We start from the raw sequence: 115,343 nt of genomic DNA on the forward strand, positions 1-115,343 counted from the left end.
GCCCCTACCAATTCGTTGACAGATTCCCCTTTGCGTTTCAAAGCCAAGAGCAGCTCGGCAACTTGCTCCTCTTTTGCCTTGCCATCAAGCATTGCATCGATTAGATCACTGGTTTGTTCTGCGGACAAATCCGTTCCTTGCTTGGCCTGGTCAATGGCGGTAGAAAACAGACAGATCATTGGCGGTACTTTTGGGTGTTTTATTTTACTTAAAGGTTAAAATAGTGCTGTCGATTGATGGAAACATTCCGGTGAGCCGGCGAGACGGACTCGCCATTGCACTCGAATCAAATTAGACTATCAACATGACACGAAAAATAATAATTGATTGTGATCCAGGGATTGATGACGCCGTTGCACTTTGTATGGCGTTGTTCGACCCGCGGCTCGACGTATTGGCGATCACGGCTACGGCCGGGGCGGTCGATTCAGATCAAGCGACCGCCAATGTTACCTCTATTCTGCAGCACCTCGACCCTCAGCGATACCCACGAATTGGAAAAGCTGCGGTCCCCGAGGATGCACCGGTCGTCGACGATCGATATTTGAATGGTAACGATGGGCTGGGGGGCTGCGACTTTCATGATTCCGGGCGTCAGCATTTACCGCCTAGCGAAAAAGTAATCGCTGAACTCCTGCGAAAATACCCAGACGAAGTGACGGTGTTGTGTCTTGGACCGCTGACAAACCTCGCACGTCTAAGCCGCCGCGACCCAACCGTACTCGAGCTTCTTGATAAGGTCGTCATTAGTGGTGGGGCAATTTCCCACGCTGGCAATGCAACCGCAGCGGCTGAGTTTAACATGTTTTTCGATGCCGTCGGCGCCAGCGAGGTTTTTGCTTCGGCAACGACCAAAAGCATGGTTCCACTCGATCTATCCGATTCGGTTAGATTCGGGGTTGATCTACTTGAAAAGCTGCCATCGAAAGAGACGCGTGCGGGTCAGTTTTTGCACAAATTGTTTTCTCACGCGTTTTTAGCAGCTCACGAGCAACTCGGACGCGAATTGATCCCGCTCTACGACGCAACGACATTGTTGGCCATCCTTGAACCGGAGTTGTTCCAGTGGACCAATATGGCTGCGAAAGTCGAAACGACGGGCCAATTGACTCGCGGGATGACCGTTTTCGACCGGCGTCTACGCCGAAAATGGCCGCTCAATGTGGAGGTCGCTACCAAGATCGATGGTGAAGCTGCTAAGGATATGATTACCCGTGGCCTAAGATACGCTGGGCAATTGACTTGAGACATTCTTGATTCGGTTTCCCCGCAATTTATCCTCCCGGCGAAGTTGCCTAAAACTCACGGAGTCGCCAAGTTTTCAATTCGCGCGTCGGAGAAGTATGCCAGCGGTGGTTGGAATTCTTTGACACTCGACCCGTCGATGACCAACCGCAGCGAACCCGTATCGCCAATGCGGTCAAACGAGATGGTGCCGACCGGTTGCTCTTCTAAAAAAACATACCAATCATCAACTTGCCGCTCGATGTCGACCACCATGTAGCGGTCGTTTTGATACAGCGGGGCCGAGAGCAGGGGGACTTGTTTCAATTCGTCAAAATCAGAGTTTTTGGTTCCGAGTGTCACTCCCGATTCGCTGAACCGTAGGCAACCGCGAACATCGAGGCGATCGGCTGCATCAACGGCAAAGTCAATGTCGACGGTTCCCGAGTGAACGTCTGGCCAAACAAACAAACTGATACGGGGATGGTCGACCACAGGCAATTCTCTCGTAATCGCGCTACGACGTGATGTCGACACGATCGCTGTCGAAGCGTCGGGAGCTTCCATTGTCTTCCACGCACCGATCATCGAACCGCCAATCGCCCAACCGCTTAACGTTTCGCCATCATAAAGTGGAGTCGATGTTACAATCTGTGTGTAGAGTCTCGGCCCGCGGACTGTTTTTCTTAGCATCCAAATGCCGCCGAGCAAGCATATCAAAACGAGTATCCCCGCAATTGCCCCAACCGATCGTCGTGATACCCACGCGGAGGTGTTGGGCGTTGGCGATGCGATAGGCACTGCGTCCGTTTGTGCGACAGCGGAAATCCCAATGGACTGAGTCACATCTTCGTGACTCGACGTTGACACAATTGCTCCCTGACGAATCCTCGATTGGTAATCGGAGAATCGGTCAACCCGATCGATCAAGGTTTCATAGGAAGCTGGTCGATGATCAGGATTGGGCGAAATCATTTCCATCAATAATGACAATTGCTCACCTGGAATCACGATCGGCAGTTCTGCCAATTCGATCGCGAGTGGCTTCGATTTTTCGAGACTCAGATGCGCAATGCTGCGACCTTGAAAAGGTGGCGCACCAAATATCAAATGCCAAGCGGTCGCCCCCAGTGCATACATGTCCGTCTTAAAATCGACAGCTTCGCCACCGAATTGCTCGGGTGACATGTACGCGGGACTGCCGACCAATTTGTCAGACGATGTCAGCTTCATGTCCTGAGTATGAGGATCCACAAAAATGGCTAAGCCGAAGTCAGTGATCTTAACCATCTCCGATCCCTTGGGCATGAACGATCCCTCCGGGGGTGATAACAAGATCAAATTGGCGGGTTTGATATCTCGATGAATCAAATCGTGGTTGAACGCATGAAGTAGTCCCGATGCCACCTGCCGTACGATGCTCCAAACCGTCGCCAGCGGCAATGGTCCTTCGTCTCGAATCGCTTGCTCGCAAGTGCGGCCCTCGACGTATTCCATCGCGAAATGGTAACGTCCCTCATGGCGACCGAAGTTCAATGCTTGAACGATATTGGGATGCTGAAGCCGAGCCAATGACTTGGCTTCACGTTCAAAACGAGCCGTCGATACAGGATTACTTATCTGATTGGCAAGAATCGTTTTGAGTGCAACCGTCCGCTCTAAATCGAGCTGCCTTGCTCGGTAGACGACTCCCATCCCGCCGCGTCCAATCAGTGACAAAATTTCATAGCTCGGAACGACCCGCGTCGGGTACTGTAACGATTCGGCGATATCGAGATCCGTTGGTGACAAGATTCCTTTTTGCAGTGCCGTTTGCCCAATCCATCCGCCTCGGTTGGTCACCGTTTCTCGCAGAGTATCCGCATCTTCATGGCTCAGCAATTCTTGCTGTAAGCAAATTTCAATGAAACGCTCATACTCATCATTAGGACTGGAAACAGGCATGCTATTGACTGGACACGATTTGGCTGAGTTGACTTAGAATGGAATCGACCGTGGGACGGTCAGCGATCGATTCACCAACGTAGGCAAACCGAACGCGTCCCTTTCGGTCGATAATGTAGGTCGACGGCTTGGCAAGCTGTGATCGAATCCCGAGTTGGTCGACGCCTGCTAGATTCACATCCAACAAAATCGGAAAGGGAATGCGATCATTGTCAATCGGAGCTTTCCGAATGCGAGAACTCAAATCGCTCGAATGAGTTGCATCGGTTTGCGTTTCAACCGGGAACACAACCGCTAGCTGAGCGTTGTATTCCGCAAGTTCCTCGTAGCGACGTGCCCACCTCGACGTTTGCGAGACACAATAAATGCAAACGCCATTGTTCCAGCCTCGGGTGATCACCAAAACGAGGTAATCCTTCGACATGATATCTGCCAATTTGACTGTGATCCCAGCTTCATTCGTGAACGTCAGGTCTGAAAAATCGTCAACCGTGATTGGCTGTGACTGGGCAACGTCCGTGAAGCGGATGCCGTCATTGGGCATCGTGTCGCATCCGTTCGCAACGAAAAGTATACATAGAGCCACTACTGCAGAGCTTGGGAAAACCGACATTCCGAAAAGAGTTTGTTTGGTAAATGACTTTTTCATTCTGGCAATAGGTTCACAGAGGCGGTTGTAGATCATGCTGGCGACTTGGCGAATCCATGAGATTCTCCAAGAGAGGGTCGCCTTCGCTCGACGAAAGTACATTTAGAAGACGGCTACACTCTCTGATTGTAGCGGCTTAGGGAGTGTTGCCGAGTCCATATTTTCTGCATCAACCCATGTTATAGGAATCAAATCCCGACCCAACCGAAACCGCACACCGCAGGGTGGGAGCGTTCCGCTCATTCTCGATGCCAGCCAGGTGTCATTCCCCACGCATAAATATCGGCTCAATAGCCAACACAGGTGTAGCGAGCTTCCATCTTGCCAAAATCGTTGCGTGACCTCATTTCGCTTCCATCCCAATCGTCGCCGTACAGACCATTCGATCCAAAGATGGCATAAACCCCGAGACGCGGCTACGCGGCTACAAAGACGACGGGGAAGAAAGTCGAACGGCAACATTGCTTTCGCCGCGGCTAATTGAGCAATGAAACGGTTCGTTTTTCGTTGGCACTGCGAACAGCGGAATCAACAATCTGTTGGCCAATACGACTAATCTTGGTACTTAGAATGCCTTCAACATCGCGTTCCTCGTTAAATAAATTCACCATATACTGAACCGGGTCTTGCCTTGGTGCTTGCAATACGTCCGAAGGCACCGGTTTCCCTTCGGGGCAATCGCGAGTTTGAATGTTGATGGTTTTGCCATAGTCCAACGACGAGATCGTGCCATCGGTTCCAACGATCACGAAACCACACTTTGGCTGCGGCTGATGGGTCCATGGATCGGTGAACGTTCCCCATCGCGTTTCCATTTTAGAAAGTCCCGACTCATAGCGACAAATGATGATACTATGCTCGTCAACCTCGAGGCCGACCGGTTGGTCGACGACGCACGTGACTTCGATCGGCTTGCGTCCGTTCATGTACCAAGTGGCTAGGGTTGTTCCATAGCCAGCGTAATCGAGAAGCGATCCACCACCCGCGCTCGCTTTATAGAACCAGCTATTCGGCTTCTCCTTGTCCACTTGTTCCTTCGTTCGCTCGATTTTGTCGGCGACGTGCCAAAGGGGACCGCGGTTACCCCCGTAATGATGCACTTCGATGACATCGCCGATTTGGCCTTCGTCAATTAAACGTTTGGCGGTGCAATGGGATGGCATCCACGCCAGAGGCCAATTGATTGCCAACCGTCGACCCGATGCATTCATCGCGGCAATCATTCGATCGGCCTCGGCAAGCGTTGCGGCAAATGGTTTTTCGACCATGATATCACACCCAAACGGTGCTACTTTTTCAACCCATTCGCCATGCTCCGCTGCGGCGGGGCAAAGGATCGCCAAATCGGGCTGCGTCGTTTCCAGGCATTTTTGATAGTCGGTAAAGACTGCATCCTCCGAAAGCGAAAAGGCTTTCACCGCATCGAGCATTCGCTCAGGCTGCAGGTCACAAATTCCAACGAGTTCGACTTCGGGATGATCGTAAGCGTGACGCAGTAAGTCGCCCATGTGGAAATGGTCAAAATTGATTCCGACTACTTTGTACTTGGCCATCGTGGTTATGCCTTGTTGTTCTACGGTAATAATGATTGAGGTCCAAATTGGCGAGAGCCTCGATTCCAACCTCCCCAGTAAGAGATGCCGGTGTCTAGAGATCACGGCGATTTTGCGGATGCTCTTATTCGGCAAATCAGAAACGTCCCACTCAGCGAGTTGTAGAGCGGTAACCACCGGTGGTCACTATTAACGCCTACTTTGCTCATTCCATTGCGGACATTCCGGGAGGTAGGATTATAGGTCTTTGCGAAAAAAGTAGAAACAGGCTATCGGTCCATCACGCCCTTCTTTCGCAGGTTCGCCCTTGAAAGTCCCCAGCCGCCGTGTCCCCAGCCGCCGTGTGGCCAGCCGCCGTGTCCCCAGCCGCCGTGTGGCCAGCCGCCGGGTGGCCAGTCGGATGCTTGGAAACAAGTTTTCTTGACGCCCCAATGAAGTCACGACCCCGCAATAGCAAGAATGATCCGTCTGCTGTGGCGGCGGCGCACGCGTGATCGCGTGGTCAAGCGAGAACTCCTCCACTCCTGACCGATTTGCCGATCGCCAGGTTACATTGTAGAGGAAAATGCCTCGTGGGCTATGGATTCAAGCCCATCAAACTGATGAGCGAATCGGTCAACGAGCTAACGGGTGCCGATGGTTCGGTGTACGTCCACATGTTTCGAAGCAGGTCGGTCATCAACATGCCGCCTAAACTCATGATCGCGATGATCATCACGAGTGCAACGCATTGCAAGAGTGAGAAAGGAACCTCGTAGCCGATGGTACCAGTCGCTGCCGCACCAACGGCAGCTCGGCTGCTGGTTGATTCGATGCCGACCTCTTCGGCTTCTTGCCCAAATCCATCGCCATCGTCGAATCCGCCGGCATCCGTAAATCCGTCGACCGCTTCGGCACCGAATTCGTCACCAGGTAAACCGACGGCCGGATCATCAAACGCGGCCACTTCGACATCGATCGGTTGAGAGTCCTCGACCTCGATCACTTGCGAGCCGCTTTCTGGTTCTGCCTCGAGGCCGATGCCGGACGGCGACAATTGGAAATCTTCATCCGCTTGAAAATCAACGCCACTGCCACTGCCATTGCCGTCATCCTTGCCAAGATCGAGCGAAGAAATGCTGCTACTGGCCAGATCAAGTGGTTCACTCTCAAGGGACAAACCGCTATCGGAGGGACTCATCAAGTTGATGCCGCTATCACCGGCAACCGACAAGTCGCTTTCGGCAGAACTAATCACCAAATCATCATCATCGTCGGCGATCATCAAATCATCGCTGCTTTCGTCGCTCATTCCCATCAGTTCTAAACTGCTGCCTAGACTCGATGAAGCGAGTAAATCTTCGCTATCGCCCGAGATCAAGCCACTACCGCTTTGTTCGCCGCCGAGAAGATCCAATTCGCTCAGTACATCACCGCTTGCTTTCAAAGCGTCATCGGTGTTGCCTTTCACATCAATTGGCGAATCCAGATCATCCATCAATTCGAGACTGCTCATCCCCGATGCGCTGGCGGCTGAACCCGACTTGGATAAAGCCGCTTCATCGACCAAAACATCGACGGAATCTTCGTCATCCTCACCAATTAAAACGTCGTCGCTGTCCTCTTCACTGATCCCAGAGAAACTCAAACCACTCTTACTGCTGTCAGCAGCTTCTTTGAGCACATCATCGAGACTGACGTCCGAACCCTCCCCGTCACCCGATATATCTAGCATCGCCGAATCGTGTTCGATAGCAGGACCATCGAGCTGCAATTCAGCGGAATCGATTTCTACGATCGGGTTTTTGTCCTCATCGAATAGGAAGTCACTGTCCGAGATCCCCTCTTTATCGTCGTCGCTGGCAACGAGTGAGACATCGCTACCTTCGCCATCGTCGGACAGACTTGCGACTAAATTGACATCACTGCCACCGCTGCCGTCGGCGCTCGTTTCGCCACCGACTTCAATATCGCTGCCGCCATCCCCTTGCGGCTCATCACCGCCAATGATTTTTGCCCCGCTTTCAACCGACATGCCAGAGTCGTAACCGAAGTCACCCACTAAATCGCCCGAACCTCCGCGAGAATCAGCCAATTCGTCTGCCAGGTTGTCAATGGCATCGACGGGGAATTTCCAACTTGCCCCATCACGGAAGCCACGAACTTGGCCTTGGCTACGCAGTTCTACCAATCGGTCGGTCGAAATTCCGAGTTTCTTCGCAGCATCTTCTAAGGATAGATAGTCAGCCATGAGGCTTCTTGGCTCCAGGTTTTCGCTATTTACAGCAAATACAATTAGTACACAGTAACTGCAATCCGTCGCGAATCAACAATCCATTCTACTATTGACGCATTTCCCGCGGCTCCGCGTTCACAATGCGGCTCCGCGTTCACTGTACGGCTCATTTTCCTTTCCCGTTCATACGGCGAATTTCCTCCGGCAATGGGCTGGTGGCATTGAGCAGCAGAGTAAAATCATCATCAATCGGGCGACTACTGGTTAACTGTATCGTTCCCGACCTATCAATATGATACACGGCCATCCAAGATTTTCTCGTATTGATTAGCGTAATTGTCTGACTTCCTGTGCCGTCAGAATGGGAAAAACCGATCATGTCGCCCGCAGCACCCACTTGGAAGGGGCGAGCAGCGGTTTGCGCAAGCACATTCTGCATCCCCTGAGCCGTCCCTACGACCGCGCCCGGAGCAGGTTTCGCTTGAGAATCCTGGCTATTTCCAGGAATTTCCGCCTCCATCGCGTCGCCCATCCAATCCCCATCGCCAAGCATGTCCGGCTGCTGGCTTGATACCATCCTAGCTGCTGAACCGATTAGCACTATGAACAAAACGCCAGTCACGACGGTCAGCGAAAGCGAACGAACCGATCCAAAACCGAGAATTCTGGTGGATTTTTGCATGGGTATTCATTTTGAATGAACAGAAATGATTGCGAAACGACTGGTTTTCATGTTAGCGACAATCAATCGCCGGTCCAGCGGTGGGCTGATCAAAACGATCCCACTTTGGCTTCGAAGGCGACATTCGTTTCCCTGGTTCAAGATGCCCCCCCCAGCGACCACGCCTGCTGCTTTGCCACCGCTTGATTTTGGGCTGGGCAAAAGAGTGGCTGGGCAAAGAGTGGCTGGGCATCTTGCCCCCGTCCGAGCCGACTGGAAGCCACCGCCAGGAAAGATGCTTAACCTGGCTCCTTCGTTGGGACAAAGCTCTACCAAAGGTCGCAGGACGCGTCCCAAATAGAACGCTCGATAAAATTTAACGTTTAGGTGAAGTGAGCCGGTCATTCTGGTCGATCCCATGGTAGCGAGTATGCTGATTCTGCGCTCGCGACCTTGTCCCACTGGCATTACGCACATAATCACTGAGGCTGCATTCGTGAAACGCTATCAAACCGATGGATCAACGGATTCTGGCTCGGGTGCCCCGTTTAGTGGAGTTGCCTGGGGCTCCCTCGGCGTTCTGATGGCCGGCGCGTTCTATTTAGTCGTGAAATTGACCGCTTGGCCGCCACTCGAACGCTATTTCCTTGGCCACCCGGTCGCCGTTGCTGCGACGCTGCTGTTTTCGATTGGTGCTGCGATCCTATTCGGAAAGTTTTGCCAAACGACGATCCAATGGAACATGCTTTCGTCGCTACGCGATGAAGACCTGATGCTCAGCCGTGATTCCAAGACCACTGCCGAGCGATGGTTGGAAACACATGACGCTGGGCACGTGGCCCGACATTGGTTGACCCAAATCCGCGAGCTGCCACTCCGCACTCGCGGCAGTGTCCTGGTTCGCCGGCTCGAGGAAGTTTTGACGCGGCAATCCGAGCGTGGGACGTCGAAACAGCTGCCGGATGATTTGCGTGAATTGTCAGCACGTGATGCTGACGTCGCCTACGATTCGCTCGGCATTGTTCGCATCATCGTTTGGGCGATTCCCATGCTTGGGTTTCTTGGAACCGTCATCGGAATTACCCAGACTCTCGGTGGACTCGACTTTACCGACGGTGTTGCCGCAGTCGATCGACTGAAGAGCGGTTTGTATGTCGCGTTCGATACAACGGCACTCGGCTTGGTGTTGTCGGTGGTTGCCATTTTCTTGCAGTTTCCGATCGAGCGATCCGAGCAAAAACTGCTCTCGATTATCGATGCACGAATTGGAAGCTTGGTTTCATCCGGTCTGCCAAGCGATGAGGCATCCGATAACCAGGTCGCCTTGATTGCCGACCTTTGCGAAGGCATTCGCGTCGCGGTGGCCGAATCGATTGAAAGCCAAGCAACGGTATGGCGGCAAACCATCGATGTTGCCAAAGAACATTGGCAAAGCGTTCACCAAAGTGACACGAATAAGATTGTCGAAGCGTTCGAGGAATCGCTGAAACCGGCACTGCGAAGCCACGCCGAATCGCTCGAGCAATCATCCGTCGTGGCTGCTGATCGTTGGAGTCAGCAGTGGCAACAGTGGCAAGACAGTTTGGCCGAACATGCCGAACAAATCAGCACCGTCCAGCAATCGATGGTCGATCAGTACAGTGCGTTGACCAAAACGAATACTCGCGCCGGTGAGCTTGTTGCAATGCAGCATTCGATCGATTCGAGTTTGCAACAGCTTAGCGAAACCAATGCCGCAATCGAGCGCAGTGTCGAAGCCTCGGCGGGTGACGGGATGGCCGATGCGATGCGAATTCTTGCACGCGCGGTCGATGTGTTGTCGCAGCGGATGGCTGACTCTAGCCGAGCAATCGATTCTGGTAACGTGCAAGACGAGCCGTTCATCTTTACTCAATCGATCGACGAGGCACACCGCGTCGATGCGGATGATCACGACACGAACCAAAGGCGTGCAGCATGAGCGGGCGACGCCGGCAACCCGTATCCCCATCGCTGTTTCCCTTCCTCGCTGTTCTCGTCTGTACGCTCGGTACGCTGATTCTGTTTCTAGCCCTCGTGGCACAGAAAGCGACCAAGACAGCGGAACAGAAGGTGGCCGAGGCGACACAGCAAGCTGAGCAGCAATTGGCGGAAGCCGATGCTTCGGCCGGTTCGTCGCTCACCGCGAAAACAGTCGATTCAATGATTGCCGAAGAAGAGCTACGGCTCGCTCAAGTGGTTGCGTTTCGCGACGAACAAGCAGCCGATTTGGGGGCCAAACGCGATCACCTTACGCACATCGAAGACCATCTCAAGCGGGTTCGAGATGAATTGATGCGGCTGAGCGACGAAGTCAAGCGTGCGACGGGCGAAGAGGAAGTTGAAGTGATCGATGAAGCGACGATCGCATTTATGAAGACGAAGCTCGAAGAAGAAGAAAAAGCGGTTGAGAAGCTAAAAGAAAGCACCGCCAACCAAACGCCTCGCGTTGTCATCGTGCCTCACAAAGGACCCAATGGTACCGATCGCCGACCGATCTATTTGGAGTGTACCAAGAACGGCATCATGCTGTGGCCCGAAGGCGTCCGAATCACTCCCGAGCAAATCGAAAAGAGTAGCCGTGGTGCCAATCCCATCGATGCTGCGCTGCGCATTGTGAGACATCATTGTTTGCAAAACTACGGCGATCCAATCTCGCCCTATCCGCTGCTTGTTGTTCGTCCCAATGGAATCGAAACCTATGCCGCTGCACGGGGCGCGATGGAGGATTGGGATGACCAATTCGGGTACGAACTTGTTCCAGAAAACGTGGAACTAGCATTCAACCCACCCGACCCAGCGCTGAAAAAACGGATCGATCAGGCTGTTCAAGATGCCATCGCCAACCAACAAGCTCGCACGGAGATATCACGGCTGGCCATGAATGGACGTGGCCGATACCCGCGCGCTTTCGATGGCAACCGCGGATCGAATTCAGGTGCTCGAAAACCACTGCCAACCCTATCAGCGAAACAGCTTGATCAACAAGGTCGAGCAAACGGATTCCATAAAGCGACTGACGGTATGCCCAGTGGATCGGAGTATTACGCGTCCTCCGCGAACTCGTACTCAAGCAGAAACTCTGCGAGGAAACAATCCGATTGGTCAACGGGCAATGGGACTGCTACAAACGCGAGCCAATCGGGGCAAACCGGTTCGAACGCCAACGGCGAGGGTGTGGGCTCGGCGATGAGTGCTCCGTCAATGCAACGAATTGAAAACGATATGGAAATAGCCGCATCCGAATTACGATCGCCGTCGGGCCTCTCCGAGGCCATGACAACACTGCCCAGTGGTATGAGAGAGGATCAGTCAGCGGAAGAACTTTTGCTAGGCAGTGCCAGCGGGCTGAGAACACCGGGTGATGGCAGCACGACGAATGGTGAGATGAGTAGCTTCTTAGATAGACACCATGCTAACCCTGCTACCCCCTCAAGCACTGGTTCGTTTGCCGATTCGATCACAAATCCCTCTGACTTGACACTCGGTCAACCCGACGGTTCGCAGCCCGGATCGAGTACCGGATCGAGTTTTGATTCCCCCGACGCGTTCATGGGAAATGAGAGCCTGCAAACGGAAGGGGCGTATGCCGATAGCGATTCGGTTCATGGTGGGAATGCTCAGCAGGGCTCCGCTGCCAGTGGTGGACAGCGTGAAGGTGAGTATGGAGCAATCGGATCACCATCCGCTGGCGGGGCGAGTAGCTCGGCTCCAGCTCCATCGGAAACTCAGCAGAGCGGCAGCATGTCGATCAGCAATCGCTCACCCAATTCGTCGCCCAATCGCAGCAACCGCGGTGAGAACTGGGCTGTTCCTGAGCATGTTGCCGTCGCGAAAGGCAACCAAATCGTCCGCACGATCCGGGTTGTCTGCTACGAGGACCAATTCATTCTTATCGCGCCCTCAACCGGTGGTGCAACCGAGGTGTTTGGTTTCTCCGATGGCAATGTGTCCAAAGCGACGTTCGATTTAGGGGCTGCCGTTCGTGAACGAATTAGCGGCTGGGGACCAACCTTCCCAGGCGGCCGTTGGCAACCGGTACTCAGTGTGGAAGTCATGCCAGGCGGTAGCGAACGTTTCGAACAACTTCAACAATTGATGCGTGGCAGCGGCGTGGAAGTCCGAGGTAGTGGCGAAAATGTCAATGTGAATCGTGCTCCGGCACAACCCAGGAGTAACCGATGAGCCAGCCAAAACGCAACCGAACCACGATCGAACTGGGGCACGATTCCTTTTTGGACATCGTCGCGAACCTCGTTGGCGTCCTTATCATTTTGGTCGTCGTCCTCGGAACGCAGTCCTCCCAGGTAATCGAGCAGATCAAACAAAGGACGGATGCAGAATGGGTTGTCGACGAAGGCAATCAACCAGCTAGCGAAATGCAATTGGCATCGCTTGGCCATGTCGCGATGCGAGCGGCATCGGCGCTTGCTGATTCCGAGCGACTCGAATCCTCGATCAAACAATACGATGCTGAAATCGCTCAACGCGAAGATCAACGCCGCCAATTGATGGATTTATTGGCCGTTGCGAAAACGTCTTGGGAAGAAGAGAAGGAAAAATTCGATAAGCAAGCAACCATCATGGCCAAGCGCAATCGCGAATTTGAAGAAACCAGAAATCGGTTAGAGGAACTTCAAGGTCAAAGAGAACGACTCGAGGGCGAAAAGACTCCCGTGGTCGCTGTTACCCATTTGCCTACCCCAATGGCCCGGACAGTGTTTGGAGACGAAATCCATTTCCGGCTCAAGGGTGACCGCTTGTCCGTCGTTCCAATTGAACATCTCATTCAAGAGATCAAGAACGAATTCGAGCGTGCGGTAGGCGGATCGCGTGATGGAGTATTCGATTCAGCGGTGGGGCCGATTCGCGGCTATGTCGCGCACTATGAAATGGCGAAGTCTCACGAAATGGTTTCCCGAGGTGGTCAAGTCGGCATGGCTAAGAAGGTTGCATTGGTAGGGATGACGATCTCGCCACTCAAAGAGCCCATCGGCACACCGATCAAAGAAATCTATACGGAAGGCAGTGAACTCGATATCGAATTGGCTGGACGTGATCCGGCAACGACAACCATCACCGTGTGGGTTTATCCAGATAGCTTTGCCGCATTTCGACACTTAAAAGAGCACCTCTACGCACGTGGTTTCGCCGCCGCCGCGCGCCCGTTACCGATGGGCCGCGAGATAACCGGCAGCCCACAAGGATCTCGATCGAGTGCGCAGTAGAGATGCTTTCCTTAGACGTGGCCTAGGCTTCCAGCCTAGGTCTTGCAATTTCCCCAGGCTGGAAGCCTAGGCCACGGCAATACAACCTTCACCGCCCTACGGCTGCAGGATCTCGTTTCCTCTCTGCAATCCTTCAAGTTGCCGAGTGTAGATTTCCGGTAGAGCCGTCGGGTATCGTTGGCCCGTACCGATGTCGGTGTGCGGGCCAAAGTCTTCCTCGCGTGCTGCGGAGCCAAGCGGAGTCGTCAGGGTGTCGTTGATCGTCTTCAGATAAGCTTGAAGTTTCCAGGCGGGTATGATCGTCAGGCCGAGTTCGTTCGCACGCGCTTTAATATCGCCGATCGCCTTCACCTGTGAAGCGTCAAGATCTTCTTGTCGTTCGTCGGCTTTGTCGTCAACCACCAAGAATCGAACACTTGCATCGAGTTTTCCTCGCACATTTCCGGCGGTGGACACTTCGGCAACGACTTCGGCCCCTGCCGCTTGAACCATGCCCTTGATCGCTTCGTTATCGGGTCGACCATCGCCATCGATATCGATTTCGCCGGCCAAGGCAATCTTGACCTTGCGGCCTGGTGCCCAGAATGGAGAGTAGATTTGATCGTTGGGAATGATCGGGTACTTGATCTCAGGTCGAGCGACGACGCGAGCTTCGGCGAGATGTTCGTCAAGCAAACGGGTGACTTGGATGGTCGCTTTGACTTTCGCATCTTTTAATCTCGTTTCATCCCCAGCGATAACCCCAAAGGTGACACCTGGTCGCAGGGCATCGCCCGCTCCTAGGTTGATCGTGACAATGTCACCGCGAACAAACCGAATCCGGCCTTGGGTGTTTTCAAATCCATCGCTACGAAGCTGGTTGAGCTGATACTTTTGAGTCTCAATCGTGTTTTGCAGTTGATCTTTTTTACGCGTCAGCATCGTTGTTTCTTCAATCTTTTGACGATTCAGGTTTTGATATTCCTGAGTCAACTTCGTCAAACTGTCGCGAGTTTTCTCTTTCTCTTGATTCATCCGTTCGCGATCCTGCACAAACAGTTCTTTTTCCGAATCCAGTTTCTTTTGCAGATCGAGCGCCTTTTGTTCAGCGACTTGCTGAGCTTTTCGGGCGTTGGCGATATCGTTGTCCGCTTGTTGCCGAATCTTTTGGACATCTTCGGTCGCTTTGCGGAATTGGTCATTTCGAGAACGAATCGTGCTCATCAAAAACTCGGGCAATTTCGAGTAGTTTCGGCTCTGAGCATCGACGTCGGCGCCAAACAGCGACATATCCTTGACATACTGCTTTTCGATCGCTTCCATTGCGGGATCTCCGCTCGAACTTTGCTTGAGCGTCTCGAATTCAGCCTCGCTCATACTCCCTTGCCCGAGCATGACTTTCATCAATTCCGATTGATCACTTATTTTCTTCAGCTCACTCCCTGTACTCGACAGTTTTTCCCTTATCTGGGCTGCCTCACTCGATGCCACGTCAGCTTGCTTCCAGAGGAAGAAATTGAGCGCAAAGGAGAGTACCAGGAAAATCAAACTGGCAATTAAACTGCCTCGGATGACTGAATCGTCACGTGCAACCATTTTTTTTCGATCAAAAAGTGTGAGGAACGAGGGAAAAGGAGCATGATTAATCCTACAGCATATTTGCCGAGCAGCTCTTTTCTACCGCCAATTCTAACAATTGTAGAGCAAACGTGGGGGAATTTTTTAGCTTTAACGGTTCTACGCATCAAATTGGCAAATCGTTTTGGAAACGGCTCCGAAATTCGGGCTTTGCTGCCTGCGGTCCCCCCCCTTGCCTCGAAGCCACTTGCCTCTCGGCAATCGGAGTCTCTCGGCAGACGGAAGCCTGCCATTGTAGTGGGGGGGCCCAGGAGTGAATTGCCAGGCATAATCATCCTGGGAACCCTATTCCATTCCTGGGAACCATCATCCTGGGAACCACCATCCTGGGAACCATAAAAATTTAGAAATAATGACTTGTCTCAGGATTGCCTGCTGGTGATAATGGGCCTATCGGGTCGCGATAACGCGTCGCGACAGTTACCTTTCCGAACGATCGTTCGCTCGACTCTGGTTGGCACCTGAGCGATCGGATCGTCGAACCAAGTTTGAAAAAGGAGGTGATCAAGTGGAATATTGCTGTACTTGCCAACGGGGTGGTAACCCGTAGTTAAAGTCGGCGGGCTGATGCTTCGGCGCAGCCACCCCACCCTCGCGATCATCTTCTCATAGAGAACGCGAGAACATGCCCGTTTGCTGAGTCCACGACTTTTGGACTTGGCAAGCGGGTTTTTTTATGGATTTCTTCCTACTCGCATCGCTAGCCATTCCATTTTACAATTTGGATGCCGCCGCTGCTCGCCTTGCTTTCCTACTCGTTTTGGTTTTCCGTTCATGCCGACTCAACGCACTGCCGTCTACACTGGGTCGTTTGATCCAATCACGCTTGGTCATCTTCATATCATCGACCGAGCCGCAAAGCTGTTCGACACGTTGGTAATTGGCATCGGCATCAATGCGGACAAACGCCCGTTGTTCGATACTTCGCAGAGAGTGGCTTTGGTTGAAACGGTGACCCGTCCATTTGAAAACGTTGTCGTCGATGTCTTTTCGGGTCTAGCGGTCGATTTTGTCCGCAAAATGAATGCGCATATCATGGTTCGCGGGATCCGTCCGCTGACCGATACCGCAGGCGAATTCACGATGATGATGGCCAACCACCAACTCGATCCAGGCATTGAAACCGTTTTCTTAATGGCGGATGAGCAGTACACGCACGTCAGTAGTTCGCTGCTCAAACAGATCGCATCGGTTAGCGATGATGACGGACAATTGGCGAAGTTTGTGCCTTCGCAAGTCATTCCCGCGCTAAGAGCTCGGATGAAGAACCACTAGCAAATCGGGATTTCACCTAGTGAAGTCTCCTCGAGACTCAGGGGAGATGAAACGCCTCGGCGAGATGCGACGATTCTGTCTGCCCTCGTCCAAAAGCTATTGCGGTAACCCGCTGCGATTTTGTACGGTCCCATCCTGTTGATGCAATTTTCGACCTGCCTACGGACCTTTGCGGCACCATGACGCTCTCGAACCCACCGAAACTGATTCCTCGTGGACTGATTTCCTACTCTCTCGTTGCAGTTCTCCTTGCGGTTGGTGGGTGCCGTGCTTCGCGTCCAACAGGCAACCTGTTCCAAGTCACGCGACACGATCAGGGGGAGATCACCGACGTCGAATCACCTCGGCAACGTTTGGCATCGACGAAACAACGCGTGGGCTCCGTTTTTGGAGGTGTTTCCGAACAGGATCGTTTGCAGGCAAATGGAGCGGAGACGGGGCAGGAAACGAGTCCCCAAATGACCCGGCAAGTCTCCTACAGCGAAGACCACGAAGATGCCAACCGAACAAATCCATCCGCTCCTGGACATTCATCGTCTAAGCCAACGGATAAACTATCTGACGAAGAATTGATGGCGGCTTTTGAGGGGACATCGCCGGAGATCAAAGAGCAAGCACTCCGACAATTGGTTGCCGTCCTATCGCGGAATGCAGAAACGACAAAGCAACCCGCTGCGTTAACCGATGCGATCGAAGAATCCGTCCAAAAAAATTACAATCTACCGAAAGCCAAAAACCAACCGGCGACAGAACCGTTAAAACGATTGGCCATGCAACCGGAATCTCAAAGCAAGGCATCGAGTCAATCCACGGCCAAGACGTCGGCTGAGCCGAGTGAAGATGTTTTTGCAGATTCTAATGATGACCAAGAAACATCATCGGAGCTGGCCGTCGCCGTGGTTGAAAGTTTAAGCGACCACAAACCAGAATCAACCCCAGAATCAACCCCAGAATCAACCCCAGAATCAACCCCAGAATCAATCGTAGTTCGGACGGTCTCGGCGAGCGGACCTCAAGTGGACGAGGGGATGGTTGCCAATGCCGTCGTCGAGTCACCCATCGATGCTGATTCGTTATCCGCTGAAATGCTATACGAGTCTTTGCTCAAGCGGATATCAACACCCGTGGAAGGTGAAAGCGAAGCGGATCGAGCGCGGCGAATGATCACCGCTCGGCATTTAATGGTACTAGCAGGAAACCCCGATGCCGCCGTCGGAAAGATCGATGGGATGACGGACAAGGAACAAGAATACCTGCGCCATCAATTGCTCGGACTTTGGACGATGGTAGACCCCGAAGGGCACCCGGTGCAAAGCCGCCGATTCAGTTCGGCGCTGCCGCAGCTCCGCGAGGCGACCCGATACCTAGCTGCGGCGACCGATTCTCTTGAAGTCCGAGCCTTGGCATTCTGTACCGAGATTTTGGCGTATGGCCAGATCAAGAAATTTGAAAGCAGTGTCTTTAAGCCTGCTCAACAAGTCATTCTCTACTGCGAAATCGACAACTTTGTAGCATCGAAAGTCGATTCGGGGTATCAAACCCATCTGCAAGGCAGCTACGACATTCTCGATTCAGAGAACCACAAAGTTGCCAGCCAATTATTGCCCGCGGATAAACAGGTGTCTTCCAACTATTTGCGTGACTACTTCATCGCCTATCAGATGCACCTGCCGCAAAATTTAGCGGTTGGGAAATATCGTCTGCAGCTAACGATGGAAGATATCGAAGGCAAAAAGTATGGACAGTCGAGTATCGCTTTCGAAATTCGATAATTCGAGCCCAAGCGGGTTTCCCCTCGAAAACACGGGCAAGAGCGAAAACACGGGCAAGAGCGAAAACACGGGCGTCGACCTTGCTCTTTGTAGACGGATTGTCCAGCGGCAATCGAAGCCGCCTCATGAACACGGGTCGCGTTTGGTATCAAGAAACGCGGATGGAACCTGTTGATGGAACCAAAGGAAGCAGGATAAACAGCAGCCGGAAATCCTGCTAAACTTTGCCATCACGTTAGAAACATCGAACCAAGTGTGCGGAGAGTTTTCAATGCGTTTCACAAAAATGCACGGGGCGGGTAATGATTATGTTTATGTCAATTGCTTCTCCGAACCGTTGCCGACCGACAACCTCCCCGAGCTAGCTCGCAAAATTTCGCACCGGCATTTCGGTGTCGGGGGCGATGGACTGATCCTGATCAGGCCCAGCGAGATTGCAGATGCCAGAATGCAGATGTTCAATGCCGACGGAAGTGAAAGTGAGATGTGCGGCAATGGGATTCGCTGTGTCGCAAAATATGTCTTTGACCATGCCATCGCTAGCAAATCGAGTTTGCAAATCGAAACTGGTGCAGGCGTGTTGGACGTTTCCCTCTCGCTCGGTGACGATGGAAAGTGCCAATTGGTTTCTGTCGATATGGGATCACCGTCATTGGAAGCGTCCGCGATTCCTACGACAATCAAAACGAGTGGCTCCGTGGTCGATCACGAAATCGATTTTGCAGGCCAAAGAGTCGCTGTGACATGCGTGTCGATGGGCAACCCGCACTGTGTCGTCTTTGTTCCCAAAGTGACCGATGAATGGGTGCTTGGACTCGGACCGGTAATCGAGACCGACCCTCGTTTCCCAAATCGAATCAATGTTGAATTCGTCGAGGTCCTATCGAAGAACGAGGTTCGCCAGCGGACTTGGGAGCGAGGCAGCGGAGAAACGTGGGCCTGTGGTACCGGTGCGTCCGCGGTTTGCGTCGCAGGCGTCTTGACCGGTCGAACGAACCGTACGATCTTGAACCACTTGCTTGGCGGCGATTTAACACTTTCGTGGAATGATGCCGATGGCCATGTCATGATGACCGGCGAAGCAACGGAAGTGTTCTCGGGAGAGTGGGAAGAATCGTCGACCGTCCAGCCTTCGGCGACTCTATCGTGAGCGATGTACCGATGCAGCCAACTCGCAATGCGATTTCCGTTGCCGAGCTAACCGGACATATCAAGGCGGTCCTGGAACAAACCTTTCCATCGTTGTGGGTTTCAGCCGAGATTTCTGATATCGTGCGTCCCCGTAGCGGTCATTTGTATTTCACGTTGAAAGGGGACGGATCCCAAATTCGTGGAGTGATGTGGCGAACGGCGGCGACTCGACGGAAGCATGAACTTGTCGAAGGACAAGAAGTCCTCTGCTTCGGCGATGTTGAAGTCTACCCACCGCGAGGGACCTATCAATTTGTGGTTCGAAAAATGGAACCACGCGGTGTTGGAGCATTGCAGTTGGCTTTCGAGCAATTGCAAGCCAAGCTGAACGGTGAGGGCTTGTTCGCCGCCGAAAGAAAGCGGCCAATTCCCTCATTGCCTCGGCGAATCGGCATCATAACGAGTCCATCGGGTGCGGCGGTTCGCGACTTCCTCAAAGCGTCGTCAAATCGCTATCGAGGTAGCGAAATCGTCATCATCCCGTCGTTAGTCCAAGGCGAAGGAGCCGCAAAGTCGCTCGTCCATGCCATTGGACTTGCCCAGCGTTTGGTACCCAAGTTGGATGTCTTGGTTGTTTCAAGAGGCGGTGGCAGCATCGAAGACTTGTGGTGCTTCAATGAAGAACCGGTTGTGCGTGCCGTTGCGGCTTCGTCGATTCCCACCGTGTCGGCGGTGGGCCATGAAATCGATGTGACGCTATGCGACTTGGCTGCTGACCTTCGAGCGTTGACGCCGACCGATGCTGCCACACGCGTGTTACCGGATGCACGCCTGATGCGCAGCGAGATATCCGATTTGCGTCACCGGCTTCACCAAGCGATTCGACAAACAATCTCGCGACGACAATTTGCCGTTTCTTCGTTGAAAGAACGTCCGATTCTCCGCAAGCCGATGGAGATCATACAGATGCGGTGGCGGATTCTCGACGAACTCGATGGACGCGCTCGACGCGCAGTGATCGGGAATTTGGATCGCTCCCGCGCGAAGACAGCAGAGATGGCCGCTGCACTCTCTGCCCTATCGCCGTTGTCTGTCCTTTCACGTGGCTACAGCGTCACGCTCAATGCGAATCAAAAGCCAATCACGAACGCCGAAGAAATAGCTGAGGGTGACGTCATTGAAACCCGATTGAACCGGGGCAGGTTCAAAGCGATCGTGAGCGAGACAATACCGTCGGATTGAGAGTCCGATTGCGATAGAAATTCAAGAACACTCGCAACTCCAGTGTTCAATCCTGGCAGCCGGCGTTGGAGTCGACTAGATATGTTTGGCGTGTGGATTCCTTGAAACCTTCCATGATCCGGTTGGTCTCTTGCTCGCTAAATCGAAAACGAATTGAATGATGAAGCGTTTGCTTGTGTCGCTGATGATCGCGTTGGGCACCACCGTCGCCGTGCTCGCGCCGAACATCGATCGTGTGGCCGCCAGCGGGATGCGTTTTCCAACGGATAGATGACCGGATGTGTGTGTTCGCCCTCGCGCGCCGGGCTGATGACTGGTCGCTACCAAGAACGCTTTGGATTCGATAACAACCTGCCTCCCGGAACCAAGAGTGGGCGGGCGATCGATGAGACTTTCGGCACGATGTATCTGAAGGAGGGGGGATACTCCTACTGAATTCGCCCGAAGGCCTCGTAGTCAGCATCTTTGTAAAAGATCTCCGCCTTAAGATTGCCACGGTTAAGGACGTGGCAGATTCCGCTAGCGTCATCAGCACGGGGTGGTCTGGGCATTTCGTTGGCTCCGTAACGTCAACGCGGTACGCTAACGCAACCAACGAACCGGCCAAAGAGGCCTGGCCCTTTATCGTTTTTCTTCCCGGCGGTTAAAAACCTTCACCGTCAAAACTCTCCGCCGCATTTGCACGGTTGGTCGCTTCCACAACGTCAGGATTTTCTTCAAGAAAATTAGTGATCTCATCGGGAGACGGCGCCGGATCATTGCCTCCTCCACATCCTGCTGCAGTAAAAAATAACATAGCCAGTAAAACGGCACTAATCGATTTCATGATTTCTCAATGTCTATTGAAAGTGAGGTGTCTATTGAAAGTGAGGTGAATGATGACTAACAAAAACGAGCTTCCCTAAGCAGCCAGGGCGTCTCTCTATCTGGAAGCTAGAGAGACGCCAGGCCACAAAGATGGATTGGGAGGAACTCCAGGACGACTTTAAAACGCTTCGCCGATGACTTCGCCGCTTGCCCTCGTCCCGAGCCGTCCCCATAAACCGAAGGGGCTAGGGCTGCCGGCGGCTAGCCCGTCGCCAACGACTTCTGCCAACGGATTACCTGCGTCGATCGAATCGGTAATAAACTTAACGGCTCCGTCACCCATCAAAACATGGCATCCACCTTGGTGTCGGCTTGCGGCAGGCAATACCCCCGCACCTAACCTGCCCCTGGACAAACAGATCTCCGTGTTTGGCGGCAAAATGGTTGTAAACGCGGTGTAGGCAGGAAGTCCTGCAGCCCATTTCATGCCTCGGTTAATCTCTCCTCCGCCAAAATCGGTGACGGTCCCTCCACTGAAATCCCAATACTGGGGTCGTTCCGTATCGATCGCTTGCCGACACCAGGTCGACCTCAAGCCATCCGTTAGACCGGTGGTAAGGTTCGCTCCATCTCGTCGGCCTGCGGGACCAGCACCATTTCCAGCAAAGTGCGATCGTTTGTCCATGTCGCCAAGGTCCGTGAGGATCTCGCCCATGCAAATGGTGTTCGATAATCCGTCCGTCACACCTCGGAAACTCACTGCCACCCGTGGTACATAGAAACCGCGTTGATTACTTTTCAACTTCCCGACGTCTTCGTCCTCAACGCCATCTCGACCAATGAGGCTACCATCACCTTCATCGTAAGAGTCCCCAACGCACGCAGCGTAATTCGTGCGTCCCTGTGCTGGCAAGCCAATGCCTGGGTCACTCGGACAACGGAGAGTCGAAAGGGTAGTCAAAAATGGATCATAGCCTCCGATCGCTGCGTGATCTGTCAACGAAAGGTCCACCATTGGCCCCATCGGTGGCATGATTCCCGTGGGGGAATCGAACGGATTGGAAAGTTGTTCCCAAACCGCTTGCTGCTCCATGAACGGAGTGAGTCCGGGCAGGTGGCTCAACCAATTCAAATTGTTGGCGGTTGGGCCTGATCTGCTTTCGCCGGAATTAAGTTGGTAGGTGCCCCCCATGTACTTGCCAGCCTGATTGAACGCACTGTGGTAATTATGCACCGCCAGTCCAATCTGCTTGAAATTATTGCTGCAGCTCATCCGACGGGCCGCTTCACGAGCAGCCTGAACCGCCGGCAGCAGAAGGCCCACTAAAACGCCAATGATGGCAATTACGACTAGAAGCTCCACTAACGTGAAACCGCGTTGAACTCTCGACTCTCTCATAACAGACAACCTATTAAATACAGGAAACTAAAATACAGGAAACTAAAATACTGGTAACTTAGATAACGGAAACAAAACGGGAGAAAGACACGATTGTGTTTCTCTCAGGACAACTTTTCCAAAAAGCCCCGACGGAACTTGTCCGACCCATGGGGGCAATGTCTACAAACACGCGAATCTAAACATTGTTTGTAAAAAAAAACAAAAATATCACGGTTGGCGTGTATTGGTTCAGCGTGAAATGGAATCGAGGCTGGCCATTGCCATTCTCACAATGAGCGAGTCCCCAATTCCTGTACCACCAACTAAGCTACTTTTTGGATTCATTTTGGGGTAAGCTACGGTCGTTCACTGTCGCAGAATCAAAAGAGTGATTCATGACGAAGTAGCGAAAGACGATTGGAGCCAAGCAGAAGGCCAAGTTGGCTCTGGAGGCGATCAAGGAGCAAAGCACAGTTCGTGAGTTGTCGACCAAGGACACGATTTTTTGTGACTCACAGAAAATCACATACCCCAAAAGAGAATAGAGAGATTAGACAATGCCTCAATCCCGTGAAATGAACCGCCGTATCGTATTGGACTCACGGCCTCATGGAGCCCCCACGCCAGACAACTTTCGACTTGAAACCACTCGCTTGCCGAAACCTACCGAAGGGCAAGTTCTGCTACGAACGGTCTATCTTTCGCTTGACCCTTACATGCGTGGGCGTATGAGTGACGCTCCTTCCTATGCACCGCCGGTTGAAATTGGTGAGGTGATGGTCGGCGGTACGGTTTGTCGAGTCGAGCAATCAATGCATCCCGATTTTGAACAGGGTGATTGGGTGCTGGGCTACACGGGATGGCAAGACTATGCCGTGTCCGATGGGAAGGAACTGATACCGTTGGGTCAGGAACTAGAACATCCGTCAAGATCACTAGGCGTGCTTGGAATGCCAGGCTTCACGGCCTACATGGGGCTGCTTGATATTGGTCAACCGAAACCGGGTGAGACCGTTGTTGTCGCTGCCGCAACCGGGGCGGTCGGTTCCGTCGTCGGACAAATAGCCAAATTGAAAGGCTGTCGCGTTGTCGGAATCGCAGGCGGACCCACGAAGTGCGAGGCGGGAATTGAGACGTTTGGCTTTGACCGATGCATCGATCACTATGCACCGGACTTTGTCAAGCAACTCGCTGACGCGTGCCCGCAGGGGATCGACGTGTACTTTGAGAGTGTTGGCGGAAAAGTGTTCGATGCAGTGCTTCCACTTCTTAACGTCAAGGCTCGTATTCCTGTTTGCGGATTGATCGCACACTACAATGACACCCAATTACCCGATGGGCCAGACCGGTTGCCGTTGTTGATGCAAACGATGTTAGTACGACGTATTAAGGCACAAGGCTTCATCATTTTCGATGACTACGGCTCCCGCTATGGAGAGTTCCTCTCAGAGATGACACCTTGGGTCGCCGAAGGAAAAGTCAAGTTCATCGAAGACGTTGTCGAAGAACTTGAGAATGCTCCGAGTTCGTTCATCGGCCTACTCGAAGGCAAAAACTTTGGAAAACTTGTCGTTCACGTTGGCGAAGATTGCTAAGAGCTCCATGGCAACGAAGACAGCGTCGGCGTCGAAATCTCCGAGTTCAAGAATGCCGAAAATCGAGAAAACCATTTCGACGATTGGAATACGGGCTCAGCCGTAACCACACCTTATAAACCGGATGACGCCAGCAACTCCTCGAAGCCGTCGTCGCTAACGTCACGACCGCCTATAAACTCCGTGCCTTCGTGCCTCTGTGAGAGCCCCGCCGCCCGGCAATGAATCTCTCACAGAGGCACGGAGTCACAGAGATAGACAAGAGACCATGGAAAAACATCGTGTCGCCTAGAAATATTCGCCACCGATTGGAGGCGTGCGGCGCGAAACCAAAGGTGATACGCGATCCGCATGAATCGAGCCTCGTGGTGCGTGCCTCGTGCACGCACCCAGGGAGAACGCATCGACGATGATCCTCTTGAAACGGTCTTCGAACGAATGTCTTTCAGGTTGCCTCGAAGGTTCGAGTCAAAATAATGGTCGGCAACGTCGTCTGGCGTGATGCCGCGAGCGTCCATCACTTTCGGAATCCGGCTCGTCGAAGTCGTCGGATGTGGTTCGTTGTCGATGATCAGCACGTCGCCCCATTCGGTGTCGAATCGACCGAGCCACGGCCGGCCTTCGGCCTCTTTGCTCGGTGCCGACGATGGGCCGATTCGTGAACGTCATCCATCAATTCTCGACCGACGTCCCATTGTTTTCAGGCCGGAGGCCGACATATCTTTGCCGGTGGTGTAAGCCACCGAATCCAAGGCGTTTAGGTCGCCGCAAGGCCGGAGGCCGACACATCGATCGCGGGTGTGTCGCCCTCCGGGCTAGTGGTTCGGTTGTCATCCGCTGCCGGTGGCTCACGCAACCGGCAAGGATGTTTCGGCCTCCGGCCTGTGGGGCGATGGTGCAACGATCCACGGATCGAAGGGCCACGCCACCGGCAAGAATGTTTCGGCCTCCGGGCTAGCTCTGCTGAGGAGCAACTTGCTTAGGGACAACGGGGTCAGGGAGGGAAGAATGTCTTGCTTGGCTTTGATAAAACGGCTTGTTTTGCCGAGGTTTATTTTTGAACGTCCGATTGCCGATGCACCGAAAACATCCTTTTTGCACCTCGGTGCCTGAAAAACCTACCCTTCGGTACTTGGGATGGATGAATCAAACCACGGATTCTTCGGTGGAGCCAATAAACAATTGCATCCCTGGGTGATGGTTGTCAGGCGATTCGCTCGTCCAATTATCGACGGCGCTTCGGAAGCACTCAATGCCAAGCTCAAATTCATCGTACACCTTCCCAATATCGCCCTTTAGAAACAGCGTCAGCGTAGCGAGCAATTTCTCACTGTCGGAATCAACTCGTTCTCGCACGTCTGATTTGTTTTTGATCCACTGATCGTCCAGGTCCTTTAGCGCTTGACTGAACGTCTTAATGCGGTCACGCAAGTTGTCGTTGAGTTTAAAGCAAAGTCTGCTATCCATCCGATCGACAAAGCGCAAACGATCTCCCATTTGAGATTAATGGGTCTGCAAGTTGGGCTGCTGATCAATTTCCATGAAGTGAAGTTGATCGACTGGCTCAAGGCGCTTTCCGGCGGTGCCGACAAGATCGCGGGCCATGATCCCCATGGTCTTCGATGACGCCAGCAACTCCTCGAAGCCGTCGTCGCTAACGTCACGACCGCCTAAAACTCCGTGCCTTCGTGCCTCTGTGAGAGCCCCGCCGTCCGGCAATGAGTCTCTCACAGAGGCACAGAGTCACAGAGATAGACAAGAGACCATGGAAAAAAATCGTGTCGCCTAGAAATATTCGCCACCGATTGGAGGCGTGCGGCGCGAAACCAGAGGTGATACGCGATCCGCATGAAACGGGCCTCGTGGTGCGTGCCTCGTGCACGCACCCAGGGAGAACGCATCGATGATGATCCTCTTGAAACGGTCTTCGAACGAATGTCTTTCAGGTTGCCTCGAAGGTTCGAGACAAAATAATGGTCGGCAACGTCGGCTGGCGTGATGCCGCGAGCGTCCATCACTTTCGGAATCCGGTTCGTCGAAGTCGTCGGATGTGGTTCGTTGTCGATGATCAGCACGTCGCCCCATTCGGTGTCGAATCGACCGAGCCACGGCCGGCCTTCGGCCTCTTTGCTCGGTGCCGACGATGGGCCGATTCGTGAACGTCATCCATCACTTCTCGACCGACGTCCCATTGTTTTCAGGCCGGAGGCCGACATATCTTTGCCGGTGGTGTAAGCCACCGAATCCAAGGCGTTTAGGTCGCCGCAAGGCCGGAGGCCGACACATCGATCGCGGGTGTGTCGCCCTCCGGGCTTGTGGTTCGGTTGTGATCCGCTGCCGGTGGCTCACGCAACCGGCAAGGATGTTTCGGCCTCCGGCCTGTGGGGCGATAGTGCAACGATCCACGGATCGAAGGGCCACGCCACCGGCAAGAATGTTTCGGCCTGCGGCCTAGCTCTGCTGAGGAGCAACTTGCTTAGGGACAACGGGGTCAGGGAGAGAAGAATGTCTTGCTTGGCTTTGATAAAACGGCTTGTTTTGCCGAGGTTTATTTTGAACGTCCGATTGCCGATGCACCGAAAACATCCTTTTTGCACTGCGGTGCCTGAAAAACCTACCCTTCGGTACTTGGGATGGATGAATCAAACCACGGATTCTTCGGTGGAGCCAAAAAACAATTGCATCCCTGGGTGATGGTTGTCAGGCGATTCGCTCGTCCAATTATCGACGGCGCTTCGGAAGCACTCAATGCCAAGCTCAAATTCATCGTACACCTTCCCAATATCGCCCTTCAGAAACAGCGTCAGCGTAGCGAGCAATTTCTCACTGTCGGAATCAACTCGTTCTTGCACGTCTGATTTGTTTTCGATCCACTGATCGTCCAGGTCCTTTAACGCTTGACTGAACGTCTTAATGCGGTCACGCAAGTTGTCGTTGAGCTTAAAGCAAAGTCTGCTATCCATCCGATCGACAAAGCGCAAACGATCTCCCATTTGAGATTGATGGGTCTGCAAGTTGGTCTGCTGATCAATTTCCATGAAGTGAAGCTGATCGACGGGCTCAAATCGCTCTCCGGCGGTGCCGACAAGATCGCGGGCCATGATCCCCATGGTCTTCGATGACGCCAGCAACTCCTCGAAGCCGTCGTCGCTAACGTCACGACCGCCTAAAACTCCGTGCCTTCGTGCCTCTGTGAGAGCCCCGCCGCCCGGCAATGAATCTCTCACAGAGGCACGGAGTCACAGAGATAGACAAGAGACCATGGAAAAAATGGTGTCGCCTAGAAATATTCGCCACCGATTGGAGGCGTGCGGCGCGAAACCAGAGGTGATACGCGATCCGCATGAAACGGGCCTCGTGGTGCGTGCCTCGTGCACGCACCCAGGGAGAACGCATCGATGATGATCCTCTTGAAACGGTCTTCGAACGAATGTCTTTCAGGTTGCCTCGAAGGTTCGAGTCAAAATAATGGTCGGCAACGACGTCGTTTGCCCGCGTTTCTTCGAGCGTTTGAAATTCGATCACATCTGATTCTCGTTTCGTACCAGGGGGGAACGCGGATCACTGGGGCAAGATGCCCCAGCCACTTTTTTTGCAAGCCTAAAATCAAGCGGTGACAACGCATTCGAGTCAAGTTGCGGATGCGCAGTCCAATGTAGTTCCGATCAGACACCCCATCGAATCAGGGTGCTTCTTGTTGACGCTGCTCAGCGGCTTGATAGAGTCTTGCCAGTTGCAAGACCAAAGATTCCAGTTCGGCATCATAGGCGGCAGCGTCGAGAGTAGACTTTCGCTGACGCAATTCCTCGAGTTGCACTTCGAGTTCTTGTCGCTGACCCAATTCAGCTTTCGTAAACGGAAGCCGTGCATCAGCAGGTGCCAGAGTCAATCGGGAAGCTTCGCGACCGTCCAATTCCGCGTCGTCTTTGGCTTTGCCGACAGCCCGTGTCCCACGAAACATTGTGGCCGGTGTCCCACGACCGTCCCCGTTGTCGTCGATCAAAGCATGCTCGGTACTAATCCGTCCCGCGGTCTCGTAAAACTGACGAACCTCGGCACTGGCTCGCAAAAAGGCTTCGTGAACGGAAACTTCGTCATCATGGTCCAAGTCCGAATCCGGCGATGCGATGGCCCGTGAAAAGAATTCGCCAAATCGCGCGTAGTTCTGTTCGACGCCGCTTTTGGTTGCGGTGACAATGACGCGGTTGTCCCCTGAGAGCCGATTGATGAAGGCGCCACTGGCCGACGCGCAATTGACAACCACAACCGGTCGTTCCGAATCTTGGAGCCACTGCGCCAATTCAGTCGCGGACACATCTGGCCCGCGGAGGTTGAACTTGGCCGCATTCTGGGCAAACGTTCCGTGGCCGATCAACACGACCCATAACGGCGTCGGACTCTCCACCGATAGCTCATCAAGCGTACTTTTCAGTTGCTCACGATCGCTGGAATCGCCTGGCTCGGATTGGCCGATCACCGTCATCGGCGTAGCCGCCTTTTCAGAGACCTGGCGCCAAGTTTCGACCCAATTTGAAAATTGTTCACCGAACTCGGGCGTCCCCGACGCACCGACGACGATCACCAACTCCGTTTGTGGCGTGAGCGACGTGTCATCGGCTGCGTGGACGTGTTGGCCGAGTGCGACCAGCCAAGTGGCGGCGATCATCACCCCTTTGATTTTCCGACCGATCATGCCAAACCCTTCCATCGCCTGAGTCCCCATTCACAACACAAACACAACATCGCCATAAGCATGACCCAAGGGTGATGCCAAACCGGGTAGACCCATGTCTCCGTCACCGGCACTTTCCGGTTGGGAAGGTCATTGGCGAATTGATCCAATTGGTCTTCGCGGATGAGTTCGCCACCCGACTGCTTCGTCATTCTCTCGAGCAGTTCTCGATTGATTTGTAAGTTTTGAAACTCGGCGGCATCGGACGAAGCGACCCAGCCTGCCTTCGCGGTGCCGACCTGTGTGCCGTCTGCGGCCGTCACGATTGCAGTGACACGGTAGCCACCCGGTTCGCGGGACCAGTAAGTCGCCACGTATTCTCCGGCGGTTGAGTCGTGTGCCTGAGCAGCGATCGTAAAGGGTTCACCGCCGAGGGGCGTGATTTCAAATTCGACCTCCGCATTATCAAGAGGCAAATACTCTTCATCGCGGGCGGTGGCGACGATCGTCACCGGCTGACTTGGGTCACGACTTGTTTCCACTCGCAATTCGGCTCGTTTAGGAACCTCGTTGACAAGCCAGTGCGTCATTTGACGCCAAGCTTGGGCGGGATCATCGCGGTCCCGGTCGTCACGTCGCATCGACCAACGCCACATATCCGCAATGGGAATCGCAGCAGCGCGACCTCTGCCGAATCGATGTGCGACCAACGCCGGGGCCGTTTGCCCATCGGTCGACTCGGCAGTCGCCAACGCCGACGCACCGGGTTTGATATCTCCGACCGAATTTAACGTGCTGAATAGCGGCATCGACTCGATCCGCTCTCGCTCGGCCAACTCATTATCGCGGAGCCGGACCCAGGGCTGCAACATTCCCTCGCGAGTGAGAGCGAGCCGGAAGGAACCGGAGCGTCCCCGCGAAATACCGCTCGCCGTATAAAGCGGCGACAACTCTCCCAGCGGCGTGTCACTAAATGTCTTGTCAGCAAACATCTCCTGGCCACCCAACATCAACACCCCGCCGCCACGGGTCGCTACGAATCGGCGCAGCAGCAACATTTGATCTTGCGAGAAGAATTCGGGATCGATGTCATCTAGAATCACCCCGTGGTAGCCGAACAATTCCTCAGCCGATTCAGGGAATCCGTCACTCAACTCCTCGGATTCATTCACCCCCAACCGCAGAATCACGGGTTCGTCGTATTGTGCCGCCGCGTCCTCGGCATCGGAACCAAGACCCGCGAATAGAGGATTGGTCTCATTCACCTCACGGTCACGAAAACTGAATTTGGCCTCTTTGTTTGCAATTCTTAAGAGGCCGACAAGCTGCACTTCCGCATCCTCTTGTAAAGCGCGGCGGATAAATTTGAACTCCCAATTGGGACGACCAGCAACGTAGAGCACACGGTAAGGTCCCGAGGTCCGATTGACGGCCACGATTTGATGGTTGTTGACCAGCGTTGCCTCGTCCGAATGGCTCGAATGGCTCGACGCTTGTTCGATGGCATTCCCTTCATCAAGTACCGTCACTTGCTTACTCTGCGGGTTACCCTTTGCTTCCGAGCCGGACGGCTCCGCTGGATCAGGCGGTTCAAACGACGCTCGATCGGATTCACGAAACACATTGGCAACGTAGAATTGAACTCCGCTGGTCTTGGGCCGAAATTGGAAACGGACCTCTTTTGCTTCGCCGTCCGCGCCCGTCGTAAGCGTTTGTTCTTCGACGACTTCATTGGTCGTGGCATCGCGTAGTTGGACGACAGCTTCGGTAGCCCCAAGGTCGACGGCGTCGACCGCGACTCGTACGGTCAAGGGCGCCGATTCAAAGTCGGTTTGGCGAACGCTTACGTTCGCGATCCGCAAGTCACGGACATCCTCATCTTGATCGGGTAGCACAGCATGGATTGGGAATCCAAGTTGCCCCCAATCAAAATCGGCTGGCGGCGCATCGGTCAAATTCCCATCGGTAAATAGTAGAACACCACCCACGGGTCGATCCGAAAAACGCTCCGCGAGACTTTGCAGACTACCGAACAAAGACGAAACATAGCCATCGGCCGACATTTGATCCGGATGGTCGATCGCCTCGAGTCTGGCGTCAAACGCGTACTTGCGGACATCAAAAGTCTGTTCGAGCTGAGCCAGCCAGGGGACATCATCGTCGAGCAAAGCAGCCACTCGCTCGCTACGCGTTTCGTCACTGCCGGCGGGTTTGAGCCGCATGCTTTGACTGTTGTCAAGCAAAATCGGCAAAACATTCGCATGTGGTCGCGGCCGCGTTCCGCTGCGGAGCGGCTGCAGCAAACAAGTCGCTAACAAGATGATTGCGGCAAGTTTTAATAGAGCTGCAATGACTCGTACCGACACAACGGTACCGCGGTGTGCGTAATTCCAGATCACCAACAACGAGATCACGATAGCAATCACCGCAGCTGGAACGATCCAGTCCGGGGAACCCCACAGCAATTGGCCCGCTTCGATATCACCAGCAGCGGCAAGGGTGGGTACGATCCATATCAAGATTGGGTCAGCCATTAACGCCCGCTCCCCAGGCTTTCGTAATACTTGCGTACTGGTTCCGTAAACTCCGCTGGCACTGGATCGCGATCGATTGGAACGGGAGCATGCTTGTCAGCGGAACGCCTCAGCAGCTCTTCAGCAACGTTGCGTTTGAGTTCACGCAGCGGCTGAGCGATCATTTCCTCGATCGAGGACCACTGAGGATCTTTCGAGTGACGGCGGAAATCGAGACGTGCTTCGCGAGCTCGGTCGCGAATGCGAGCTGCCTGGGAACGAAGCTCCGGATCCTCAACCATCTCCTCGACGTCACGGAGCCGATCCGACCAGTCTTGAAATCCATCTCCGGTGATCGGCGACCCGCCAGGGCGGTTACCCGCAAACTGGCTCAGCTCATCGCCTTCTCCGCGGCCTTCCGATCCAGGGCGTCCCTCGCCCCCTTGCTGACGTTCGCCACCTTGCTGGCCCTCTTCTCCTTGTTGCCCCTCTTCTCCTTGTTGACGCTCGCCACCTTGTTGGCCCTCGCCACCTTGTTGACGCTCGCCTCCTTGTTGACGCTCGCCTCCTTGTTGACGCTCGCCTCCTTGTTGACTCTCGCCTCCTTCTTGACTCTCGCCTCCTTGTTGACTCTCATTTCCTTGTTGGCCCTCGCCACCTTGTTGACGCTCGCCTCCTTGTTGACGCTCGCCACCTTGTTGACGCTCGCCTCCTTGTTGGCCCTCGCCACCTTGTTGACGCTCGCCACCTTGTTGGCCCTGGTTTTGTCCGCGGCCCGAAGTCGAATCTTGCGGATCTTGCTCACTGGGCTCAGCCGATGGTTGGCCTTGCCGCGGCTGCGACGCTTCCTCGCCGGGTTGACCAGTTTGTTCGGCGTCACTTTGATCACGACGTCCTGGATTGGATCGTTCGATCTCTTCATCCAAGCTTTTCGACAACTGTTCGAGTTCGCTGAGGGCACGTTGCAGCGCCTCGGTCTCATTTCCGAGCACGGATTCGGCTGCTTGCTCCAGATCTTCACGCAACTCGTCGATCCCTTCCCTCGCCTCGCGTTCGAATTCACGCGCCTGCGGATCGAACCCACGATTAAACAACTCCGACGTATTCTGCAACTGTTCTTCGACTTGCCGTTGCTTTGTTTTGCGATACGAATCGTATAGTTTTTGCGCGAGCAGTGGTTCGGCTGTTTCCGCCTCCTCAACGGTCTCCTGCATCTGATCGAGTAATTCGCCAAGACGTTGCTCTTGACTTTCGAGCGTATCGAGAATTTGTTCTCGCATGTCATCGTCCCGTAGTCCTGGTTGGCCGCCCCGCTCAACTTCTTTCAGCTGCTCGGCGAGTTGTTCTTGTTGTTGATCCAATTCTTGAGCCTCGCGTCGCATATCGCGAACCGAGTCGCTAAACTCGCTCGCCGCACGCTGACGAAACTCGTCACGCATCTCTTCGAACTCGCGTTCGGCGCGTGTACCGGATGTCAGCGCTTCGGCGGCATCGTCTTGCTGCAACGCCTCGGTGGCCCGGCGAACGTTTTCCCGTGTCTGTTCAAGCTGCTCGGAAGCCTCCTGCATGCTCTCTTGGTTCTCGGGTTGCTGCATTCGCTCGGACAATTCATCGGTCTCGCGCAGCAGGTCTTGCTGCTGGTCACGGAGCCGTTTCAGTTGACGCTTGATCTCTTCCTGTTCTTCTTCCGTATCGGCCTCTTCCAATGCGGACTGTAGTTGTGCGAGTTCCTTGTTCAAGTCTTCCTGGCGACGTGCTAGGTCGCGAAGCCGATTGAGTACTTGGCGGACTTCCCGCTGTTCCTCCTGGGCCGGCGTTTCCTGCGCCTGTTGCTGAGTTTCGTACCGGTTTTCATCTTGATTCAACTCCAATTGATCGAGCTGCTGTTGCCGCTGTCGGGCGGAGGCACTCGAACTGCGTTGTTGCTGCTGTTGCTGCTGCGATTGTTGTGACTGAACGACCTCAAACTCGCGAGCCCGAAGTTTCAGCAGCGCCCCGTAGGCAGACTGTGCAGCGGACAGGGCGGGGGCCAGCGGATCGGTCTGATTGTCGGCTTCGGCAGACGTCAATTCGGCCATAGCCTTCTGCATGTGGGTGCGAACAATATCGACAAATGTTTTCGATTTGGGATCCACGATTCCTTCGTCCAGTTCGGCGAGCTTGTCGATCGCTTCGGCCTGCGATTCCATTAGCAGCAGCGCGTCGCCCGCAAACTCAGCACTGGGTTGGTCACCTTGTTCGCGTCGCAGGACCGTCCAGGTCGCATTGATGATCTCCTTCTGCAACTCTGCCAATTCCAACGTCTGCTCCGCGTTTTGGCCTGCCTGCGCAGCCTGGTCTGACTGAGGAGGTTGAGGGGACTGAGCGGACTGGCCACCGGGTGGCGGCTCGCCCTCCCGATAGATCTCCTCAAACGGTCGCACTTCGGCAAAATACAGATCGCTATACGTGCGTCGGAGCTTACCATCGGGACCAATGTCGTCGGCCCAGACATAATAGGACAACAATTGATCGGGCTCGGCATCAAGTGCTTCAAACTCGACCACATAATCGATCTGCTTCTTTTCGCCACGCGCAATCGACTCACCCAAACTGACATCCCGACTCGGTTGATCGGCGAAAACGTAAGTCAGCCCGACCTCCTCGATGCCGAAGTCATCGTGCACTTCCGCAGCGATCGACAGCTCCTCCAGTGGCGAGACGACCACGTCCCGCGCGAATGCGAGTTTCATTTTGGGCGGTTGATTGGCCAGCATCCGGGCCAGGAGTTCGGGAGGATATTTGTTCTCGCGACCGTCGTCATCGGTCAATTTGACGGTGAAACGCTGCGTCTTCTGGAGATCGATCTCCGCCGATAAGGCGCCGGAAATGTCGGGGTCGCTGTGCAAGACCACCCGCTCACCTTCCCTCGTGACCAACTCACCGAAGGCTATCGGTTTGTTAACGAAACAGATCCACTTCACCAGCGTCCCCTGGACCGCCGATACACGAACCGTGTCTTCGACTCGCTTGTCTGCCAACCCAGTGTAGTCAGGATAGTCGAGATCGGCATCGCTGCGGACCAGCGATGGATACTCAAACACATCGACGGAAAAGGGTTCACTGCTCCAGTCGGAGCCGACGACTTGGTAGGTAAAATCCTCATCGACGGACGCCAAGAATCCGCCCACCACGGGATCGGTCAGGTTCCGTTTCATGGTGATCCGTCGCTCGCTACCATCGGCAGCGGTGCAAATCAAATCGGCCTCGCTGGGCACCGCATCGGCATCCACGCCGATGAATCTTGCCGTGACCACCAAACCACTGCCGCGTTCCACTTCGGTATCCCCCGGTTCGACGACAACTTCCCAACCGGACTCGGTGCGAGAAGCGACCGAGTCTGGCCCCTTATCGTTGGCGGGATCCGGCAAAACCAACAATCCAATAACGACCAGTAGCAGCCCTGTCGCGGCAAGTCCAGCCAATCGACTCAACAGCAACTTCCCAGGAGGCACGACATCGATCCAGCGATGTGAGCGACAATGATCACGGGCCTCCGCCACGACGCGTTGCTGCAAGTAACCCAATCCTTGTCCGTCCGCATCGGTTTGACTAAGCGCCGTAAGCAGACGTTGGTCGAGACTCGGAAAACGTTGTTCGATTTGCGACGCCACTTGTCGCGGATTGCGAAAACTAACCCGCGCGATCACGGCGACGACGAGAAAAAGAATGATCGTGCCAATCAGCAACGATGCGGCTAATTCATGCCTGCTCCAATGACTTGTTTCAGTGTAACGAAGCATTACAATGCCGATCAATGCGGCAACCATGGCGACCAGTGTGGCGAGTTGCCATCGGCGGACAGCCCGCAATCGTCGCGTCACGGGAAGGATTAGACTGAGCAGCTTTTCATGCATCGTTCATACCTCGCACCAATTTCTTAGGACAATCGTATCGGAAAGCGGCTTCGCCGCATGCGGCGTCCAGCCCTTGGGACGTCGATTGTATTTCTGCGGGATTTGAGTGAGGATTGTCAACCTCTCCCGAGCGAAGCTTGGGGGAGTGCCGTGCGGGCCCCCTCCCTCGCGAATGCCTAAATGGCATCGCACGACCTCCGCAGTTTGGGGAGTTCGTTTTTCGCGGTCTCCCAGCTTCGCCGGGAGGGTGTCGTGGGTGGCGATTCGCGAGACGTTTCTGAAAATCATACCGGCGTTGCCTCCGTTTTCGTCGGTTGCGATTTGCTGAGCATACCGCCAAGCAACGTCTCCAGCCCCAGCATCACCAACGCAGCCACCAGCAGCCATTGCCACAGCCGCTGCTTGCTCTCCAGTTCACTGTCGCGGAGCCGGTTCCGGTTACTTAACTCTGCAGCGGTGGAAAGCGTCGAACCCAAACGGATACCATAACGCTCAAGCTCATCCGCTCCCATCGCCTCGGTACGGCTTTCATCGCTGTCTAAATTGACCACGATGCTTCTCGAAGATTCAGCGCCCGTGATCGAGTAAACCCCGGGCCAATCGAGTGACTGGAAATCATCAGGACTTTGATACGATATTTCTTCGCCGCTAGGCAACGTGATGTGAGCCGTCGGCGACGGGGCCAACGGAACCCTGTCTCCAACCGAAAACTGGTTGCCGTCGACATGCGTCCCCGTGCTGGGATCAAACAGGCTAAAGATCAGCGGGATAAATTTGGACGACAACGCCAGTTGGCTCGCCTCGGGTTGCCAACCTGCCGCCAATACCCACATTTTGCCCGCACCAATGATCTGCTCCACCAATGCGGGGTCTCCATCGTCGAATCGAGCAAGCACATGCCACGATTCAGGATAATCCGAAAGTGTTCGATGAGACCAAAAACGAATCTTGGTGAAGTCGTTGAACTGCGGATCCGACATTCTCGCAAACAGGGGATGGCGGAAGTCAATCCGCGAGAGCATCACGTAATCGTCAACGACTGCTTCACTTATCTTCAACTCCGAAACGTCCGTGAGCGTACGTAGTGAGTCCACCGAGCCTTCCATCCTGCGTTGATCGGCGAGCACATACAACAGTTGCCCTCCTGCGACGACATACTTTCGAAGCAGTCCGGCGGTGTTGGTGGAGCAAGGATCGGTCACGACGACAAGCGGCACGTTCTTCGGGTCGGGGACCTCCGTCAATTGGTCGGGCGACATCGTTTGGGTTGTCACGGTCCTTTGGTTCGTGCTCAGTGGAACTCGCTGCAAATAATACAGCAAGCTGCTGCGTGGATCGGGGACCTGTGAATCAGCAGACTCGGCCCCTAGATTCAGCAGAGTCAGCGACTCCGGTTGCGGGCTGACGACGTACCAGGTGTTATCGAAGTCGTGGTCATCGCCTTCTAGGGTCAATGCCGTGACCCCAGGATAGGGCGCTGGCATCTGCACCACTCGCGACTGTCCCGGTGGAACTTGGATCGGCAATCCCGTAGCTTCGATCGGTTTACCATCAGCATCGATCCAGCTTATTCGATAAGACGATTGATCGGCGTCGCCCGAATTGTACACGCGAACGCGAACGCGGTTCTTTTCATCCGATTCATTGTCTCGAACTCGCAGCACCTGCGCCGCTGCATTGTTTCTTCGATTGCTGCTGACTTGCCGAATGTCAAGGCTAAGCCGATCCGGCCAACTGTAGACCTGCAAGCTTTCCACCTTGCTACCGGCCTGCATGTCGGTGACGAGAATCAATTGCGTTGGTCCACGATGACGTGACGCGTCGGCTGCCGAAGCATCCTGTGGATTTTCGCTCAGCGACACGCTGCTTTCCGGTTCGTAGGTCACCGCCAAATCGGCCGCATAACCGATCGCCCGTCCCAGGTCCGTTCCAGCCCAGGAGGGAGTCGTGTCCGCGAGCAGTGTATTGACCGACGATCTCACCTGGGTAGGAGAAATGCCACTTGCTTGATCGAATCGCAACAACGTCGTTGGTTCGTTGTCAAATGCCACCAAAGCAATTTCATCACCAGGACGAAGGTCCGACAGAATCTCATCGACCTTCGCCTTGGCCTGTTCCCAAAGACCAGCGCGCTGCATACTGGCGCTGGTGTCGACCGCGATCACCATCCGACGCCTTGGTAGATCCGAATCCGTTTGGCTGGTACTGCGCAAGAAGGGCCTGGCAAACGCTGCAGCCAACAACATCAAAGCCAACGCGCGAATCAAGAGCAGCGGCCAATTGTCCAACCGGCTCCGCCGCGTCAACCGAGGCGGGGTCGGCCGCAAGAACATCAACGAGCTAAAGTGGATCTCGCCACGCGGTCGACGACGAATCAAGTGAAACAAGATCGGCAAGCCAATCGCCAAAGCCCCCGCGAAGTAAAACGGTGCTAGTAGGCTCATCTGGCACCTCCCGACGGACTGGCACCGGACCCATTGGCATTGGCGAGCATCCCGCTACGAGCCGTGCGTGCGCTGCGGCGCTGTTGCGAATTGACCAAATGAAACAGTACCTGTTCGATTGGCTGGTCCGTGAGGATTGGAAAGAAATCAACGCCCAGTGATTCACAGATCGCTTGGAGCTGTCGCCCGTGTTCTTCAAATCGGTTCACGTAATCACGTCGCGCCGATTCCGGATCAATGTAGATCTCTTTGCCCGATTCCATGTCGACAACCATGCTCGGTGATTGGATCTGCAATTGTGTTTCGGCCGGATCAATTATCCGCAACAGCATCACCTCGTGCCCGCGAGACCTCAGATAGGCAAGATTGGTTTGCAATGATTCCACAGGGGCGAGTAAATCGGAAATTAGGATCACGAGACCACGACGGCGAATCAACGATGCGATCTGCTGCAAAGGAGCATCGATGTCCGTTCCGCTGCCACCGACTTCACGTGAGAGCGCAACCAATATTTGACGTAAATGACCGGGACGATTTCGAGCGCTAATGTAGTCTCCAATCGTTTCATCAAACGTCATCAATCCAACACTGTCTCGCTGCTGCGTTAAGTAGTAGGCGAGTGTTGCGACCATGGTTCGCGCGTATTCGATCTTTGAATAATCGAGCGATCCGAATCCCATCGATTGACTCTGGTCCAACACCAAATAGCAACGACGATTCGTTTCGTCTTCGAACTTCTTGATATAGTATCGATCACTGCGGGCAAAAAGTTTCCAATCGAGCCCGCGGAGGTCGTCGCCAACGGTGTAAGGGCGATACTCGCTGAATTCGACCGAAAAGCCGTGAGAGGGACTACGGTGCAGCCCGTTATAGAACCCCTCCACAACCGCCTTGGCGCGCAATTGCAAATTTTTGATCCGCATCACAGCCAGCGGATCGACCTGGGCAGCGACCATTGCTTGGTTGCCAACGGCTCGGCTGCTCGCTGATGGTTTGTCAGCATTCGATTTTAGGGTAGTGGATCTTGTTAAAGATCCTTGCGCAGGGGGATCTTTAACAAGATCCACTACCGCCGACCCTAAATCTTTGCCTTGACGAAGCGCTCGTTGTTTTTTTACTGGTTGATCGCCCAAACTGTTTTGCCCCCCTCGGCATTCTCATCTATGCTAGCCATGAAGATCCAATCAGGAAACCGACTTCGAGATAGTCGACAACAATTGATCGATCACGTCTTCGATCGTAACGCCTTCGGCTTCCGCCTTGTAGCTAAGCAGCACGCGATGCCGCAGTGTCGGTTGTGCGAGTGCGCGAATGTCTTCCATGCTGACGTGCGCTTTTCCATTGAGCAAGGCGCGTGCCTTCGCTCCCAGCACCAAAGTTTGCGCGGCCCGCGTCCCGGCACCCCAGCTCACCCAGTTATTGATGAACTCAGGCGTGCCCTCTCGTCTTGGCCGCGTGGAAGCGGCTAGTCGAACGGCGAATGCGGCGACCTCATTGGCGATGGGTACTTTTCGGACCGCTTCATGAAACCGAATCACATCCTCTCCACTAAACAACGGCTCAATCGCATCGGGCCGCGACGATGTCGTCTGCAACACAACCGATAATTCATCCTCCTTCGGCAAGTAGTCAATCATCACATTGAACATGAAGCGATCGAGCTGAGCTTCCGGCAACGGATAAGTTCCTTCCATCTCGATCGGATTCTGCGTCGCCAAGACAAAAAATGGCTCCTCCAGTTTATAGCGTCGACCGGTCGCAGTGACCTGATGCTCCTGCATCGCCTCGAGCAGTGCGGCCTGTGTTTTCGGCGGCGTCCGATTGATCTCGTCCGCCAAGATCACGTTGGCAAAGATGGGGCCTTTGACAAACTGCAACTGACGGCGTCCATCTTCGGATTGCTCCAGAATCTCCGTGCCCGTAATGTCGGCTGGCATCAAATCAGGCGTGAATTGAATACGCTGAAACTTGAGATGAAATACCTTCGAAACGCTGCTCACCAGCAACGTTTTGGCGAGTCCCGGAGCGCCCGTAATCAGGCAATGCCCGCCTGCGAACAAACAGATCAAGAGCTGTTCGATGACATCCTTTTGACCGACGATCACTTTGGCAAGTTCGCGGTTTATTTGTTCTCGGCCCGCGCGGATCTGTTCCACAACGCGAGCTTCCTCTTCAATCGACATGGTTTCCGTAGGCATCTGCAAAGATTTTTCTGTACGAGTTAGAAAGTTGTGAATTTCAATGAGTCATGGCATCAATGAGTCATGGCATCAATGAGTCATGGCATAGGTCACGATGTTGATTCCCATCGGATAAGCTTTCTTGACCGAGAATTCCTCGAAGTACCATTGGGCTTCGCCTTCACGTTCCCAGCCGTCACCAAGATCGGTGTTGTGACAGATGAAAACCATGATTCGGTCGGCGTCATCGTAGATGGCCCTGTAGTGAGGTGTTGACGTATCACTGCCATCATCGGCCCGTTCATAAGTAATCATACTTCCATCATAGTCGCGGCGAACACCGTTGATCGCGGGTATCTGAGGCTTCTCTTTCAAATCATAGACGCAGTGGAAAATCTCGTGCGACAGCGGCACCTCCTGGGGCCTGCGATCGGGAAAGACCCGCTGTAATTCCAACCGCAGATTCTCGTACTGCGAGTCCCCCCAAAAATCGTCCACCATCAAGAACCCGCCGTTGAGGCAGTAACGACGTAGCGCTTCGACTTCCGCTTCGTTAAACACCAAGGCGCCGGGTTCGATGATATAGATGAACGGATAGTCGAACAGTTCGTCGTCCGTTAGTTCCAAGATAACAGGTTCTGGATTAACCTTCAGCGTCGTCAGTTGCTGCAAACGAAGTGAAAAGTTCAAGTCGCTGTCGGGGTAATCGGTGCGCCAACCGCCACGGCTTCGTCGTCCCCAACCGCCATAGGATTCGTACCGGATGCGAGCAAACGTGAAGACGTCCCCTCTAAAATCTTCGTCAATCTCCCAATCGGGGACGCCGTTACGGCCGCTCGAGATTTCGTCCTGAAACCAACCTCGCTGAGCGGCAGCAACACCACCGAGCAAGACGGCGATCATGGACAAACCGAACACTCCTTTCCGAGGCACAAATGTCCGGGGCACAAATCGCTCAATCATAGGCTCTCCTTGACCGGGTCGGCTGCGGGTAATTCGTCGTGATTGGCCGGCTGTGAATTGGCCGGCTGTGAATTGGCCGGCTGTGAATTGGCCGGCTGTGAAGGTTTCTCGGTCAATTGCAACAGCAAGCGATAGGCGTCACGATAGCGGGGAGCCTCTTCGATCGCTCGCAACACATGATGTTTCGCTCGGTCCGTTTGGTCCATGGCCGCAAACGCTCGAGCCAGCCGATAGTCGACCGCAGCGGGATCAACCGGGACCATGCTGCCGAGCGCGCGGAGCGACCGCACGGTGTCTGCTGGTCGATCGAGGTACTCGGCCGCCATGGCCATCTGTTCATGACCGGTCGGCATTAGCGGATTGATCGACAGGACTTGCTGGGCGTAATTCGCCACTTGAGTCCAGTTTTCTTGTTCGGCGGCCATCTCCATTAAACGCCGCAACGCCGGTAAAGCATCGCTAGAAAGTTCAACAATTTTCTCCAGCGTCGTATGCTCCTCCTCGGACTGGCCCAGTTCCCGGTAAACTCGGGCCAGCATTTCCAGGGGTCCGCCACGCTCGGCCGTCACCGCACCAAGGTCCCGCAGACGCTCCAGCGGCGTCCGCGCTTGTTCATATTGCTCGCTCACAATGCATGCTTCCGCAATCCCCCGCAGAGCCCAATAGTTGTCTTGATGCTGCTCGGCCCATGCTTGTAGCTCGTCGACCGACCCTGTTTCGGGGAGACCTTCCTTCGACCAATCCACCTCGGGGGCAAACGCCTCAGCCCGCTGGCGCGCATAGTCCGCGAATTCGCTATCGAGTCGATCCATCGATCCAACCGAACGAACCAATGCGTCGTTGATCATCAATCCGTCTCCCAGATCACTCAGGATCTGTTTCAAGGCATCCTGCCCGTGCCGTTCGACCAAGAACTCGATGACCAGTGATGATTCAAAGTAGGCAAACTGGAGATGAATGGGCGAGGGGGGACTAAGAAATGCGGCGCTCAACTGACTAACCGGTGTCAGGTTTTTGTCCATCAACATTGCGCGGTATTGGGGTGTCATCGACTCGCCCCAGGAAGGATCACGCTGCCGCTCTTCGTAAACGGAAATCCCCTCGCTGAGCCAACGAGGCATCCGATTCTTGGTCTTTTCGAGTGTCACCACATGACAAAATTCATGCCACAACACACTTTGCCAATTGCTCGGTCGCGGCCCCTGAGATGCCGGGCTATTGGCAGTGATCACACGACCGAAACAGACCCCCAGGTAGCCCGAACCTCCAGGCAATCCGAAGGTTCGGATCGCAAAGTCTTTCTGCTCAGGGAAGATCTCGACAACAATCGGCGCCGTCGGTTCGATATCGTACTTCTTACACAACACCGCTTGCGCCTCGGTCAATAACTCTAGCACCGAGTCACCGTAAATCTCGGCCTCGTGAGGATCCATCCGCACGTGGATGTCGCCCGCTTCCATGATACGGAAGTTCTTGAGCCGATCATGGAGCGTGATTAGGTTGTGGGCAACGACATTGTACTCGTCTTCTTCGGCGACTTGATGGGCCATTTCCCAACCGTCGTCATCGTGGCCTAGCCGCAATAAATCTTGAGCCAATTGGAATCGAGCGGGGCTGTAGTTAGGGTCGAACTCCAGAGCCCGGCGTTGGTAGTTTGCCCCCTCTTCAAATCGGTACTTTTGCGACAATTTCCGGCCAATCAAGTGATCCACTTGCGGGTTGCGTTTCCACGTGCGAAGGGCCGAGGCTCGCATCAAAGATTCAATGTCGTATTTGCCGCGTAAATGAGCTAACACCGCCAATAGCGCCAACGCCTCTTGCTGATACCGATTGATTGCCAGCACTTCCTGGACCGTCGACTCCGCCAAATCGTACTGTTCCCGGTCGATTGCATGCTCGGCAATAAACAGCAAGCTAGGAATATGATTCGGGTTTTGCTCAAGCGCCACCGAGATCGCTTCGGCTGCCTTTTCTGAATCGCTCGGTTCCCAGGCTCTCGCCAGCAAGTAGGCGACGCGAGGATCGCTCGTCCCTACTCGCTGGGCTTGCTGCAGCGTTTCGGCTGCAACTTTGAAATCGCTCTTCTGCAATGCCAACTCGGCGGTGGCAATGTACACTTCAATGAACGTCGGATCAGCATCCCGGACGCGATCATAAAACAGTTTCAAGATTTGGCGTGCATCATTGCCACGCTCGGCAAAATAGCGGCCCGTGGCAATGATGTTGTCGTGGCTAGCGAAACGCGTGGGCGCCGCTTGCAGGAGCTGTAGGATCCGCGCGTTCGAATCCGCTGCGAGGTCCAGTTGATTGTTTTGCCGCAAAACCTCTAAACCCTGCATTCGCAACGTTAAACTGGTCGGAAAACGCTCGATGGCAGCATTGTATGTCTCTAACGCCTCTGCATATTTCCCCGTCGTCAGCTGGCATTGGATAAGCAATCGCGGCCACCGCTCATTCCATACCCCACGTTCGACTTCCGCAGCCGCAATCAATTCCGCAGCCTCGTATTGACCAGCAAAGTAGTGTCGCTCGGCTTCCGCAATGTCGGCGGCATGGACTGCCGAGAGTCCCGCCGACAGTGAGCCGATGATCGTCCCGATGATCACGATGAAAACTCGTAGCGAAGACTGTGTATTTTTGCAAATAAAATTAGGCATCGATGCGCGGGCTCCCCATCCGAAGGTTCTTAGGTTGCCGCTATTCTAGCGTGACCCGAGCGGTTGGTGGTGTCCGATGGAGAGAAATATTTCGCTTTAGTCTCTTAAGGTCGGCTTGATCCGAGACTTTACGATCGGAATAAACAGCATCATCACACCTTTTTGCATCGGCGCACGTGTGAAAACGAGCTCAGGCTAAGCGGACGATGTCGAGGTGAGCGTTCTACAACCTAGCCTTATCCATAGTTGTTGCTCGCTCCCGCCCTTGGCCTGCCTAAACATGATTGAAGTTCGCGGCTTACATAAAATCTATGACCGTCATCTAGCGGTCGATAACGTCTCCTTTCAGCTCCTGCCAGGACAAATCTGTGGTCTTGTCGGCCCGAACGGGGCCGGAAAAACCTCCGTCATGCGATGTTTGGCTGGACTGATCCCCGCCTCCGATGGTGACATGACCGTCGCTGGCTATGACAGCAAAAACGACCTGATTGAACTGAAACGACGCTTAGCCTACGTCCCGGATGACCCACCGCTCTTCGATGATTTGTCCGTTGGCCAGCATTTGCAATTGATCGGACGCCTCTACCAAGTCCCTCGCTATCAGGAAAAGGCGATGCAATTACTGGATGCCTTTCAATTGAGCGAAAAGTTTGATGCGGGTGCAACCACCTTGTCTCGCGGCATGCGGCAAAAACTAGCGGTCTGCTGTGCCTATCTGTTTAACCCTGAGGTGCTGTTGCTTGATGAGCCGATGACCGGACTCGATCCACCTGGGATTCGAGAACTCTTGTCATCGGTGCGAAGCCGAGCCGAAGCAGGAGCGACCGTGATGATCAGCAGTCATTTGTTGCCGATGATTGAAGGGATCTGCACCCACTATCTAGTCATGAAACATGGCGAACTCAAGTTTTTCGGCACGGCAACTCAGTTGCAACAACGCTACACGGGAACCCGATCACTCGAAGAAGCCTACTTTGCCGCCATTGATGAAACAAACGACGAACCGAACCAACACGGCTGCGAACATGGCTACGAATCGTCAACGCTGGAAGTGGTTGCATGAATGCCCATGATGCCCCGACCAAAAGCCACTGGGATTCGGCCCGCCGTCATCACGACCTACGTTGGTTATTGACGACGCGAAGCCAGTTTCGTTTCCGTAGAACCATGGATCGATTGCTGTCGCCACGACGTATGATGGCGACCCTCGCTACGGTCCTTTTCGTAATTGCCTATTTACTCTACGGCATCTTGGTTCTGTCGCAACGAGCACCGGCCGATCCCCAGCGACTACTTTGTTGGTTATCAGGCGGCATGGTTTTGTATTCGATCTACCATGCTGTACGATGTTTGTGGTCTGAGTCGGTCGTCGATCTGGAAATGACATCCGCGGAACAGCTTTGGCTAGGAGGTTCGCCGTTACAGCGATCGAGTATCGCCGTTTATCGGGTCATGAGTGTGGTCACCGCGACGGCAATGAAGACAGCCCTCTTAGCGGTCGTGCTCTATGGTGATGTCGAACATCTTGAACTGCTACTGCTCGGTGTATTTTGCTCCATTTTGCTACTCGACCTCGTACGACAGACAATGCAAATTTTGGCGAGCGGCCTCAAGGAGCGAGCAAAACAATTTGCCAAGATCGCGTTTGTTTGTATCGTCACTGCGTTGGCCGTTCAGATCATCAGTCGCTTGATCGTGATGACACCATTTGCATCACCGACGTTGGTTTATCTTTTCAATACATTCACGGCCATAGGTGAAACCGCCGAGAGCGGGATGATTCAATGCTTGGCGGTGGTGTGGTTTCCCTCCGCATCGGTGGCCGTGGCGGATAGCTACAGCCCACTTACGTTGCTCAATTTGTTGGCGGTTGCCCTGACCCTTCCCGTTGCGGTGTCGCTACTGGCCTCAGCAGATCGCTGGGCAAAACGCCAACAACAACTTGGTGAGCAGCGAATGCTGCGGGAATACATGCAGCGAAAACCCGATCAAAAAAACTCTCGGACAAGTCGCTTTACAACCGCACACCATCAGCCCACACCGATGGTTGATTCCCTTTTTGCCCACGGTAGCGACTTCGCTCCGCTACTGATACGCCAGTGGAAAAGCATCGTACGGTATCGCGGTACGATTCTCTTTAGCTTCCTGATTCCGACACTACTGTGTTTGTCACCTTTACTCGCTCAGCAGGTTACCGAGCAGTGGTTATTCGTGATTGGCGGCGTTGCTCTTTGTACGATGCTGTTGGCTCCGCCAGCTTTGCGACTCGATTTTCGCCGCGACCTTTCGCGGATGCAAATTCTTAAATCGCTACCCGTTCGTCCGCTGTCGATGGTAATGGGCCAATTGTCGCTACCGATCGCGATCACCTGGGGATTCCAATTTATCACGCTGACGATTGCAGCCATCGTTGTTCGCGCGGGACTCGATCAATGGTTGTTATGGACTGCGATGATGGCGGCATTGGCCGTCTTCACGTTCGCGATCGAAAACGCACTTTTCCTTGCCTATCCTTACCACGTGCACCAACAGGGTTTGGCGATGATGATTCGTGCGAAGTTGACCTTCCTGGGCAAAGCCACCTTGATCGCTTGCTCGATCGCCTTGTTGGCAGGATGGGCATTGTTGTGTGGCAGCGTCTTCCCGACGTCGATGCAAATGCTCGTCTTCATCGCAGGAGCGATCGCGACCACTTGGAGCGTCGCAGTCGCTGCGATCTTAATGACAACATGGTGTTGGCGGCGATTCGATCTCTCGTTCGATCTACCGCCCCAGTAACCTGGTACCGATCGGATCATTTATCATTCACGACGTTGCTTCAACCCGCTGCCAAATCGACGGGAGCGCGTTCAAGTCGATGTTTGACCTGTCGACTCACGGAACCGGAGATTCCATTTCGGGTCGCGTCACGGCATACTCTCGACTCTAAATAGCTAACCGACGAACTTGCACATGCCCTTGCCTTTCTTCGCTGCCTTCACTTCATTGATACCGACGATGACCATGGTAAAGATGACCATGGTAAAACGGTGTCCGATTTTGATCGCCCGGATGGTACCGGCTTGCTTGACGTGATAGGATCGAACCTCAGATCTGACGATTCGCGATGGGCGTTGGCCGATGCGCTGTCAACTCTTTCCAATCCTACTCCGGCGAATCTCCAATCGATGAAATCGACAACTCCACTTTCAAGGACCGATAAATGACATTTGATGCAAAGAACAAGATCGTTTTAGTAACCGGCGCGAATCGTGGTATTGGCAAGGCGATTTTGGAAGAGGCGTTGCAACGTGGCGCGTCGAAGGTGTACGCGGCGGTGCGAAACGTTGAATCAGCGAAACCGCTGGTGGCTGAGCACGGTGAACGCGTCGTTCCCGTTCGCCTCGACTTGGACGACCCCGCTACGATTGCGGCAGCAGCAGAGACGGCGACCGATGTCCATGTCGTCGTCAACAACGCTGGCGTGCTGAAGCAGAGCACGGCTTTGGATCCTGAAGCAATCGATGACTTGCAGTTTGAAATCAACGCGAACGTATTCGGCTTGATGCGAGTCGCGCAGGCTTTCGCTCCGGTACTGAAAGCCAACGGCGGAGGTGTTCTCGTTCAACTCAATAGCGTTGTGTCGGTCAAGACGTTTGCGAATATGGCGACGTATTGCGCATCCAAAGCAGCAAGCTATGCAATCACGCAAGGTTTGCGTGACTCACTGCGAGAACAGGGCACGCAAGTTGTCAGCGTCCACCCTGGGCCGATTCAAACCGACATGGGATCCGCAGCCGGCTTCGCAGATATTGCGGTTTCACCTTCGATCGTTGCAACCGCCATCTTCGACGCCATCGCGGAAGGTTCGTTCCATGTTTGGCCCGATCCAATGGCCGAGCAGGTAGGCGCAGCGTATCAAAGCTTCGCCGGAAATGTCATCGAAGGTGAAAAGAAGGAAAACGCCGAGTAACGGATCGACTTTCTCGAACGTGAGCTCATCGTTGGGTTGACGAAGAAATGGTATCATTCCGTCCCGACAACTGAGATGTCCCCCGTTGGCTCACCCCTGACCCTCGCAGCCGTCCCGCCGCTCGATGAGATCAAATCCTGGCCCGATCCAGCAGCGACACGGGATTGGCTTTCAGCAATTCGTCTCGACTTTCTGTTGTAGCGACATGCCAACGAAGTGGCCGAAAGTCTTGGCGATTGTCGCTACCATTGGTGGCATAAGACTTGCGTTGCGGCTAGAGCATGAATACTGCAAGTAAATGTTCCCTACGGCATTGGCATCGTAAGCTAAGGCATTTTTTCCGTGGTCGTGAGCCAACGGTGCTGTTGGTTTTTCTCGTCGTCGTACTGGCGGCTTGGGGGTTTATCGAGTTAACGGATGAAGTACTAGAGGGAAGTACTGATTCATTTGATCGGTGGGCCGTACGGAGTTTGCGGGATGCAAACGATCCGGCAAATCCGCTTGGGCCATCTTGGTTGGAGGAGGCTGGTCGCGACGTGACAGCCCTTGGCGGCGTAGCGGTCCTGTTGATTGCGATTGCATCAGCTGCCGGATTTTTGGCTATCATTCGGGCGTATCGAACAATGATCATGCTATTGGTCTCCACGCTCAGCGGCATGGGAGCGAGTTTGTTGATGAAGTCGCTGTTCGCACGACCCCGCCCCGATTTCGTGCCGCATCTTTCGCACGTTTACACCAGCAGTTTTCCGAGTGGACACTCGATGATGGCGGCAGTCGTCTATTTGACGTTGGCGACGTTGATCGCTACGGTGCTACGTCATTATTGGCTCCGGTTCTACGTCATTGCGGTCGCAGTTGGATTGACGATGTTGGTCGGAATAAGCCGCGTCTACCTGGGTGTTCATTATCCGACCGATGTGTTGGCTGGTTGGTCAGCCGGCTTGGTGTGGGCGCTTGCGTGTTGGTTGATCATACGGGGAACCAAGCCGCGACCAGAGCGAAAGTCGCCATGGATCACGGATGTTTCTTCGCGACGGTACTGAGTAAGCGGCGGAGAGTTGGTGAGATTACTCCCCTGCCTTTGACGCAAGTATCCTCGTCGGGATGCGCGCGTTCTCGAAGACTGCGGCCTGCCGATACGAGGTCGAGAATGACCGAAAGCGTCGCATGCTTGTCAAGCGGCTTCTGCAGCAAGCCATCGCCGCCTAGCTGCTGCACGACGCTCCGCGTTTGGACATCTTGAAGACTGGTCATTATTAACACAGGCAAATCACGGATGCTCTCGTCATCGGATTCGCGAATCTTTTCAAGCAATTCAAATCCGCACAATTCTGGCATTTCAAGGTCGGTGACCAGCAGGTCCGGTGATCGATCCTTAATGACCTCCCAAGCAAGCTGGCCGTTCTCCAGCAATCGGCAATCGAATCCACTTTCACGTAGCCATTTCCCAACGGTCTCGCGAGAAGCACGGACGTCGTCAGCAATCACACATCGTTTCGGCGGGGCAGAGTTAGGCATCGTCAGCGAATCGGCAAGAAGGAAATAACGGCTAAAAATCTTGTTGCAATCATCGTGCCGAAACAGCAAAAGTCTTGGCGAGTTTCGCTACGAACGAAGGATATCCGTTGGCACACCGGTTGGCACACCGGTTGGCACACCGATTGCTTGATCGTCAAGCATGAACAATCCAATCGTAATCAACCGGGCGACCAACAAGCAAATCTTTCTTATCGCGGTGTTGCTGGGGATGCTGGTGTTGGCGACCGCGGGGCTATTCGTGCCGACGCTGAGTATCTTGATGCTCATCTTCGCTGGGCTGCTGTTCGGCGTGTTCGTTCATTCAATCAGCGCATGGCCGGCGAGTCATACGGCACTGTCTTATCGCTCCAGTTTTCTCGTCGTTGTGACACTCATGCTGCTGTCGATCGGCATCGGCAGCTTCTACCTTGGATCGCAAGTGGTTCACCAGGCTGATGAGTTGTGGACGCAACTGCAAGCCGCCGTGCACACGGCAGACGAAAGGTTGTCGCAGAACGACTGGGCCAGCGAGCATTTGCCAAGTGTTTCAGAGATGCAAGAGCAACTATCGCAGTCGACCCGTGCCAATTTGCCGGAGATGTTCCAAGGTTTGCAATGGGTCGGCTGGGGGGCAACCGGGACATTGGTGGTCTTTTTCGTCGGGCTCTACGCAGCTTATGAACCTGATCTGTATCTAACGGGCGTGGTCAAATTGGTTCCCAACGACCAGCGAGATCGCGTGGGTGAAATCTTGAACGAATTGAATTCGGCACTGGGCCGATGGATCGTTGGACGACTTCTTTCGATGACAATCGTGGGGGTTGCAACAGCGATCGCGATGGGCGTTCTGGGGGTTCCGCTTCCAATCTCGCTCGGTGTTTTGGCTGCGCTGCTAACGTTCATTCCAAACATCGGGCCGCTGTTGGCTGCGGTGCCGCAAATGTTGCTGGCGATTGATGTCGGCACGCAAGCGGTTGTATATGTGCTGATGTTCAATGTACTTCTGCAAACGGTCGAAAGCTATCTGATTACACCGCTCGTTCAACGACACGAAGTCGCGTTGCCGCCAATCCTGACCATCGCCGCGCAGTTGGTGATGGGGGTCATGCTTGGAATCATCGGGATCATGATGGCTGCACCCTTGGTCGTGCTAGCGATGGTACTGGTCCAGATGCTTTACGTCGAGGATCGCCTTGGCGATGCGCAGCCCGGCTCACTAACGAGTGAATGAGCGTAACAATAGCGGCCTGTCGAGGCGAAACTCACCAAGATTTTCTGACTTTAGCGTTACCCCGAATGGCACACCGCCATGAGCCGGAGATGCCGCCGCGAAAAACCGGTTCTGGTTGACGATACGCGAAGATCACTCATTCATGGCACACGTTTTGCTCCTCGTTCCACTTAACAAACGCCGAACGTCAACTTCCGACGTCTCTGGCACAAACCGAATACTCCAACGAAATGGAACGAAACATGAAAACCACACTAACACTGCTAACGCTCATCGCTGGACTGACCTTGGTTGGATGCAACGACAGCGTGTACGACGAACAAGCTGACGCGATCCGTGAAAACACGCAGGACTACGCAGACGACGTGCGTGAACGAGCCGACAATCTCGCCGAACAGGTCGAAGAGCGAAGCGAGAACATGGAGGATCGCTTCGAAGTCGCCAAGCCGCCGATGGAAGATAATGCCGATGAGGCCGCTGACAGCATTGAAGAACGTGCAGAGCGGAAAGCGGATGCGATTGAAGAAGCAGGCGAGAAGCGAGCCGACCGACTTGAAGAATTGGATGACAACGTCGAAGTGCTTGAATCCGAGTAACCGCCTCTCTCGACCTCTCTTCCGACCAACAACAGCCGGCTGATTTTCAGTCGGCTGATTCTGTGGCTAAATCCGGTGAGCTTGGCAGCGGAAGTTGCCGAGCGTTTCAACCGTTTGGTTTGTTTTGCGATCATACGCTTAGTCGTCGCTTCCCAAGGCCGCGCAACATCGATGACCCAAGCTACCTCGTCTCAATTTCACTCTTCACAAAGCACGATGCTTGTTCCACGACCACGTTGATCTGCAGCCATTCAACGAGACAAGCACGTTCCATGATTTTCGGCTCTTCAGAAGAAGTTGTGGGTTAAAAGGAAGTTGCCGGAGATTTTTTGGAGGGCATGGCAGTCGTGATACCCATTGCCACTCTTGCTCGACTCCCTCGCTGCCTCGGAGCAAGAAGCGACGCCGATCGAACATCACTTCTCGACATATCTTTTTGCCCTGCGGTGCTTGAAAAACCTACCCTTCGGTACTTGGGATGGATGAATCAAACCACGGATTCTTCGGTGGAGCCTCAAAGTTAGGGGGATGGGGCGCAAGCCTTCCGGTCCTCCGGACCCTAAAGTCATATTTGACCAAGCATTCGCTTGTTGATTCAACGCTCGCGGCAACCTGGCCCCCCCTGGGGGCTACCGCTCACGCAGAGAGTCATCGGTACTTGCTTGGGCGACGCAACGACTGTAAAAATCTGAAATGGAAACCTACCAAGCCTTAGCGATCTCCCTTGGACTTGGGTTACTGGTTGGTTTACAGCGTCAGTGGAACGATTCCGATATTGCTGGGATTCGAACGTTTCCCCTGATTGCGATGCTGGGCACACTATCGACCCTGCCGGGCAATCAAGTCGGCTGGATGAGTGCTGCAGGTATCCTGGCGATTGCAGTATTATTAGCGATCGCGAATCTCGCGAAGATTCGTTCCGGAGCGTTCGATTCCGGCATGACCACCGAGGTTGCTGCGCTTCTAATGTTCGCCGTCGGGTGCGCGCTGGGTGTCGGCGTAACCGGGCCAGCGATCGTGACGGCGGGCGTAGCCGCGGTCCTCTTGCACTGGAAAAAACGACTGCATGGAGTGGTCAGTTCGATGACCGACAAAGACTTTCGTGCCGTCATGAATCTGGCGTTGATCGGCCTGATTGTCCTGCCGATTCTACCCGATAAAACCTACGGCCCCTACGATGTTCTGAATCCGTACGGCATCTGGCGGATGGTCGTGTTAATCGTTGGCATCAGCATGGCGGCGTATGTGGCTTACAAGTTCCTCGGAGCGAAAGTCGGTGCGATTCTGGGCGGAGTCCTGGGAGGATTGATCTCTAGTACAGCAACGACGGTTAGCTATGCACGGCAGACGAAGGACTCGCCGAACATCAGCGTGGTGGCCGCGTTGGTGATTTTGATTGCTTCGACGATTGTCAACGTTCGCGTGTTGGTCGAGATCGGCGTGGTGGCGCCTAGCTTATTGAAAGTCGCATTCCTACCGATGACGGCGATGCTTTTGTTGATGGTCGTCGAATGCCTGGTCCTTTACTTGCCCGTTCGCAAGCAAGAGACACTGCCACAGGACCACGACAATCCCGCGCGACTCAGACCGGCAATCATCTTCGGCTTCCTCTATGCGCTTGTCCTGTTTATCGTGGCCGCAGCAAAAGATATCTTTGGTGACGATGCGCTCTATTGGATTGCGGGTATTTCCGGATTGACGGATGTGGATGCAATCACACTCTCAACGGCCAAGATGTTCAATGAGGATCGAGTCGGTGCGGAAATGGCCTGGCGAGTGATTTTGATTGCCACGATGTCCAACCTTGTGTTTAAAGCGGGCGCCGTTGCAGTGCTGGGAAGCCGTAGGTTGGCGTTCTATGTCGCCGTCGCGTTCGGGATCGCATTGGCTGGCGGTGGATTGCTCCTCGCGTTTTGGCCTGGGGCCGAGGTCATGCAGGTTCCCAACCCATGAGCGGACTCAAACTCGACTTTTGCAGAGAAACCAGCCGCCCAACGAAACCGAAAGCCTTGGCGACTTTCGCTACCGCTGGCGTCTTCAGAAATAGTCGGCGAGGCAAGGACTGTCCCGTTGTCGGCCGTTGACCACCCACCGATCTGCATGCTCGCGAACCGCCACCGTCCGCTCTGCGATTTTCACGGCACAGAATTTTCACGGCACAGTGTTTGCAACAACGTTGGAATGTCAAAAATAGAATCCCAATGGAGCCAATATGGATATTCCACAACTCACGTGCAAAACCGACGCCGAATTTGGCGAGATGGGCCAACAGTATCTTGCTGCCGGAAAACAGGTTGCCCTTCGCCGTTGGCAAGAAGACCCCTGCGATTTCAGCCCGCCAACCCATCGTGACTACGAAACAGTGGGCTTTGTGCTCCGTGGCGTACTCGAACTTGATCTCGATGGCGAAACCGCAACGTTGCGCGCGGGCGATTCATGGCTCGTGCCTCAAGGAGCCCAGCATCGCTACCGAATCGTCGAGCCCATGATTGCGATCGAAGCAACCAGCCCGCCGGCGAGATTCAACGAGCGTGACGAACCACCAACAGATATGGCGTATCACAAATGTCGCCGCTAGCCATCGTTTGGAATTCGGGCTCCGGTCGCGCCGCAGAGATCACGGAACTTCGGCGCACACTTGCAGGACGATTAACCGAATGGATCGACCTTTCGGAAATTTCTGAATTAGAAACGGAACTACGCGTCGTCCGCGTCCGAGGCAAACGATTAGAGCGTTACTATGCTAACATCGCGGCAGGTGGAAATTGGGTCCGAGTTAGCGAAACAATTACCGACGAACTAAAATCGCGTTGGGGAGCATTCCGCTACATCCGCGGCGCAATCGATGTTTTGCCCAACATGACAAGTTACCGCATTAGTGCGACCTGCGACTCCGGAGTCTTCACTCAACTCGATTCTTGGGCTGTTCTTGTCGCCAATGGTAAGCCAAACGCCGGGCGGATTGAGGTCGCACCAAAAGCATCTCCGACCGACGGCTTGATCGACGTCGTCATCGTTCGCAATGGCACAGTCGGCGACATGGTCGAGATCGTCGCCAACAATCTGCTGGGCGACTTCCTTGAAAGCGACCAAGTTATCTTTCGCCAGGTACGTTCTCTGCACCCGCATTCCAATCCCCCGATGCCATTCACGATGGACGGTGAAGTGGTCGATGAGGCTCCTGTTCATTTTGATGTCGTCCCCGGAGCAATCCACATGCACATTGGTAAGCACTAGCAGCCACAGGACATCAATTTTATTGAGGCGGAATTTGTGTTGACGATGATGCTGAAGGACGTCAAAGTAGATGCGAAGCATTTTCCTTAAACGGCAAAGCCGCAAATCGTAGTGGATCTTGTTAAAGATCCTGTTCCGAATCGGATCTTTAACAAAATCCACTACCGAAAAGAATGCAAGATGACACCAAATGCGGTGATCATTGATAGAGATCGATTCTAAATTCCTTGTCCTGTATTCGTTCAGCGAGTCAAATGCGTGGCAGCCTGCGGACGAATCCACATGCAGTGGCCACCGCCCGGCGCGATGACCGTAGGAATCATATCACCCTTCTTCGCGGTGATTTTTTTCACTTGATAAAGTTCACGTCTGGTAGCCTGGGGCTCCAGCGTTACCTTTTGCGTCATAGCTTCACGCTTATTCATCGGCCCGATGTATTCATAATGGGCATCCGGGGCGTCTTCGTAGAGTGTTAGGTCGTAGGTGACACCCTCTTCGAGAAAGTCCAAAGTCACGCTGGTTTTACGACCTGCTTCGTCCGCCAATGCCCCAACGAACCACTCGTCTCCAGCCTGGCGGGCTAACGTAATGTGTTGCCCGAATTCAGCATCCAACACCCTTGTCTCGTCATAACTCATCGGTAGCTGCGCAATGAATTCGAACAGATCCGCTTTGCGACGATAGGCATCCGGAAAATCGGGCAGGGTTACGAGGCCGCTGGGGAACAGAAGGCACTGTGCAGTCTGGGAAACCACAGTCGAGGGGATCTGACGGTGGCAATATTCGCGGGTGATGTAAGAGTCCAGATCGAACATACCGCAGCTGCGATCCACCGGACCGCTGAGCCCAAACACAAAAAGATTATTGATGACGCGACTGGGCGTGGCGGCCGGACGGGTACCAGAGTCGAGCATGCTGTTCACATATTCGTAGGAGAGGATATTCGGCCAGGTCCTCTCAACCCCGCTCGGCTTTTCGGATTCATGCACGACATACATAATGTGATACTCGGCGCATTTCTTTGCGACGTTATGGCTGAACTCATTTTTTGCGTGACTGCCTCCGCCTAGAAAACCGTGCTTTATCCCAACCACTCCCCAGTTCCTGTAAACAGAAAACGTTTCATCCATGTCAAAGTTTTGAAATGCTTTGGTGTTAACGTACAGCCAAATCCCGACTCCCTTGCTTTTTGCATACGCACAGACCTGTTCGATATCAATTTCAGGAATAGCGGTTTTTGGATCCGACTTCGGATCTCTCTCCGGGCCATACCACTCGGCATCCAGCATCAAATACTCCACTTCGGCCTCGGCGGCAAAGTCGATAAAGCGGATGTAGCTTTCCGTATTCAGACCATACTCAAATCCATCATCGGCATGGGCGCCGTGGGCACGCCAGTCCCACAGGGTCACGCCCGGCTTGATCCAAGAGGTGTCTTCAAACTCACAAGGCGCGTTCAAGTTGACAATCAGCGAGGACGTGATCAACCCGCCCGGCTTATCGGCAATTTGAATCGTTCTCCAGGGGGTCACCCAGCCGCCAGCCGTTTTCAAGTTGCTCAAAACCGTCAGTGTGTTACCATCCAGGTTTAGCCAAGCTTCATCGGAATGGACCACAGCCGCTTCATGAACCGAGAGGCACGCCTGCTCGGACAGTTTTACTGTAAATGGCGTGCGGATCCTTGCTGGCTTAAAGTCATACCGCGCATTCTTATTGACCTTACGGTTCCCAGATTCCCACGTATTCAAATCCACTGCATCGGATACGAGAACCTGACTTAGAGGAAACCATGCAGTCGGCTTTTCTGAAATAATCGATATCTCACTCGCTTCATGCGCGTACACCTGGTCACTGAATTTGAAGGATTCTGGGATCTGATAGCGGAATGCGATCCCATCGTTGTAGGCCCTAAAAATAATCGTCTGGGCAGCGTCGCCTTCAACCTTCAGTTGGATTTCGTTGTAATGATCTCGGTATCTCTTCTGACTGCCCCAGACCGGCTCCCATACATTGTCCGCCGAAGAGCGGGTTACCTTCGCGACCTCAAGCGGTGCCAAGTCATTCGGCTTCAGTCCCAGACTTGACGGGCCGATGATGGCGTCGCCACCAAGACGAACCGAATAAGTGACATTCCCTTCGTCGGTCCGCAGGGAAACTTCAATCTTCTCATCAGGAGAACGCAAGATTTCCTCTGCAGTGGCCGATGAGCATGCCGCCGCTGTCGTTAGTATCAACAAGAGTTTTAGTGATTTCATTGTAACTAGTAATTCCATAAGGCGGCGAAGCTGCAAAAGGTAGTGGATCTTGATAAAGATCCGGCATCGCACGGGATCTTTAACAAGATCCACTACGAAAACCACCGCGAAATAATATTAAACGCGGTGACAATTGACATCGCACGGGATCTTTAACAAGATCCACTACGAAAACCACCGCGAAATAACATTAAACGCGGTGACAATTGACACTGCACGGGATCTTTAACAAGATCCACTACGAAAACCACCGCGAAATAACATTAAACGCGGAGACAATTGACACTGCTCGGGATCTTTAACAAGATCCACTACGAAAACCACCGCGAAATAACATTAAACGCGGTGACAATTGACACTGTAAACGGATCTTCTTTTCCAACGACCCTTATCGTTTGAGACTGATTTCCCGCCTTCCCTTTGCAACTGGTATTGTCGCAAGATACAAGCCCTTGCCCAAAGATTCAAAGGTGGCACCCTCCATCTGCGGTGCGCCCGTTTCGCTCCAGACCATCAGCGGGCCGGATTCTTTCAGCGTGAAGGTGATCTCTCGATCGGACACGGACGTGACCTTCACCGCTGCGGCTGGCAGGTATTTATCGCTACGACCGATGACTGCCCAGCCCTTGGTTTTCGGATAGAGAAAGAACAACTTCGCGTCGAAGTTCGGCACCTCCGAGGAGAAGCCTTTCCCTAGATCCACGACCGACTTCGTCTCGCGATCAAAGACCAAAATCCCTTCGGCCGGAACATTCCGTGCACCATCCCCCCGGTTGCCGCAACTCGCTCGCATGACTGTAATCTTTCGCCGTGAATCCACTGCTAAGTGAATTGCCACTCTCGGTGAAGCTAAACAACGCTATCGCCGCCACGCCGTCTTCCATTGGAGCGACTACGCGGAAGACATTGTCATCACGGAATGGGTGAATGAAGAAACTTTCGGGCAAGAGCGTCGCTGGTGCAGCGGTGCGCAACAGTTTGCCATCTTCGTAAGCGAATGGGATCAACACCTCCGGCACAATCTTAGCACAATCTTAGAAGGCTCGTCGGAAAGATAGACGGGGCCGCCGGAGATCGCGCGAGCAATCGTCATTGGTTTCACGGATGCGATAGTCAAGATCAGCAATACATGCCGTGACTTCATAATGTTCGATTCTTTCGTTGAACTGGTTTTTGTAGTGTGACTGGCCAGAATTCCCACGTGCAGGGATTTCTAGCGAGTTCACTACGTTTGGTTGTGTTCATGTAGGCGAGTCTCTCCGAGACTCGTGAAAACCGAAGATTAAGTCTAACTTCAGCGAAGTACCCCGCCAACGCGAAAACGCTGGCCGATATCGCCATTTATCATCTTACTGCTGAACGTTACCATTGCATTGTGAATTCATGGTAAAAACAATAGTTACCATCAGGCTGCAGTTTGCGTGGTTTTTAACCCTCGTGTTTGGTCGGGTTGCAGGACTTGTTTGAAAAAGCGATCCTCAGCTAAGGAAATTCGACAGTTGATCATCGCTTGCAGTAGCCTGCTGTCGAATTCGTAAATTGAAGAGACACTGCCAACGCAGTGAACAACACGGTAAATCGAATGAATATGAAAAATCTATTGCCCCTCTGTTTCTTAGTAGCGATACAGTTCTTAGTAGCGATACAGGCTTCCTGTAATTCGGCTGACTTCTACGTGAGCCCCGATGGTGATGATGCCAATCGCGGCACGAAGGCAGCGCCGTTGAAGTCGATTGCCGCCGCCCGTGACGCGGCCAGAGCGGTTGCTGCAAAGGAATCCGTCACGGTGCATGTTGCCGATGGCGTCTACTATCTTCCCGAAACACTCGTGTTCACAGCGGCAGATTCTGGGACTGCTGAACATCCGGTCGTCTATCGCGCCGAAAACGAAGGTCGCGCGATCTTGAGCGGAGGATCGAAGCTCGATCTTACATGGACGCCTTACAGGGATGGCATCTTCCAGGCCAGGACTCCTGCGGCGTTAGTGATCGACCAACTATTTATCGATGGCGAGAACCAGCGGATGGCACGGTATCCGAACTATGACGCCAACATGAAAGCCAAACCGTATCAAGGTTTCGCTGCGGATGCGTTCTCGAAAGAACGAGCCGCGTCTTGGGCCGATCCGACCGGCGGTTACATTCATGCAATGCACCGCTCAAGCTGGGGCGGTTATCACTATCGGATCACAGGCAAAGATCCCTCGGGCGAAGTGACTTACGAGGGTGGTTGGCAAAACAACCGCCAGTCGGGAATGCACAAGGATTTCCGCATGGTGGAAAACATCTTTGAAGAGCTTGATGCGTCGGGCGAATGGTTTCATAACGCAAAGACATCAACACTGTACTTCAAGCCAACTGCCGACGTCGATCTTGCCAACGCTGTAGTCGAAGTCGTCCGTCTGAAGCACTTGGTTGAGTTCCAGGGTTCGGAAGCCTCGCCGGTTCGCTTTGTTTCCTTCCAGGGTTTCACAGTGCGACACGCCGCACGGACTTTCATGGAAACGAAGGAACCGTTATTACGCAGCGATTGGGCCATCTATCGCGGCGGTGCTTTCATGCTGACGGGTACCGAAGACATCCGCATTCTCGATTGCGAATTTGATCAAGTCGGTGGCAATGGAATCTTTGCCAGTAACTTCAATCGCCGCACGTTGGTCAAAGGCTGTCACATTCACGACACCGGTGCCAGCGGCGTCTGCTTTGTTGGCGACCCCGATGCGGTTCGCGACCCCTTGTTCGAGTATGGACAGAAAAATGACCTCGCAAAGATTGATCGCACACCGGGACCGAAATCGAACAACTACCCGGCTCAGGGCACGGTCGAAGATTGTCTGATACACGGTATCGGACGAATTGAACGTCAACCGGCCGGGGTGCTGATCGAAATGGCGTCAGAGATAACCGTGCGTGATACCTCCGTGTATGACTGTGCCCGTTCCGGTATCAACATCGGCGATGGTGCTTGGGGCGGGCACCTGATCGAACGCTGCGATGTGTTCGATACCGTGCTGGAAACCCACGATCACGGTTCCTTCAACTCATGGGGCCGAGATCGCTACTGGCGCTCCGATCAGCAGACTTCGCAAGCAGCGGTCGACAAAGAACCAAATCTGCCCTTCCTTGATGCAGTTAAAACCACCACCATTCGCGACAGCCGATGGCGTTGCGATCATGGGTGGGATATCGACCTGGATGATGGGTCGTCCAATTACGACATCTACAACAATCTGCTGTTGAACAATGGCTTGAAGCTGCGTGAAGGCTTCCGTCGACATGCATGGAATAACATCACCGTGAACAACGGGCTGCATCCACACGTCTGGTATGACGGTAGCAAAGACCAGGTCTATTCCAATATCTTCATGGGACCTCACCGGCCCGCTCGAATGAACAGGCCCTACGCCGACGGCACTCGTGTGGACGGTAACTTCTACGCTGCGGACGAGGCTGCCGTGATGCGAACTTCCCAAAAGCTTGGTTGGGATGAGAACTCCATATTCGGAGACCCGATGTTTATCGATCCTGCAACGGGTGACTTCCGAGTGCAGGAAGGCTCGCCTGCCTTTGAGGTCGGCTTCAAGAATTTCCCGATGGATCAGTTCGGGGTGAAAAAGCCATCGCTCAAAGCGATTGCCCAAACACCGGTGCTTCCTCAACCGAAGGTGGTCGCCCAGACCAAGCAAACGAAGGCAGAGCCACATCGCGAGATATGGCTGGGGGCAAGCTTGAGAGAACTCTCGGGCGTCGAGTTTTCCGCCTTCGGAGTCAACAAGGACGAGGGCGGCGTGGCTCTTACGGATGTCCCAAAATCCTCCGCTGCTGCCCAGGCTGGGTTGATGGAAGGCGATTTGATTCAGGGCATGAACGGCAAAGCGGTGAAAGACACCCAACAGCTTTTCAAGTTGCTTTCCGGAATCCAATCCGAAACGCTGAAATTAAAAATGGTGCGAAATCAAAAGGTCATCGAACGAACCGTCGTACGGTCGTCAATGGTTGAAGTGGAAACGGCCTCCGACACAAGTGGTTTTGAAAAGCTGCCCGTGCCGACTGCCTCCGGTTGGGCTGTCACGGCCAATCAGAAAACCAGTAATGAGCCGCTGAGCACCTTGACCGACGGCAAACTCGACGAAAACTTTGGACCAGTGTTTGCGAACGGGATTCAAAGCGGCGCCTACAAAATGGACCTGGGCGAGGTGAAGCCCGTATCGGCCATCACCAGCTGGTCCCACAACCAAGGAAACAAGCGTGGTGCGCAAAAGCTGACTCTCTACGGCAGCAATGCCTCGATCGACCCAGGATGGGACCTGAGCAAGTTCACCGAACTTGGCAGGATTGATACCAGCGCCGATGAGGGTAAGTTCACCGCAGCGTCGCTGCGTGCTACCAAAGCGGCGTCACTTGGAAGTTTCCGTTGGATCGTCTGGTCGGTTTCACCGGTGAGTGATTTGGGTGGTGGTGAAAACACCGCCTTTCAGGAGTTCGCTGTCGAGGCAGAGTTGAGTGAGGCTGAGAAGGCCTCCGCGGCGATCAAGCGGCCCAATATCGTCTTCCTGATGACCGACGACCAGCGTTGGGATACGCTCGGTTGTTACGGTAGAACCGACGTGATCACTCCGAACATCGACAAGCTCGCTGCGCAAGGCGTGGCCTTCGACAATGCGTATTACGCGGTGGCGATTTGCATGCCCAGTCGCGCTACGATGTTTACCGGACGCTACTTTTCAGATCACCGCTCAGGGTTCACGTATCCCTACAACCGAACAATCCCCAAAGAAGAGTTTGCCGACAGCTATCCTGCCAAGCTGAGGCAAGTAGGATATCGCACCGGCTTCGTTGGTAAATTTGGAATCCGCCTCGAAGATTCACGTAACACAGCCATTGAGCACTTTGACTATTTCGTTGAAGGAAATAGGGTGGACGTTCCAAAGGACGATCCTGGTTTAAGACATATCTATCGTGGTGATCGTCCAACGAATGAGCGGACATTGAAGAAAGGCGACGCGATGATTCGCTTCCTCGAGACACAACCCGCGGGCCAACCCTTCTGTCTGTCGATTAGTTTCGATGCGGTGAAGAACGATCGTGATAGTCATATGTATCCGCCACATGTGGAGATCTTTAAGGACAAGCAAATGTGGGTTCCCGAAAACTGGGTTGCAGGAAAAAGCGAGAGGCTCCCCAAACTGCTCGACCATTGCCGAGGTACTTATCTGCATGTGGCTCGCACCTCGACTCCAGAGTTGTATCAAAAACTGGCCCGCCGCTTTGCGGTTCAGGGCTACACCGTCGATCAGCAAGTCGGGCGGTTGATGGCGAAGCTTGAAGAGATGGGTGTGCGGGAAAACACCGTCGTCATCTACACAAGCGACAATGGTCGCTTCCATGGCTCACAAGGTCTTTATGATAAAGCGATACTTTACGATGAGGCAATGAAAGAACCGCTAATCGTTTTCGATGGAAGGGCTCCCGAGTCGCAGCGCGGACGCAGGGTCGATGCGATGGTTTCCTCGGTCGATCTGGCTCCGACAATTCTTTCGCTCTCTGGCATCGAGGCCCCGGAGATCATGAAAGGACGAGACTTGAGCGGACTATTGAACGGGACCCAAGACATGTCGGAGTGGCGCGATGCGGTTCTCATCGAAAACTTCTTTCTACAGGAGATTCATTCAGCCGGTATTAAGAAGCATCCAGATATTTCTGGACTCAACGATGAGATCATCGCTGCAAACCGATCCTATCGCACCCGTGGTGTGCGTACGGATCGCTATAAATATTTCAAATACCACGAGCACGACCCGGCGATTGAAGAGCTCTATGATCTGCAAGCGGATCCACACGAGATGAACAATGTCGTTGCCAATCCGGAATACGCAGAGGTTCTATCCAGAATGAGACAGAAAACGGACGAACTGCACGCTGAAGCAATTGGGCAACCGAGGCACGGGGAATGATGAAGTTGGTCGGTCGAAAAAGAAGTTTGACCTGATAGTTCATTTACCGACTTTGTGAAGAGAGATGCCAAATGACGACGCTTGTGATTGGGGCCACTGGAGCGACAGGACGGCTAGTCGTGGAGCAACTGCTCGACCGTGGTCAGAGCGTCAAAGCAATTCTCAGAGTGGCCAATAGACAACGAGAATGCTGCCGACTATCTCAGGACAAAGATTGGCCAAAATCACAAAGCCATCGAGTGGTCTGCGGTTCGGCCAGACAGTTTGACCAATGAGCAGAAGGTCAGCGAATACGAACTGCATGCGTCTCCAACCAGGAGTGCAATCTTCAATCCAGGCGTTCCCAGCCGTATCAACGTGGCCCACTTCATGGCTGACCTGATTACCGACGTGGCCACTTGGAATATTTGGAAGGGACAAATGCCAGTCATTTACAACAAGCCATAGAAACGTTTACCGCTACTGCCTCGGCAAAGCAAATCGGCATTGTGGGCAGGACATGCCCGCGTGCTGGCACGAAAAGGATCACCAACGGCGTTCGGTTCATTCGTCTTTGCGGATGACGGTGGCGGTGGCGATCAGGGAATCTTCGTTTTGTTGGAGGACGAGGTTGACTTCTTGGAGCGTATTGATGAACTCGGAGAACGAAGATTTTTGGTCGACCCTTGGTTTCTGGCGGGAAAACTCGCGATTGCCGTGAACGTTGCAGAGGCAACGGCTGGTCTGGCGATCGTAAGAATACTCGCCGTGATCTGGACAGTAGGGGCGGATTCCGTATTTGACTTCCGCCAGTGCCGGAACCTCTTCAATCGATGTGCCGTACAACTTGTGCAGGTTGTAGATCCATGATTGGCAAATTGTCCTGTAAATTCGACGGATCGATTTGCCGCACCGTTTCTCCGTCGCAATAATGCAAGCCAACACGATCTCCGATCCAGCTGAGGCCCGTCAGCGTGGGATCAGCGTCGAGAGCCTCGCGGATTCCGGGAATCGTTTTCAGCAATTGACCTGCTCGCTAACGTCCCGTCACCAGGACCATCGATCCGATTGCCGAAGCCGCGAAACGACCACTGTTCAAATCACGCGGTTGGTCGACGAGTCCTTGAAAGTCTCGAGAGAAGCTGCCGTTTAGCTGTGGCAGCACGCACATCTCTAGCTTGACATGCGGTTCCAATTGCAACCGCACAGCCAACCGGCCAGGGTGAAGAGGCTCGATTTCATCGCAAAGCTCCAGCGATAGGAGGAAAAAGAAAAAACGTTGATGCAGACACAAGCACGAGTTCGCAGACTCGTCCACAGAGCCTGCTATCGAGTCCGTCGTGCGCAGAAATCAAAAAAAAAGGAGACTTCTCGGGGATCGCTACCGATTTCACCCTCCCGGCGGAGACTATTGCGCCTTTTGCACTTGGACTCCTTGGTTCTTCCCGCGTCGCATCTGGTCGTACGAGTCGAAGTTCTCTCTCTGGATAATGCCGTTGTAGAACTTCAGATTCTGCTGGTAGTCCAATTGCGTCCCGCGCTGAGCGGAGCTGGACGGCTTAGCTTCTGGCTGCGACTCCTCGTCTTGAGCGCCCAGCCAGTCGTCGCCTCGGTAGAACGCGTAACGAGCATTCCCTTCACGGGCGATGATGGTCGCTTTGCCACGAATATTGTCGGCAATGAAGATGCCTCGCAAGTCAGTTTCTCCCGAGCGGAACTCGTCGTCAGCCGAACCGATCGCTTTGACGTGGACTTCGGGGACATACTGTTTGTCCTGCGAGTTGATCACGTTGGCTCGTACACGGCCGCTCACCGCGTCCTCTTGCACTTCAACCTCCAAAGGTGTCACCAACGCCAATGCACTGGTAAACAGATCGTCACCGCGACAGATCACCAGATACGCTCCCTCTTCGGCGATGTCCAATTGAATGGTTCGATCCTTGTCGACGTAGTCCTTGCCGTCACCCAATTGAATTGTCGTTTCCACCAGTGGTGCGATGCCGGCGAGGTTCACCTTGGTGACGTTCGCCAGATTTTTCTCACGAAGATACAAGCGCATTAGGTCGACTCGATAGACCTGACATCGGGCTTCGGCGACGTTGCGGTAGCGAAGGGCAATCTTCACTGGATCACCCGGTTTGAAGATATTGATCTCATCCATCGCAACGTGCTTCGCTTCGAAGTAGTCGATGGCCTGCTGGGCGTCGGCGTATTGCGTGGCGACTTTTTCGTACCATTGGATTGCATTGGCAGGGTCGTTCTCCGCGTGGTAGATTTGTCCAATGATATAGCGAGCGAAATCGCGATCCTTGCTCTCACCCTCCGCAACGACCGTGGCTGCAGCCAGTGCCTGGACATGCTGCCGCTGCCAGAAGTGGCCCAACGCCGTCATGTACTGAAAACCACTCTGGAAGTCACTCTTTTCGAACCGTTCTTGGTATTGGTCACACGCTTCAACGACCAATTCATATTGTTTGAGATCGAGTAGCGCGTTGGCCATGCTAAAGGCAGCGTCGTCAGCCAACGGATTGTTAGGGTAAAGAGTCAAAAACTCGGATAGAAGCCGAATCGTCTCTCGCAACATCGCAACTTTGCTGGGTGCCTCCGTCGGTTTATCGTCTCCACGTTCGATCGAGATCTGGCGTTGCTGTTTGGCCAATTCGTGCGCTCGTGGTGCCTGTTGGTACAGAGACTGCGAGATCGCAAAGAAGGCAGCGGACACGTCGGCCGTGTCGGGGTACGAACGCCACAGGTCCTCCTGGTAGTCGATCGAGCCAAGAAATTGCCCCTCGTCTTCTAGAACGGCCGAGACGTTGCTGTCGTTGACGAAACTGGCATCGATCGTCGCCCGGTAAACCTGATAGGCCCGCTCGAACTCACCGATGTCACGATAAGCCTTGCCGACGGTGAGGATCTTGTCGTAGGGAATCTCCAGTGTAGGAAATCGTTCACGTAGCACCTCGAATACGTCGACGATCTGTTGGGCGTCGTAGAACTCGTCGGAAGTATAGATCCACAGCAACATGCGGGCGACTTCCTTTTCCTGATACCGCTGCTTGTCCGCGAACAACGGAGCGAGGTATCCCACAGCCTGCCGATACAGCCCATCGTCAAAGTGCAGCTTGCCGAGCGCAAAACGCTCCGAATCGTTCATTGCATAGGGATCATCCGACTCGACTCCCGGCTTCAAGACACGCAGCTCGCCAGACTCACCAATCCTCATGCGCTGCGGCTGTAGCGTATCGCGAATCACCGTCGGCAGCACCCGATAGTTGCCCGTTGCGTACCCAACGAGTTCATAGCGATAGTCCGCGACCCTTCGATCGGGCCGGTAATACATCAAGATACGGTCGTCTTCGACAACATGATGATCGAATTGACCTGACAAAGACCCTTCCACCAACATCATGCCAGCGGGCAGATGTTCTTCAACCGTCGTGTACATCGTATGATCTTGGCGCTCAAACACGTCAACATGCACCATGACTCGTTGCCCCACCTCGATATTCTTGACGCTGGAAGTACTGATTGGACCAATCGGGCGGCCGCGGTATTCCAGTGGAGCGTGGCGGTACCAACGGTTGCGAACCATCGGATAAGTCCAACTCTCGGGGTCTTTCAATTCACTAGAAAAACCGCGCAACGACACCGAGTAAGCATACTCGCCACGTCCTTCGATCTTGAAATCGACTTGGTTCTTCCCCGCTTTGACGAGTTCTTCCGGTACCGCCCGTATGAGCGTTTGCTCAGCCCCGAGGCTATGGATCGTCTCGAACTCTTTACCGTTAACCAACAGCCGCAACTTGTAGTCATCGGCAGCGTGCTGGCCAAGCCGGTAGTAAAGAGCAAGCGCCGCGACTGCCGGACCGTTGGCCTTGGCTGGCGTGAAGCCCCACACCCCTTTTTTGTTGAGCAGATAGCCGATGGCCTTTTCCACTTGCGGCGACTTGGGACGGACTTTGATCAACGCGATCGCGGTCACAGCCGTCGATTCAATTGGATCGTTCAGCCACGGTTGTTTGGTTGATCCAGGCCAGAACAATCGCTGTTCGTCCGTTTGGCCCTTCGCTTCGAGCACGTCTAGAACTTCTCCGGCATGATCCATCCGCCCTAGGTTGGCCAATGTCAAAGCGGTGTAGGCGAGCGCCGGCGAACTCAGACCGTTGCGTTCGCGGTGCAGTCGATTGACGTGAGCGAAATCGGCCGCCTTGGCCGTCGAAAGCGCGTGTAGCACGACTGCCTTGGCGTCGGTGTCGGCTTGAGCCAGTGACGTGAACACGTTTTCCAAGAACGTCCTGCCTTTCTGGTAAGCATCATCATGCACCACCAACCCCAACCGCTTCGACTCGGAGAGTGCCCAGAAGTTTAGCGAGCTGACGGCCCAGTCCGGTTGGTCACTCGCTCCATGCCAATTCCAGCCCCCTTTTTCACCCTGGGACACAACCAACGAACTCACCAGCGTCCGACCACGTCGCAGCAGACGCTCGATGTCTTCTCGCGGAGCTTTGAAACTCTTGGCATATTCCAACGCACTGACAACGGCCAACAAGTCGCTGCCCGGTTGTCGCCCCCAAGAAGGTGGCGGTGGAAAAATGCATCCGCCCAGCAGACGGCTCTTTGCCGCACCGCCGGAAGATGTCATAGGCAGCGGCCCGCCGCCCATCGCCATATCGATGAGACTCTGCTGCAAGCTTGGTCCCACCGAGATCGCCAGCCACTGAGTCTGATACGGACGCCCTTCGGGTAGTTCCACGTAGGCCGTCGCGTCGGTCGTGGAGATGCCGCCCGCCTGGTCAGCGAATTCGAGTCCCCATGGCCGTATCGGAATCGTCTGAGCGAGCGTATCGGAAAGATCACCCGCTATCGCTGTGACTTCCAATCGAAGCTGACCGGTCGAGGGAATCGTCACGGCGTCGAAGACTGCCTCCACGACGCCTTGTTTCTCGATGTCCACTCGCAAAGAACGCTCGGCCAATCGCGACGTAAGCTCTTGACCACCGAGTACGGTCAGCTGGAGATCGACCGGCCCAGCATATTCGGTAAGATTGTGAACTCGAGCGATCACCTGTACCGAGTCCCCCTCTTGCAGCGAGCGTGGAGTCTTCACCGTGACAAAGAAATCTTGTCGGGTTTGGACGGATGCCGTGGCTTGGCCCACCAACGTATCAACGCTTGCACCACGCGCCGTCATCCGCCACTCGCTGGTCGACTCAGGCATAGGAATCTCGACCGTCGTTTTCCCGTTCGCGTCGGTAACGATGGAACCGGTCCACCACCCCGCCTCAGGCAATTCTTCACGCGGTGCCTCTACCTGCTTGCGATTGGCATCTCTCCCGTTCGACGCGAATCGTTGAGATCCGGATTGACGCCTCATCGACAAGTCTGACCAATTCGCGCCCTCGTTTGCAGCCAAGCCACCGTTCGTGGGAGCATCAAAACCAAACATTTGCTGGTTACTCCTGCTATCCCCTCCGCCGCCCCCCATGCCGCCCCCCATGCCGCCCAACCGGGATTCGCTGTCAGCGTCGCCGAACGGATCCTCCGCAGGGGCGTTCAACGCGGGTTGCGATTCACCCTCCAGGGTCATGATACCCGATACCTGTGCCCGCATTCCTTCTTGTCGACCCTGAAGTTCCGCCATTTGTCTCAGCTCTGCCGCTCTTTGTGCTAACCACTCGCGCTCGTCTAGGTACGCCTTGATCACCCGCCGCGTCGTCGCTTCGTAACGGAATCCACAAGTACTCGCTTGGCGAAACTCCGCGTAGCGATAAGCATCCTTTTGAAAGAACTGCAGGATGTTTGGGGTCGTGTCACGAAAGATCGCGAAGAGAGCCTCGTCCACCAACGCCAGTGATAACTCCGCTTCCACAGGGCGGCCTAGCTGGTCCGTCACCGTCAATTCCACTTTACCCAACTCGCCCGGCGCGTAGGATTCCGCAAGCGGTTTGATTTCGACGTTCAGCTCCCTCTCTACACGGAAAGGCTTGTGAGTCGATCGTAGCTGATCGCCATCCATCAGCGACACCGTCAAACGGAAGTTGGGAAAGTGCTGGTGGTCAATCGACATATCAATCGGATTGAATCCCTTCTTTAGCGGCATCACGCGATGGCTAATGATCGTCTCGCCCTCGAATGTGACAAGAGCCAACTTGGCGTTGACTCGCGAATGGAGTCTCACCATCGCTGATCCGCCAACCTGCAACGTGTCGGTCTTACTGAATAGTCTCAGCTTCGTGGCATCGTCGTCATCCGAAATCTGCACGGTCGCCTGTTTGGTAACCACCTGTTGGAAACGATCCTCGCCACTCACTCGCAGGATATACAGACCACCTTTTTCCAGCGACTTGTCTTTCAATTGGAGCTTTGCGACACCGGTCTCCGTATCTGTTTCAACATTCCGCTCCATGATGGTCACCTCTTCGGCGGGCCGCCGAGCGATATGGATCCAGGGCACTCCGCTCAGAACGGGATTCGCCGTCGGTGTTGCTCGACGCAACACAAACAGCCTGACCTGTTTACCGACCGGCTCGCCGTCGGGCGTGGTAGTCTTGATCTCAACCTCGATCGGTTCTCCGGAGAGGGCCAAAGGGCGGCTTGGCTTCACGGCGATTTCAAATCCCTTTAGCGCCAGCACGGCCGCATGGGATGTGGTGACGTTTTCTCCTTCGATCGAAGCCTGAAAACGAAGTGGCGCACCCGGTTGCATGCCGCTGGTGTCAAACGTAACCGCCAACTTGCCCTCGGCGTCGGTCTTCTCGACGAATGCTCGTCCGTCTGGTAGCGAATAGCGGACCAGCTTCTCGGCTGCGGGTTGCCCCCAGTAATAATCCGCCACGATGGATAGCTCCACCTCTTCTCCGCGGAAATAGACCTCACGATCGGTATCGAGACGGAGTCTCAACTTCTCCAGTTTGAATGGTTGTACGTTGAACGTGGAAGCGTAGGTGGGACCACGTGGCTTGCGGGCGACCAGTTGGTAAGTTCCGACCGCAGCATTGCTATCAAGCTGAAACTCGGAATCAAACGTTCCAAATTCGCTCAGCGCAACCGGTTGCTCGTACAACAGACGCCCGGCGGAGTCGGTGATGGCAATCTCGTATTCGTCATTGGCGGGAGCGGAATAGGCTCCGTCTTTTACCTCGCGGATGATGCCGCGAAACTTCACCATTTGACCTGGCTGGTATGCAGGACGATCGGTATACAAATAGCCTTTTGCAGCGAGACCTTGACTGAGCTTCAGCCCCGAGAGATCGACCAAGTCCGATGCCACCGATCCGTCGAGCATGGCAAACACGCGAACCTTCCCCGCATCTTTCAGTTCATCGAACTTTCCCTGGTAGACGCCGTCGTCACCAGTCGCTCCGGTGGCAAGTACCTTTTCGCCGTTGGACACCAGCAGCTTCACGCCCTCCGCAGGCTCGCCGCGCAACATGTCCTGCACAAAAACCAAGACCTCTCGTCGCGAACTCTTGGAGATCAAATCCAGATTGCTGCGGACGACCAGCGTTGTTGCTTCGAAGTCCTCGTCGCTGACATGGACGATCGACACGCCCGCTTGCCCCTGCTCGAACGGGATCTCAATCTCCTGCTCCAGAGGAGAGTACTTCAAGTACTCGTCAATGACGACCTCCCATGTCTTGTCGGGCTGAATGAGGTCGATATCGAGTCCATCCACTCGGCCCACTGCGTGTGTTTTGCGAAAGTAAGCTTCCAGGTCGAGGAAGTATTGTTTAAAAGTCAGTTTCTCGATGTTTCGAGTGTTCACTTTCACGACAGCGGTTTCATTGGTACGAAATTTTCGCTCGGTCGTTACCGTCAAGTGCTTCTGAGTCATCAAAGCAATCCGTGATTTCGCTTGCCCCGCCGACGATCCCCACGTGAGCCGCCGATAGGTCTCGAGCGCCTTTTCCAGATCACCCAGCTTCTCTTCATAGATGACGCCGATTTTGTAGAGAGCCAACGACGACGGTTCGGTATTGGGGTACTTGGTCACGAGCCGTTGCCAACGGCCAACCGCGTTTTCGTAGGCGGTCGCTATTTTGTCAGCAGCAGCATTGTCGGCTTCGAGTTTCTGAGCTGCGACCAAGTCGATTTGACCAAACAGGAACAGAATCTGAGCGGCTCGGCTGTCGAGCGGATGTTTGTCGAGGAACACCTCGAAGAGATTCTTCGCTTTTGCATCGTCCTTGTCGGCAACGGCATCGACAGCCGCCTGATATTCCGCATTGACGACGCCCCGCTGGCAGTTAGACCAGTCAGGACCGTTGGGGAATTGATTGATGTACCGAGTCCACACTTCGGTCGCGGCGTTATAGTCCCGCTGCCCAAAGCGGATTTCTCCGATCCGGTAAAGCGCCGTCTTTTGCCACTCGTCCCGCAATTCCGCTGGCGACTTTCTCAGGTCTTCCAGTCGATCGGTTGCGGCATCTCCTTTCGGCAGCACGAAGCCGTCCCCGGCAATGAAGTCTTCATACTCAGCGATGGCCTGATCGGCACGGTGATGGTAGCGATAGGTTTCTGGTAAAAACCAAGCTGCCTGGACCGCTCGAACATGGCTGGGGTAAGCAGCCAGGAAATCGCGAGTCACGTTCAATCCTTTGTCCAGTTCTTCCGCACTCGGCTGTGGCAAATTGTATGTCTTCACTAACAACCACATCGTGTCGGCAGCCAGTGACGAGTCCGCGGGCAGTCTCTCTGCATCGTCCCCCAACAATTTTAAGAGATCTTCCGCGTTGACCCTTGCGGCGGCCGCCTGACCAGCCATCAGCTGAGCCTCGACCAAGTGATACCGCGACGCCAGGATATGTTTGCCGGCAGGCAGCGGATTCTCGCGTTTGCGGCCAGCCATTCGAGTGGCCGATCCGACGGCCCCCGTCCACTGCGGATCAAACTCGACGAGGTAGGCGCGGAAATCCTCAATCGCCTGACCGTGGTTGCCCGCCTGTTGAATTACGGAAGCCCGTCTGAACATCACCTCGTCTCGAAGGTCGCGTGCGATCTCCATCTCTAGCACTTTGCCGTAAAGCTTATACGCCTTCTGATAGTCAGGCGGCAATGCGCCAACGTCATTGGGATCAGACTTCGTAGCGAGCGCCTCGGCGAATGAGATGATGACTCCAGCGATCTCATGTTTGCGATCCGAAGAGAGCAGTCGTTGTGCCTCTTGCTCGTAAATCACTTCCGCTTCTTTGAATTGTCGAAGCGCCGCCAACGCAGCGGCCTTGAGGAATCGCGTCTTGAGGAACCAAGCCGAGTCGGGATGCGAGGCGATCAGCGCGTCGCTCGTCTCGATAGCTGCCCGGTGTTGCTTGAGATGGAACTGGGCCAGGGACTTCAGGTAAAGCGCCTCGTCGTCCGCGTCGCGTGCCTGGGGTTCCTCCGCGTTCCGCACCGCGTCCAAGGCATCAATCGCCGTCGCAAAATCGGCCGCCCGCATGGCTGCCTTGGCATTGGCAAGTGGATCGGGCTGTTCTTGGCCTTCCTGGCCATTGGCAGCGATACTGCCGATCATGAGAACCGCGGTGAGGGTCGCTTGGACGAAACACTGGTTATAACCGGTCATTTTCTCTGCTCCTGAGAAGGGAAGCCGCTGGCAAGGCGAGGGAAACTCGCGAGAATCTTTTCAGCTGCTAGTGGTTGGTCACTGCCAACGGTCGAGGATAGAGCCTGTTGCGGAAGCGTACGTGAGTTTCGTCCGTCATCACTTCGCGGCAAAAAATCTTGACGCGGTTCCGCTACCCTCAAATGAAGTCGCAAGAGACCATCAGTACAAGTATACACGGTCGGCAGTCGCTCGTGGGTGACACGGTTCGTAGCCGCCACTTGTTTCCTCCGCCGAGACAAGCTCGACGGAAAGATTTTTCACGTTTCAGAATTTCTTCAGTACACGCCATTCGGCGCTAGCGGGCTGTCGATTCAATCGGTTTGACTCGACTGATTGTTTAACGCCAAGCCATAGGCGATCGCTTATGAAAAAGCTGACGCCTTCGGCTAAGCGTTAAACGATTAAATCAGCAGGCCGCTAGCGGGCTGTCGATTCAATCGGTTTGACTCGACTTATTGTTTAACGCCAAGCCATAGGCGACCGCTTATGGAAAAGCTGGCGTCTTCGGCTAAGCGTTAAACGATTAAATCAGCAGGCCGCTAGCGGGCTGTCGATTCAATCGGTTTGACTTGACTTATTGTTTAACGCCAAGCCATAGGCGACCGCTTATGGAAAGGCTGGCGTCTTCGGCTAAGCGTTAAACGATTAAATCAGCAGGCCGATAGCGGGCTGTCGATTCAATCGGTTTGACTCGACTGATTGTTTAACGCCAAGCCATAGGCGACCGCTTATGGAAAGGCTGGCGTCTTCGGCTAAGCGTTAAACGATTAAATCGACAGCCTGCTAGCCGGGGGTGCCCCGAAAACTCCTGTTGGTGGCGCAAAGTCCAAAAAGGCCAGCAATACATTCGACATTCCAAGTGTCTGCAAGCGCCCAACACCTAGGAACCGACCCCTAGGAACCGACCCCTAGGATCCAACCGTGCATTCGGAACGCTAACATTGCCACTTCAAAACTTACGCATCGGGTGACGGTTTATGGAGTATTCACCACAAACGCGTTCCAAAAATCGCGAACCGTCGTTAGACCTGCCGACTCATCCGCCAAATCAAAAATCCACATCGCTTCCACGGTATCCGAAAAGTCGACGCCACCATTTGTCAGAACTTTTCCCCAATAGGAAGAACCGTCGACGATTTCCTTGGCCAAAGTCCATAGCTCTCTCGCGTGTGCATTGGGATTCTTCGGATCAATCGCTTCCGGCAAAAATACCGTATCTTCATTCTTGTAGTTAGGGGTTTTTGGCCCCCGACTTGGTTTGGCACCGTATTCATTGTTGCCGTCATCAATCTGTACATAGGTCAGTACAGCAGGATCGTTGATGTACTCCCAATCATTTTTGCCGTCGCGAAAGGTCACCCCTTGATGTCCGGCCGTATGTCGTTCATTCCAGATGCTATGCTGGACAAGAATGACATTCGTGCTTGTATTGGTGACTCCGTCGGCAATGAGTTTCGCAACCCAATCTGCCGTGAAATCAGATTGTCCTGCATCCATCACGAACACCCGTCCGCCCGCCTCGAGTACTGGCTTGGCTTTTTCTTTCACAACATCGGAAGCGAAGTCCAGCTGTGCAATCCGTTCCGGCGAACGCATGACGTGGCCGTCTTCGTTGGTTCCATAGATGATCCGCTCATGAGCGTTCACCCAACGCGCTTGAGCACGTTTTTCAGCCGTATCGGTGGCCAGTGCTTCGGGACCGAAGGCGAGATCAAACAAGCGTCGCGAGTCGATATACTTGAAACGGCTGTTCTTCACTTGAACCCCATAAGCCCCCGCCACGGCAAAGTAATTCACACCTTCTAGCTGCGGATGCGCCAACAAGCAGCCCACTGCCGCTTGCGCGTGGATGTCATCCGAATCGGGAAGACTATCGAACTGAGCGATAAACAGGTCCTTCTCTTTGTTAAAACGATTGGAAGTGGACGTCGCCTCAGGCTTCGGATTCTCCGCGATTCCTTCGGCCACCGAAACGGGAACGTCTACATGTCGGAAGACCAGTCGATCAGCTTTGAAAAACTGCGACCGTCCGGAAACCACCAATTTGTAACTTTCGCCAGCCTTGAAATGATAAACCGCCACACGTTTGTTATTCTCCCCACCGGGGTCCAAACGATTGCCAGAAGCCCACTCGAACTTTTTATCGGCGCCGCCAAAAAACTTGGTATCGGATTGAAGGAGCGATAGCGGAGCATCTTTCCTGTGCGCGTCACCTGCGTTGGGCCCCGCGTTAAAATCGCCTTCGACTCGGATGTAGCAATCATTGGCAATATCGGCTCGCCTCCTACCTTTGATCTCCAAGACTTCCTTGGCACAGCGGAGGTGAAGATAATAGAGCCCCCCCTTGTTTATCTTAAATTGGTATTCCAAGGGAGATTTCGGATCACCGCTCACCGGTGAATTGCCAGTAAACTCCAAATAGCCGGTGCCACTGAAAGCATTGTTCAGATTCGTACGTTTCAGTTCCCAAAGTCCGAGCGGCGAATCCGTTTCTTCAAGTTCGATGGCGACGAGACCATTCGATTCCACTTCAACGGCGTAAGCGTTTAAATTGGCAAAACAGACGACCGTCGCGATGACGAGGTGTAATCTCAATGGGGGACAGATGGGTAATCGGCTCATTCTTTTTTCCATAGTGAGGGATCCGTTGTTGGGGGAATCCGTTTTTCGGGGGGGGGATTGTTCGGAAACAATCTGGGACGTCGATCTAATTCGTGAAGTAGCAGAAAAGCGTCAAGAGTTCCGTTGACAATGGAAAACGAAACTCTTGGCAAATTTTCCTCTTTTGTACCATTCCAAGAATAGACAACAGAGTGATCGGGCCGAAAAGGCACTGTTTGCCTGTACAACGACTTGCCTGTACAACGACTTATCTTTCATGCTTTTTAAATGGGTCGTTCTTCCTTCGCAACCAATTGGAGCGATTTTAATCAATAGGACAAGTAATTATTGTCCAAAACCGAAAGAAATCGCCCTAATAAATTAACCTCATACTAGCGAGGCGTGTTGGTCCAAGGCCCCCTCCCCCTGTTCTAAGCCATCGTGTTCAATGTCAATGAATTCTGAATATTCCGAATTTGCTCGGCTGATTGGGTATCACCAGCGATCCGTTATGGGATACTGGAAATTGATGACGCGTTTTTTCAATCAACGTCTCCTGAACGGGGAGCTTCCTCTATGAATCCTCGCCAAGAACATTCACAGCGTTTTGATCAAGTCCATGAACTGGTGACCAAGTTACTCGAAGGGACTGCGACCGAAGCCGAGCAACAGCAGCTTCAGGAAGCCGTTATCAACGATTGCGAAGTCCGACTCGAGTATATTCGCTACATCCAAGAGGTCTCGCATATCGCATCCCGACTGGTGCCTCCCCAAACCACCGATATCCATTCGAAAGCGATGGTTCTCGAAGCGTTTAAAATCTCGGAGGATGCTCCTTTCAACCACGCGACATCGCCCAGCATAGCCGGTGCGCATCGCCCCAAATTGCCTTACAGCTGGATCGGCACCGCCGCCGTCACTGCGGCGATTTTACTGGTTATATTGTCTTTCCAATTGGGCGTTGGCCGAGTGGATCTCGATCCGTCTAAAACCGAATCGATCGCGCATAGCACTCAGAGTCATCCTCACGATTCGCAAGCCCCCGACCATGGCAAGGAAGTCGCAACGCTTCTTCAAGGCACCAATGTCATCTGGGATAGCCTGCATCGATCGGTTGAAGACCTTCATCGCATTTCAATCGGACAAACTCTTTGTATCCACGAAGGTTCGTTGAAGCTGGTATTTGACACCGGCGTCGAGGCACTGGTCTTAGCTCCGTGTCTAATTGAAATCCAGGATCGAGACCGTGTGTATTGCTCGTATGGTCGAATCGCTGCCAAAGCAAACGACAGTGGAATAGGGTTCATGATCGACACCCCCGTTGCACGTGTCACAGACCTGGGTACCGAATTTGGAGTTTCAATTAGCGATTCCGGGGATACCGAAGTCGCAGTCTTCAAAGGCAAGGTCAATGTTGGCCCCAATCCCACACTTCAGCAAAACAAGAACGCGACGCCAGTTCGAGGCCAGCGTTTGGTTCAGGGACAAGCGACTTTGGTTGGCCGCGATGGCCAATCACGGCGAGTCTTTTCGATCGATAACCAACGCCTTCCCGGTGTCCGCGATCTTGCTCCACTGCACTTGAACAGCCCGGTCATTTCCGAGGTGCGAGACAACATCGGTGACCGCCACCCTGAAAATCGAATGTTCTATCGAATCGTCCAGGCCGGCTTGCGAGAAGACAGCCAAGCATTTGTTGACCGAAACCACGAGTGGAACGGACTTAGCGAAGACGGGATGCCAGCGGAGCTGATTGGTGCCGACTATGTGATGCCGTTTAACGATGACAAGTTTGCCGATAACCTAGTGGTCCGTGTCGCAATTGCTAGACCGGCAACGGTTTACATCTTCTTCTGTGACAATACGCCCGCCCCCGATTGGCTTACGACCCGTTTTGAAGACACCGGACTCGACCTGGGGCTTGATGAAGTCGCCGGTCGATACCATTCGGATAGAAAACTATCCGTCGGCCCCGCCCAGAGTATCGACAATACGTTTTCGATCTGGAAACGCACCGTCGATCAGCCTCAGGAACTAGTCCTAGGATCCTTTGAACGTCCTGCAGATGTGCAGCTGGGATACAACATGTACGGCATTGCGGCAGTAGCCCGCTGAGCGCACAGCGTCTATTCAACTGCGGTTGCATGAAAATGGAAATGCACTCAACGCGGAAAGAAAAGCACGCTGCCCCGTTTGCGCCCTTAAGTCCCCCCGCTTAGACTTCTTCCGAATTTAATGAAAGTTAGAACCATGAATCGGGTGTTTGTTTTAATCAGTTCCCTTGCCTTGCTTGCCTCTGGCACGCTTCAGGCTGCGGAGAAACCCAATGTTCTTTTCATTGCGGTTGATGACCTCAATGATTGGGCAGGATACCGCGGTAATCAAGATGCCATCACGCCGAACATGGATCGGTTGGCGGGGCAGGGGATGTGGTTTAGCCAAGCCTACTGCCAATACCCGCTCTGCGGGCCCTCCCGCGCCAGTATTATGAGCGGACTGTATTACCACCAGCTTGGATCCACGCAGCTTCAGGCCGATGATGCGTTCGTGGAAGACCAGGCTCAGGCGATCGGATCCGAACTGCTTCATGGCTATCTTAAAAATCATGGCTACAAAACGATGGCGGTCGGAAAAATCCAGCATCGGCATCTGGCGCCGAAAAAACTGGATTTGTCGGGTGGTCGCGGCGGCTGGGATTACTTCAAAGACGAACAGGGAAAACGCACAAAGGTTAATTTTTTAAGCGGGAAAACTCTGACGGACTGGGCCGTCTATCCGTACGACGAGGATAAGATGAGCGACTCCAAGGCAGCCCGGTGGGCAGTGGAACGCCTCGAGGAAAAGCATGAGGAACCCTTTATGCTGATGGTCGGGTTTCTTCGGCCACATGCCCCTTGGTATGTCCCCCAGAAATATTTCGACCAATACGACAAGGATAAACTGGTTCTGCCCCCTTATGATCCCAACGACTTCGACGATCTCCCAGAGGCAGCGTTGGGCATGCTCAACCAGGGCTACCCAAGAACCGAATGGGCGATTCAGGAAAATCAATGGCGGGATATTATTCATGCCTACATGGCAAGTATCACGTTTGCAGATGCGAAGGTGGGTGAGGTCTTGGACGCTCTGGATGCTAGTCCCTATCGCGACAATACCATCGTGATCCTCTGGTCCGATCACGGGTATCATATGGGAGAGAAAAACACGTTCCAGAAGCATACTCTGTGGAATCGATCCGCCGTGGCTCCATTGATCATCAAGGTGCCGCAATCCGTTGATCATAACGCAAAGACGGGACCGTGTGATCAAGTGGTGAGCCTGATCGATCTCTATCCGACGGTGGTGGATCTGTGCGGTCTCCCACCAAATGACGTTGTCGTCGGTCGCAGCCTGAAACCATTGTTGGAGAATCCTGCCAGACCCTGGGATTTCCCCGCCTTCACCTTTAAGAGAGACACCCGGAAATCAGTGCAGTATGGACCTTACCGCTATATCGAATACGAAGATGGGTCGATGGAACTCTATGACCATCGAAAGGATCCCAATGAATGGACGAACCTAGCGGAGAATCCTGAGCACAAGCAGGTTCTCCAGAGGCTGCAAGCGATGTTTACCGAATACAAAACGTTCGAGAAAAAAATCCCCTAAGTACATCCCAATTCGCGCAGGTCGCGATCAAATCTAAAACGAGAGAAAGTACGAAATGATGAAGTATCGACATGCACTGAAGAGTCCACCGTCCGCTCGCTGGTTTGATACGAAGGGCTACCTGAGCATTCCGGCTCTGTTGTTGCTATTCAGCGTTCTGCAACAACCTGCTTGGGCGGGTAAAACGATCCTCTATGTGTCACCCAATGGTAATGATCAGTGGTCCGGAAGCTACGCCGATCCCACAGCGGACGATGGTCCGCTGGCGACGTTGGATGCCGCCCGTCGAAAAGTACGGCAAATCAAAGCGAACGCCAGCGATGGAATCGAAGTCCAAATTCGTGGCGGAAAGTATGAACTCAGCAAAACCGTTGTGTTCGGTTACGAGGATTCCGGGTCGGAAGGGGCTACTGTCGTTTACAAAGCCTTCCCTGGCGAGAAACCTGTGTTTAGCGGCGGTGTTCCGATCACGGGTTGGAAAAAACTCTCGTCGGATCCCCTGGGCGTATCCGAAAAGGCACGCGGCAATCTGTGGGTCGCTGAAGTTCCAAAGGGCATAGGACAACAATGCGTTATCCGATCCCTTTACGATGGAGAGAAACTTCTGACGCGCGCCAGATCAAATGGCTTGAAATATGCAGACGTCGAAAAGGAAAATGACTTTAACCGCCAGGGTAAAAAGTTAACGAGTGTGTTGGAATACGCTGGAGAGCCCGTTGCTCCTTTTGACCGTACAGTGCACTACCGAGATGACGACATCAAGGACTGGCCCAACCCTTCCGATATCGAGATCGTGCTGAGGGAGCGTCCATGGTTGGCCAACATTATCGCTCTTGAACGCATTGATACCAAAAACAAGATTGCCTACCTGGCGGTCGATCCAACGTATCAGCCGCTGGACCCGCGACGCAGCTACTATGTTGAAAACGCAATCGAATATTTAGATGAGCCAGGCGAGTGGGTCGTGAACACCCGCGAGGGACGCATTTACATGTGGCCGGAGACCGATGTTTCCGAGATGAATGTCATCGCGCCAGTGCTTCAAGAATTCATTCGAGTCGAAGGTCAGGAGGATGGCCCTTTCGCCAAGCACATTCATATCCAAGACCTGACCTTCATGCATGGGTTGCGTGATTCATTGGTCGAAGGAGACAAAGGCCTGCAGCACGACTGGGAAATGCATGACAAGGCCAATGCAGTGATTCGGTTCCGCTTTGCGGAAGACTGCGGCCTTTCATCCTGTGTCATTAAGTCAAGTAGTGGCACGGGTGTCCGCCTCGATCTGCACTGCCAACGAATCAATATCACCCACAACCACCTGCACCATCTCGGCGGGGGAGGCATTGTGCTTAGTGGCTATGGTCCAGGCACCAAAGATGTGAATAAAAACAACGTGGTACACGATAACTATATTCACAACATTGGTGAGCTCTTGCTGCATTCAGCGGCCATTTTTATCGCGCAAAGTGGGCACAACGAAATCACCCACAACACGATACGCGACGTTCCCTACAACGGAATGGTCGTGAGCGGTTGCCGTCCCCATGAGTTCTACCTCGTCCACCGCATCCCGTTCCGACGCGCATGGGTATCATCGATTCGTTTTGAGGAATGTGAACCCTACATAAAGAAGGGGTTGGCTGCTCGATGGCACAATCGACTCGAGTACTTTCTTCCGCTGCTCCACTCCCGTGAAAACAAAATCAGCATGAATGATATTTCACGTACGCTTTTGAAGCTGCATGACGGGAATGCGATCTATTTTTCAGCCATGGGCGAGAATAATGTGGTGGAACGCAACTATCTTCACGAAAACCACGATACGGCGGGTGCCATTCGCCTAGATGACAATCCGAGCTTTACCATCATCCGAGAAAATGTGATCACCCAATCGGAACGAGGCCTCGGTCTCAAAGGGCCTGCGGATCTCATTAACAACTTCATCTTTACGGAGACCTTCCTGCGCGGGCGGACATTGCCAGCCTGGTTGGGCGGTACCCAGAAATCTTTGCCGCAGCGAAATATCTTCTTGCCGCCTGCATCTTCCAAATCGAGTAGTGGCCTCTATTTAACCGACGATCGTGCAACGAACAGACCCTTTTACGAAAATCTTCCTAAAATGGAAGACTCAATCTATTTTACTAAAAATAGACGTGAGCCCTATGTGCCCAAAGCAGAACTCGGCAGTGATCTGTTTACAGGTCAACGAGTGAAGCCAGGCGAGGATGAAATCAAACTCCTTTATGCCGACCCGATGTTTGACGAAGAGGCTATGCAAAAGTTGATCTTCCGCTTTAAAGAGGGATCTCCAGCGATTCCGCTCGGAATCCAACCGATTGATCTCAGTACCGTGGGCTCGACGCTTGCCAGATAACCGGTTTGTCTCGTTTTGCCAGGCCGAAAAAGGGAACCCTTGTCGAGAACCTTCCGCGTCCGTCTTCAAACGTTGCGGTTTGACTTCCCTGCAAAGGTCCAGCGCGGCATTGGCGTTACATAACGCGGCCCAGGGTTAAAGCCGTCAATCGCCTTTGCGATTGACGCTGTAACCCTGGCTAGCGGCCTGCTGATTTAATCGTTTAACGCTTAGCCGAAGGCGTCAGCTTTTCCACAAGCGGTCGCCTATGGCTTGGCGTTAAACAATAAGTCGAGTCAAACCGACTAAATCAGCAGGCCGCTTTACACGACACGAATACCTCGTCGCCGAGCACGGCGGCGGAGATGATAGCGGCGGTGCGTGCGGTGACAACGCATCGTATCGAGATAATCAGGGCGTCCTGCGATACTACACAACTTTTTTTCCAGAGTCCTTCGCCCATTCACACCAAGTGGCTTGCTCTTGTCCCAACCATACCAAAATCGGTGGAGCAGCCGAGGGCGTCACACCCCGCTTGCCCGGCGTCACCTGCCGTGCTAACCGATCGAGCCGCTTCAAACGATCCACGAGCGACATTGGCAAGTAGCCTTTCTCACGGCAACACTTGCCGCTATCGCTAGCCCGGATGATTCATCGGCTTGCAAATTGTTTTGCTAACGTCTACGCCTTAAAGCGTTTACGTTCATTGCTCGAAAAACAGTCTGCGTATTAGCCGTTTTGGCGTTAGCGGGCTGTCGCTTTGTCACCGCTTGATTTTAGGCTTGGCCAAAGAGTGGCTGGGGCGTCTTGCCCCAGTAAGCGGCCGCTGGAAGCCACAGCCACGAACGATGCTTACCCTCACTCCTTCGTTGGGACAAAGCACGAGGTGAACTTGTGATATGCGAGGGCAGCATCAGAAGGTTGCACGAAAGCCGCCGCCGTTGCTATACTGACTCTCCCGCACCGCCCGCAAGGTGGATAATTCTGCGAAGTTTTTTCAATTCCATGTAGGCGACAATATCCGACGTTCCACCGCTGCGGATCTCCAGCCACGCAAAGCCGCAGCGATCGCAATATGGATCGCAATACGCTATCCCAGTCAATTCCGACTTTATTGAATCATAGTCTTAATCGGGAAACCTTCTTATGTACGACATGAAAATGATGCAGCAGCTCAACAACTACGCCGAACTGGCGCCAGATGCTTGGGAGGCATTTGTCGCGTTCGACAAAGCCACGTTTGCCGACGGCAAGGTGCCCGCCAAAACCAAGGAACTGATCGCCGTTGCCGTTGCGCTGACCACTCAATGTTCATACTGCATCGAGATTCACACCAAACGGGCAAAACAGGCTGGCAATACTGATGAAGAAATTGCAGAAACGGTGATGGTCGCTGCTGCACTGCGTGCTGGCGGCGCTGTAACGCATGGAACTCATTGCATCGCAAAATAATCGACCCTCTATGTAGGAGTGCGTTTGAGCGAATGGTAAGCAATCTGTAGCGTCCCTTTCTTTAAAGGCGGTTTGCATAAATTGGCACAAAGAGGCGTGAACAAATTGACCATTGATCAATCGTTTCCAGATGACTTTTTGATGTTAAATCGCCTACGCGGTGGAACTCCATTTCCCTACATGGTGATATGTACCTCAACGATGTTGAAACCATGACCGACAACGAGATCCTCCTTTATGAACAAGTGGATGCTCCATGGCTAGGATAGCCTGGGGATTACGAGGTGGGGAATTGCATGAGCTTAGAAATTGGTGCCGATCGACAAATCGATCGTAGTCGTGTTCCGGGCGAACTTGAGGAATTCACGTCGCTCGTAAGAAGACTGGGGTACGACGCGCAACGGGATCAGGACCATTTTGCTAGGCAAATGTCTGATTTGAGAAATGAGGAAGCCTCTGAGATTGTTGCGGCTGGGATCGCCTTACGTGCGAAGGTGAGTGTTTGGGGTAAGTCGCTGACTGGTGGTGATCCGTCACAGTGTGCAGCGTTGGCGGACGACAATGATCATCCCTATTGGGCATTCATCGATGCGTTGACAGTGATCGATCTGCTCGACACGGCTGACGAGTTGACTCCAGAAGCTCAGGCGAGGGCGCATGCGGATGCTTTAAGAATTAGGTTCGGTGACATTGCCGAAAAGGCAGAGCAACTGTTTCGCGATAGGGACTATAGAGAGTACATCACGGCAATTGAGCCGTTTGAGTCGCTCTTGTCCAACGCCCAGCAAGCGAAACTAAGAATCGCGAGAAAGCGAAGCTAGCGGTTCGTCCACATTTGATTTGAGGGTAGCCGATCTGGCCAGAGATCGAATCAACGCAATGAATACCGTCCAAAGTCTGGCGACGTCGGCAACGGCCAACTCCAGCTGCAAATCGTTGATAGTATATAATGTGAGAACGCTCTATGATCGACCTTCGATTAATGCGTCCCGAGAACATGTGCAATTCTCGCTAAGAAAAAACATTCTGGAGATTCCGTTTGAGATGAAACGCTACCCAATTCCAATGAGACGTATCGAGCTGTTGATACTATTGATCCTGCTTGCAACCATTCCGATAGCGCGCGCTGCCGGTCCGAAGGATCAGCCCAACATTATCTTTCTGATGACGGATGACCAACGATGGGACAATATGGGTTGTTACGGACGGCCAGAGTTCAAAACGCCGAATCTCGATGCGTTGGCCGAACAGGGTGTGATCTTTGATCAGGCCTTTGATACGGTGGCCATTTGCATGCCGAGCCGGGTCACCATGATGACAGGACGCTATATTTCCAGCCATCGCGTTGGTTTCGTAGCTCCGAACGACTATACCCTTTCCCAAGCCGATTTCGGTCAAGGCTATCCTGCACAGCTCAAGAATGCTGGCTATCGCACCGGTTTTATTGGCAAGGTGGGCTTCACGGTCAGCAAAGAGGCAAAGCGGCCATGGGCGGGGGTGCCGTATGATTACCAAGGGAATATGGGAAACGTCTTTGATTTTTTTGCGGGCGCAGAGACGACGGAAGAGAAGGCGTTGGAGGTGTGGCCTGAGAATGATCCGAAACTGCAGGCCATCTTCAAAAACAAGAAGAAGGGGGAAAGCCGTACGCTGAGAACCGGAGAAACGATCCTGCATTTTCTTGATACGCAGCCCGAGGACCAGCCGTTCTGTCTGTCGGTCAGTTTTTATGCCGTAAAGCATGACAGCAACAGCCATATGTACATGCCGCATTACGAGCTATTCAAAGACTATGATTTTTCGGTTCCGGACAACTGGGTCGAAGGCGCAAATGAAAGCCTGCCACAAGTGGTCAAGGACCATGCCCGCGGCGTGTACCTGCACCGTGATCGGACGTCGACGCCAGCGCTTTACCAGCGGCAAGTGCGGCGCTTCGCCACTCAAGGCTACACCGTCGATCAGCAAGTCGGACGGATGATGGAAAAGCTGAAAGAGATGGGGCAGTTAGAAAACACAGTTATTATTTACACCAGTGATAACGGTCGTTTTCAGGGGTCGCATGGCCTCTTCGATAAATGCATCCTCTACGAAGAAGCAGTCAAGGCCCCGCTGATTGTCTACGACGGCCGAATGGATGCCTCCAAACGAGGGCGTCGGGAAGAGGCGTTGATTTCTTCCGTCGATATGGCCCCGACCATTCTTTCGCTCGCTGGCCTAGAGCAACCAAAGATCATGCAGGGCCGCGATTTCAGCGGGGTGCTGAACCAAACGCAAGATATGTCCAGCTGGCGAGATGCGGTCCTGATCGAAAACCTTTTCCTGGTTTCAATGTTCAATGCGAAAAATAAACCAAACGCGTTGGAGATAAATCAAGGCGTGATTGACCGCAATGAATCGTACCGTTCCCGCGGCGTGCGGACCGACCGCTACAAATATTTTGTCTATTACGAACACAATCCGCCGATTGAAGAGCTCTACGATATCGAGAAAGACCCACAGGAACAGAACAATCTAGTGAACAATCCAGAATACGCCGAGCCATTGAAAAAACTGCGGAAGCGGACGGAAGAATTGTATTCAGAAGCGGTTCAGTAGTGAAAGCGGGCTGCGAGGGAATGGGGAGCGAAGAGCGGGTTCGCCTCCATTTGCCGACACCGCGTATCGTCCATCCACATCCAAACGTTCATTTTCGCGATCGCTTCAAAGCAGGGTAGGGTTGAGATGATTCTTCATGCAAGGACCTCAAAGAAGCCTGGCCACCTTTCAATAACCATACAACTTCTTTGTACGGTTATTGTTTCATTGAACTCGTTGGGTTACACTCAATCGATTCCTGCCGCCTAATATTTCCCGCCGCCTGATACCTTTGGAGAGTAACTTTGATTCCTTCAAAACAGTCTTGGATCGCTTCTTTCGCCATCACCTTCAGCTGTTGTCTTGCGTTGGACGCGGCTGCTCAAAAACCAGTGGAGGTTACTGCCTCCATTCAATCCAATGATGAGGATACAGAGCACGGCGTTCTGAAAGTCACGCTAGATATCAAAGAAGGATGGCACACTAACGATGAAGCCGACGAAGATTCTATCACGTCAACCGCGATCAGTTTGAAATTACCCGCTGGGGCAACCGAGGTTGGAGAATGGGAACGCCCACTGGGAATGCCATCGAATAATTCCCTGCAAACGTCCATCTTCGAAGGCCAAGTTACATTCCGTCGAAAGATCAAAATTAACGACAGTGCGCTCGGCAAGGATATCGGCGTCACGGTTCGGTATCAGGCCTGCAACGACTCCGTCTGCAACGCTCCTCAGAAAAGCGATTTGACCGTTCGCATTCCTGACGCAACGACTTTGCCAAAATCTAAAGTGGCGACCGATCCGGTTTTCGATTCGCCGGTTATTATCATGGTGTACGATGATTCGCGGGACACCAACTCCAAATTGAGATTTCCCTCGCCGGCGATTTATGACGTCGATGGGGATGGTCAGCTAGAACTTGTGAGTGGCTCGCTCATGGGGCATATTGGTGTGTATGAGAACACCAATACATCCGGAAAAGGCGACCCGATCTGGGGCCCACGTGAGCCGCTCAAAAATTCGGAAGGAGATATAATCCGCTCGCCCAATTGGTGTTGTGTTGGGGCCAGTTCACAGCTGGTGGACATGAACGGCGATGGTCGTCTGGATATACTAATCGGTAGTTTTAGCGGAGTGCCGCGTTGGATCGAGCGTACCGAAAACGGATACGGTGAGTCCGCGTTCGTCGTTGACAAGAATGGCGACGCCGTCGTGATCGGCGATTTTTGGAACTACGAAACCGAAGCATGGGATAAAACGAATCGGTCTGGTTCAGAAGGTCATTGTTCGTCAGTGGCTGCAGTCGATTGGGATGACGACGGTGACCAAGATTTGTTGCTTGGCGACTACCTTGACGGAAAGTTGTTCCTGCGTCTGAACGAAGGCAGCGCAAAGGAAACAAAGTTCGCCGTGAAGAATGAAGCCGTGAAAGTTGGCGGAGTTCCTGTCATGTTCGCCCACGGCATGGGAGCTCCACGAGTCGCTGACTGGAACGGGGACGGCTTGTTCGACATCATCATCGGCTCGATTGCGGGTGAAATTGCCCTGCTGGAGAATTCCGGCTCCAAGGGTTCGCCTCGCTTCGAAAAGCAGATAACTCTGTTTGAATTACTGCCCGGAAAAGCGGGCTCCAAGATCGCCAAGCGAGTGGAAAGCAAAGACGGCCTGCCAGCGACACCAGGCTCGTCTTTCCATGTCGATGTTGTCGATTATGACGGCGACGGCGATCTTGACTTGCTCGTCGGCACGCGTTGTAAATGGCTGCCAACCCCCGTCAAAGAACCCACGAAAGAAGACGAAGCTCATTTGGCGGCGCTTTCAGACAAAATTGACGAAACGTACGCCGCGTACAAGAATGCCCGAGATCTGGCGAATACCAATGGGTCCACCAGATCGTCGACATCGGAGAGCAGTAAACTGTTTAGCCAATACAACAAACTTAGGGTCGAGCGGTCCAGGTTGATAGAAGGTCCGGTCGAGACCGGCAACTTCATTTGGTTATTTCGCAGAAATTAGAATCGAGAGCACCGAAATCGATGCATCTTTCAAAGCATTCGAACGAATGCTTGCACAGGTTCGGCGGAACGTTTTTCCTGAGCTGCTTGACCTTCATTTGATCTTCTAGCGAAAGAGGGCGAGATCCTAGCTTCGGGCGAAAGTCTCCGTGGTGAGAAGCTAGAAGAGACGACCGCCCCCGCGATAAAGAAGAAGTTCCAAGATTGAGCGAAGCAAAGCACAGCCATGGCCAAGCTTGAAATGCCTCGCCAAGGAGTGAGCCTAGACCTGCGTTAACTACGAAAGTCTTCCAATTCATGATACTTCTCTCCCACTGTGATAGCTATTGATTGTCGAACGACACGATCAATCAATGTTTGGCCGTCGCTCACTTGTCGTCGGGCGATCTTCTGGTGGTGTCCTTGACCACCTGTCGCTTTAACAGGTCGTATTCCGATCCCGCCGGCAGCGCGACGAAGTCTGGCTTTCCAGGAGTGACCGGCTGGTTGCGATCATAGAAGTGGACTTTGCCACGACCGATGACCTGTGCGATTGACTTTTGCACTAGAATGGCAGTGGATTCGTCGATTCCAATCCCCAAGAGCTGCGGATACCGTTCCACCAAGGCAGTCATGTCCTGATACCGATTGCGTTGCGTGAAGTGTTGATCGATTGCAACGCCATCGAGAAACCCGAGTCCGCCGCGTTCGTAACCAAAGGCCATGATCTTGGAGTTGCCGATCGGTGTGGCGCGGGCGAGATAGCGGGCTTGAATGGAAGCACCAGCCGACGAACCCGCGATGACTCCGCCACGATCGAGCACTTCTTTCATCAGCCGGTGAGCCGCCGTGCCGTAGTACGAATCGGCAAAGTTCCACTGACGACCGCCACCAAAATAAATGCCAGTCGCGTCTCTTAAAGGTTCGAGGAATTCATCATCGGAGTTGGCCTGATTGCGATCCTTGGTATGGATGAAGGTCGCATCTTTCACGCCCGCGCGTTTCCAACTTTGAACCATCCCCTGCTGATTGCCAACGTCGTCCTGTTCGGAACAGGGCACATAGACCAACTTCGCGTTTTTGACGCCGCCGGCCAATCGGATGAACTGATCCATTAGTCCGCGTGGCGAGCCACCACCGCCAACGATGATCAACGTTCCGTTTTTGACAGAGGGTTCGCGAGGCTGTTCGGCAGGGAACGGAGGTAGCGTGCGATCGATCGCGTCACGCCGCCACTGGGTCAGATCCAGCAAGGCGTTTTCCGGATCACGTGACCGCCGGTTCGCTACAGTGATCGAGCGAACTCGACTCGGTTCGCGATCGTTACCCTTCAACACAAACGTCGCCTTGCCCGTTCCCGCGACTCTGATCTTTCGCCCCGACAAAACAAGCGCGGTGTGCTTATCCAAACCGATTCCCACACTGTGTTTTTTTGCCGCAAGGATGGTGAGCAATCGGGCCTGATCGGCCGAACCGTCGAAGTCCGTTTCCAAAATACAGTCCGGAAGTAGATTCAGGCCCTCCAAAGCGGGCGGGCTACCGTCATCGCTTTCGAAGTAAGCTTGAGCGACAATCTCGGCGACACCACCGAGTGCGACGAGCAGGTTACCATCGTCAATAAAATGGTGGAACGCGCCGTTGGCCTCGCGAATTTCGCTGGCGATCTTCTTGCCCAACGGTTCCGCAGAGTGCCAAACCACAACATCGTATTCGCGTAGCAGAGATTCAATTTCTTCGATCGTCTTGGGGACATCGGGAAATTCGAGTTCTTCGCTTTCGGCGAACAACTCAGTGAACGATGTCTTCATCGCATCGGTCGATGGAGCCAGCACGACGGCGGTCTTCTTTTGACGATCCGACTCGCTAACCAAGCTGGTAAGAACGGCGGCATCCTCAAGGTTTCCTGCGACAACAATCCGCCCGTTGATCTTCAGATCCTGCGGCCAGTGTTCGAACTTTTCGTCGAACACCTGCGCGATGCACGGGACCGCCATGGCAAGGAAAAAGGCTAGCGGTATTAGAATCGATTTCATGTGAACTTACGGCAGTTTTTTGAGCTGTATGTGTCGATATTCCATTTGACCAAAATCCCCTTCTAAACCAATCGGCCCCGTCTCGGGGAGTTGGAGAGTCTCCTCGAGGACTTCTCCATTGCAGGTGCACCGTGCAACGCCGTCGTTGACGGTGACTTCGATTTGGTTCCAATCTTGTGGCTTGTATTTTTTCAGTTCGTTGTAGGGGCCAGCAACGAGGTAGTCACGACACTGAAGTTGTGGCTTGCGAATGAAGATGCCGCTGTCTGCTTTGACCGATGCTCGAAATTCAAGCTTCAGTACGAAGTTCTCTGGGAATTCCGCAACCGTGTAGAGTTGGCCCGTCAGACGATCGGATTCCTCGGGAAAACGGACGGTGAGAATTCCGTCTTGGACCGAGTAGCGACCATCGCTATCGGACGCCGTTTTTCCCTCAAAGTTTTCAATCACCGCACCAGCTTTGGGCTCGCGTCGGGCGGTCTTGGCGCGAAAGCACCAGCCACTGAGATCCTTTCCGTTGAACAACGAGACAAAGCCCGGTTCGGGATTCCAGCCGTCCGCTTTCGACGAAACAACACCCGAAGTCAAGCTTTCCTGGCCAAACAGGGTGGTCCCCATCAACAAGACCATCCAAACCACAAGTGAATCCCGTTTCTTCATTCGATCATTCCCAATTTGTGAGTGCTTTACTTGAACGTACTATCTAAAAATTCTGACCACTACGCTAGGCGTGGACTAACGCTCTACATGGTTCGATTCGCTATCCGCGATAACCTGTAACAATCGATGTCGCCGTTTTCTTCAGCTTACCAGTATGGCTTTACGTGAAATAGAGTCAATGTTGGGCTTGGCAATGAGGGCAGCCGTCCGTTGATTCCCCACAAAAGAGCTCTCATCCCGAAGAGGCTGTGATTGATTGTAGCGGAAGTCGTCGCGGCAAAATATTTTCACCACCCCATTCGGGTTTGAACACGATAAAACCATTGAACGTTGCGGTATCGCAAACATTTACGCCAACGGCGTTAGATTCCAAAGCCCAGGGTCGCCGCCCCGGCGCACCCTGGGTCGCCGGGCCCAACGAACACGAAAACCCCAACGGGGTTTGACAACCGCCAGCAGCACACGAATTGTCGAACCCCGTTGGGGTTCATCGTTGCCGGAGGCATCGGCGACCCAGGGTGCGTTTGCGCGACCCTGGGCTTCGGAATGTAACCGCGTTGCGGTATTTGCACACGTTTACACCAACCCCATTCGGTTATGAACACGATAAAACCATTGAACGTTGCGGTATCGCAAACGTTTACGCCAACGGCGTTAGATTCCAAAGCCCAGGGTCGCCGCCCCGGCGCACCCTGGGTCGCCGACCCCCACGAACACGAAAAACCCCAACGGGGTTTGACAACCCTCAGCAGCACACGAATTGTCGAACCCCGTTGGGGTTCATCGTTGCCGGAGGCATCGGCGACCCAGGGTGCGCTTGCGCGACCCTGGGCTTCGGAATGTAACCGCGTTGCGGTATTTGCACACGTTTACGCCAACGACATTCAGGTTTGAACACGATAAATCCATTGAACGTTGCGGTATCGCAAACGTTTACGCCAACGGCGTTAGATTCCAAAGCCCAGGGTCGCCGCCCCGGCGCACCCTGGGTTGCCGGCCCCAATGAACACGAAAAACCCCAACGGGGTTTGACAACCCTCAGCAGCACGCGAATTGTCGAACCCCGTTGGGGTTCATCGTTGCCGGAGGCATCGGCGACCCAGGGTGCGCTTGCGCGACCCTGGGCTTCGGAATGTAACCGCGTTGCGGTATTTGCACACATTTACACCAACGGCACTCGGATTTGAACACGACAAAACCATTGAACGTTGCGGTATTTGCAAACATTTACGCCAACGGCGTTAGATTCCAAAGCCCAGGGTCGCCGCCCCGGCGCACCCTGGGTCGCCGACACCAACGAACACGAAAAACCCCAACGGGGTTTGACAACCGTCAGCAGCACACGAATTGTCGAACCCCGTTGGGGTTCATGCTTGCCGCGGCATCGGCGACCCAGGGTGCGCTTGCGCGACCCTGGGCTTCGGAATGTAACCGCGTTGCGGTATTTGCACACATTTACACCAACGGCACTCGGGTTTGAATACGAAAAAAACCATTGAACGTTGCGGTATTTGCACACGTTTACACCAACGACATTCGGTTTTGAACACGATAAATCCATTGAACGTTGCGGTATCGCAAACGTTTACGCCAACGGCGTTAGATTCCAAAGCCCAGGGTCGCCGCCCCGGCGCACCCTGGGTTGCCTTCTTCGCTACCTTTTCTTCGGAGCGGGTATATTTGCTGGCTGATAGGTCCTTAGTAGCGTCTCCATTTCCTGCACGACTTCCGGATATTCGCGGTACAGATTTTCAGTCTGTTTTAGGTCGTTTTCCAAATCGTACAGTTGTGCGGGTGGTGAACTCGGCTTGATCTTTCCATTTGCAATATCGCTGTTCGTGTATCCCGCATAGGTAATGGCAGCAGGTCCGGCAAAGTTGTGTTGACCTCGTTTGGTTCCGCCAAAGCCGCCGCTTCCTTTGCCGCTGATATACATCCACTTGCCCTTACGAATCGCGAGGAAGCCGGGTCGACTCGCTGCCAGAACCGAGTGATCACGAATGTTTTTTTGCGGGTCTCCCGTCAGTGCGGGCAGCACATTCACACTGTCGACCGCTTGTCCGTCGCGAATCTCGACACCCGTCAGTGCGGACATCGTCGCAACCATATCGACATTACAAATCAACTGATCCGAAACCGATCCCGCTTCGACCTTGCCAGGCCACTTGGCGATGAACGGGACGCGGTGCCCACCTTCCCATGCACCAAACTTGAATCCAAGCAACTCACCATTGAGATGGTGCCCTGCATCCCAAGCATCCTGCCCAGTTACATTAAACATGCCACCGTTGTCGCTTGTAAAAATGACCAGCGTATTATCGGCCACGCCTTTCGCTTCGAGTGCCTTCACAATCTCGCCCACGATCCAGTCGAGCTCGTGCACAAAGTCGCCGTAGAGACCGCACTCGCTGGTTCCTTGGAAGCGGGCCGCCGGTGTGAAGGGATGATGAATATTGGTGGTCGCCAGGTAAAGGAAGAAGGGATCTTCCTTTTGTTGCTTGATCCAATCGACCGCTTTCTCTGTGAGGTGGGTACCTACGTGATAGTCGTCGTAAAGTGCATGGGCTGCATCGGCGCCACCGATGTCGCCGACATTCATCTTCTCGTGTATCTCTTTGGTCTTCGCCTTCTGCCCATACACGAAGGGATCACCCGGCAGCAAGCCTACGACGCGGTGGTTTTCGACATAGACAAAAGGTGGGTGGCTATTCACCGTCGGCACGCCATAGTAATAATCAAAGCCCAGTTCCAGTGGACCGGGCTTTAGGTCGCCGTTCCAATCGGGCGTTTTCTCACCGAAGCCCAAATGCCATTTGCCAACACAGGCCGTGGCATAACCGGCGTCTTTCATCACGTCGGCCAAGGTCTGCTTTTCCGGATCAACAACCAATCCGCTCTTTAAGAAAACGGGCCGATTCAACCCGGCTCGGTGCGGATATTCACCCGTCAGCAGCGCATATCGCGACGGCGTGCACACCGCAGACGCTGAATGCGCGTCGGTAAAGCGTCGCCCATCGGCTGCGAGCTGATCAATATTGGGTGTCTTCAGCTTGGTCGCTCCATAGCAACTGAGATCACCGTAGCCGAGGTCATCAGCAAGAATGAGGACGACGTTGGGCCGATCCCGAGGCGTTCGGGGCTCCGTCGAAGTTGCTGGTTGAAGCGGTTGCTCGCCAAATGCATCTGTCTGGCAAATTCCGCAAACACAGAACAACGCAAACAGAATTGTCTTTTTATATGAGTTCATCGTAGTACTTTCTTTTGGGATTGATTCACTTGTTTGATATCAGGGCGTTTGGGTTCCAGATCAAAGTAACTCGCATTCGCACCGGTGATGGTCATGCCGTCGGCGACCAAGCTATCGAGATGGGACGCGGGGATTTTTCCCCGCTCCGGGTTAAGAGTTCGAATTTCTCCATAGCCCATATCATCTGCATCAATGAGAACGACATTGAGCTTTTCCGGCGCCGCAGCAGCTCCGGTGACCAAGGCTGAAACCAACCCGAAAATGATTAGTAGGGTTCTGCCGGTACAAAGGCCCTGCATCTGGCCAAGAATACTTACTTTCAAGGATTTCTTATGTTCGCACCTGGAGTGGATTGATTGTTTTGGTGATCAGTACGGCGGTAAGATGCCGCCGGGGTGTTAGTTCGGCAACCACTCCACCTCCGTGAAGTAGGCTCCACCCGAATCTCCTTTCTCGTCGTACAGATACGTCACGAGCTGCGTCTTTCCCGCAGGCAACATCATCTCAATAACCACGCCTTTCGTGCCAGGCATGACAACGACTTCTTTCGCTTGACCCGCGATCTCGACGCGACCGCGGACCGCTTTGACGACTTCGTCGGCTTGCCTGGGGAATTGCCGCAGGGTGATGCGGTAGTTGCCCGCTTGTTTGACATCAACATGCCAAGGCCCTGTTACTCGCGGCAGTCTATTGATCGTACCGAAGTTCCACGGTGGATTGCCTCGGGGCATGTACCAATCTTGAGAACACAACTCCGTTGGATTGTCCGTCGCATTTCCCAAGTCGATGGAAACGGGCGTCATTCGCGGCGAAACGGATTTCCAAAACGGCATGTAGAACTCACGCAACGTCGCCACCACTTCCGGGTGCTCTGCAGCAACGTCCTTGCGTTGGGCCGGATCGGCATCCATCTCGTAGAGCTCCTTGCCATTGAGCAAACGCCAACGATCTTGCAGCACGCAGGATGTGAGCCACGGTTTCGGTGTTGTCTTGAAACTCGCGCCGCCTTGAAACTGAACCACCAGATGATCACGGTGGGGTGATGGGTCGGAGCTGGTCAACAGTTTGGCAAACGAGATGCCATCGGGACGATGTGAATCCGCCACTGAAACACCACACAGTTCAGCCAGTGTCGGCAAGACATCGATATGCGCTGCCAAGGAATCGACATCGCGCCCGCCGTTGATCTTTGCCGCAGGCCAATGGATAAAAAAGGGCACGCGATGCCCGCCTTCATAAACGGACGACTTCTTTCCACGCATGCCCGCATTGAATCCGACGACGGCTTCCGAATCGAGCCCGTTGAATTTCCCTCCGCCCGCCGTCCCGTTGTCCGTCATGTAGATCAGGATCGTGTTGTCGGAGAGTGCAAGCTCGTCCAATTTTCGGCGCAGTTCGCCAAGGTTATGATCAAAGTTTGCGATCATGCCATAGAAGTTCGCACCGTTACCCCACTTTGCTTTGTCTTGGTACGGAGCCGCCCACTTGGGATCGACTCGGTAAGGACCATGTGGGGCGTTGGTTGCCAGATACAGAAAGAAGGGTTTTGCTTTGTTCTCTTCGATGAAGCGAATGGACTCGCGGAACCAAACGTCGGTGCAATAGCCTTCAAATTTCTCGAACTTTCCGTTTCGCTCGTAAGTGTCATCGAAGTAATCATTGCCCCAGAAATCCGACGCCTGCCCGACACCCCCGCAACGATGCCAGAGGACATCTTGAAACCCGCGATCCTGTGGACGATGTGGAGCGTTGTCGCCCAGATGCCACTTGCCAACCATTCCTGTGACATAGCCCGCATCGGCAAACACGTTTGCAATCGTTCGCTCATCGGTGTGCATCAACGTACGCCCACTGCTGGTCCGATAGGCACCCGTCCGCGCCGGATACCGCCCGGTCATCAACGCAGCTCGTGTCGGCGTACAGAAAGGGCTGACGTGAAAGTCGGTCATCCGAACCGAGTCGCGATAAAGTTGGTCAATATTCGGCGTTTCCAAGATGGGGTTGCCGTGACAGCTCATGTCGCCATAGCCTTGGTCGTCGGTCATCACCACGATCACATTGGGGCGGTCGGCGGCCGACGCCACTGACGCGGCGGCCAGCCCAACGCAAGCGATAAATAGAGTTATGTTTTTCATTGCATTCCTGTTTGTTGGAGTCTTAAGGCTTAACTCTTTGTGAGGGAATTGATAGAAAGATGAATGGAAAAAAAGATTAGCGAGGACTTGCCTAGAACCATCATACTGTTTCTTTCCACGCTTGATCAAATCGGATGAACGGTCGGGATGACCAAGACCAAAACGCTTCGACAATTCCGCAAGGGTTACGGAGGTGTAACGACGGCATCGGTAAGCCGCGTCATCGCGACCTCCAACACGACAGTGAAATCCACTATAGGACTCCACCGTAACATTGTACTGTTTTGCAGTCGCCACCAAAATATCATCAACGGAAATGGTCGCCGTTCGCTTCGTTCGATGTCGATGGACCACTTCATCTGTACCCTCCACCAATTGAACCAAGCGTTTGAGGAAATCTTCCAAGCCGTAGCCCCAGGCCTTCCTCAATGAGCCCCTGAGTGAACCGTTGGTAATGGCGGTCGTCATGAAAAACGGCTTGTCGCCCATCCCCACGTGTCAAAACGTGGTAGATGGCAATGGGATGATGGCATTGGGATACTGTAGCCTTGGCAAGCGGGGCATCGTTTATGAACTTCACCAAGGTAACACAATAGAACACCGTCTCCCCAATTGTCGACAGTTCCTTGCCAAATGCAATCCCGAGTCTCACGCCCATTCATCCCTCATCCTTTTATTGAAAACGCAGAAAAATGTTGCTAAGGCAGAAGAGTGAGGGGCCGTGTTTCTAGGTTGGGGAGTAAGTCTGGAACGCTGAGCGAAAGAAGACCGGTGGAAGTATTTCGTGTACGATGGTGCTAAAATGGCTGTTCCAAAAGGACCATTCGTTATACTGCGAAGCCTTTGGATGAGCCGAATGGGACGCGAGGTGTTGCGGCAATTTTGTTGAACAAGCTCACTGGGGTAGGTAGTAAAGAAATGAAGTATCAGATTTTTTGTATTCTGTTATCCGTTCTCGCGGCAGGCCCAAACGGGGCTGCCGAACAAGTTCACGAACATGACGTCGTCGTCTACGGTGGCACCTCGGCTGCGGTCATCGCTGCCGTTCAGTCTCATCGGATGGGTAAGTCGGTGGTGATTGTTTCTCCCGACAAGCATCTCGGGGGGCTTTCTTCCGGCGGACTTGGATTCACGGATATCGGCAATCGCTTATCCGTTGGCGGTTTGGCACGCGAGTTCTATGAGAACATTTATCAGCACTACAACAAACCAGAAGCCTGGACGCAAGAAACGCCGGATGCGTTCCATCAAAAGAAGATTGGTTGGCGAAAGATGTGGGAAGGTGAAGACACCCGATGGGTGTTTGAACCGCACGTCGCCGAAGCGATTTTCGATCAATTCGTTGAAGACAACAACATCCCACTCTTCCGAGATGAGTGGCTCGATCGCGAACATGGCGTCAAGAAGAACGCAGGAAGCATCGAATCGATCACCACATTGAGCGGAATGGTCTTCCAAGGAAAAATCTTCATCGATGCTACCTACGAAGGTGACTTGATGGCGGCGGCCGGCGTGAGCTATCACGTGGGACGGGAAGCAAACTCGGTCTATGGCGAAAAGTGGAATGGCGTGCAACAGGGAGTGTTTCACCACCAGCACCATTTCGAGGGCCTGAAGATCTCTCCTTACAAAGTGAAGGGAGACCCAACGAGCGGTGTGTTGGCTCGAATATCGACGGAAGCACTCCAGCCCAATGGAACGGGGGATCACAAGGTTCAAGCGTACTGCTTTCGGATGTGTTTGACCAACGACCCCGAAAATCGCATACCCTTTCCGAAGCCCAAGAATTATGCCCCGGAGCAATACGAGTTGTTACTGCGGATCTTTGAGGCAATGGATCCGATGTATGTGTTTCAAAAGTTTGATCCGGTCCCCAACAACAAAACGGACACCAACAATCATGGGCCTTTTAGTTTTGACAACCTCGGCATGAACTGGGACTACCCAGAGGCCAGTTACGAGCGTCGAAACGAAATCATCGAAGAACACAAGACCTATCAATTGGGGATGCTCTACTTCATCTGCCACGATCCACGCGTTCCGAAACAACTGCAGCAGGCAATGCAGAAGTGGGGGTTGCCCAAGGATGAATTTGTCGACAACGGCAATTGGTCGCACCAACTGTATGTCCGTGAGGCACGGCGAATGGTTGGGAAGCATGTGATCACGGAGCATGATTTGTTGGGCGAGCTGAAATCGAAAACCGAGAAGTCGATCGGGATGGGGTCTTATGGGATCGATTCTCACAACATCCAACGGTTTATCGCAGCGGATGGCTATGTTCAAAACGAAGGCGATGTCGGCGTCCATGTCGGAGATTATCGAATCCCCTACGACGTGATCGTTCCCAAAGAGAATGAAGTCAGCAACCTGATCGTCCCCGTGGCAGCGTCTTGTTCTCATGTCGCCTACGGTTCGATTCGGATGGAGCCCGTCTTCATGATTTTGGCACAAGGCGCCGGCACGGCCGCCTGTATCGCGATCGATGATCAAACAAGCGTCCAAGCGGTCGACTACGAAAAACTCCGAAAAAGACTGCTGGCGGACAAACAAATTCTAGAAAAGTCACAACGCTTGCCAGACCCACGAAGGAAAAAATAGGTTGGCACGGTATGCGTTCACTCTTGTCCGCTCCCGTCCGGCTCCTCTATTTTATACACTTTGTCCCCTTCATGTTCTGCCAGCACCTCGGAGAATTCGGTCCGTAACCCGTCTTGTTGTGTTGCAGCAAATGAAAAATTCCCGTTATCACTCCAGAACGTTCCTAGGAACCGACCTACTTCTTCAAACTCATTGAGGTGTATCACTCATGGCTTCTACCATTCTCGCAGACAAATTGCACGAGTACCCAAAACAAGATGTCATCGACGGAACTGGCGGAGGATCGGCTTCGATCCTTGATGACTGCCTTCACCATCACGACGGGGTTTTGCAACTATTGCACCGTTACGCCGGCAGAACATTTTGTACGCCAGGGAAACGCCTTCGCCTTGATGAGCAATCCTACTATCCGGACTACATGAACGGTACGGGGCTGGATGAAGTCTGGATGTGCTGCACGGTTCCCATCGTGACGGGTGTCGTTGATACACGCACGAAGAAGGCACCGTTTCGCGAAGGTGAATCGCACGTCCTCACTCCGAATGGGCAAGTCATCTCGCTGCAGGATTTGATCATCGCCAATCCAGAAGCCGTCATGGGTGAGAAGATAACGGCCTTTTCGAAATCGCTGTTCGGTGAGCCAACTTGGCCGATTGTGTCAAAGAAGTTCGATAATCTGAATCCGATCCCGCACCATCTTCACTGGTCAAAGTGGGAAGTCTATGACATCAATTCGTTCGACAATCCTGGAGTCAGTGCGTCGCATTATCACACCACGGCAATGGGGTTGTACCCGTTCGTGACGAAGGACCAGTTTCTTGCCTGCATGAAGCGTTTCGGCCAGGGCGAGTATAACGGGGTTCGGCATTTGTCGCCGCACGTGATGATGCAACTTGATAACGGCTTCGTAATGCCGAATGGTGTGCTGCATTCGCCGACGGACCTTTGCACACACGAACTGCATGTCACAATGGATGAACACTTCTTGGCCGAGGACCTCACGCTTGACGGGCGCATCGGAGCAGCGGATGCGTTTTACGCTTGCAGGGAAGAGGACTACCCGAAGGACAGGCACGAAGACTGGGAATACCTGGTCGAAAAGTTCGACTTCGAAGCGAATCAGGACCCAGAATTCGTCCTCAAGAATTCGCGTCCGGCAATCACCGCCGAAGAATTTTCAGGCGACGGCGTCGACGCAAAGTGGATCGTCTACGGTGATTTCCTCGGCGACCAGAAGTGCTCCATTCTCCGTCTCACCGTGGAGCCTGGCGGCAAGATGAATTTCTGCCCAGAGAGTCCCACGCTGTTCCACACGAATGGTGGAAGCGGCCGTGTTGGAAAGCTCGAAGTGCGATATCACCAGAATATGGTTCTCGGCGAGATCTATCCCGAGATCGGATTCATCACTCAGGCCGCACTTGCCAATGGCGGTGTGGAAATCGAGAACACGGGAACGGAATCGCTCGTGTTGACCTTCGACTTCCCGCAGCACGCGCATTCCCGAACCCCTGGTGTTGCCGTTACGAAGTAGTCGCTCGATGTCGGTAATCCGTTTACACGGCTGCCTCATTGGTCATGGATGAGAAAATCTGCTTTTCTGTGACCAATGACAATCATTTTTCCCGTCTGCTTTCCTGGCCGCTGCGAGATCCTGAGTTTAGGAGGGATCGCTTCAGGTCAGGGGTGCTTTCGATTCGGGTGTACTGTGCGTGTAGCTCCGGGCTAATTTCGGTTTGGGCAAGCAACTTTGGCTGACATGAATTTTCATGCACATCATGCGGGACCGCGTTACTCTAGATGAGACGCGGTTTGCTCAACGAGAACGGTGGCTAGCGGCCAAAGCGGCCCATCCGCTACTTGTCGCGACCGCCCGTTCCGAAAAACGAAATCTCTCCCACCGCTGCGGCGTTTCGGGTGTATCCCGATAGGCCCACCAGCTTGAAGTATCGCGCTTGCGGCTTGTCGATCGGGAAGCTCTGCAGGTCTTCGCTGTCTTGGAACCTGCCCTTCAGTACGGGCTCGTTCCAGGTCTTGCCGTCGGTCGATACGAACAGCTCAAAGTCCTTGATCCGCGGGTGGGACGAACCTTGCCGAGCAAGATACTCCAGGGTGTACAGCACCGATTCGGCGCCCATGTCGACAACCAACTCGTGCGGGAACGGCGGTTCAGTTGGCTCGAATTGGGTGTGCCAAAACGACTGCGGGTTACCATCGATCGCACGTTTGGCCTCGTAACCGTCTGCCTCACTGTCGAACGAAACGACCTTCCAATTTTCTTTGGGTAGCGAAAGCGGGATCGTGCTCGGGTCCGGCAGATCCATGACAATCAATTTCTGGTATCGCCACACGCTGATCGTTTGGTAGCGTTTGCCGCTAGCGATTCGGGACGTAAAGTCGTCGATGTTGTTGATCGGCTCGTCGTCCATTTTGAGCACAACGTCATCGTCTTGCAACTTGACGACCGAGAAGAGCCCTTTGGTCAGGCCTCGCTCGATCTTGGCGCCTTTGTAATCGGGCAAGCCTGCCGCGGACTTCTCATTGTCGTTTTGGATATTCTTGATCACTCCGCCCATGTACTCGGTGCCAGTGATCACTTCGTCGGGCGCCAGTTCGATTTTGGGGAACTCGGGGGTCTTGGCGATCGCCTTGAGTGACGGCTTTTGCACGCCGAACTGGTCCATCGGAAAGTTCTTCCATCCGATCGCCTCGGCCAATTTGGCGTTGGTCACTGTGTAGTCGCCGTTGGCTGGGTCGGCAAAACCCGGGTCACCGTAAACACTGTTCTCATCGGTACCGTATTGCGATCGGGCTTTATCGAGTGACTCTTTTTGGAAGAACAGATTTCTGTCGATCTCCTTGCCCCAATTGCGCATCCCGATGGGATAGTAGCCGTTGGTGCAAATGTTGCTCGTGACCACATCGCCGCTGTTTTTGAGCCAGACGTGCAGATTCATCGAGTTGTTGATCATCACATTGTTGTAGGTCGTGCGCAGCATGCCGTCGCGCAGTTTGATGCCGCCACTGAGGCAGACATTGTTGTAGACCTCGTACCATGCGGAACCGTCATCGAGGTCGATGTCCCACCCGTGGTCGCAGCGCCAGCGGTTATTGCGGATCACGTTCTTCTCGAGCATATCAAGCTTCACCAAATCGTAACCATGCGTGGCCACGCGGTTGCCCGCTTCGCCACGGGTCTTGGTGTAATACCGGTCGCGGCCCCAACTATTGAATGCCCCGTGATCGTGGGTTTCCTGGACCGTCAAGAAAACATCATTGTATTCCAGGACATGGCCGCCCCACTTGCCTTCGCTGATGTTGATGCCCGCACGCGGCACATCATAGATACTATTGCGGCTGACGGTGATGTAAGCCGCAAGGCTGATATGGACCCCTGCGGTCTGCTTCTCGACCGTGCCGATGTGGTCGATCAAGTTATTGTCGACCCGGCAGTGTTGTGGATAGCGGTTGTTTGCTGGGCCACGTTGGAAGTCCATTTTGTCCAAGGGGGGGGCTTCGCCAATGTTGTAGTTTTCTTCACGGGCGGTAGCGATATCGCCGACAAAGCAGACGCCGCTCGCCCCGACGTTATAGATGTGGCAGCCTTCGACGGTACATTCTTTGTTGTACAGATTAAAGAACACGGCGTTGCCGCCGAGGTCGCAGAGCACGCTGTCTTTGAGCGCACAGTGCTCGGTGCCTTCAAAGTGGACCACCCCGCCCCGATAAATGGTCCAGTCGCTCCGCAGCAACCGCACATCCGTTTTCATGAAGGTGCGGATCGTTCGCTTGAGCGTTAGGCCTTCGATCGAAATGTGCTGAACCGGAGTCTCTTCGGTGCCTTTGAATACAAACAACTGTTCGAGCGCCGCGACCTCGACCTCGGCACTATCCAAATCGACGCCCGGCGCGGGGTAAAAGTAAAGTTCTGACGTGTTTCGATTGAGGTACCACTCGTGCACATCGTCGAGTTCTTCAAAGATATTTTCGACGTAACGGTGCTCCTTATGCTGCCCACTGCCTCGGTTGTTCTGGGTGCCGCCAACCATCGTGACTTCACCATTGTTTTTCTTTCCGGTGATTTGAAAGTGGATGCCGCCCCAGCGTGCGGGGTGCATCGCATGGAAGTAGCCGTAGGTCGGGTCTTTCCATGTCGCGACGCGTTCCTTCGACAAACAATCCGCTGCGACACCGTTGAATGCCGGTGCGTCTTCGGTGTAGTTCGGGTACCGGGCAAGGATTTGTTGCTGCCCGTCAATGAAGAGCGTTTCAAACACCATGCCCTCGGGCACCTTGGTCTTGAAAACGTTGTCGCTAAACTTTTCCCACTTCAGACCGTCCAGCTTCACCCCGCCGAGCACCTGCGGCAGCTCGTTTTCATATGCCTTGTAAGCGACCGGTCCTGCCGCCGTGCCACTATCCGCGGGCTGAAAGACCACGGGCTGCGTCAAATAGTATTTTCCGCCGCGTAGATAAACCGTGACCGCCTCATCGGGATTAGCCTGCTTGAACGCCCGAACCTTGGCCTGAGCCGAGGCGATACTGGCTAAAGGCGCATCCATCGCCCCACTGTTTTGGTCGCTTCCCACAGGGCTAACGAAAATTTCTTTCGCGGTCGTCGATGGAGCTAGCAGAACACACGTCGAGAAAGACGCGATTAAAACAATCGAATTTCTCAGCAGAACTTTGGATTTCGTCATGGAAGCAGAGATCTCAGTACGGGTAGGCAAATTCGCCGTATCGGCACGGCACAAGATATCATTATCCCGTAAAACCGTCTCCTAGCAAACCCCGCCTGCGAGGCTTTGATTGTTCGTAGCGGTACGCGTCGGAGCGATCGATTGATAACCAGCGTTTTCAGACTTGTGAAAGATGCCGTCGTCCACCACGAAACTTGATTGGATAAGGGGACTCGTAACCTCGTCCACCACGAAACTTGGAAAATGCAAACACCCGCAAGTTATAAATCGAACGTCCCCAAGAGTTTCGGAGCTACTAAAAATCAATCGTAATCGTTCACGGCCTTCGACCTACTCATTCCGTTCTTCGTTTCCTCGTAGTGGGGGCTACCCTTGAGCCATTCATAGTTGGCATATTGGATCACTTTGCCTGAATTTCCCCACAGCTCCGGTTGCGAATCCGAAGCCCACTGCTTCCAGCGAGCGAGCATTGTCTTGACACGCTCCGGTTCGGAAGCGGCCAAGTTCGTGGTTTCCGAGAGGTCGTCCTTCAGGTTGTACAGCTCCGTCTTGTTGCCGCTGTACAGCAACTTGTAGTCTCCCTCACGCATTACTCCCGACGGTTCCTTGTAACGCCCCGTATGCCAGAACAGCACGTTGTGCGGAGTTTGATCGCTTTGGCCACTGATATAAGGGCGAATGTCTTTGCCGTGCAGCCCCGACGTTTTTGGGTCGCCACCTGCCATGACCAGTGATGTTGCACCAATGTCCAATGAGGTGACGGGCGCAACGAGCACTTTGCCCGCAGGTGCTTCACCGGGCCACTTCACAATCATCGGGACGCGCAACCCGCCTTCATAGCTGTTGCCTTTGTTGCCACGCAGTGGGCGATTGTCACTGGTCTTTCTCATGCCTCCATTATCGCTAAGGAACCAGACCACGGTGTTGTCTTCCAAACCAAGGGCGTCGACTTTGGCCAATAGCTTTCCGATTCCCTGATCCATCTCGTCAACCATCGCAGCGTAGATCGAACGCGACTTGGCCGTGACACCGGGAATCTTCGTCATCTTGTCTTCGGGGTACTTTGCGATGGTCTCCTGGGGAGCTTCCAAATCCAAATGCGGTGCGTTGTAAGACAGGAATAGAAAGAACGGCTCGTTGTGGTTGCGTTCCAGAAACGCGACCCCGGCATCCGTCAGTTCACGCGTGAGGTACTGTTCCCACGTGACCACTTTGTTGTTGTGGATCACTGGCATCGTGTGCTGGACGTACTTGTGATGCAGGGGGCGTTTGAGCGGAGTGAACCGGCCTTGATACGATGGGTGATCCAGTGGATAGTACATCCGGCCGCCACCGAGAAAACCAAACCAGTCATCGAATCCCATGGCGTTGGGATGTTGATGATCCGCGGTGCCCATGTGCCACTTGCCGACTCCGCCGGTCACGTAGCCTTGCTTTTGAAGCAGGCTGGCAATGGTCGGAATCTTCGGCAGTCCCTGTGCCGGATCGTACGGATTGTCGACATTGCGGTAGTAGCCAAAGGTCGATTGAACGCGGCCGGTCAAGAATCCAGCTCGCGACGGACCGCACATATTCCACGTCACATAGGCCGAAGAAAAACGGACGCCATCGGCAGCAAGCTGGTCGATATTTGGAGTGCGGATATCTTTGCATCCGTAACAGCCGACATCGGTATAACCAAGATCGTCCGCCATGATCACGATGATATTGGGACGGCCTTCGGCAGCTTCCGTGGGGCTCCACCACACAACCAGTAAAACAAACAGCAGCGTATTTCTCAGGTTTGGGCTGAAATCATTCATGATTGCGACGCTCGCGTGAGTTCCCGTATGCGGTTTGGGATCGACTGCTCGTTTCTTTCAGGCGGTCTGTCTTTCAGGCGGCCTGTCTTTCAGGCGGCCTGAGTCTAATGGACCCTATCCGGTAGCGGCGGGACGTTGAGGACCTCTTTCGGTTCCGGCTGGCGATTGGATAACGTTTCCTTGAAACCGTACCAATAAGTCCCCACCTGATAACCCATGTCGCAGTCCGTGCCAGACCAGACTTCCATGTCGAGTTGCAGTGAACGGCCAAAGGGCATGGTATCCAGCGCTCGGCTACGCGTTTCGACGCTAAAGCCCTGACTATTCTTTTTTGTGTCAGTGGCTGGCTTTCGGTTGAGTTTGTTGTACTTGCTGCTAAACGGCTGAGCATGAAACGGATGTTCGTAAAAGTCCGTACTCCGTCCGCCCCATGAGTAGGCGTAGTAGTCTTCGGTTCCGGTCCCAAAGATCGACGGGAAGTCTTCGCCATCCACCCAAATGCGTTCATCGCCTTCGCCCCACCAACGGGTTGCCGGGTTCATGATGGTCAATGTGTCGCCAACGTAGACGCCGCGTCCCTTGAGCGTCACGTAGTTCCAGTCGGATCGCGGCTGGGTAGGCACGGGATACTGTCCGCGCCACGCTGCATGAAAGTACATCGAACGGTCGTCCCACGTCCAATCGCCTGTCTTCACGTTCAGTTCTGCATCGACGCTCGAACCGCTCAGGTTGACAAGTGAAACCTTGCCGCCGGTTTGATACGGCATCACCCAGCGACAGCTCATCGTGCCGTCTTCAGCCACCGTGCGGTACCAGCCCTGTACTGGATTGAAACCAAAACCAGATCCGAAGAAATCTCCGATCGGGCACCACACGGTTTCCTTGCCATCAAATTCCATCTTTAGAATCACTTGCCGAGTGACATCGGGATTCTCGTAGTTGCCGAGTTTGACCGAGAGTTCCCGGACGGCGGCTACGCCCGTTGGCAGATCGATTGTTTGTTCCTGTTGATCTGCTAACGTTGTATTGAACGTCATCGGGTTCTCTGCCGCCGATGCCCTGGGGTTCAAAAGAGCCTCGCCGGTTTCCTTGATCAATGCCGCAGACGCGTCAAAGTCCTTCATCGTAAAGGTCTCGACTGGCGTTCCTTCATCGTATTCTCGAAACGTGAACTGAAAAAAGAATGGCATCGCATCGGTGGTCACCTTGCAGCTTTTGGCGTACGGAATGGGGAAGAAGCTAACCGCCGAACGCAACGAAGAATGAGCAAGCGGATAGGGGATGACCCCGGTGCCATCAAACATGCTGAGCATGTTTCCTTCGAGCGCGGGTTCGTCGGACCCGTCCAGATAAATCCGCATGGTAATATCGGTACCGGGTTCGGTGTCCTTGAGCCAAGGCATCCAACTTCGTACGATCGCGCCGGGACCGGTGTGATCCATCAGCACCCATTCTTTCTTGCCATCCTTTTCATCGATGCGGATGAAGTTCTTGTCTTTTTCGCTACGGTTGTAATCGTGATTCGTAAACCAACCCACCGGTTCGTCCGGCGTTTTGGAGGCTCGGTTGTAGCTGCTGTGTTGCTTTAGACGGAAATTGTTTTCCGGAAAGCGGGCCACCGCATCGCGATCGACCATTTCCAACAGCAACGAATTCACGGTCACCTGACCGGATGCGTAGGCTGGTATCGCTGCAACTATAAAAATAATAGCGATTTGACTTGTTGTTTTCATCGTCGTTTTGAACACGATCTTACCGGGTAATAGAGTGGGATTGCCTAAAGTTCCATGATAGTCAGCCGCAACTTGTCCTCATGTCCACCAAACGGTTGACACCCTGAGGATTGTTTCTAAGTCCACACCTTGCGAATCAGTCTAACGTGGGAATATATAAGGCGCGGCGACGAGGTCAAACCGCGTGAGCTTCCTGGACTGCTGCCGACGCCAGCCACTGATTCTTCTTGTCTTCTAACCGGTTCCTACTCAGACCGTGGAGAGCCAAAAAAGGAACCGGCGATGCCCAATCTAGAACAACGTCGGGCGACCATTCAAGTGCTCTGCCGTTCTCTGCCGTTCGATGGCAACGTTTCGAAGACCGATTTCTGAACGGCTAATCGGTCTTGCCAACCGCCTGCTTGTAACTCTGTAGCAGCGAGTTCATTTCATCCACCACTTCTGGATTTTCGCGATAAACGTTCTGCGTTTGATTGACGTCGTTTTCCAAGTCGTAAAGCTGTGCGGGCGGTGCCTCCTTTTTGATTTTACCATCCTCAATATCGCTGTTGGGAGTGTTGACGAGCTTGGCAACCGCTGCTCCACCCCAGGCATGTTGGCTGGGCTTTGAGCCGGTAAATCCCCCATCGCTTCTCGCCGGAATGTACATCCACTTCCCCTTTCGCAAACTCAGATGAGACGGTTTATGAGGGGAGATAATCAATTCGGTACGCAGTGGACCGTCAGGATCTCCGATCAATGCGGGTAGCATGTTAATACTGTCCTTTCGCGCTTCCGCTCCGAGTTCCTGGCCCGTCAATGCTGCGAACGTTGCCCGCAAATCAACCATACTCAGCAACTGGTTCGACTCGCTGCCCGCTTCAATCTTTCCGGGCCAGCGGGCAATGAACGGTACACGGTGACCGCCTTCCCAGATACCAAATTTCGAACCGAGAAGCTCACCATTGATCTTGTGCCCCATCGCCGCGGCACGGCGTCCGCCTAGATTGAACATGCCACCGTTGTCGCTGGTAAAGATCAACAGCGTATTGTCAGCGAATCCTTTGGCTTCGAGACTTTGCATCACCTCGCCCACGATCCAATCGAGTTCATGTACGAAGTCGCCATAAACTCCACACTCACTGGTCCCCTGAAAACGCTTGGCAGGCGTGAAGGGGTGATGCACATTGGTTGTCGCCAAATACAAGAAAAATGGCTCCTTCCCTCGCCCCTCGATCCACTCGACAGCCTTCTCGGAGAGTTTGGTTCCGACTTCATAATCGTTGTGCATTTTGTGAGCTTCCACCGCCCCGCTAAATCGATTGGGAGTGCGCTGCGCGGCTTCGGGCGGAATGGGTGTGATCGGCGTGGCCCCCTTACTATTGTTGCCAAGGTAAACCAACGGGTCGTCGGGGTCCCCACCAACGATTCGATCATTCTCCACGAAGACGTAAGGCGGAGCGCTGTTTACAACCGGCACGCCAAAGTAGTAGTCAAATCCGAGATCCAACGGACCAGGACGCAACGGCTCCTGCCAATCGTTTTTCCCATTACCAAAACCCAAATGCCATTTTCCGATAGCCGCCGTTTCATAGCCGCTGCTTTTAAACACATCAGCAATCGTGTGTGTTTCCGGATCGATGAGCAGAGGCGATGGAATGGGGGCTGGCCCCCAAATGCCTTTTCCGTTCATGGCACGAGACGGATACTGTCCCGTCAACAAGCCGTAACGCGACGGCGTACACACCGCCGAGGCCGTGTGGACATCAGTAAAACGGCGTCCTTGTCTGGCGAGCTTGTCAATGTTGGGTGTTTGTAATTTTGTGGCGCCGTAACAGCCGAGGTCGCCGTAACCGAGATCATCGGCGTAAATGAGAACCACATTGGGAGATGACGATTCACCAGCCTTAGCCAACCGGCCCGACACCAGGAATAGACAGAGAACGACAATGGAAAGGACCGTTTGCTTTTTCATGATTTGTTTCTATTTCTTTCTGCCTTCACTTCAATTTTCTGTTCTTGAAACCAAAGGGACGCATGTAGCTTCCGTGTTTTGCAAAATGACTGGCGCTGCTTCCTTCATGATCTTCTCTATCGTTTTTTCGACACCTCGACGAAATGCGTCTTGTGAGGAAGTCAGCTTATCGAGATGCAGCGCAGGGATCCCTACAACGATAGCAGCCAGCATCGGCACAATCGAGGTATTCCGCCAATATCACAATGACATTCGGGCTTTTCGAACCGTTCCATAACATGCACCGAAAAACCAGCATGAGCTATTCCTGGAAAGAGAACAACTGTCTTTCAAAACGGGTTCAGGCTCTTGCTGTGCGCGTGAAGCAAATGCCGGATAGCCCGGATTATCAATCTGGACGAAGCACTCGTAAAAAAATTGTACTCGTTCTCAATGAAAGGGTACTCGGACTCGGACGCCCAAGAACCCTCGAATACGAGTACGACCAAAGGCTGAGCACGAGCACGAGTACGAGTACGAGCACGAGCACGAGCACGAGTGCGAAAATCCAGTCTTTTCAGATCTTTGGCAGCAACCGGCGGTGACGTAAACCGGGAAGCGTCTGGTTTGCCGAGGTTATTTTGTCACCCACGGATGATTCGGAAGAGCCTATTTTTGACGTCCCTACAGGGTGTAGTATTCTTCCCAACCCGGTCTAGGAGCATGTCCCTTTAGAAGTTGATTGGCCTGTTCGTTGTTGGTGATCTCCCTCTTCTCAGCATCGAATTTGAGGGTACCACCAAGTCGCTGTGCGATGCAGCCGAGCATGAAGACTTGTGTGAGAGGCCCAGACACGGCGAACTTCGAGTTGCATTCTTCCTTGCCCATTGCTGCGAGCATGAAGTTCATCGTGTGGTTCTGGTGGGTATCGCTGGAGGGGATTTCCGGCAGGTTTTCTTTGACATCGTCACCCGACAGAACGCTCAATTTCGCGCTGTGGGTGCCGCCCAGGAAAATCGCATCGTCGCTGTAAATCACCTTGCCACACTTCGGTAGGTCTTGCTTTTCTCCCAGTTCATCTGGCCGCGGTGGTCGGTTGTCGATACCGTCATACCAGTTGATCGACATCGCCGGCATGCCTGGACCACGTTCGGCAAATTCGAATGCGATGGTTGTCGCCATCGGATAGATAAAGTCGTTTTTGCCTTCGAGTTTGTCGGCGCGAACCTCGTAGGGAAGTCCCAAATCCAGGTATCGATGAATGGAATCGAGCGTGTGAGGTCCCCAGTCACCGAAAGCACCATTTCCGTAGTCGTACCAACCTCGCCAATTGCCTCCGTCTAGACGTTTGCTGTAATTATGCATGGGGGCTGTCCCCGTCCAGACCTCCCAGTTCAAGCCCGCAGGCATCGGTTCCGCTTCGGGGAATCCCGTTACGTTGCCCCATGGGTGCCAACGGCGAGACAGGTTCATGCAGGCGTCGACTCGACGGACATTTTTGATGATCCCCTGATCGACCCAGGTCTTAAACTGCATTCGCTGCGAAGAGGAGTGCCCCTGATTTCCCATCTGGCAGATGCCGTTGTGCTTCTTCTCTGCAGCGATCAGCAATTCGCACTCTTCGAAGGTGTGTGCGAGCGGTTTTTCGACATAAATGGCAACCCCTTCGGAGATCGCCCGCATCGCGATGGGGAAATGGGTGTGATCGGGCGTTCCCGCCGTGCAGGCGTCGATCTCTTCGCCCATTTCATCGAACATCTTCCGGAAATCGGTATAAACCTTGGCGTCAGGATGTTGTTTTTTGAACCGTTCGGTTTGAGCAGGGTTGACATCGCAGAGGGCTACGACATTTGCCAATCCCGTTTTCACGGCTTCGTTGCCGATACTAGCCCCGCGGCCGCCACAGCCGATGATCGCGAAATTCAATTTGTCATTAGACTCCTGCCCTTTCGCTGTATGAGTGTGGAACGTGCCGATAGCTGCGGAGGTTGCCGCGGCAGTCTTTAGGAATGAACGACGACTTGCTTTTGGTATTGCGTTTCTCATGACTCGATTTTCAGATTTTTGGTTTACAAGGTTTCGGAAAAATTGTATTCAGATGCTGGCACCTGCTTCGCGACGCGTCCCAGATGCCTGAACCGACCATTCTTTATGGCACTCGCACGCGAAAATCCAACGTCCGTGGCGGTGGTGTAACATCCATTCGATCACTGCACGATTGGGACGAGGAAATTCAGCGGTCTATTCTCATGTTGACTCCTCACTAAGTTCTCATGTTGACTCCTCACTAAGCAGGGTATTTTCATTCCATTGCATTTTCGTTTTGATTATTCGGTAGCAGGTTCCCACAGAGGAATCCCCGTATCATTCAGCTGTTTGTCGTAGCGGATCGCCAAAGGTTGATCTTGGGGGGCCACGGTAGGCAAACCTTCGTTGACCAACAGTGGCTGTACCGACGCCCACCATTGGTCGTAGGATTTCCGCAGACGTTCGATCACTTCGGGGTGTGAAGCAGAAACCTCATTCCGTTCCCCTGGGTCAGCGGTGATGTCATACAGTTCTCGGTTATTTACAAAACGCCATTGTTCCGTACGTACCGCACTATTCTTGAACTTGGATCCATCCATTCGCCCCGCCGCCCAGCGGCCGGAATGAATGAACAACTCGCGGTCAGGCCACTCCGACTTGGGGTCTTCGAGAAGAGGCATTAGGGACCGTCCATCCAACTCCTGCATCTTTTCGGGAAGCTGTGCGCCGGCAAGTTCCGTAAAGGTTTTGTAGAGGTCGAGGTGAGCGACGAGCGCATCGATGTCAACGCCTTCACCCAAGACGTCCTTCCAGTACCAAAACGCGGGGACATGCGTTCCCCCTTCGTGCGGCGAATTCTTCACGCCGTTTAGGCCAGCGTTAAAAGGTGTGATACGTTTTCCATTTTGTCTAATGGTAAACCCATTCGCCATTCCATTGTCAGTCATAAAGATGAGCAGCGTATTGTCCAGTTCGTTCCAGGATTCGAGTTTCGCTACGAACATGCCAAAGTTGTCGTCAATATTCTCGATCATGCCGTAACGACCAGCTGTCTTGTCATCGTAGCCCTCATCCAAAAATCGTTTCTTGTATTTCTCGGGTGCGATATAGGGTGAATGCGGAGCATTGAGGGCAACGTACGCAAAGTAGGGTTGGTTCGATTGACGCTGTTGATTAATCCATGCCAATGCCGCACGAAAAAACAAATCCGTGCAAAATCCTTTGGTCTTCACGATCGTGTCGTTGTGAAGCAACACACTATCAAAGTAGGTATTCTTGCTGTTTGCTGGAAAATCACCATACTTTTCCTGCCCGATTCCACCGGCACCATGCATCAACACTTCATCAAACCCGCGGTTTTGGGGCAGATAGTCCTCTCCGTCCCCCAGATGCCATTTGCCAAAGAGCCCTGTTGTGTACCCGGCACTTTGCAAGGCTTGCGCAATCGTAAAGGTTTCCAAGGACATGCGTTCCCGCTGAAAGATGGTGTGTGACACCCCATTTTTGAACGGTGCCCGTCCACTCATTAGTCCCGAACGGGTCGGCGCACAGGTCGGGCTCACTTGGAAGTCCGTGAACCGCGTTGCCTTTTGGTAGAAGCTGTCGATATGAGGCGTCTTCAGGATCGGGTTCCCCATACAGGAAAGGTCCCCCATTCCTTGATCGTCGGTGAGGACGAGAATGATATTGGGGCGACTGCCTGCCAAATCGGATGCATCCACGCTGATCGGTAATAGGGCCACAACCCCCCAGACAAACGCGTTTAAGATTCTTGATCTCATGCCTTAGCTCTTGTTCCAGTTTCTCGTAGTCTAATGGTTCTCGTAGTCTAATGGTTTTGATGCCACAATCATTCCTGCAGCATTACGTCAATCGTTATTTTCTGGCTCGCGTCCAGGCCAACCGCATGATAACGATTCATTTGTCGAATTCATTCATTTGTCGAAGATGCCTTCGACGCTGCTTGCTGAACGAACTCCTTTAGTTCCGACGCGGGCAGTGCGAAACTTCGCACACGGCTGTACCGAGCGATGTTCAGGCCGACGAATTCCCCGGTTAGGTCAAACAACGGGCCGCCGCAATCGCTGGGCTTGAGGTCGGCATCGTGCGGAAACACTTCGCGAAACCCAACGCGTCGACTGCTCTTGTCCATCCTGTCGGCGACATGGCTTGCCCTTGAAGAATTCGACTCCAGCTTGACCCGCTTCGTCAGTTCCTCATCGTCACGGCGCAGCGTCGTCATGACGACAGCATCGGGTCCCACTTGCGAAAGAAACCTTCGCATATCGTTTTGCGTTCGTATGATCGTATCATCCATCTTCGTAACCACGTCGCCGACCAATAGTCCAGCCCGCTTGGCGGCCCCGTCGTCGTTCACTTCATCGAGGTGGGCGCCCTGGTTATCTTCATAGGTCGAGGGAACGACGCCAAGAACAGCGCGTCGGCTCTCCTTTTGTGAACGAAATGTGGAACTGCCGACAACGCTGACCAACCCCGCGCCATCATCGTCGGGAGTCAACAAGAAGGTCCCTACGAAAGTCTCCGATATAACGGCATCTAAATCAATGCCGACGGATTGGACATCGGGGGCTTCCAGCAGTACCAAGTCGTTTTCGGTGTCCCGCTCAACGATGTTCAGCGGGAACGAATCACCGTCGACTTCGGCTGTCGGGTTCTGCCCGACGACAGAATCCTTGCTGACCACCCAGCGTGTTCCTCGAATACGGGTCCCGGTGATCGTCCGCGACTCATCCTCTCCAAATTCACTTGTGATGGTGATGCATGCATCGTCCAACTTGGACTCCAGATCAGCCAGTTGACCGGCCAACCCATTCAATTCCCGGAAGCCTTGCGGTGCAGGGACAGCGGGGCGGTCGTTTTCGGGGAGAGCCACCTTGGGAGCGACCTCACTCGCTTCGCCGAAGTCGATCTCCAAATCGAGACTCTCGTTCGACCGTTTCACTTGCACCTTGATTGATTCAACGCCATCGTCCCACGCCTCCTCCAGGGCCTCGCGAAGATCCGACATCGATTGCAGCCGACGACCGTAAACCCGAAGGATAATATCGTTACGATTCAAGCCGGCCTTGGATGCCAAACTGCCATCGGAAACGCTGAGAATGGCCAAACCATTGCCCTCGCCATTCCCCCTTCTCTGACGGACGGCAGCATAGCGAACCCCCTGTTCTAGCGCGTCGGATCCAGACCTGATAAAGGATTTTTCGCGATTGAGTTCACTCCAAAATTCGCGATAGACGTCGACAGGCACTTCATAGTTCTGATCCATCGAGCGACCGATGCGTGAACGGATTCCAATCACGCAACCGTTCAAGTCGAACACGGGACCACCGGAATCGCCGGGCTCCATGAGGACGGATGTTTGCAGCATTCCGCGGCTGCGACTGATGCTAATGAAACGCCCAAAGCGGACCACCGGTTCACTGCCGGCCCTCTGCCCGCCGGGATAGCTCAGACCCACACACGGTTGGTTCGGCACGAGTGAAGACGAGTCACCCATCGGGGCGTAGGGCAAGTCATCGCCGGGATCAAGAATCTTTACCAATGCGCAGTCCGCTTTTGAGTTGGTCCCCTTGCCGACTCCACGAAACCGTCTTCCGTCGGGGAGGGTGATCTGATACCTCTTTCCAGGTGTAATCGCATGGGCGGCCGAGAGCACGTGCCCATCCGCACTCACAATCACACCACTGAATGCGGAACCACCCGATATACGGACCACTGCGGGACGAACTTGGTCAATCGTTTTCAGAATGTCACTCTGCAACGACTCAAAGTCGAAGTCGTCGCAGCGAGCCGTGGTCTGGCTCGTGACAATAATCGACAGGCCCAGAAATAAGACCCAGACGTTTCGGAATATTTGCATCGTAGAAACCTTTGTAGGAAGTTGGCGGACGTGGGCGGCATCCAAGTGGCAGCCTCGTCACCCCGAAAGTAGGACGCATTCTCAATGCATCTCGAACGCTTTACAACACAACTCAATACCCTTTATCTTCCCTCATTTGTCCACCGACTACCGATGAAGCTGAGAAATATAACCCGACAACCTTGCCTTCTAGATGTTCCCTAGGAACATCCACGCCGTCTTCGTCCACTAAACCATCCGGAAAGACAGAATCCCAGACCGATGCCGTTCGTTCAGAGGATTGGATCTCATCGCCAGCAAGACTCGGTTCATCAACCCTCTTACGACATGAGCTGGCTGTACACATAAGTACGACGCAGCTGATTGGCATCAGAATATTTCTGGTGACTGCATTACTTCTATTGGGAAGGTTCAAAATGAGGATTCCTGCTTTTTCAAATTGCGGCCAAACTGATCGGCGAGGTCTCCAGTGTGACAGCGAATCTTGACCGATATCCTTCGAGGCGTTGACAGTCAACGTCTCGCATCGCGGAAATTCTAAACGGTTAGGAGGGTGGGAGGGGGGCAATGCACTGATATTGGCACACTATAATAGCATACGGCTAAAAATTCCACCCCCGCTATCATTCGTTTAGACGATACCATTCAGAAATCGATAGTTTACCATACTTAGGTCTGGGCCAACGAAAACACCCACTCGCGTGAAAGAATCGGAGCAGCAATTCATTTACCAACCAACCGCAACTATGAAAAATGCACTGTTCCTGCTCTTGGTCATTCTTGGTCAGGCAATAACCGCCGTTTCACTTTTCGCCGCTGACGCTCGGCCGAACGTTGTCCGATTCATGCCGATGATATTGCATTTGACAACAACTTCGGTGCTTATGGGCCTCGAGAATCTTGGACGCCAAGATTGGACCAGTTGGCCCGGGAAGGAATCACTTTTGAACATGCCTATTCAACCCCTAAGAGCACACCAAGCCGCGTGGAGCTGATGACCGGTCGGAGCGGAATTCGCAACTACATGGGATTCGGCAAAATGGCGTGAACGGAAGTGAATTTTGCTCAGATGCTTCGGCAGGCCGGCTACGCAACACATTGCGCTGGCAAATGGCAACTTGATGCAAAAGGCGGCACGCCGCCGGAGGCATCCGGTTTCGACTCATGGTTTCTCTGGAACACCGAATTGGCGCGTGGCAGCCGGTATTGGAAGCCCGAGTTCAATGTGAATGGTAAGCACGTTGTTTTTGGAGAAGATGAATAAGGACCTGACCTTTGCGTGCAGTCGATCCTTGAATTTGTGAAGAATAACAAGGAAGGTCCATTTTTTGCTCACTACCCGATGCTTCTGGCCTCAATGTTGTGGCGAAAAAGGAACACCAGGCGATTGGATCTATCAATACGATTGGCTGAAATCCTGGAGTTGGATTCCCGATGAGCTTGGCGCAAAAGAGCTCATCTGGGTTCAAAATCAGAACGACAAACTGCATGGCAACGGCCTGTTCTACGACGTCCAAGTAGACCGCGAGGAACAAAGTCCGATTCCTGAGTCGGAACTGACCAGCGAACCAAAAGTCGTGTACCGCATGTTCGCGGAGGCCATCGCTACCATGCCAGCGACGAATCCTACGTACCAAGAGAAGACGAAGCAGAAGCAAGCCACTACAAAGACACTTCTCGACGAAGGCCGCTCACGGATCGAGCAGGCTGGCGTATTCTGGATGCCCCTTGACTGGCCTACCGTGAGTCGGCATTCTTGCCTACGTGGTGTAGGTGTTTGATGGTAGCCCCAAGAAAATGTAATGGTAACAGCAGACTCGACGCCTTTAACCGAGGCACAGCGGGATATCATGGAAGTTGTTTGGGACGGTGAAGAAGTCACTGTCACCGAGGTGCGTGATGAACTTGCCAAGCATCGTGAAATGGCTCGCAATACGGTCCAAGCGATGATGGTTCGTTTGGAAGAACGCGGTTGGCTGAACCATCATGAGGAGGAACGCACGTTCTG

The 115,343-nt window shown here is 53.7% G+C and carries 73 protein-coding genes and 1 pseudogene (2 of these 74 only partly in view); 34 read left to right on the forward strand and 40 right to left on the reverse strand.

Features of this window, described 5'->3' with window-relative positions; all coding sequences use genetic code 11:
- Positions 1-179: the start of an anthranilate phosphoribosyltransferase gene (trpD, locus tag Q31b_RS18265; RefSeq protein ID WP_146601100.1), read on the reverse strand. It extends 829 nt beyond the left edge of the window; 179 of the gene's 1,008 nt are visible here — the first part of the coding sequence; it begins with the start codon at positions 177-179; its stop codon lies off the left edge, out of view.
- Positions 180-304: 125 nt separating this feature from the next.
- Here trpD and Q31b_RS18270 point away from each other — a divergent pair, with 125 nt between their 5' ends.
- Positions 305-1,246, forward strand: a complete 942-nt coding sequence (locus Q31b_RS18270) for a nucleoside hydrolase (protein ID WP_146601101.1) — start codon at positions 305-307, stop codon at positions 1,244-1,246.
- A gap of 56 nt (positions 1,247-1,302) precedes the next feature.
- Here Q31b_RS18270 and Q31b_RS18275 read toward each other — a convergent pair whose 3' ends face one another.
- From Q31b_RS18275 to Q31b_RS18295, 5 genes are all read right to left on the reverse strand, one after another.
- Positions 1,303-3,168, reverse strand: a complete 1,866-nt coding sequence (locus tag Q31b_RS18275; RefSeq protein WP_146601102.1) for a serine/threonine-protein kinase — start codon at positions 3,166-3,168, stop codon at positions 1,303-1,305.
- A gap of 1 nt (position 3,169) precedes the next feature.
- The gene (locus Q31b_RS18280; RefSeq protein ID WP_197171778.1) at positions 3,170-3,712 is read right to left on the reverse strand and encodes a peroxiredoxin family protein; all 543 of its coding nucleotides are present in this window, start codon (positions 3,710-3,712) and stop codon (positions 3,170-3,172) included.
- A 581-nt stretch (positions 3,713-4,293) separates the two neighbouring features.
- The gene (locus Q31b_RS18285) at positions 4,294-5,370 is read right to left on the reverse strand and encodes a Gfo/Idh/MocA family protein (protein ID WP_146601104.1); all 1,077 of its coding nucleotides are present in this window, start codon (positions 5,368-5,370) and stop codon (positions 4,294-4,296) included.
- Positions 5,371-5,947: 577 nt separating this feature from the next.
- The gene (locus Q31b_RS18290; RefSeq protein ID WP_146601105.1) at positions 5,948-7,600 is read right to left on the reverse strand and encodes a DNA-binding protein; all 1,653 of its coding nucleotides are present in this window, start codon (positions 7,598-7,600) and stop codon (positions 5,948-5,950) included.
- Positions 7,601-7,751: 151 nt separating this feature from the next.
- Positions 7,752-8,267: a hypothetical protein gene (locus tag Q31b_RS18295; RefSeq protein ID WP_146601106.1), complete on the reverse strand. Its 516-nt coding sequence runs from the start codon at positions 8,265-8,267 to the stop codon at positions 7,752-7,754.
- Positions 8,268-8,282: 15 nt separating this feature from the next.
- Here Q31b_RS18295 and Q31b_RS28410 point away from each other — a divergent pair, with 15 nt between their 5' ends.
- The 4 genes from Q31b_RS28410 (at position 8,283) to Q31b_RS18310 (ending at position 13,492) form a co-directional block, all read left to right on the forward strand.
- Positions 8,283-8,453: a hypothetical protein gene (locus tag Q31b_RS28410; protein WP_197171780.1), complete on the forward strand. Its 171-nt coding sequence runs from the start codon at positions 8,283-8,285 to the stop codon at positions 8,451-8,453.
- 289 nt (positions 8,454-8,742) lie between these two features.
- Complete coding sequence (locus Q31b_RS18300) at positions 8,743-10,206, forward strand: MotA/TolQ/ExbB proton channel family protein (RefSeq protein WP_197171782.1); 1,464 nt, start codon at positions 8,743-8,745, stop codon at positions 10,204-10,206.
- Positions 10,203-12,449, forward strand: coding sequence for a hypothetical protein (locus tag Q31b_RS18305; RefSeq protein ID WP_146601108.1), 2,247 nt, complete (start codon positions 10,203-10,205; stop codon positions 12,447-12,449). The genes Q31b_RS18300 and Q31b_RS18305 overlap by 4 nt, the downstream gene beginning before the upstream one ends.
- Positions 12,446-13,492, forward strand: coding sequence for a hypothetical protein (locus Q31b_RS18310; protein WP_146601109.1), 1,047 nt, complete (start codon positions 12,446-12,448; stop codon positions 13,490-13,492). The genes Q31b_RS18305 and Q31b_RS18310 overlap by 4 nt, the downstream gene beginning before the upstream one ends.
- 96 nt (positions 13,493-13,588) lie before the next feature.
- On the opposite strand, the gene Q31b_RS18315 is transcribed toward Q31b_RS18310, so the two are convergent.
- Positions 13,589-15,067 carry a hypothetical protein gene (locus tag Q31b_RS18315; RefSeq protein ID WP_146601110.1) on the reverse strand — a complete coding sequence of 493 codons (1,479 nt, stop codon included), beginning with the start codon at positions 15,065-15,067 and terminating at the stop codon, positions 13,589-13,591.
- An 816-nt stretch (positions 15,068-15,883) separates the two neighbouring features.
- Here Q31b_RS18315 and coaD point away from each other — a divergent pair.
- From coaD to xseA, 4 genes are all read left to right on the forward strand, one after another.
- Positions 15,884-16,384 carry a pantetheine-phosphate adenylyltransferase gene (coaD, locus tag Q31b_RS18320; RefSeq protein WP_146601111.1) on the forward strand — a complete coding sequence of 167 codons (501 nt, stop codon included), beginning with the start codon at positions 15,884-15,886 and terminating at the stop codon, positions 16,382-16,384.
- A 179-nt stretch (positions 16,385-16,563) separates the two neighbouring features.
- A complete protein-coding gene (locus Q31b_RS18325) occupies positions 16,564-18,156 on the forward strand; it encodes a hypothetical protein (protein ID WP_146601112.1) in 1,593 nt (530 codons plus the stop codon).
- Between the two features lie 271 nt (positions 18,157-18,427).
- Positions 18,428-19,306 carry a diaminopimelate epimerase gene (dapF, locus tag Q31b_RS18330; RefSeq protein WP_146601113.1) on the forward strand — a complete coding sequence of 293 codons (879 nt, stop codon included), beginning with the start codon at positions 18,428-18,430 and terminating at the stop codon, positions 19,304-19,306.
- Positions 19,303-20,529 (forward strand): exodeoxyribonuclease VII large subunit, encoded by a 1,227-nt coding sequence (gene xseA / locus Q31b_RS18335; RefSeq protein WP_231617675.1) that lies wholly within the window; start codon positions 19,303-19,305, stop codon positions 20,527-20,529. Before dapF ends, xseA begins: the two co-directional genes overlap by 4 nt.
- 428 nt (positions 20,530-20,957) lie before the next feature.
- Here xseA and Q31b_RS29390 read toward each other — a convergent pair whose 3' ends face one another.
- The 3 genes from Q31b_RS29390 to Q31b_RS18350 all read right to left on the reverse strand — a co-directional run bounded on the left by Q31b_RS29390 (position 20,958) and on the right by Q31b_RS18350 (position 22,735).
- Complete coding sequence (locus Q31b_RS29390) at positions 20,958-21,080, reverse strand: hypothetical protein (RefSeq protein WP_261343869.1); 123 nt, start codon at positions 21,078-21,080, stop codon at positions 20,958-20,960.
- Positions 21,081-21,172: 92 nt separating this feature from the next.
- Positions 21,173-21,355, reverse strand: a complete 183-nt coding sequence (locus tag Q31b_RS18345; RefSeq protein WP_146601115.1) for a hypothetical protein — start codon at positions 21,353-21,355, stop codon at positions 21,173-21,175.
- A 159-nt stretch (positions 21,356-21,514) separates the two neighbouring features.
- Entirely contained in the window at positions 21,515-22,735 is a 1,221-nt protein-coding gene (locus Q31b_RS18350) for a DUF1559 domain-containing protein (protein WP_146601116.1), read from the reverse strand.
- 539 nt (positions 22,736-23,274) lie between these two features.
- On the opposite strand from Q31b_RS18350, the gene Q31b_RS18355 reads away from it, so the two are divergent.
- Entirely contained in the window at positions 23,275-24,312 is a 1,038-nt protein-coding gene (locus tag Q31b_RS18355) for an NADP-dependent oxidoreductase (protein ID WP_146601117.1), read from the forward strand.
- Positions 24,313-25,458: 1,146 nt separating this feature from the next.
- Here the strand turns inward: Q31b_RS18355 and Q31b_RS28415 are convergent.
- Positions 25,459-25,809, reverse strand: a complete 351-nt coding sequence (locus tag Q31b_RS28415) for a hypothetical protein (RefSeq protein ID WP_197171914.1) — start codon at positions 25,807-25,809, stop codon at positions 25,459-25,461.
- Here Q31b_RS28415 and Q31b_RS18365 point away from each other — a divergent pair.
- Positions 25,714-25,938, forward strand: coding sequence for a GxxExxY protein (locus Q31b_RS18365; protein WP_146601119.1), 225 nt, complete (start codon positions 25,714-25,716; stop codon positions 25,936-25,938). The two genes, Q31b_RS28415 and Q31b_RS18365, sit on opposite strands and share 96 nt — an antisense overlap.
- A 1,016-nt stretch (positions 25,939-26,954) precedes the next feature.
- On the opposite strand, the gene Q31b_RS29810 is transcribed toward Q31b_RS18365, so the two are convergent.
- The 9 genes from Q31b_RS29810 to Q31b_RS18415 all read right to left on the reverse strand — a co-directional run bounded on the left by Q31b_RS29810 (position 26,955) and on the right by Q31b_RS18415 (position 43,637).
- The gene (locus Q31b_RS29810; RefSeq protein ID WP_449289933.1) at positions 26,955-27,539 is read right to left on the reverse strand and encodes a hypothetical protein; all 585 of its coding nucleotides are present in this window, start codon (positions 27,537-27,539) and stop codon (positions 26,955-26,957) included.
- Positions 27,540-27,994: 455 nt separating this feature from the next.
- Entirely contained in the window at positions 27,995-29,005 is a 1,011-nt protein-coding gene (locus tag Q31b_RS18380; RefSeq protein WP_146601121.1) for a hypothetical protein, read from the reverse strand.
- Positions 29,002-31,518, reverse strand: coding sequence for a hypothetical protein (locus Q31b_RS18385; RefSeq protein ID WP_231617678.1), 2,517 nt, complete (start codon positions 31,516-31,518; stop codon positions 29,002-29,004). Before Q31b_RS18385 ends, Q31b_RS18380 begins: the two co-directional genes overlap by 4 nt.
- Positions 31,518-35,393: a hypothetical protein gene (locus Q31b_RS18390; RefSeq protein ID WP_146601122.1), complete on the reverse strand. Its 3,876-nt coding sequence runs from the start codon at positions 35,391-35,393 to the stop codon at positions 31,518-31,520. Before Q31b_RS18390 ends, Q31b_RS18385 begins: the two co-directional genes overlap by 1 nt.
- Before the next feature lie 284 nt (positions 35,394-35,677).
- Positions 35,678-37,837, reverse strand: a complete 2,160-nt coding sequence (locus Q31b_RS18395; RefSeq protein ID WP_146601123.1) for a BatA domain-containing protein — start codon at positions 37,835-37,837, stop codon at positions 35,678-35,680.
- Positions 37,834-38,793 (reverse strand): DUF58 domain-containing protein, encoded by a 960-nt coding sequence (locus tag Q31b_RS18400; RefSeq protein ID WP_146601124.1) that lies wholly within the window; start codon positions 38,791-38,793, stop codon positions 37,834-37,836. The genes Q31b_RS18395 and Q31b_RS18400 overlap by 4 nt, the downstream gene beginning before the upstream one ends.
- A gap of 228 nt (positions 38,794-39,021) precedes the next feature.
- Entirely contained in the window at positions 39,022-40,020 is a 999-nt protein-coding gene (locus tag Q31b_RS18405) for an AAA family ATPase (RefSeq protein ID WP_146601423.1), read from the reverse strand.
- Positions 40,021-40,107: 87 nt separating this feature from the next.
- Positions 40,108-40,980, reverse strand: a complete 873-nt coding sequence (locus Q31b_RS18410) for a DUF4159 domain-containing protein (RefSeq protein WP_146601125.1) — start codon at positions 40,978-40,980, stop codon at positions 40,108-40,110.
- On the reverse strand, positions 40,977-43,637 hold the full coding sequence (locus tag Q31b_RS18415; protein WP_231617679.1) for a peptidase MA family metallohydrolase: 2,661 nt from the start codon (positions 43,635-43,637) through the stop codon (positions 40,977-40,979). Before Q31b_RS18415 ends, Q31b_RS18410 begins: the two co-directional genes overlap by 4 nt.
- 280 nt (positions 43,638-43,917) lie before the next feature.
- Here Q31b_RS18415 and Q31b_RS18420 point away from each other — a divergent pair, with 280 nt between their 5' ends.
- The 4 genes from Q31b_RS18420 to Q31b_RS18435 all read left to right on the forward strand — a co-directional run bounded on the left by Q31b_RS18420 (position 43,918) and on the right by Q31b_RS18435 (position 48,632).
- Entirely contained in the window at positions 43,918-44,700 is a 783-nt protein-coding gene (locus tag Q31b_RS18420; protein WP_146601126.1) for an ABC transporter ATP-binding protein, read from the forward strand.
- 104 nt (positions 44,701-44,804) lie between these two features.
- Positions 44,805-46,415, forward strand: coding sequence for a hypothetical protein (locus tag Q31b_RS18425; RefSeq protein ID WP_146601127.1), 1,611 nt, complete (start codon positions 44,805-44,807; stop codon positions 46,413-46,415).
- A 424-nt stretch (positions 46,416-46,839) separates the two neighbouring features.
- Positions 46,840-47,589, forward strand: a complete 750-nt coding sequence (locus Q31b_RS18430) for an SDR family oxidoreductase (protein ID WP_146601128.1) — start codon at positions 46,840-46,842, stop codon at positions 47,587-47,589.
- A 281-nt stretch (positions 47,590-47,870) separates the two neighbouring features.
- Positions 47,871-48,632 carry a phosphatase PAP2 family protein gene (locus Q31b_RS18435; RefSeq protein WP_146601129.1) on the forward strand — a complete coding sequence of 254 codons (762 nt, stop codon included), beginning with the start codon at positions 47,871-47,873 and terminating at the stop codon, positions 48,630-48,632.
- Here the strand turns inward: Q31b_RS18435 and Q31b_RS18440 are convergent.
- A complete protein-coding gene (locus Q31b_RS18440) occupies positions 48,604-49,107 on the reverse strand; it encodes a response regulator (protein WP_146601130.1) in 504 nt (167 codons plus the stop codon). The genes Q31b_RS18435 and Q31b_RS18440 overlap by 29 nt on opposite strands.
- A gap of 160 nt (positions 49,108-49,267) precedes the next feature.
- Here Q31b_RS18440 and Q31b_RS18445 point away from each other — a divergent pair, with 160 nt between their 5' ends.
- From Q31b_RS18445 to Q31b_RS18465, 5 genes are all read left to right on the forward strand, one after another.
- Entirely contained in the window at positions 49,268-50,338 is a 1,071-nt protein-coding gene (locus tag Q31b_RS18445) for an AI-2E family transporter (RefSeq protein WP_146601131.1), read from the forward strand.
- 242 nt (positions 50,339-50,580) lie between these two features.
- The gene (locus tag Q31b_RS18450; protein WP_146601132.1) at positions 50,581-50,934 is read left to right on the forward strand and encodes a YtxH domain-containing protein; all 354 of its coding nucleotides are present in this window, start codon (positions 50,581-50,583) and stop codon (positions 50,932-50,934) included.
- Positions 50,935-51,627: 693 nt separating this feature from the next.
- Complete coding sequence (locus Q31b_RS18455) at positions 51,628-52,887, forward strand: MgtC/SapB family protein (protein ID WP_146601133.1); 1,260 nt, start codon at positions 51,628-51,630, stop codon at positions 52,885-52,887.
- A gap of 259 nt (positions 52,888-53,146) precedes the next feature.
- A complete protein-coding gene (locus tag Q31b_RS18460; RefSeq protein ID WP_146601134.1) occupies positions 53,147-53,512 on the forward strand; it encodes a cupin domain-containing protein in 366 nt (121 codons plus the stop codon).
- Positions 53,500-54,171 (forward strand): diacylglycerol/lipid kinase family protein, encoded by a 672-nt coding sequence (locus tag Q31b_RS18465; protein WP_146601135.1) that lies wholly within the window; start codon positions 53,500-53,502, stop codon positions 54,169-54,171. Before Q31b_RS18460 ends, Q31b_RS18465 begins: the two co-directional genes overlap by 13 nt.
- A 242-nt stretch (positions 54,172-54,413) precedes the next feature.
- On the opposite strand, the gene Q31b_RS18470 is transcribed toward Q31b_RS18465, so the two are convergent.
- The gene (locus tag Q31b_RS18470) at positions 54,414-56,426 is read right to left on the reverse strand and encodes a glycoside hydrolase family 97 protein (protein ID WP_197171785.1); all 2,013 of its coding nucleotides are present in this window, start codon (positions 56,424-56,426) and stop codon (positions 54,414-54,416) included.
- A 388-nt stretch (positions 56,427-56,814) separates the two neighbouring features.
- A complete protein-coding gene (locus Q31b_RS18475) occupies positions 56,815-57,219 on the reverse strand; it encodes a hypothetical protein (RefSeq protein WP_146601137.1) in 405 nt (134 codons plus the stop codon).
- 789 nt (positions 57,220-58,008) lie between these two features.
- Here Q31b_RS18475 and Q31b_RS29095 point away from each other — a divergent pair.
- Both Q31b_RS29095 and Q31b_RS29100 read left to right on the forward strand, forming a co-directional pair.
- Positions 58,009-62,379 carry a sulfatase-like hydrolase/transferase gene (locus tag Q31b_RS29095; protein WP_231617680.1) on the forward strand — a complete coding sequence of 1,457 codons (4,371 nt, stop codon included), beginning with the start codon at positions 58,009-58,011 and terminating at the stop codon, positions 62,377-62,379.
- A 138-nt stretch (positions 62,380-62,517) separates the two neighbouring features.
- Positions 62,518-62,826 (forward strand): SDR family oxidoreductase, encoded by a 309-nt coding sequence (locus Q31b_RS29100; protein ID WP_231617681.1) that lies wholly within the window; start codon positions 62,518-62,520, stop codon positions 62,824-62,826.
- Between the two features lie 96 nt (positions 62,827-62,922).
- Here the strand turns inward: Q31b_RS29100 and Q31b_RS18495 are convergent, their stop codons facing one another.
- From Q31b_RS18495 to Q31b_RS18505, 4 genes are all read right to left on the reverse strand, one after another.
- Positions 62,923-63,300 carry a hypothetical protein gene (locus Q31b_RS18495; RefSeq protein ID WP_197171791.1) on the reverse strand — a complete coding sequence of 126 codons (378 nt, stop codon included), beginning with the start codon at positions 63,298-63,300 and terminating at the stop codon, positions 62,923-62,925.
- A gap of 94 nt (positions 63,301-63,394) precedes the next feature.
- Positions 63,395-63,571, reverse strand: a complete 177-nt coding sequence (locus tag Q31b_RS28430) for a hypothetical protein (protein ID WP_197171793.1) — start codon at positions 63,569-63,571, stop codon at positions 63,395-63,397.
- Positions 63,572-63,766: 195 nt separating this feature from the next.
- Entirely contained in the window at positions 63,767-71,920 is an 8,154-nt protein-coding gene (locus Q31b_RS18500; RefSeq protein WP_146601139.1) for an MG2 domain-containing protein, read from the reverse strand.
- A gap of 1,017 nt (positions 71,921-72,937) precedes the next feature.
- The gene (locus Q31b_RS18505) at positions 72,938-74,584 is read right to left on the reverse strand and encodes a hypothetical protein (protein WP_146601140.1); all 1,647 of its coding nucleotides are present in this window, start codon (positions 74,582-74,584) and stop codon (positions 72,938-72,940) included.
- Between the two features lie 555 nt (positions 74,585-75,139).
- Between Q31b_RS18505 and Q31b_RS18510 the strand changes: the two genes are divergently transcribed.
- From Q31b_RS18510 to Q31b_RS18520, 3 genes are all read left to right on the forward strand, one after another.
- Positions 75,140-76,678: a FecR domain-containing protein gene (locus tag Q31b_RS18510; protein WP_146601141.1), complete on the forward strand. Its 1,539-nt coding sequence runs from the start codon at positions 75,140-75,142 to the stop codon at positions 76,676-76,678.
- 135 nt (positions 76,679-76,813) lie between these two features.
- Complete coding sequence (locus Q31b_RS18515; protein WP_197171795.1) at positions 76,814-78,211, forward strand: sulfatase; 1,398 nt, start codon at positions 76,814-76,816, stop codon at positions 78,209-78,211.
- Positions 78,212-78,266: 55 nt separating this feature from the next.
- Entirely contained in the window at positions 78,267-80,585 is a 2,319-nt protein-coding gene (locus Q31b_RS18520) for a right-handed parallel beta-helix repeat-containing protein (RefSeq protein ID WP_146601143.1), read from the forward strand.
- A 408-nt stretch (positions 80,586-80,993) separates the two neighbouring features.
- On the opposite strand, the gene Q31b_RS29105 is transcribed toward Q31b_RS18520, so the two are convergent.
- Entirely contained in the window at positions 80,994-81,161 is a 168-nt protein-coding gene (locus Q31b_RS29105; protein ID WP_231617682.1) for a hypothetical protein, read from the reverse strand.
- 549 nt (positions 81,162-81,710) lie between these two features.
- On the opposite strand from Q31b_RS29105, the gene Q31b_RS18525 reads away from it, so the two are divergent.
- From Q31b_RS18525 to Q31b_RS18540, 4 genes are all read left to right on the forward strand, one after another.
- Positions 81,711-82,016, forward strand: a complete 306-nt coding sequence (locus tag Q31b_RS18525) for a carboxymuconolactone decarboxylase family protein (protein ID WP_146601144.1) — start codon at positions 81,711-81,713, stop codon at positions 82,014-82,016.
- A gap of 296 nt (positions 82,017-82,312) precedes the next feature.
- Positions 82,313-82,837 carry a hypothetical protein gene (locus tag Q31b_RS18530; RefSeq protein WP_146601145.1) on the forward strand — a complete coding sequence of 175 codons (525 nt, stop codon included), beginning with the start codon at positions 82,313-82,315 and terminating at the stop codon, positions 82,835-82,837.
- 58 nt (positions 82,838-82,895) lie between these two features.
- A complete protein-coding gene (locus tag Q31b_RS18535; protein WP_231617683.1) occupies positions 82,896-84,611 on the forward strand; it encodes a sulfatase-like hydrolase/transferase in 1,716 nt (571 codons plus the stop codon).
- Between the two features lie 284 nt (positions 84,612-84,895).
- Positions 84,896-86,608, forward strand: coding sequence for an FG-GAP-like repeat-containing protein (locus Q31b_RS18540; protein ID WP_146601146.1), 1,713 nt, complete (start codon positions 84,896-84,898; stop codon positions 86,606-86,608).
- Positions 86,609-86,975: 367 nt separating this feature from the next.
- Here Q31b_RS18540 and Q31b_RS18545 read toward each other — a convergent pair whose 3' ends face one another.
- From Q31b_RS18545 to Q31b_RS18565, 5 genes are all read right to left on the reverse strand, one after another.
- Complete coding sequence (locus Q31b_RS18545) at positions 86,976-88,619, reverse strand: Type 1 glutamine amidotransferase-like domain-containing protein (protein WP_146601147.1); 1,644 nt, start codon at positions 88,617-88,619, stop codon at positions 86,976-86,978.
- 6 nt (positions 88,620-88,625) lie between these two features.
- On the reverse strand, positions 88,626-89,279 hold the full coding sequence (locus Q31b_RS18550; RefSeq protein ID WP_231617684.1) for a 3-keto-disaccharide hydrolase: 654 nt from the start codon (positions 89,277-89,279) through the stop codon (positions 88,626-88,628).
- A gap of 1,654 nt (positions 89,280-90,933) precedes the next feature.
- Entirely contained in the window at positions 90,934-92,526 is a 1,593-nt protein-coding gene (locus tag Q31b_RS18555; RefSeq protein ID WP_146601148.1) for a sulfatase family protein, read from the reverse strand.
- Positions 92,523-92,849: a hypothetical protein gene (locus tag Q31b_RS18560; RefSeq protein ID WP_146601149.1), complete on the reverse strand. Its 327-nt coding sequence runs from the start codon at positions 92,847-92,849 to the stop codon at positions 92,523-92,525. Before Q31b_RS18560 ends, Q31b_RS18555 begins: the two co-directional genes overlap by 4 nt.
- Before the next feature lie 75 nt (positions 92,850-92,924).
- A complete protein-coding gene (locus Q31b_RS18565) occupies positions 92,925-95,129 on the reverse strand; it encodes a sulfatase-like hydrolase/transferase (RefSeq protein ID WP_231617685.1) in 2,205 nt (734 codons plus the stop codon).
- A gap of 450 nt (positions 95,130-95,579) precedes the next feature.
- On the opposite strand from Q31b_RS18565, the gene Q31b_RS18575 reads away from it, so the two are divergent.
- Positions 95,580-97,262: an FAD-dependent oxidoreductase gene (locus Q31b_RS18575; protein ID WP_146601152.1), complete on the forward strand. Its 1,683-nt coding sequence runs from the start codon at positions 95,580-95,582 to the stop codon at positions 97,260-97,262.
- Between the two features lie 208 nt (positions 97,263-97,470).
- On the forward strand, positions 97,471-98,793 hold the full coding sequence (locus Q31b_RS18580) for a hypothetical protein (protein ID WP_146601153.1): 1,323 nt from the start codon (positions 97,471-97,473) through the stop codon (positions 98,791-98,793).
- Between the two features lie 322 nt (positions 98,794-99,115).
- Here Q31b_RS18580 and Q31b_RS18585 read toward each other — a convergent pair whose 3' ends face one another.
- From Q31b_RS18585 to Q31b_RS18615, 7 genes are all read right to left on the reverse strand, one after another.
- The gene (locus tag Q31b_RS18585) at positions 99,116-101,959 is read right to left on the reverse strand and encodes a discoidin domain-containing protein (protein ID WP_146601154.1); all 2,844 of its coding nucleotides are present in this window, start codon (positions 101,957-101,959) and stop codon (positions 99,116-99,118) included.
- A gap of 302 nt (positions 101,960-102,261) precedes the next feature.
- On the reverse strand, positions 102,262-103,761 hold the full coding sequence (locus tag Q31b_RS18590; protein WP_146601155.1) for a sulfatase-like hydrolase/transferase: 1,500 nt from the start codon (positions 103,759-103,761) through the stop codon (positions 102,262-102,264).
- A 104-nt stretch (positions 103,762-103,865) separates the two neighbouring features.
- Positions 103,866-105,494: a glycoside hydrolase family 172 protein gene (locus Q31b_RS18595; protein ID WP_231617686.1), complete on the reverse strand. Its 1,629-nt coding sequence runs from the start codon at positions 105,492-105,494 to the stop codon at positions 103,866-103,868.
- Between the two features lie 376 nt (positions 105,495-105,870).
- Positions 105,871-107,448, reverse strand: a complete 1,578-nt coding sequence (locus Q31b_RS18600; protein ID WP_146601156.1) for a sulfatase family protein — start codon at positions 107,446-107,448, stop codon at positions 105,871-105,873.
- A 663-nt stretch (positions 107,449-108,111) separates the two neighbouring features.
- Positions 108,112-109,473 carry a Gfo/Idh/MocA family oxidoreductase gene (locus Q31b_RS18605; RefSeq protein WP_146601157.1) on the reverse strand — a complete coding sequence of 454 codons (1,362 nt, stop codon included), beginning with the start codon at positions 109,471-109,473 and terminating at the stop codon, positions 108,112-108,114.
- Positions 109,474-109,754: 281 nt separating this feature from the next.
- The gene (locus Q31b_RS18610) at positions 109,755-111,236 is read right to left on the reverse strand and encodes an arylsulfatase (protein WP_146601158.1); all 1,482 of its coding nucleotides are present in this window, start codon (positions 111,234-111,236) and stop codon (positions 109,755-109,757) included.
- A 149-nt stretch (positions 111,237-111,385) separates the two neighbouring features.
- Entirely contained in the window at positions 111,386-113,335 is a 1,950-nt protein-coding gene (locus Q31b_RS18615; protein WP_146601159.1) for a trypsin-like peptidase domain-containing protein, read from the reverse strand.
- A gap of 856 nt (positions 113,336-114,191) precedes the next feature.
- Between Q31b_RS18615 and Q31b_RS29685 the strand changes: the two are divergent.
- From Q31b_RS29685 to Q31b_RS18635, 3 genes and pseudogenes are all read left to right on the forward strand, one after another.
- Positions 114,192-114,599: pseudogene (locus tag Q31b_RS29685) on the forward strand (sulfatase-like hydrolase/transferase).
- A 64-nt stretch (positions 114,600-114,663) separates the two neighbouring features.
- Entirely contained in the window at positions 114,664-115,116 is a 453-nt protein-coding gene (locus Q31b_RS18630; protein ID WP_146601161.1) for a hypothetical protein, read from the forward strand.
- A 21-nt stretch (positions 115,117-115,137) separates the two neighbouring features.
- Positions 115,138-115,343, forward strand: the 5' end (the start) of a protein-coding gene (locus tag Q31b_RS18635) for a BlaI/MecI/CopY family transcriptional regulator (RefSeq protein ID WP_146601162.1). 208 nt of this gene lie beyond the right edge of the window; only the first 206 of its 414 coding nucleotides appear in the window; it begins with the start codon at positions 115,138-115,140; its stop codon lies beyond the right edge, outside the window.

The sequence above is a fragment of the Novipirellula aureliae genome, assembly GCF_007860185.1.
GTDB lineage: Bacteria > Planctomycetota > Planctomycetia > Pirellulales > Pirellulaceae > Novipirellula_A > Novipirellula_A aureliae.

Bases quoted from the DNA above. Each gene is read 5' to 3' on its own strand.
- Q31b_RS18270 (WP_146601101.1), top strand. From the start codon at position 305: ATGACACGAAAAATAATAATTGATTGTGATCCAGGGATTGATGACGCC.
- Q31b_RS18275 (WP_146601102.1), bottom strand. From the start codon at position 3,168: ATGCCTGTTTCCAGTCCTAATGATGAGTATGAGCGTTTCATTGAAATT.
- Q31b_RS18280 (WP_197171778.1), bottom strand. From the start codon at position 3,712: ATGCCCAATGACGGCATCCGCTTCACGGACGTTGCCCAGTCACAGCCA.
- Q31b_RS18285 (WP_146601104.1), bottom strand. From the start codon at position 5,370: ATGGCCAAGTACAAAGTAGTCGGAATCAATTTTGACCATTTCCACATG.
- Q31b_RS18290 (WP_146601105.1), bottom strand. From the start codon at position 7,600: ATGGCTGACTATCTATCCTTAGAAGATGCTGCGAAGAAACTCGGAATT.
- Q31b_RS18295 (WP_146601106.1), bottom strand. From the start codon at position 8,267: ATGCAAAAATCCACCAGAATTCTCGGTTTTGGATCGGTTCGTTCGCTT.
- Q31b_RS28410 (WP_197171780.1), top strand. From the start codon at position 8,283: ATGAACAGAAATGATTGCGAAACGACTGGTTTTCATGTTAGCGACAAT.
- Q31b_RS18305 (WP_146601108.1), top strand. From the start codon at position 10,203: ATGAGCGGGCGACGCCGGCAACCCGTATCCCCATCGCTGTTTCCCTTC.
- Q31b_RS18310 (WP_146601109.1), top strand. From the start codon at position 12,446: ATGAGCCAGCCAAAACGCAACCGAACCACGATCGAACTGGGGCACGAT.
- Q31b_RS18315 (WP_146601110.1), bottom strand. From the start codon at position 15,067: ATGGTTGCACGTGACGATTCAGTCATCCGAGGCAGTTTAATTGCCAGT.
- coaD (WP_146601111.1), top strand. From the start codon at position 15,884: ATGCCGACTCAACGCACTGCCGTCTACACTGGGTCGTTTGATCCAATC.
- Q31b_RS18325 (WP_146601112.1), top strand. From the start codon at position 16,564: ATGACGCTCTCGAACCCACCGAAACTGATTCCTCGTGGACTGATTTCC.
- dapF (WP_146601113.1), top strand. From the start codon at position 18,428: ATGCGTTTCACAAAAATGCACGGGGCGGGTAATGATTATGTTTATGTC.
- Q31b_RS29390 (WP_261343869.1), bottom strand. From the start codon at position 21,080: ATGCCCAGACCACCCCGTGCTGATGACGCTAGCGGAATCTGCCACGTC.
- Q31b_RS18345 (WP_146601115.1), bottom strand. From the start codon at position 21,355: ATGAAATCGATTAGTGCCGTTTTACTGGCTATGTTATTTTTTACTGCA.
- Q31b_RS18350 (WP_146601116.1), bottom strand. From the start codon at position 22,735: ATGAGAGAGTCGAGAGTTCAACGCGGTTTCACGTTAGTGGAGCTTCTA.
- Q31b_RS18355 (WP_146601117.1), top strand. From the start codon at position 23,275: ATGCCTCAATCCCGTGAAATGAACCGCCGTATCGTATTGGACTCACGG.
- Q31b_RS28415 (WP_197171914.1), bottom strand. From the start codon at position 25,809: ATGGGAGATCGTTTGCGCTTTGTCGATCGGATGGATAGCAGACTTTGC.
- Q31b_RS18380 (WP_146601121.1), bottom strand. From the start codon at position 29,005: ATGATCGGTCGGAAAATCAAAGGGGTGATGATCGCCGCCACTTGGCTG.
- Q31b_RS18385 (WP_231617678.1), bottom strand. From the start codon at position 31,518: ATGGCTGACCCAATCTTGATATGGATCGTACCCACCCTTGCCGCTGCT.
- Q31b_RS18390 (WP_146601122.1), bottom strand. From the start codon at position 35,393: ATGCATGAAAAGCTGCTCAGTCTAATCCTTCCCGTGACGCGACGATTG.
- Q31b_RS18395 (WP_146601123.1), bottom strand. From the start codon at position 37,837: ATGAGCCTACTAGCACCGTTTTACTTCGCGGGGGCTTTGGCGATTGGC.
- Q31b_RS18400 (WP_146601124.1), bottom strand. From the start codon at position 38,793: ATGGTCGCTGCCCAGGTCGATCCGCTGGCTGTGATGCGGATCAAAAAT.
- Q31b_RS18405 (WP_146601423.1), bottom strand. From the start codon at position 40,020: ATGTCGATTGAAGAGGAAGCTCGCGTTGTGGAACAGATCCGCGCGGGC.
- Q31b_RS18410 (WP_146601125.1), bottom strand. From the start codon at position 40,980: ATGATTGAGCGATTTGTGCCCCGGACATTTGTGCCTCGGAAAGGAGTG.
- Q31b_RS18415 (WP_231617679.1), bottom strand. From the start codon at position 43,637: ATGCCTAATTTTATTTGCAAAAATACACAGTCTTCGCTACGAGTTTTC.
- Q31b_RS18420 (WP_146601126.1), top strand. From the start codon at position 43,918: ATGATTGAAGTTCGCGGCTTACATAAAATCTATGACCGTCATCTAGCG.
- Q31b_RS18425 (WP_146601127.1), top strand. From the start codon at position 44,805: ATGGATCGATTGCTGTCGCCACGACGTATGATGGCGACCCTCGCTACG.
- Q31b_RS18430 (WP_146601128.1), top strand. From the start codon at position 46,840: ATGACATTTGATGCAAAGAACAAGATCGTTTTAGTAACCGGCGCGAAT.
- Q31b_RS18435 (WP_146601129.1), top strand. From the start codon at position 47,871: ATGAATACTGCAAGTAAATGTTCCCTACGGCATTGGCATCGTAAGCTA.
- Q31b_RS18440 (WP_146601130.1), bottom strand. From the start codon at position 49,107: ATGCCTAACTCTGCCCCGCCGAAACGATGTGTGATTGCTGACGACGTC.
- Q31b_RS18445 (WP_146601131.1), top strand. From the start codon at position 49,268: ATGAACAATCCAATCGTAATCAACCGGGCGACCAACAAGCAAATCTTT.
- Q31b_RS18450 (WP_146601132.1), top strand. From the start codon at position 50,581: ATGAAAACCACACTAACACTGCTAACGCTCATCGCTGGACTGACCTTG.
- Q31b_RS18455 (WP_146601133.1), top strand. From the start codon at position 51,628: ATGGAAACCTACCAAGCCTTAGCGATCTCCCTTGGACTTGGGTTACTG.
- Q31b_RS18460 (WP_146601134.1), top strand. From the start codon at position 53,147: ATGGATATTCCACAACTCACGTGCAAAACCGACGCCGAATTTGGCGAG.
- Q31b_RS18465 (WP_146601135.1), top strand. From the start codon at position 53,500: ATGTCGCCGCTAGCCATCGTTTGGAATTCGGGCTCCGGTCGCGCCGCA.
- Q31b_RS18470 (WP_197171785.1), bottom strand. From the start codon at position 56,426: ATGAAATCACTAAAACTCTTGTTGATACTAACGACAGCGGCGGCATGC.
- Q31b_RS18475 (WP_146601137.1), bottom strand. From the start codon at position 57,219: ATGCGAGCGAGTTGCGGCAACCGGGGGGATGGTGCACGGAATGTTCCG.
- Q31b_RS29095 (WP_231617680.1), top strand. From the start codon at position 58,009: ATGAATATGAAAAATCTATTGCCCCTCTGTTTCTTAGTAGCGATACAG.
- Q31b_RS18500 (WP_146601139.1), bottom strand. From the start codon at position 71,920: ATGACCGGTTATAACCAGTGTTTCGTCCAAGCGACCCTCACCGCGGTT.
- Q31b_RS18505 (WP_146601140.1), bottom strand. From the start codon at position 74,584: ATGAGCCGATTACCCATCTGTCCCCCATTGAGATTACACCTCGTCATC.
- Q31b_RS18510 (WP_146601141.1), top strand. From the start codon at position 75,140: ATGAATCCTCGCCAAGAACATTCACAGCGTTTTGATCAAGTCCATGAA.
- Q31b_RS18515 (WP_197171795.1), top strand. From the start codon at position 76,814: ATGAATCGGGTGTTTGTTTTAATCAGTTCCCTTGCCTTGCTTGCCTCT.
- Q31b_RS18520 (WP_146601143.1), top strand. From the start codon at position 78,267: ATGATGAAGTATCGACATGCACTGAAGAGTCCACCGTCCGCTCGCTGG.
- Q31b_RS29105 (WP_231617682.1), bottom strand. From the start codon at position 81,161: ATGTCGCTCGTGGATCGTTTGAAGCGGCTCGATCGGTTAGCACGGCAG.
- Q31b_RS18525 (WP_146601144.1), top strand. From the start codon at position 81,711: ATGTACGACATGAAAATGATGCAGCAGCTCAACAACTACGCCGAACTG.
- Q31b_RS18530 (WP_146601145.1), top strand. From the start codon at position 82,313: ATGAGCTTAGAAATTGGTGCCGATCGACAAATCGATCGTAGTCGTGTT.
- Q31b_RS18535 (WP_231617683.1), top strand. From the start codon at position 82,896: ATGAATACCGTCCAAAGTCTGGCGACGTCGGCAACGGCCAACTCCAGC.
- Q31b_RS18545 (WP_146601147.1), bottom strand. From the start codon at position 88,619: ATGAAATCGATTCTAATACCGCTAGCCTTTTTCCTTGCCATGGCGGTC.
- Q31b_RS18550 (WP_231617684.1), bottom strand. From the start codon at position 89,279: ATGAAGAAACGGGATTCACTTGTGGTTTGGATGGTCTTGTTGATGGGG.
- Q31b_RS18555 (WP_146601148.1), bottom strand. From the start codon at position 92,526: ATGAACTCATATAAAAAGACAATTCTGTTTGCGTTGTTCTGTGTTTGC.
- Q31b_RS18565 (WP_231617685.1), bottom strand. From the start codon at position 95,129: ATGACGACCGCCATTACCAACGGTTCACTCAGGGGCTCATTGAGGAAG.
- Q31b_RS18575 (WP_146601152.1), top strand. From the start codon at position 95,580: ATGAAGTATCAGATTTTTTGTATTCTGTTATCCGTTCTCGCGGCAGGC.
- Q31b_RS18580 (WP_146601153.1), top strand. From the start codon at position 97,471: ATGGCTTCTACCATTCTCGCAGACAAATTGCACGAGTACCCAAAACAA.
- Q31b_RS18585 (WP_146601154.1), bottom strand. From the start codon at position 101,959: ATGACGAAATCCAAAGTTCTGCTGAGAAATTCGATTGTTTTAATCGCG.
- Q31b_RS18590 (WP_146601155.1), bottom strand. From the start codon at position 103,761: ATGAATGATTTCAGCCCAAACCTGAGAAATACGCTGCTGTTTGTTTTA.
- Q31b_RS18595 (WP_231617686.1), bottom strand. From the start codon at position 105,494: ATGAAAACAACAAGTCAAATCGCTATTATTTTTATAGTTGCAGCGATA.
- Q31b_RS18600 (WP_146601156.1), bottom strand. From the start codon at position 107,448: ATGAAAAAGCAAACGGTCCTTTCCATTGTCGTTCTCTGTCTATTCCTG.
- Q31b_RS18605 (WP_146601157.1), bottom strand. From the start codon at position 109,473: ATGAGAAACGCAATACCAAAAGCAAGTCGTCGTTCATTCCTAAAGACT.
- Q31b_RS18610 (WP_146601158.1), bottom strand. From the start codon at position 111,236: ATGAGATCAAGAATCTTAAACGCGTTTGTCTGGGGGGTTGTGGCCCTA.
- Q31b_RS18615 (WP_146601159.1), bottom strand. From the start codon at position 113,335: ATGCAAATATTCCGAAACGTCTGGGTCTTATTTCTGGGCCTGTCGATT.